This is a genomic window from Streptomyces sp. NPDC001904 (genome assembly GCF_040297005.1).
Classification (GTDB): Bacteria; Actinomycetota; Actinomycetes; order Streptomycetales; family Streptomycetaceae; genus Streptomyces.
In genome coordinates this window covers 56558-140787 of record NZ_JBEOYI010000022.1, presented here as the reverse complement: position 1 = coordinate 140787, position 84230 = coordinate 56558, and the positions used below count along the sequence as shown (strand labels likewise).

At 69.8% G+C, this 84230-nt stretch carries 66 protein-coding genes and 2 pseudogenes (1 of these 68 cut by a window edge); 19 read left to right on the top strand and 49 right to left on the bottom strand.

The genetic code is table 11. The features are described 5' to 3' along the window. Nucleotides 1–87: 87 nt before the first annotated feature. The 4 genes and pseudogenes from ABT127_RS29400 to ABT127_RS29385 form a co-directional block, all read right to left on the bottom strand. A pseudogene (locus ABT127_RS29400) lies at nucleotides 88–3417 on the bottom strand (amino acid adenylation domain-containing protein); the annotation flags it as partial. Between the two features lie 118 nt (nucleotides 3418–3535). Beyond that, nucleotides 3536–4678 (bottom strand): threonine synthase, encoded by a 1143-nt coding sequence (locus ABT127_RS29395; protein ID WP_351456351.1) that lies wholly within the window; start codon nucleotides 4676–4678, stop codon nucleotides 3536–3538. Nucleotides 4679–4827: 149 nt separating this feature from the next. Then, nucleotides 4828–6588 carry an ABC transporter ATP-binding protein gene (locus ABT127_RS29390; protein WP_351456348.1) on the bottom strand — a complete coding sequence of 587 codons (1761 nt, stop codon included), beginning with the start codon at nucleotides 6586–6588 and terminating at the stop codon, nucleotides 4828–4830. Then, nucleotides 6585–8201: an ABC transporter transmembrane domain-containing protein gene (locus ABT127_RS29385; RefSeq protein ID WP_351456346.1), complete on the bottom strand. Its 1617-nt coding sequence runs from the start codon at nucleotides 8199–8201 to the stop codon at nucleotides 6585–6587. Before ABT127_RS29385 ends, ABT127_RS29390 begins: the two co-directional genes overlap by 4 nt. 653 nt (nucleotides 8202–8854) lie before the next feature. On the opposite strand from ABT127_RS29385, the gene ABT127_RS29380 reads away from it, so the two are divergent. The 4 genes from ABT127_RS29380 to ABT127_RS29365 all read left to right on the top strand — a co-directional run bounded on the left by ABT127_RS29380 (nucleotide 8855) and on the right by ABT127_RS29365 (nucleotide 14488). After that, the gene (locus ABT127_RS29380; RefSeq protein WP_351456344.1) at nucleotides 8855–9700 is read left to right on the top strand and encodes a metallophosphoesterase family protein; all 846 of its coding nucleotides are present in this window, start codon (nucleotides 8855–8857) and stop codon (nucleotides 9698–9700) included. Further along, nucleotides 9622–10416 (top strand): 4'-phosphopantetheinyl transferase family protein, encoded by a 795-nt coding sequence (locus ABT127_RS29375; RefSeq protein ID WP_351456341.1) that lies wholly within the window; start codon nucleotides 9622–9624, stop codon nucleotides 10414–10416. The genes ABT127_RS29380 and ABT127_RS29375 overlap by 79 nt, the downstream gene beginning before the upstream one ends. A 245-nt stretch (nucleotides 10417–10661) precedes the next feature. Then, nucleotides 10662–11336 carry a helix-turn-helix domain-containing protein gene (locus ABT127_RS29370; RefSeq protein ID WP_351456339.1) on the top strand — a complete coding sequence of 225 codons (675 nt, stop codon included), beginning with the start codon at nucleotides 10662–10664 and terminating at the stop codon, nucleotides 11334–11336. Nucleotides 11337–11440: 104 nt separating this feature from the next. Further along, a complete protein-coding gene (locus tag ABT127_RS29365) occupies nucleotides 11441–14488 on the top strand; it encodes a non-ribosomal peptide synthetase (protein WP_351456338.1) in 3048 nt (1015 codons plus the stop codon). Nucleotides 14489–14738: 250 nt separating this feature from the next. Here ABT127_RS29365 and ABT127_RS29360 read toward each other — a convergent pair whose 3' ends face one another. The 12 genes from ABT127_RS29360 to ABT127_RS29305 all read right to left on the bottom strand — a co-directional run bounded on the left by ABT127_RS29360 (nucleotide 14739) and on the right by ABT127_RS29305 (nucleotide 31029). Next, complete coding sequence (locus tag ABT127_RS29360; RefSeq protein ID WP_351456336.1) at nucleotides 14739–16013, bottom strand: MFS transporter; 1275 nt, start codon at nucleotides 16011–16013, stop codon at nucleotides 14739–14741. Then, complete coding sequence (locus ABT127_RS29355) at nucleotides 16010–17143, bottom strand: GNAT family N-acetyltransferase (RefSeq protein WP_351456334.1); 1134 nt, start codon at nucleotides 17141–17143, stop codon at nucleotides 16010–16012. The genes ABT127_RS29360 and ABT127_RS29355 overlap by 4 nt, the downstream gene beginning before the upstream one ends. A gap of 169 nt (nucleotides 17144–17312) precedes the next feature. After that, a complete protein-coding gene (locus ABT127_RS29350; protein WP_351456332.1) occupies nucleotides 17313–18011 on the bottom strand; it encodes an aspartyl/asparaginyl beta-hydroxylase domain-containing protein in 699 nt (232 codons plus the stop codon). A 56-nt stretch (nucleotides 18012–18067) separates the two neighbouring features. Beyond that, nucleotides 18068–19336, bottom strand: coding sequence for an ATP-grasp domain-containing protein (locus tag ABT127_RS29345; protein ID WP_351456329.1), 1269 nt, complete (start codon nucleotides 19334–19336; stop codon nucleotides 18068–18070). Further along, entirely contained in the window at nucleotides 19333–20607 is a 1275-nt protein-coding gene (locus ABT127_RS29340) for an ATP-grasp domain-containing protein (RefSeq protein ID WP_351456327.1), read from the bottom strand. Before ABT127_RS29340 ends, ABT127_RS29345 begins: the two co-directional genes overlap by 4 nt. A 35-nt stretch (nucleotides 20608–20642) precedes the next feature. Continuing rightward, nucleotides 20643–21416, bottom strand: a complete 774-nt coding sequence (locus tag ABT127_RS29335) for an SDR family NAD(P)-dependent oxidoreductase (protein WP_351456325.1) — start codon at nucleotides 21414–21416, stop codon at nucleotides 20643–20645. A 10-nt stretch (nucleotides 21417–21426) separates the two neighbouring features. After that, nucleotides 21427–22188, bottom strand: coding sequence for an SDR family oxidoreductase (locus ABT127_RS29330; protein ID WP_351456322.1), 762 nt, complete (start codon nucleotides 22186–22188; stop codon nucleotides 21427–21429). A gap of 82 nt (nucleotides 22189–22270) precedes the next feature. Beyond that, on the bottom strand, nucleotides 22271–26554 hold the full coding sequence (locus ABT127_RS29325; protein ID WP_351456319.1) for a non-ribosomal peptide synthetase: 4284 nt from the start codon (nucleotides 26552–26554) through the stop codon (nucleotides 22271–22273). Nucleotides 26555–26613: 59 nt separating this feature from the next. Next, on the bottom strand, nucleotides 26614–27423 hold the full coding sequence (locus ABT127_RS29320) for a 2OG-Fe(II) oxygenase (protein WP_351456316.1): 810 nt from the start codon (nucleotides 27421–27423) through the stop codon (nucleotides 26614–26616). A 356-nt stretch (nucleotides 27424–27779) separates the two neighbouring features. After that, nucleotides 27780–28193 carry an alpha/beta fold hydrolase gene (locus ABT127_RS29315; protein WP_351456313.1) on the bottom strand — a complete coding sequence of 138 codons (414 nt, stop codon included), beginning with the start codon at nucleotides 28191–28193 and terminating at the stop codon, nucleotides 27780–27782. 426 nt (nucleotides 28194–28619) lie between these two features. Beyond that, entirely contained in the window at nucleotides 28620–30764 is a 2145-nt protein-coding gene (locus tag ABT127_RS29310) for a carbon starvation CstA family protein (protein WP_351456310.1), read from the bottom strand. Nucleotides 30765–30801: 37 nt separating this feature from the next. Then, entirely contained in the window at nucleotides 30802–31029 is a 228-nt protein-coding gene (locus ABT127_RS29305; RefSeq protein WP_351456307.1) for a hypothetical protein, read from the bottom strand. 106 nt (nucleotides 31030–31135) lie between these two features. Here ABT127_RS29305 and ABT127_RS29300 point away from each other — a divergent pair, with 106 nt between their 5' ends. Genes ABT127_RS29300 through ABT127_RS29285 form a run of 4 tightly spaced genes read left to right on the top strand, consistent with a single transcriptional unit; the run spans nucleotide 31136 to nucleotide 35282 of the window. Then, nucleotides 31136–32749: a sodium:solute symporter family protein gene (locus tag ABT127_RS29300; protein ID WP_351456304.1), complete on the top strand. Its 1614-nt coding sequence runs from the start codon at nucleotides 31136–31138 to the stop codon at nucleotides 32747–32749. A 14-nt stretch (nucleotides 32750–32763) separates the two neighbouring features. Further along, the gene (locus tag ABT127_RS29295; RefSeq protein WP_351456301.1) at nucleotides 32764–33390 is read left to right on the top strand and encodes an RNA polymerase sigma factor; all 627 of its coding nucleotides are present in this window, start codon (nucleotides 32764–32766) and stop codon (nucleotides 33388–33390) included. Then, entirely contained in the window at nucleotides 33387–33665 is a 279-nt protein-coding gene (locus ABT127_RS29290; RefSeq protein WP_351456298.1) for a hypothetical protein, read from the top strand. The genes ABT127_RS29295 and ABT127_RS29290 overlap by 4 nt, the downstream gene beginning before the upstream one ends. A gap of 60 nt (nucleotides 33666–33725) precedes the next feature. Then, a complete protein-coding gene (locus ABT127_RS29285; RefSeq protein WP_351456295.1) occupies nucleotides 33726–35282 on the top strand; it encodes a sodium:solute symporter family protein in 1557 nt (518 codons plus the stop codon). Between the two features lie 461 nt (nucleotides 35283–35743). Here the strand turns inward: ABT127_RS29285 and exaC are convergent, their stop codons facing one another. The 6 genes from exaC to xylB all read right to left on the bottom strand — a co-directional run bounded on the left by exaC (nucleotide 35744) and on the right by xylB (nucleotide 43489). After that, nucleotides 35744–37267 (bottom strand): acetaldehyde dehydrogenase ExaC, encoded by a 1524-nt coding sequence (gene exaC / locus ABT127_RS29280; RefSeq protein WP_351456292.1) that lies wholly within the window; start codon nucleotides 37265–37267, stop codon nucleotides 35744–35746. 76 nt (nucleotides 37268–37343) lie between these two features. Next, a complete protein-coding gene (locus ABT127_RS29275) occupies nucleotides 37344–38612 on the bottom strand; it encodes a GAF domain-containing protein (RefSeq protein WP_351456289.1) in 1269 nt (422 codons plus the stop codon). Nucleotides 38613–38790: 178 nt separating this feature from the next. Beyond that, a complete protein-coding gene (locus tag ABT127_RS29270) occupies nucleotides 38791–39402 on the bottom strand; it encodes an N-acetylmuramoyl-L-alanine amidase (protein ID WP_351456287.1) in 612 nt (203 codons plus the stop codon). Nucleotides 39403–39456: 54 nt separating this feature from the next. Further along, complete coding sequence (locus tag ABT127_RS29265; protein WP_351456284.1) at nucleotides 39457–40491, bottom strand: acetamidase/formamidase family protein; 1035 nt, start codon at nucleotides 40489–40491, stop codon at nucleotides 39457–39459. A 276-nt stretch (nucleotides 40492–40767) separates the two neighbouring features. Beyond that, complete coding sequence (locus tag ABT127_RS29260) at nucleotides 40768–41973, bottom strand: ROK family protein (RefSeq protein ID WP_351456281.1); 1206 nt, start codon at nucleotides 41971–41973, stop codon at nucleotides 40768–40770. 70 nt (nucleotides 41974–42043) lie between these two features. After that, nucleotides 42044–43489, bottom strand: coding sequence for a xylulokinase (xylB, locus tag ABT127_RS29255; RefSeq protein ID WP_351456278.1), 1446 nt, complete (start codon nucleotides 43487–43489; stop codon nucleotides 42044–42046). 231 nt (nucleotides 43490–43720) lie between these two features. On the opposite strand from xylB, the gene xylA reads away from it, so the two are divergent. Beyond that, nucleotides 43721–44887: a xylose isomerase gene (gene xylA / locus ABT127_RS29250; protein WP_351456275.1), complete on the top strand. Its 1167-nt coding sequence runs from the start codon at nucleotides 43721–43723 to the stop codon at nucleotides 44885–44887. 118 nt (nucleotides 44888–45005) lie between these two features. Here xylA and ABT127_RS29245 read toward each other — a convergent pair whose 3' ends face one another. Next, a complete protein-coding gene (locus ABT127_RS29245; protein ID WP_351456272.1) occupies nucleotides 45006–46385 on the bottom strand; it encodes an esterase-like activity of phytase family protein in 1380 nt (459 codons plus the stop codon). A 245-nt stretch (nucleotides 46386–46630) separates the two neighbouring features. Between ABT127_RS29245 and ABT127_RS29240 the strand changes: the two genes are divergently transcribed. Continuing rightward, nucleotides 46631–47734: a substrate-binding domain-containing protein gene (locus tag ABT127_RS29240; protein WP_351456357.1), complete on the top strand. Its 1104-nt coding sequence runs from the start codon at nucleotides 46631–46633 to the stop codon at nucleotides 47732–47734. Here ABT127_RS29240 and ABT127_RS29235 read toward each other — a convergent pair. The 8 genes from ABT127_RS29235 to ABT127_RS29200 all read right to left on the bottom strand — a co-directional run bounded on the left by ABT127_RS29235 (nucleotide 47715) and on the right by ABT127_RS29200 (nucleotide 58098). Further along, nucleotides 47715–50165 carry a polysaccharide lyase 8 family protein gene (locus ABT127_RS29235; protein ID WP_351456269.1) on the bottom strand — a complete coding sequence of 817 codons (2451 nt, stop codon included), beginning with the start codon at nucleotides 50163–50165 and terminating at the stop codon, nucleotides 47715–47717. The two genes, ABT127_RS29240 and ABT127_RS29235, sit on opposite strands and share 20 nt — an antisense overlap. Nucleotides 50166–50294: 129 nt before the next feature. Continuing rightward, on the bottom strand, nucleotides 50295–51689 hold the full coding sequence (locus ABT127_RS29230; RefSeq protein WP_351456266.1) for an NADP-dependent succinic semialdehyde dehydrogenase: 1395 nt from the start codon (nucleotides 51687–51689) through the stop codon (nucleotides 50295–50297). A 93-nt stretch (nucleotides 51690–51782) separates the two neighbouring features. Further along, nucleotides 51783–52244 (bottom strand): NUDIX hydrolase, encoded by a 462-nt coding sequence (locus ABT127_RS29225; RefSeq protein WP_351456264.1) that lies wholly within the window; start codon nucleotides 52242–52244, stop codon nucleotides 51783–51785. Between the two features lie 58 nt (nucleotides 52245–52302). Next, entirely contained in the window at nucleotides 52303–52833 is a 531-nt protein-coding gene (locus ABT127_RS29220; protein ID WP_351456261.1) for a GAF domain-containing protein, read from the bottom strand. Between the two features lie 140 nt (nucleotides 52834–52973). Beyond that, nucleotides 52974–54506 carry an MFS transporter gene (locus ABT127_RS29215; RefSeq protein ID WP_351456258.1) on the bottom strand — a complete coding sequence of 511 codons (1533 nt, stop codon included), beginning with the start codon at nucleotides 54504–54506 and terminating at the stop codon, nucleotides 52974–52976. Between the two features lie 131 nt (nucleotides 54507–54637). Next, nucleotides 54638–55867, bottom strand: a complete 1230-nt coding sequence (locus tag ABT127_RS29210; RefSeq protein ID WP_351456256.1) for a cation:proton antiporter — start codon at nucleotides 55865–55867, stop codon at nucleotides 54638–54640. A 4-nt stretch (nucleotides 55868–55871) separates the two neighbouring features. Then, nucleotides 55872–56357 carry a cation:proton antiporter regulatory subunit gene (locus tag ABT127_RS29205; RefSeq protein WP_351456253.1) on the bottom strand — a complete coding sequence of 162 codons (486 nt, stop codon included), beginning with the start codon at nucleotides 56355–56357 and terminating at the stop codon, nucleotides 55872–55874. 130 nt (nucleotides 56358–56487) lie between these two features. Further along, entirely contained in the window at nucleotides 56488–58098 is a 1611-nt protein-coding gene (locus ABT127_RS29200) for an ATP-dependent DNA ligase (RefSeq protein WP_351456250.1), read from the bottom strand. 226 nt (nucleotides 58099–58324) lie between these two features. Here ABT127_RS29200 and ABT127_RS29195 point away from each other — a divergent pair, with 226 nt between their 5' ends. Beyond that, entirely contained in the window at nucleotides 58325–58774 is a 450-nt protein-coding gene (locus ABT127_RS29195) for an SsgA family sporulation/cell division regulator (protein ID WP_351456247.1), read from the top strand. A 23-nt stretch (nucleotides 58775–58797) separates the two neighbouring features. On the opposite strand, the gene ABT127_RS29190 is transcribed toward ABT127_RS29195, so the two are convergent. Beyond that, on the bottom strand, nucleotides 58798–59292 hold the full coding sequence (locus tag ABT127_RS29190; RefSeq protein ID WP_351456244.1) for a glutathione peroxidase: 495 nt from the start codon (nucleotides 59290–59292) through the stop codon (nucleotides 58798–58800). Nucleotides 59293–59466: 174 nt separating this feature from the next. Here ABT127_RS29190 and ABT127_RS29185 point away from each other — a divergent pair. Together ABT127_RS29185 and ABT127_RS29180 are read left to right on the top strand one after the other, a co-directional pair. Further along, a pseudogene (locus tag ABT127_RS29185) lies at nucleotides 59467–59812 on the top strand (VOC family protein). 265 nt (nucleotides 59813–60077) lie between these two features. Then, complete coding sequence (locus tag ABT127_RS29180; protein ID WP_351456241.1) at nucleotides 60078–60338, top strand: hypothetical protein; 261 nt, start codon at nucleotides 60078–60080, stop codon at nucleotides 60336–60338. 56 nt (nucleotides 60339–60394) lie between these two features. Here the strand turns inward: ABT127_RS29180 and ABT127_RS29175 are convergent, their stop codons facing one another. Further along, nucleotides 60395–61189, bottom strand: coding sequence for an ABC transporter permease (locus ABT127_RS29175; protein ID WP_351456238.1), 795 nt, complete (start codon nucleotides 61187–61189; stop codon nucleotides 60395–60397). Between the two features lie 120 nt (nucleotides 61190–61309). Here ABT127_RS29175 and ABT127_RS29170 point away from each other — a divergent pair, with 120 nt between their 5' ends. Both ABT127_RS29170 and ABT127_RS29165 read left to right on the top strand, forming a co-directional pair. After that, nucleotides 61310–62395: an S-(hydroxymethyl)mycothiol dehydrogenase gene (locus tag ABT127_RS29170; protein WP_351456235.1), complete on the top strand. Its 1086-nt coding sequence runs from the start codon at nucleotides 61310–61312 to the stop codon at nucleotides 62393–62395. Continuing rightward, nucleotides 62395–63036: an MBL fold metallo-hydrolase gene (locus tag ABT127_RS29165; RefSeq protein ID WP_351456232.1), complete on the top strand. Its 642-nt coding sequence runs from the start codon at nucleotides 62395–62397 to the stop codon at nucleotides 63034–63036. The genes ABT127_RS29170 and ABT127_RS29165 overlap by 1 nt, the downstream gene beginning before the upstream one ends. Before the next feature lie 40 nt (nucleotides 63037–63076). Here the strand turns inward: ABT127_RS29165 and ABT127_RS29160 are convergent, their stop codons facing one another. The 3 genes from ABT127_RS29160 to ABT127_RS29150 all read right to left on the bottom strand — a co-directional run bounded on the left by ABT127_RS29160 (nucleotide 63077) and on the right by ABT127_RS29150 (nucleotide 65685). Beyond that, nucleotides 63077–63478 carry an ATP-binding protein gene (locus tag ABT127_RS29160; RefSeq protein ID WP_351456229.1) on the bottom strand — a complete coding sequence of 134 codons (402 nt, stop codon included), beginning with the start codon at nucleotides 63476–63478 and terminating at the stop codon, nucleotides 63077–63079. 220 nt (nucleotides 63479–63698) lie between these two features. Beyond that, complete coding sequence (locus tag ABT127_RS29155) at nucleotides 63699–63986, bottom strand: hypothetical protein (RefSeq protein WP_351456226.1); 288 nt, start codon at nucleotides 63984–63986, stop codon at nucleotides 63699–63701. A gap of 112 nt (nucleotides 63987–64098) precedes the next feature. Then, nucleotides 64099–65685, bottom strand: a complete 1587-nt coding sequence (locus tag ABT127_RS29150; RefSeq protein ID WP_351456223.1) for an FMN-binding glutamate synthase family protein — start codon at nucleotides 65683–65685, stop codon at nucleotides 64099–64101. A 115-nt stretch (nucleotides 65686–65800) separates the two neighbouring features. On the opposite strand from ABT127_RS29150, the gene ABT127_RS29145 reads away from it, so the two are divergent. Beyond that, nucleotides 65801–66499, top strand: a complete 699-nt coding sequence (locus ABT127_RS29145; RefSeq protein ID WP_351456220.1) for a DUF2470 domain-containing protein — start codon at nucleotides 65801–65803, stop codon at nucleotides 66497–66499. On the opposite strand, the gene ABT127_RS29140 is transcribed toward ABT127_RS29145, so the two are convergent. From ABT127_RS29140 to ABT127_RS29115, 6 genes are all read right to left on the bottom strand, one after another. Beyond that, on the bottom strand, nucleotides 66480–67577 hold the full coding sequence (locus ABT127_RS29140; protein WP_351456217.1) for an acyltransferase family protein: 1098 nt from the start codon (nucleotides 67575–67577) through the stop codon (nucleotides 66480–66482). The genes ABT127_RS29145 and ABT127_RS29140 overlap by 20 nt on opposite strands. Before the next feature lie 144 nt (nucleotides 67578–67721). Further along, the gene (locus ABT127_RS29135) at nucleotides 67722–68510 is read right to left on the bottom strand and encodes an SDR family NAD(P)-dependent oxidoreductase (protein WP_351456214.1); all 789 of its coding nucleotides are present in this window, start codon (nucleotides 68508–68510) and stop codon (nucleotides 67722–67724) included. Between the two features lie 8 nt (nucleotides 68511–68518). Next, nucleotides 68519–69187 carry a TetR/AcrR family transcriptional regulator gene (locus tag ABT127_RS29130; protein ID WP_351456211.1) on the bottom strand — a complete coding sequence of 223 codons (669 nt, stop codon included), beginning with the start codon at nucleotides 69185–69187 and terminating at the stop codon, nucleotides 68519–68521. Between the two features lie 71 nt (nucleotides 69188–69258). Continuing rightward, nucleotides 69259–70299: a PhlD gene (locus ABT127_RS29125; RefSeq protein WP_351456209.1), complete on the bottom strand. Its 1041-nt coding sequence runs from the start codon at nucleotides 70297–70299 to the stop codon at nucleotides 69259–69261. Nucleotides 70300–70371: 72 nt separating this feature from the next. Continuing rightward, entirely contained in the window at nucleotides 70372–71220 is an 849-nt protein-coding gene (locus ABT127_RS29120) for an MmyB family transcriptional regulator (RefSeq protein WP_351456207.1), read from the bottom strand. Nucleotides 71221–71663: 443 nt separating this feature from the next. Further along, on the bottom strand, nucleotides 71664–72857 hold the full coding sequence (locus ABT127_RS29115; protein WP_351456204.1) for a DUF4032 domain-containing protein: 1194 nt from the start codon (nucleotides 72855–72857) through the stop codon (nucleotides 71664–71666). 57 nt (nucleotides 72858–72914) lie between these two features. Here ABT127_RS29115 and ABT127_RS29110 point away from each other — a divergent pair, with 57 nt between their 5' ends. Further along, complete coding sequence (locus tag ABT127_RS29110) at nucleotides 72915–73850, top strand: phosphotransferase family protein (protein ID WP_351456201.1); 936 nt, start codon at nucleotides 72915–72917, stop codon at nucleotides 73848–73850. On the opposite strand, the gene ABT127_RS29105 is transcribed toward ABT127_RS29110, so the two are convergent. Next, nucleotides 73818–74747 carry a Gfo/Idh/MocA family protein gene (locus ABT127_RS29105; RefSeq protein ID WP_351456198.1) on the bottom strand — a complete coding sequence of 310 codons (930 nt, stop codon included), beginning with the start codon at nucleotides 74745–74747 and terminating at the stop codon, nucleotides 73818–73820. The two genes, ABT127_RS29110 and ABT127_RS29105, sit on opposite strands and share 33 nt — an antisense overlap. 168 nt (nucleotides 74748–74915) lie before the next feature. Between ABT127_RS29105 and ABT127_RS29100 the strand changes: the two genes are divergently transcribed. Beyond that, nucleotides 74916–76391: an MFS transporter gene (locus tag ABT127_RS29100; protein ID WP_351456195.1), complete on the top strand. Its 1476-nt coding sequence runs from the start codon at nucleotides 74916–74918 to the stop codon at nucleotides 76389–76391. 4 nt (nucleotides 76392–76395) lie between these two features. Continuing rightward, a complete protein-coding gene (locus tag ABT127_RS29095; protein ID WP_351456192.1) occupies nucleotides 76396–76968 on the top strand; it encodes a TetR/AcrR family transcriptional regulator in 573 nt (190 codons plus the stop codon). A gap of 2 nt (nucleotides 76969–76970) precedes the next feature. On the opposite strand, the gene ABT127_RS29090 is transcribed toward ABT127_RS29095, so the two are convergent. The 6 genes from ABT127_RS29090 to ABT127_RS29065 form a co-directional block, all read right to left on the bottom strand. Continuing rightward, nucleotides 76971–78848, bottom strand: a complete 1878-nt coding sequence (locus ABT127_RS29090; RefSeq protein WP_351456189.1) for a DUF2264 domain-containing protein — start codon at nucleotides 78846–78848, stop codon at nucleotides 76971–76973. Continuing rightward, a complete protein-coding gene (locus ABT127_RS29085) occupies nucleotides 78845–79825 on the bottom strand; it encodes a hydroxyacid dehydrogenase (RefSeq protein ID WP_351456187.1) in 981 nt (326 codons plus the stop codon). Before ABT127_RS29085 ends, ABT127_RS29090 begins: the two co-directional genes overlap by 4 nt. Nucleotides 79826–79848: 23 nt before the next feature. After that, on the bottom strand, nucleotides 79849–80721 hold the full coding sequence (locus tag ABT127_RS29080; RefSeq protein WP_351456185.1) for a carbohydrate ABC transporter permease: 873 nt from the start codon (nucleotides 80719–80721) through the stop codon (nucleotides 79849–79851). Beyond that, entirely contained in the window at nucleotides 80718–81701 is a 984-nt protein-coding gene (locus tag ABT127_RS29075) for a carbohydrate ABC transporter permease (RefSeq protein ID WP_351456182.1), read from the bottom strand. Before ABT127_RS29075 ends, ABT127_RS29080 begins: the two co-directional genes overlap by 4 nt. Before the next feature lie 31 nt (nucleotides 81702–81732). Continuing rightward, on the bottom strand, nucleotides 81733–83085 hold the full coding sequence (locus tag ABT127_RS29070; protein ID WP_351456179.1) for an ABC transporter substrate-binding protein: 1353 nt from the start codon (nucleotides 83083–83085) through the stop codon (nucleotides 81733–81735). A 103-nt stretch (nucleotides 83086–83188) separates the two neighbouring features. Beyond that, on the bottom strand, nucleotides 83189–84230 hold the 3' portion of the coding sequence (locus ABT127_RS29065) for a substrate-binding domain-containing protein (protein WP_351456176.1). Its footprint extends 74 nt past the window's final position; only the last 1042 of its 1116 coding nucleotides appear in the window; the start codon falls outside the window, past its right edge; the stop codon is at nucleotides 83189–83191.

The window sequence follows — 84230 nt, the reverse complement described above, 5'->3', positions numbered from 1 at the left end:
GGTTCGTCGAGGAGATGCGTGCGGCGAACCGTGATCTGACCTTCGCAGGCATCATTGTCGTCGCGCCAGGCGAAACGGAAGAGTTGGTCACCGACTCATCATCTCCCCGTGCGTGCAGGCAACCGGAATCGTTCGGATCTCTCCCGTGACGTACGACGCCCAGCCGGACGCCCCTGCTGTCCCCTCGCGGCGCCCCTGCATAGCAGCCCAGAGTTGAACGTCGCCGTCGAAGACCGCAGGGCAGAAGGTATGAGCCAGACTCACATTCGCTCGAAACGCTCGCGCCATGGCCTCAACCTGCTCCTCCTCCAGGCCCGCGAGGACGCCGTCGCCGGCGCCCTCCTCAGGAGCGTCGCCCAGCGATTCGAGGAGCTCGCCAAGGCCGGAGGCCGAGTTCAGGGCGGGTTCATCAACATCGTGCAGAGGGTACGCATCGAGCAGCGCCAGCAGGGCCACTGTCTCACCGTCCTCCTGAAGCCGAGTGGCGATCGCCTGTGCCAGGAGACCGCCGAATGACCAACCGAGCAGGTGGTACGGACCCGTCGGCTGGACGGCCCGGATCTGACGGATGCAGCCCCCGACCAACTCCTCCATGTCGGAGGCTGGTGCGGCTCCCGTCAGCGCGGGGTCCTGGAGCGCATACACCGGTCGCTCATCGTTGGTGAATCGAAGCAGCCCGGAGTAGACCCAACCGACTCCGGCAGCCGGATAGAGACAGAACAGCGGAGCCTGACTGCCCTCGGCGCGCAGTGGCAACAGCCCGGAGAGAGGGTCTGCGTCGCTCCCGTGTGCCAGGACTTTGGCGAAGGCGGCCACAGTCGGCGCCTCGAACAGACTTCGGACGGTCAATGAGCTGCCCAGTGTCCGGCGGATCCGCGCCATCAGACGGATCGCGTCGAACGAGTTGCCGCCCAGTCGGAAGAAGTCGTCGTGTATGCCCAGTGCCGGTAGGCCGAGTACGTCGGCGAACAACGAACACAGCAGTTCCTCGGTGGCGTCGCGGGGAGCGACCGGTGCTCCAGCAGACCGGAAGCGGGGCGCAGGCAGCGCCGCGCGATCGAGCTTGCCGTTGGCCGTCAGCGGGAGCGCGTCGACGATCACAAAGTGGTCCGGGACCATCGGGGCGGGAAGGAGCAGTTCGGCACCCCGGCGGACGTCCTCAACGTACAGATCAGGAGCCGACCACCCTGGTGTGCGGTGAGTGGACTCGGTCGGCCGGTGCCCAGGGGCCGGCGGCTCGTCGCGGACGGCGTAGATGGTGACCAGACCCGTCTCCGAGAGCATCTCGAGACCGTCGATGGTGACTCGGTACCCCTGCTCGTCCAACAGATCCCGAATCCAGTTGAGCCGGCCCGGAGTGTTGTGCGCCTCGATCACCAGTTGACGAACCAAGCTCCAATGCTCGGAGCGGAGGCCGAGCAGCACGTCGCGTTCGCTCTTCTCCGCGTCGATCTTGAGGAGGTCGATGCGCTCCACGCCGGTCTCATCGATGACCTCTGACAGGGTGCGCAGTTCGCAGGGCACGTCGATGTGTCGCAGCCGATGGGCGAGCAGACTGTCGAGATCCGCTGAACCGGCCTGTGACAACGCCTCTTGATTCGCCTGCTCGTTACGGACGAATGCCTCCAACACATCGCGCTCTTCGTCGATGTCGCCGAATCGACCGGACATGATGGACAGCTGAGGATAATACGTGAACGAGGCCGAGCCCGGTGCGTCAGCGAGCCCGCACCCGAACAACCTGGCATCGACGCCGTGCAGCCTGGTGTTGAGTTCGAGCATGCGGAACAGCTGAGGTATCGGCTCGAATGAATAGATCACGCTGCCAGGGCAGGAGCGGGCGACCGAGAGGGAGAACAGCCCCATGTGGGCGCCCACGTCGAAGACGCAGGCCCCGCTCTCGGGCAACACGACCCCGTGCCGCAGGTACTCGTCCTGCTCGAAGATCTCGCGGTACAGGAAGTCGGTTTCAGCCCGATTGGGACCGACGACGGCCATCCCGTTGGGCAGCGTATGCAGGTCCTCGCGGTCGACGAGTCCGTCCGCTTCGAGTCGGCACAGGGTGCGCAGCGCACCGGCCTCGACGGAATCGGGAACGAGATAGCCCGTCAGACGTGTCTCACCGGACTCGTCGCGTCCCGCCGTCACCACCGCGTCGGCGACCGCGGGGTGCCGTGCCAACACGGCTTCCACCTCACCGAGTTCGATGCGCACGCCGCCCACCTTGACCTGGTGGTCATTGCGGCCGGAGTAGTGCAGGACCCCGTCCGAGTCCCATCGGGCCAGATCGCCGGTGCGGTACATCCGGCTGCCATCGGGGCCGTACGGATCGGGGACGAAGCGCTCCGCTGTCAGGCCCGGCCGATCGACGTAGCCCCGCGCGAGCTGGATGCCCGCGATGTACAGCTCGCCCGTAGTGCCGGGCGCGACCGGGCGCAACTCGGAGTCCAAGACGTGCAGTTGAGTGTTCCAGACCGGCGCGCCGATGGGGACCGGACCGGCCGGGTCGCCGGGGCGACACTGCCAAGAGGACACATCCACCGCGGCTTCGGTGGGTCCGTAGAGATTGTGCAGCTCGGTGTCCAGGACACGAAAGAAGCGTGACCGCAGTTCGCCCGAGAGCGCCTCGCCGCTCGCGAACACCCGACGCAGCGACCCGCACTGTGCCGCAGCGGGCTCCTCAAGGAAAAGCCGCAGCATGGACGGCACAAAGTGCACAGTCGTGATGCGCTGTGACCGGATTGTCTCGGCAATGCAGGCAGGGTCGCGGTGCGCGTCCGGCTCGGCCAGCACGAGGCACGCACCGACGCTCAGCGGCCAGAAGAACTCCCACACGGACACGTCGAAACCGGCGGGCGTCTTCTGCAGGACTCGATCGTCATGACTCAGCGGATACTCCGCCTGCATCCAGCGCAGACGGTTGACGATGGCCTCGTGCGACACGGCCACCCCCTTGGGCCGGCCAGTCGACCCCGAGGTGTAGATGACGTACGCGACGTTCGACGCGTGCGGCGAGGGCCGTTCGCACTCCGCGTCGGTGGTCTCGCCCTTCTCGGACATGCGCCTGACATCGTCGATTCCGAGCGTCAGCAAAGGCCGTGCGTCCTCGATCATCATCCGCACCCGCTCCGCCGGAAGCTGCGGGTCGATGGGCAGGTACGCGGCCCCGGCCTTGTGCACGGCATAGAGGGCGACCAGCAACTCCACAGAACGGGGGACCGACACAGCGACAACGGTCTCTGGCCCCGCTCCCTTGTCCACGAGGCGGCGCGCCATCTGCTCGGCCCTGGAGCCCAGTTCAGCGTACGTCAGGGTGATGTCGCCGCAGGTGAGCGCGATCGCGTCGGGGGTGCGGGCCACCTGGGCCGCAAACAGATCGGGCAGAGTCTTTGCCGCTGTGTCGTGAGCCGATGTGTCGCTCATGACGTCACTTCCCATCGTTGTCGAACCGGCATACGGACCGAATCAGGTATCGGAGGAGTCGAGAAGCGCCTCCCGATCCGCTGTGCGAGCGGTCGGCCCGTCCCGGTGCCGGTCAGAGGCCGTCGATCATCCGGCTGCGGCCGGTCAGATTGACGAGGACGCTCTGGTCCGGACTGATCTGCCCGGACGCTGCCCTGTCCCGAACGGCGGCGATGGCGGCGGCCGACGCGTAGCACACATCGACGTCTTCGAGATCGTTGAGCAGGCGACGGGCCGTGATGAGGTCTTGGCGTGCTGCGGAGACGATGGCGCCGTCCGTCGTGGTGGCTATGGAGTGCAGATAAGGAAAGTACGGCGACGCGTCCCCGAGCAGGATGGCGGTGGCCAGACCTCGCGGCTCCTCGATCCGGTGGGCGGCAGCCAGCTCGGTGCGGCCCTCTTGCCAGCCGCGCGCCGAGGGAGCGCAGGACTCCTCCTGCACCATGAGGAACGAAGGCATCCGGGACAGCTTGCCGAGAGTGAGGTACTCCTGCGCACCCTTGTGAGCGGCGAGCATGCCCATGCCGCTGCTGATCGCCTGCACCACGACGTCCGGAGTGTGGTCCATCGCATCGAAGGCTTCTAGATAGGCGAGCTTCAGGCCTTCCCTGCGCGCCCAGTTGAAGAAGCCGGCGTCGAAGTGGACTTGCTCTTCCGTCGCGTATCTGCGTGCCTCGACGGAGGCGTCCACATAACTGCCGTCCACCACGCTGAGGGTGATCCGGTCGTTCTGCGGGATCTCGTGGTTGTCGACGAAATCCCGACCACAGAAGAACCGCGCTCGCATGGTGGCATCCATGCGCACGGCCCGAGCCAGAGCGGTTGAGCTGTTTCCCGTACTGGAACCGACGAACTCCTTGATTCCGAATTGCCGCAGCACGGCGGTGACCAGCGATGCCAGTCGGTCCTTGGTGGTGCGGGTGGGCTGCTGGGACTCGTCCTTGATCCACAGGCCGGGGACACCGATGGCCTCACCGAGGCGTGGCGCGGGACGGCACGGGGTTCGCACGGTTACCCCACTGTCGAGAAAGTCCCGGGAGACCAGCGGCAGGAGGTCGAAGTAGACCTGCTCGGGGTCGGGGTGGTCACGACGAACCACCTTCGACAGGTCGTACCGAGGCTCGAGGGCACCAGCGCACTCGGGACATCGATAGGTCAGGGCAGGTGCGAACTCGCTCTGACAGAGCATGCAGACCAGGGTGAACTTGGCGCGCAAGGTGCGCTCCTTCGAGGCGGAAACGGACACGGCTGAGATCTCTCACGTCGTAGTGGGATGGGGGACCGGGGCAGCTGGATGCAGACATGCGAACGCCCCCGGGGAAGCGGATCAAGAGGGCTCCCGGGGGCGTAGGACGTGCCGTGGAATCAGCTTTCGCCGTTCCACGACCGCCACAGTGCGGAGTACGGCCCTCCTGCGCCGACCAACTCGTCGTGGGTCCCCAGTTCGACGATGCGGCCGGACTCCATGACAGCTACGCGGTCAGCGTCATGGGCGGTCTGCAGGCGGTGGGCGATGGCGATGACGGTGCGGTCCGACCGGACGGCTGCCACTGCCCGCTCCGCTTGCCGGGCTGTCGTCGGGTCGAGCAGGGACGTGGCCTCGTCCAGGATCAGAGTGTGGGGATCCGCCAGGTGAACCCGAGCCAGGGTGAGCTGCTGTGCCTGCGCGGCTTCCAGTTCCACTCCGCCCGAACCGAGCTGGGTGTCCAGGCCGTCCGCCAGTTCGGCCACCCAGTCAGCCTCCATCAGCCGCAGTGCCGCGAGGATGGCCTCGTCGTCGGCTCCGGGAGCTGCCATGGTCATGTTGTCGCGCAGCGTGCCCATGAAGACATGGTGCTGCTGGGTGATGAGGACGATGCGGTTGCCCAGCTCGCCCGCAGCGGCAAGATCTGCAACCGGAACACCGCCGACGAGGATGCTGCCGGTGTCCGGGGAGTCCACGCCGGACAGCAGTTTGCCGAGAGTCGACTTGCCCGCTCCGGATCGCCCCACCACTGCCAGTCGCTCACCGGGGCGGACCTGGAGCCGGACATCCGTAAGGACCTCGTGCTCGGGAACATAGGAGTACCCGACTCCGTCGACCTCGATGAGGTCACCCTCGGGAACCGAGAGGTCAGGGTCGACCGGGTGGGACACCAGGCCGACGCCCTTGATTCGCGCGAACGAGGCGCCGCTGCGCTGCAGCTGTTCGACCCAGTAGAGCATCTGGTTCAGCGGGTCGACCAGTTTCCACATGTACATGCTGCCCGCCACCACGGCGCCCAGAGCCAACTTCCCGTCGAGGTAACCGAGTCCGCCGACGAGCAGGATGAGCGCCATGGGCAGCGTGTGCGCGAACTCGGTGAGCGGGAACAGCACCGTGCGCAGTGAGAGGGTGCGCGCGTTGGCGTGGTACGTGGTGTCGATGGACTTGTCGAGGGTGAGATTCTGCCGTGCTCGCAGCCCCAAGGCCTCCACGGTACGTGCACCGTGCGCCGTGGAGTTGAGGATCTCGGACACCTCGCCGGCGGCTGCCCCCTCGGCGAGATAGGCGTCACGGGAGCGTGCCAGATACCAGCGGCTCACCCACCAGACCAGCGGCAGCCCCACCACGGAGCAGAGTCCCAACAAGGGGTCGAGGGCGAAAACTGCGCCGAACATGAAAATGACCTGGACACCAGCGATGAAGATATCCGGTGCCGCGTTGCGGAGCGTGGCTGCCACGGTCGAGACGTCCAAGGTGGAACGAGTGACCAGGTCGCCGGTGCCCACCTCGTCCGCGATGCGCCCCGGCAGCGCGAGAGCGCGACCGATCACTTCCTCGCGGAGGCGGGCGAGAGTGCGCTCGCCGAAGCGGTGGGAGACCGCGCGGGCCATGCGCGTCAGGACCAACTGGGCTGCTGCGAAACCCAGAACGGCGCCAGCCAGGGCGTCGACCTCGGACACGGACAGGTCACCGGCTTGGACCTTGGTGACAATACGGCCGAGCAACCAGGGCCCGGCCACACCGGCAAGGGCGGAGCAGCAGGTCAGCAGCAGAATTCCGCAGACGGCGCGCGGATCGTCCTTGAACAGCTGGATGATGGCCCGTCGTACTGTCCTGGCATCAGCGACCGGAAGACGCGGCGTTTCGTCGGGCCGGCTCATCGGGACTCTCCTTCGGCGTGCTGCACCACGGCGGTGACGTCATGGGCTTCGGTGCTCCCGCGGAAGACCAGATCGGCGTATCCGGGCTGGCCGGCGAGGAGTTCACCGTGTGTTCCGGTTGCTCGAACCTTCCCGTCCACGAGGTAGGCGACTTCGTCGGCGCGGCCGAGCACGAGGGGTGATGTGCTGACGACGAGGGTGGTCGCTCCGCCGCGGTACTCCGCCACCCGGGCCGCCACGGTCGCCTCGGTATGAGCGTCCAGCGCGGACGTCGGCTCGACCAGCAGCAGTACCTTCGGACCGGCGAGCAGCGCTCGGGACAGCCGGAGCCGCTGACGCTGTCCTCCCGAGACATTGCGAGCCTGATCCTCCAGGCGGCTGCCGAGCCCATCGGGTAGTGCCTCCACGATGTCCATCGCGGCGGCTGCGTGCAGCGCCTCGCGGATGTCGTCGTCGTTGCGATCGGTGGGACCGGAGAGGACACTACGCAGCGGGCCCGCGAACATGTAGGCATCGTTGTCGGCCAGGAGAACATGACGACGCAGAGCGTCACGTTCCCAGCCGGCCAGCGCGTTCCCACCCCACAGAACATCGGAATCGGTGTAGCCGGCCAACCGCTCCGTCACCGCACGAGCCTCGTCGGGCCGGGCGCTGACCAGCGCCGTCACCTTGCCTGCGGCAACCACCAGACCCGATGCAGGGTCGTGCAGCTCGCCCGGCACATCCGGCGGCTCGATCCGCGTCCGATGCTCCTCGGGAGCTGGGGCCTGCGCCAGGATGTCGACCACCCTCCGTGCGGATACCAGGCCGCGCGGCAGGTCGTCAGCTCCTTCGATAAAGGACGAGACGGGCACGAGCAGTGCGGAAACGTATCCGTACACCGCGACCAATTCGCCCACCGTGATGATCCCGCTGGCTGCCATCCGCGCGCTGATCCAGGTCACGACGGCGAGGAAGACCACCGGCAGACAGGCCGTGAGTGCCTGGACCCAACTGGTGATGCCTGCTACGCGGTATCCGATCGGCACCAGGGCCTGCGAGCGTTCCCGGTACCGCTTGGCAAACATGGGCTTGCCGCCGATCCCGTTGAGGACACTGAGTCCCGACACCATGTCGCCGGCGAGAGCGGTCAGGGTCCCCTGGTCCTCCCGGTAGCGCCCCTCGGCCCCGTGAAGCTTCCCCAACAACGGGCCGACCGTCACGGCCAGGGCCGGGACACCGAGAAGGACGACCACGGCGATGACGACCGAGATACGAAACAGAAGAACGGCGGTGGCGACATAGGCGACCACTGCGCCCACTCCGGGGCCTGTGATGGTCAGTGTCTGCGCGATCCTGCTGATGTCACCGGCCTGCAGGTGCGCGAGCTCCCCCGCGGACACCTGCCTGGGCAGCGCGGACCCCAGTCGGGTGACGTGTCGTGTGACCACTTGCACGGTCCGATATGCCGCGTCGACCCGAATACGTGTCATGGTGCGGTGACGCAGGATCCCGAGCGTCGCGATGCCTGCCCCTGCGAGGACCACGGCTCCGATCCAGAGCATCAGTGCCGTGGTGTCGCGAGCTATGAGCCCGTCGTCGATCGTTTTCGACAACAGATACGGCGGCAGCATGAGCGCACACATCCACGTGACGCCCCAAAAGGTTCCGGACATGACCCGACGCCGCTGACTTGTCGTCAGCCACCACAGGAATCGCAGAGGACTGCGGTGGTCCGGGATACCCGGGGACTCGTAGGGGACCCGGCGTGCGCCCGTGGGCAGGTCTGGTCCATGGCTCATCTAGGCCATCCTTGCGTGGGGTTGAGGTACGGATCCGACTGCCGGCGGCATCGCAGGTCGCCGGGCGGGCGCGGCGGCGTTTTTCGTTGAAGGATACGACTGTTGGGGCTTCGCGCACGGAAGAAGTGCGTTAAGTCCGACTGCGTCCGAAAGACGTGAAGCCGCAATCCGCCAACCTGGGGTCCATATTCTTAGGGCTCCGAGATCTTGTCAATGCGTTGGAGGGTACGGGTGGTGTCGACCCGTACCCGCTGGACCTGGGTACGCGTGCGCCGTAGGCATAGCGTCAGCACCCGCGCGTGGAGCATCCCGGTCGCCCTCCCTAATACAAGTGCATGCACTGTACCGGTAGACGTGTCCTGGATCACAGTCTGTTGACGGCCGGGCTCACGGACTGAAACGATCTCGTCGAATAGCTGCCTTCGAACGCATCATTCGGATTGGCATTCTGGGAATACTGAAGCGTTCTGAAAGTTTGGTTTTCCATGGGCGAGTTGCTGGCTATTAGCGATCTGCATCTGCACTTCAAGGAGAACAGGCAGATCGTCGAAGGGCTGCGACCTTATTCGGATGAAGACTGGCTGCTTGTAGCCGGCGATCTGGGGGATCGCAACGAGGATGTGCTGTGGGGCCTCGAACTGCTTGGTAAGCGGTTCGCAAAAGTCTTCTGGGTTCCCGGAAATCATGAACTGTGGACCAGGCCGGACGACCCGCTGACTCTGCGGGGAGAAGCTCGATATCAATACCTCGTGGAATACTGCAGGTCGCTAGGAATTGTCACCCCAGAAGACCCATTTGTTACGTGGGAGGGGGTGGGAGGGCCGGTTGTTATCGCGCCCGTATTTCTTCTCTATGATTATTCATTTCGTGACCCGTCACTCACCAAAGATATGGCCCTCGCGACCGCCGAAAGTGCCGGAATAATCTGCACGGATGAGTATCTGCTGCACCCCGACCCGTACCCCAGTCGTGAAGCGTGGTGCCGGGCGCGATTGGAGCAGACTGCTGTGCGTTTGAATGCCATTCCACAAAACATGGCTACCGTCCTGGTAAATCACTACCCATTGGTACGTGAGCCGACGGAGATCCTCCGCCATCCCGAGTTCGCCCTGTGGTGTGGTACCAGGGCCACCGAGGACTGGCCGACTCGGTACCGGGCCGCCGCAGTGGTCTACGGACACCTGCACATCCCCCGAACCATCGAGAAGGACGGGGTGCCCCACCACGAGGTCTCGTTGGGCTACCCACGCGAATGGATGCCCCGCGCCACACCTCCGCGCAAGCTGGTTCGCGTCCTCAGGGATCGCCCAGCGATCGGTCGCAGCGCATGATCCGGGACCTGGTGCCTCGTGGCATCGCGGCGGTGGAGTCGTTTGGAACTCCACCGCCGAGCTGCTTCGTGTATCCCGAAGAGAGCGCGATCGTGGCCCGAGCGGTTCCTGGGCGCCGCAATGAGTTCGGAGCCGTAAGGGATTGTGCTCGGTTGGCCATGGCTGAATTGGGATTCGCCCCTGCCCCTGTGCTTCGCGGCTCGGCGGGCGATCCTATCTGGCCCACGGGACTGGTCGGCAGCATGGCCCACTGCGCTGGGTACCAGGTGGCGGTAATCGCCCGCGCCGACGAAGTTGCGGCCGTGGGGGTTGACGCCGAGCCCAATGAGCCGCTCCCTGAGAACGGCATGCTGGAAATGGTGGGGAGCCCCGGTGAGTGCGACATGGTTGCCGAACTGGCCGGTAGATTCAGCCATATCAACTGGGACCGCCTCCTGTTCAGTGCCAAGGAAAGCATCTACAAGGCTTGGTATCCGTTCGCAAGAAGGTGGTTGGGTTTTGAAGACGCTGTCGTGCGCCTGGATCCCCGAACGGGTACGTTTACCGCTCGACTCCTGACAGCTGGTCCGGTGGTGGCAGGCGACGAAGTGAACACGTTGGCGGGACGCTGGATTTCCCAGCGGGGTCTCCTGCTGACGGTGATCACTGTTCCCCGCCCCGCGGGAGCCGGCCCAGTAGACCGATCCACGAGGGCCCGTGGCCAGTCCGCCGGCTAACTCATCGGACCCCCACCCGCCTTGAGGTGTGACCCGGTGCGTAGCGCGGCACCAATCAGTTCGATTATCCCCTGGACATGCGCCCTCTTTCGTCATCTCCAGGAAGCAATACTGGGAGTTTTATCATGGATGGTTGTCAGAGCGAAACATGTCCGAACTGTCACTCTGAGATGCCCCCGGCTGCACCTCGGCAAGCCAGTCAACTCAGCGTCTGCACGGGTTGCTTCGAGAGGTTCAGGACTGACTTGTCGGCTATCCAGGACCTGTACCGCACATGTGAGGTTTTGCTGGCAACCGCACCTCCGGACGCCGAGCGTGTCTCCGGTTCACGTTCGTTCGGCATCAAACTCAACACGGCCGCTGTCGACGCGCGGGACCTGGTCAGGACACGGCTGCGCTCCTGGAGCGAGTTCGTGAAAGCGGAACACGGATGCGCGCCGTCGAACCCGTCCGTCACGGGCCTCGTGTCGTTCTTGCGCCGGCATGCGGACTGGCTGTGTCGTCACGAGGCAGGAGTCGACGCCGTTGGGGAGATGGCGGAGACGGCCAGGGCGATTCGGCGGATCGTCGATCCGACGCGGGTGCGAAGGTTCTCCGTCGGGCGTTGTGTCACGGGTGATTGCCAGGGTTCCCTGGTCGCGGCAGTCCAGGCGAATGCGGAGCTGCTGCCCGGCGAGGTCCGCTGCGACGTCGATCCCGAGCACGTGTGGACCTCGTACCAGTGGCGGGAGCTCGACCGGCAGGTGAGCCAGAGGCAACAGACCGGACTGCCCTGGCTTACCCCTCGACAAGTCGCCGACCTCTGCCAGACGTCGATGAGCAATGTCTATCGGCTCGCATCGGAAAAAAGCTGGCGCCGCCGCACCAACGGCCGCCGCGTCCTGTACGCCAAGGCAGATGTCCTCGCATCGGTCAGCTGACGGCATCGAGCATCCGCAGGCGTTGTAGAGAGACCGGAAGTGGACAGGTAATGCCCCGTCAGAGAGTTGCGAGTACGCCACGATCGCTCGTGGAAGCCTTTGCCGTGAGCGTCGCCCGCTTCCCCGACCGGGTCGCGCTCACGTGCGAGACACGAAGTCTCACCTACACCGAACTGGACCAGTGGTCCGACGAGTTGGCTGCGACCCTGCCCCGCGGCACGGAAACTCGCGGCCGTCCGATAGGCATCCTCCTCGAACGGTCCGTCGAGATGGTGGTCGCGGCGCTGGCCGTTCTCAAAGCAGGCGCGTTCTATCTCCCTCTCGACCCGACTGCCCCGACCACGCGAAACGCAATGATCCTCGAGGACGCCGCCCCTCCGATCGTGGTGACATCCCGTCATCTGGCGAGCCGGCTTCCGGAAGGGCTTTCGCACCGAATCGTGGAAGCCCCAGGAGAGGGGTCGGACACCACGCCTGTTCTCGCACCGGCACTGCTCACGCCGGACGACCGGGCCTACGTCATCTTCACGTCCGGTACGACGGGCCGTCCCAAGGGAGTGGAGGTCACGCACAACAACGTGCTGCGACTTTTCTCCACGACCCTGCCCCTCTTCGACTTCACTGAGGAAGACGTCTGGACCGTCTTCCACTCGTTCGCCTTCGACTTCTCCGTCTGGGAAATCTGGGGACCGCTGCTGCACGGTGGACGCGCCGTGGTGGTACCCGACGAGGTGGCCAAGGACCCGGCGCTCTTTCGACAGTTGCTGCACGAGCAGCGCGTGACGATCCTCAACCAGACACCCTCGGCTTTCCAACAAGTCGTCGCAGAGGACGGTCGGCACCGCGAACGCCTGCCACTCCGACTGGTGGTGTTCGGCGGCGAAGCCCTGCGCTTCACCGAACTTGAGCCGTGGACGGACAAGTACGGAACCACCACGCCGGCGCTCGTCAACATGTACGGCATCACCGAGACAACCGTGCATACCACGTACCACCACGTCAGCCGGGCCGATGTGGAGAGCGGCGAGAGCGTGATCGGTAGGCCGCTGCCCGACCTCGACATATTCCTTGTCGACGAAGAGCTGCGGCACGTCCCGCCGGGTGAGACGGGCGAGATCGTGGTGGTGGGCCCTGGAGTGAGTCTCGGCTACCGGGGACAGCCCGACCTGACCGCGCAGCGTTTCGTCACCCTCAAGGATCGCAACGACGAACCGGTGCGTGGTTACCGATCGGGCGATCTGGCGCGCCTGCGACCGGACGGTCTGCTCGTTTTCCTTGGCCGCGCCGACAGCCAGGTCAAGATCCGCGGGTTCCGCATCGAACTCGGCGAGGTGGAGGCTGCCCTCATGCGGCATCCTGCGGTCAGACAGGCCGCCGCATCGGTCACTCATTCGCGCGACGGCAACGCGATGCTCGTCGCGCACCTTGTGCCCCAGGCCGACGCGGTACCGGACATCTCGCTCCTACGGGAATTCCTGACGGAGCTGTTGCCGCACTACATGATCCCCTCAGCTGTCGGAGAGCTGGACAAACTGCCGCTGACGGGTAACGGCAAGCTCGACCGCGCCGCCCTGCCCGACGTGGCCCGAACGCCTTCGTCGCCATCATCGACGTCGGCGACGCCCCGATCGCGTACGGAGGCGATACTCTGCCGGCTCTTCGCAGAGACACTGGAACAGGACACCTTCGGCCCGGACGACGACTTCTTCGCCTGCGGCGGCCACTCTCTACTGGCGATCGCGCTGCAGCGCCGCGTGCGTGTCGCATTTCAAGAGCCGCAGTATCGCCTGCTACCGCTCTCCCAGATCTACCGAACCCCTTCCCCGGCGGGAATCAGCCGGTGGCTGGGGCAGGCGCACACAGAGCGCGCAGCCTTGCCGACCTGGCAAGAGGGGGACACGCTGCCGCTGTTCCGACAGCAGAGCGACATGCTGATCCGGCACGTGTTCGACCCCGACGATCTCACCGACCACTGCACGATGAGCTGGCGAGTCGAGGGCGAGGTCGACACGGAGGTCTTGGACCAAGCAGTGAGCCACGTTCATGACCGCCATGAGTCACTGCGGGCACGGTACCGATTGGAGGATGAGGCGATCGTGGAGCCGGCCGACACGCCGGCACCGAAAATCGTCGTGCTACGAGCGGCCACGGAAACCGCCGCCCGCACAATCCTGCGGGAAGCCGTCGGGCGGCCCTTCGATCTCGAGCAGGGCGAGATCTGGCGGGTCGTCGTCGTGACGGCGGGGGCGGGCCAGGTGCACTTTGTGGCGGTAGCCGTCCATCACATAGCCACTGACGGATGGTCGGAATCGATCCTCGCCGCTGATCTCTCGGTCGCGTACGACGCACTTCGTGCAGGCAATCCGCCCGTTGCCGCGCCAGCACCCGACCTCCGTCAGACGGCCGAAGCGCAGCTGCCGCACTGCGATCTCGCAGATCTGGACAAGCAGCGCGCCTACTGGAAGTCCGAACTCCTGGATCTTCCCGCACTGGACTTTCCGCATCCCGTCGCCGAAGAGTTCTCGTCAACCCCGCGCTCCAGGACTTACCCGCTCCCTGCCGACCTCCTGCAACGCGTCGAACAGCAGGCGATCCGGCACGGAACGACTCCCTTCACGGTGCTGCTGACCGCCTATGGCAGAGCACTGTCCGAGCTCTCCGGAGCGAGCGACTTCGGTGTGGGAACACCTGTGGCGTTGCGGGGGGACGCCCGCCTGGAGAAAGCTGTTTCCTGCCTGATCGACGTGCTTTGCCTTCGGATGCGTTTCCCGAACGGGACCTCCTCCGGCACCGAGGATCTACGCTGTGTCGCGGACACCGTCCGTCGCGCGTTCGCGGCCCAGGACGTTTCGTTCAGCGAGGTAGTGCGGTTGGCCAACCCGCCGCGCGACCTGCGCCCGCCGCTGTTCCAGAACATGTTCGCCCTACAGAACAACGCAACCCCCGATCTGCGCTTGACCGGTGCGCAGACCGAATTCATTCGACTCCCGTCATTCGGCCTCCCCACCGAGCTCGTCGCCGAAGTGCGACCGCAGGCCGGGGGAGGGGCAGAGCTCGCCGTCAGCTACCTGCCGCACCGCGTGGACGACGCTTTCGCGAGCGCACTCGGTGACGGCTTCATCGCTCATGCTGAGAACATGACCCGTGCCTGAACACCCCGTTGCAGGCGCACGATCGCTCGATTCCGCGCCTGCAGTTGGTCCAGCCCTGCACCGACGGGCGGCCTGAAGCCGCGGACAACGACCGTCCGGCCGTCGGACGGGATGACGAAGTGCCCCTGGTCCGAGATCATATTGATCTCGGACCAGGGGCACTTCGTCATGCGCGGACCTCACGACGCCGGAGCACGGGCTCATGCCTCCGGAAGACCCCGCGGGTCCCCACATCTCCTCGAGACTCGGGTCAGACGGCAGTGGAGCCGGAGTCCGCGACGGACGGGGACTCCGAAGGCGCGACTGCCCTCCTGCGTCCGCTGACGGCGAGCAGCGCTGCCACCGTGCTGGAGCCCGCGAGCACCCACCACAGAGCGTGCGGCGCACTCGCCAGCAGCAGCGCCACCAAAAGCGGCGCCAGGGCGGTCGCGCCCCCGGCGAAGAACTGGTTGAACGCCATGTAGGACCCCTGTTCACGTTCAGGCGGAATCGTGGTCAGCATCATCCAGGCAGCCTGGGAGACGGCCAGTTCGCCGAGCGTGTAGAGAACCATCCCTCCGATGATGAAGCCGACTTGGTAATTCCGAGGCAGGGGCGCGACCAGCAGGGCAGCGGCGTAGAGCGGGATGTACATCAGGCCGCCGAGCGCGAGTACCGGCCGGGACGGGAGGCGCTCCAGCAAACGGCTGAGCGGAAGTTGCAATGCGGTCAGCAGCGTGGTGTTCACCGCAAACATCAGGCCCACGATCCACGACGGCAGGTGCAGCTCGCGTAGGACGAACACCGGCATCGCGGTTTCCACCGCCAGCATCGCCGTCAGCAAGAGAGCATTCGAGCCTGCCACTCGCAGAAACGGGCCGTTGCGCCACGGACCGTTCGCACCACCGCGGAGCCTGCCGCGCGGCGGTGGTGCGACGCGGCGACCGGGCGGAACCCCGATGACGTACAACAGGGCGTTCAGGACGAAGCCGGCCGCGTTGATCACTCCGAGCATGACAAAGCCTGAGGCGGTGTCCACGACGAAGAAGCTGGCGAGGAGCGCCCCGCCGCCGATACCCGCGTTGAAAGCGACCCGGGTAAGGGCCAGCCACCGGCCGCTCTCCCCCTCGGGGGCCAGGCGGACGGCGAGTACCGGGCTGGCCGCTTGCTCGGCACGCTGGCCCACGGCGAGCAGCAAAGTGCACACGATCAGCGGAACCAGGCCGCGTACACAGACAATGCCCGCGAAGCACGCGACGCGTGCCAGCGCTGATCCGATCAGCACCGGCTTGGGGCCGATGCGGTCTACCAGGCGGCCGACGGCGAAGAGTCCGGGCAGCACAGCGAGTGCGGTGACTGTCAGGACCAGTCCCACCGAGCGGAGCGATTGCCCCGACAACTGGGTGAAGAACAGCAGTGAAAAGGGATAGAAGAACCCGGTACCCAGCGCTTTGACCAGTTCGGACAAGCCGAACCACACTACGCCGGGCCCTCGCGGCAGCACAGAGGCCGACGTGCGGGACTCCTTGACCACGGTGGACGTCATGCCGAGGAGCCCTCCCCGTTCAGGCGGAGCACATGACATTGCTGACGAAGGGCTGTGCAGCCACGCGAGCGCTTGGCCCGCTCGCTGCCAAGGCCGTAGTGCAGGGTTTCGACTCCTGCTGCCGCTGCTTCCTCAATCAGTTTGTAGTAGAGGATCTCGAAGTACAGGGGGAGTTTGGTGCGTTCCTGATAGGCGTAGTCGTAGCCGGTCTGGCGCACATACCAGTGGTCTCCGTGGCGCAGGATGAGGCCGTAGCCGCGGATCGCTCCCTCAGCCTCGGCGACGACGGCAAAAGCGTCCTCGCCGAAACAGTCACGGACCTGACGGATCTGCGCCAGGACAGTGTCAGGTCCGATGTCGATGCCGTACTTGGCGAGCAGACCCGACTCCAGATCCGCGCAGCGGGCCAGGTCCGTCTCGGCGAGCGAGCTCAGCCGCACCCGCACATCCGACTCCCGGATACGACGACGCTCAGTGGCCACGGAGATTCTGCGCTTGCTCGTCAGCGCCGCAAGATAGCCGTCGAAGCCACCGTCGGCGGGCAGTTGGAGCGTGCTGTAGTGGCCGGTCGTGTAGGTGCGGTAGCCGCGGTCGCCCAAGGCGCGGGCCAACGCCTCGTCCTGCTCGCCCAAGTAGAGGAAGCACACACTGGCGAGCCCAGCCTCTTGTGCCAGCAACTCAGCGGCGACGACGAGCGACTCGACATCGCTGTCCGTCGCATCGGGCGACCGCAGCACTCTGGTATTGCCAATATGCCGCCCGCCGGCGACCAGAGCCGGCATCAAGGTGCTGGTGGGCTCGCCGATCGACGCCAGCATGGCCGCTGCGTCGGGAAGTTCGTCCTTCGCGCTGTTGCGGAGAACGACATCAGGCCGGCCCAGGGCCCAGGGCACCGACGCGGTTGCGGTCGCAGTGGCCAGGGCGGCTACCTGACGCCCGGCGCGCTCGACCCACAGATAGGTCATGGGAACACCAGCGGTGGCCTCGACGACGTCGAGCCAGCGGCAGGTGAGGAAGATGTCGTACGGTCCCGCCAGCGCGTCCCAGCCCGCACGGGGAAGTTCGGCGGCCCGCGAGACGGCTCGCACGCTCTCGGGCAGCCGTACACTCGTCGTCCTGGTGAGGGGCACGGGTGCTTCTCTCTCTTCTTTCCGCACGATGCGGAGATGCTCGAACCAGCAGCGGATACGGCGTGAGGTCGGGCAGATGCCCCGACCCCTAGGTCGCTTCTTCAAAGCACCGTTCGCCTGAGGGGCGACGACGGAGATCTGCGGATTCGACCTGGCGGACGGGCGTTTCTCAATGCATGACGTCGTACTTGGCGGCCTCGACGAACTGCGGCGCGAACTTCCGCTTCTGCCACAGGAGGTAGCGGTTGAGCGCGGACGCCAGCGGGCCCATCGGCCGCCGGAAGTCAATGATCACGATGACGCGTGCCTGCGCGCTCTCGTTGACCACCTCGTGCTCGAGGGAGACGTCCAGAACAGTCCCCTCGCCTTCCTTCCACTGGTAGAACTCGTCAGCAAGACGAATGCGCGGCGGGTTGTCCGTGGGGACCTGGATGCCAAGGTGGTAGCGGAGAATGCCCGCGTACGGGTCCTGGTGCGAGGGGAGGGTGACACCCGGCTCCAGGATGGAGACGAAGGCGTTGACCACATTCGGCGTCGACTGGGCGAAGGACAGCAGCGTGGGCAGGTCCTTCTTGGCCAGCTGGTTGGTCTTCCCGAACATGTACGCGTAGTACAGACGCCATTCATCCGACACCTCAGAGGCGCGCTGCGGGTCGAAGGTGTCGTACGTGGGAATGGACCGGCTCTTGAGGAGCGCGTCGACTTCGGCCTTCAGCTCGGGGAACTTGCGCTCCAACTCCCATACCTCGGGGAACACGGCATCCGAGGGAATGATGCGCCGGCGGTTGGCGCCCCCGGACTTGCGCAGGAAGATCCAGTTGGCCAGGGTCCGCAGTCGCGGGCTGTTGAGATAGGGGGAGGTCTTCATGACATGTCTCCTGTTGGGTGCAGTGCGAGGTGGGAAGAGCGGGACGGCGGCGCCGGCTAGCCGATGCGCTCCATCGCGCCCCTGCGTGCCTGCCACACACTGATGCGTCCGTCGGTTTCCTCGAACGTGAGGCGCAGGTGGGCGAGCGCGCGGTCGATGGTGTCGAGCATCGCCGTGTGGTCGGTGGCGGTACCGCGGAGGACGTCCATGAAGAAGGAGGTCGACTGGGCCGGCAGCGGGTCGCCTGTGTTCAGGCGTTGCATCCGCCCGACGACCCCCGGCTCCTGGAGCAACTGCTCGACTCCATCGCTGCCGCGCAGCACCCCGCCCGGCAGCGGCGAGAGCCCGAAGTACTGGAATTCGATGGACTCCACCGCCTTGTCCGGCAGGTCAACCGGCTGACCGCAGGCCGAGCGGATGCCCAGCTCGTGAAGGTCGAGTCCCGTCGCGCGGCGATACATGTCAGCGATGAACCCGCCGAGCCGTCCGTTGACCTCGATGATCCTCGGGCCGTCCGGCGTCAGCTTGATCTCGGTGTGCACCAGACCACTGCGGATGCCGAGTGCGAGCGCCGCGTCGGCGGCCAGGCGTGCCACGCGCTCGCCCTCATCGACACCCAGGTGCGACGGCACGAATCCACCGTGCTCGCGGAAGGGCGGCATGAGCGGGAACTTCCCGGTGACACCGATGGTGTGCACTCGCCCCTCGACGACGAGTGACTCCACCGACACGTAGTCCCCGAAGTCGCCCTCGTCACGACCCCGCAGATACTCCTCCACCACGAAAGGCCGCTCAGGTGTCGGCGTCAGTTCCGCGGGAAGATCGCCGGCATCGCGTACGAAGTGAGTGTCGATGCTGCTCTGACCGCGCACCGGCTTGACGACGACAGGTCCCGGCCGGGTTGCCAGCAATGCGAGACCCTCCTCGCGGCTGGTGACCGCGACGGACCACACGGCATCCACCCCACGCTCGGCGAGGCGCTCGCGCTGAGCCCGCTTGTCCGTGAGCCGACGTGCCGTGTCACGATCGTGGTAGGGCATGTCCAGAGCGTGCGCGAGCTCCGCGGTGAACCGCAGCAGACCCTCACTGAAGGTGGTCACGCCAGCGATCTCATACGCCTTCAACGCGGCCGCCACCGCGGCGACATCGTGCTCATCGGACTCGTACACCGGCCCGAAGACCTCGTACTCGGCACGCTCCAACGCGCTCAGTTCGCCGGCGAGCGCCACGTGCACCGGAGTGTGTCCACACAGGTGCGTGGCGTTGGCGATGTCGGACGGCCGGACGGCCGAGTTGGGAAACACTGCGACGACGACGGTACTCATTTTCCACCCGCGTTCGTGTCACGGAGCCGGTACACCCGGTCCTTGAGTTCCTCGATCCGCTCGCAGTCCCGGTCGATCGCGTCCATCGACGTGCCGGACATGAAGATCCGCATCGTGCTGGAGTACAGGTCCACGGTCGGCCGCATGAGGTCGCCGGGGGCGAGCTTCAGGTCCAGGCGCGCGACGGTCTCCAGATCTCGGATCGCCTCGACAGCCTGTTCGTCGACGCTCTCGACGACACCACTCAGTGTTGTCGAGGTTGTGCAGCAGATCGCCTCGCGGTGCTTGTCGTAGTGGCGTCCCGCATAGCCCCGCACGAAATCCGCGGGAGACAAGTACGCCAGCGCCGTCAACGTGGCCTGATTGCCGCCCGCGCACACGTTGTGGAATCCAGGGTGCATGTTTCCGGCGATCCGGGTGCCGACCTCGACCAGGGCGGGCCCCTGCGGAGTGACGATGACTTCGGCGTGAGTCGGTCCGAACTGCACACCCAGCGCTTCAAGGGCCCGCTCGACGTATGCGATCAGCTCGTGCGCGGGCCCCTCATCGGGGGCGAGCAAGCGCTCGCGGTCGTAGATCAGACGGCCCGAGGGCAGCAGTCGCTTCTGGTACTCCCAGACGCCGCAGACATAGCGGTTGCCTCCGTACGACACCATGTCGACCACGTACTCGGTGCCCTGAAGCCAGGACTGGACCAGCACTTCAGTGTTGGTGTCGCCATAAATCGTCTCTGACTGCAGGATGCTCTCGGCGGCCCTGCGCACCTCCTGCGCGTCGGAGCAAATGAACACCCCGTCGCCAGCGGCCGAGTTGAGAGGCTTGACCACCACGGGCCATTCGCCTGTCTGCTCAGACCAGCGCACCAGCTCGCCGGAGTCACGGCTCTTGAACTGCTTGGCGCAGTGCAGTCCGGCCGCCCGCAGCGTCTCGCCCATGTGGTACTTGTCCCGCCGTGCCCTTGACCGCGCAGTTCCGTTGGTCGGCAGCCCCAGACGCTCCGAGAGCAGATCGGCGAGGTTCACCCCCGGCTCCTGGCCGGCCATGACGCACACCGGCGCGAACTCCGCGAGACGCAGCAGCGTCTTGTCCAGGTCGTCGTGGACCAGGGCGGCCCTGAAGCCGCTCAGCTCGGGCGGCGGCATCGACGGCATGAACTCGGGGGTGCTCTGGACGTGCACCAGATCCGCGCCCAGGGCGGCGAACTCGGGCGGCAGGTACTTCCCCGACGTGTACGCGTCGACCAGCACCACAACCGGTCTGTTTTGGGGCAACGGAACTCCTCAGGAATCGGCGGATGAGCGGTGGATCAGGTGGACGAAAAGCCGCCGTCAACGAAGATCGTCTGGCCGGTCACGTACGCGCAGGCGTCACTCGCCAGGAAGACGGCCACACCGGCGAAGTCGGACAGCACCCCGTTTCGGCCGGTCATCGTGCGCCGTGCCATGGCCTCTGTACGCACCGGGTCGCGGAACACGGCCTCGTTGAGAGGAGTGTCGACGAAGCCCGGAGCGACGGCGTTGGCGCAAACGCCCCGCGCCGACCACGCTTCCGCCTGAGAGCGGGTCAGTGCGGTCAGCCCCGCCTTGGACACACCGTAGGCACCACTGTTGCCGAAGGCGCGCACGGACTGCTGCGAAGCGATGTTGATGATGCGGCCCCAACCTCGCTCAGCCATGGCCGGACCGAACCGCTGCCCCAGCACGAAGGGCGCGTCCAGATTGGTGCGCAGGGTGCGGTCCCAGTCCTCCTCACCCAACTCGCTCAGCGGAGGCCTGACATTCATACCGGCCGAGTTGACCAGGATATCGACGGCGCCGAACCGTTCCGCCACCTGATCGGCCAGCTGATGCACCGCCTCTCGGTCACCCAGATCCGCAGCGAGCCAGGACGCAGTGCCACCGCTCACCGGCATCCGTGCAACAGCCTCACGCAACGGGTCGGTGCGCCGGGCGACGAGCAGCACGTCGGCGCCGGCCGCGCACAGCGCCTGGGCAATCGCCTCGCCAATCCCCGAACTGCCCCCCGTTACCACAGCCTTACGGCCGCGCAGGCCGAACAGGGGGGTGAAGAAGTCGTTCATGCGTGGCCTCTCAAGCCTTCTGCCGGGTCGGGCGCAGTCGGATGTCGTCGAGATGCACGTGGATCGGCCGGCCGACCACGAACTCGATGACCGAGGCGACGTCCTCGGGCACGAGCAGCGGTCCGTTCTGCTCGGCCACCGCCTCGAACCAGGCCGTGTCGTATCCGGCCGTGTCCTGGAAGCCGGAGCGCACGAAGCCCGGCTCGATCAGCGTCACGCGGATGTTGTGGGCGCACACCTCCTGACGCAGCGCCTCCACGAGCGAGTGCACAGCGAACTTCGTCGCACCGTAGACGGGGTTGGCGGCAGACACCTGACGCCCGACAGTGGACCCGATCACCACGATGTCCCGCACTCGGCTGCCGCTGTCAGCCTCGGCCTGCTTCACGAACTCTGCTGCTGTGGTGCGCAACTGACGCATGATCGCGAGGAGGTTGGCCTCGACCAGTTCCTCCCATTGGCCCGCGTCCGAGCCGAGCACGGTGCCAGGCAACCCCCGCCCGGCCGAGGCCACGAAGATGTCGGCCGGAGCGGCCCACTCCCGCTCGGCCGCGGCAAGCAACTCCTCGGTGTACGCGTGCCCGGTCATGTCCCCGGCGAAGGGCAGCACAGAGCCCGGGAAGTTCGCCGCCTCCGTCTGAACGGCGTCGAGTTGCTCGGCCCTTCGGCCGGCGGCCACCACGTTGATGCCCCGGCGGGCGAAGTTGGTTGTCACGGCCCGCCCGATGCCGGAGGAGGCTCCGGTGACGACGGCGATGCGTCCCTCAGTCATGTCAGTCAGTCCCTGTTCCTGCTTGTGTGGTGCGTTCTTGCCGGTGTGTTGCTTCTTGCCGTGACCGAACGGTGCCGACCGGCTAGGCCGGTACAGCCACGGCGATCTCACCCTGTTGAATCAGCCCGGCCATGTACGCCCGCAGCCACGCCTGGTCCAGCGGCGTGAAGTTCACACCGAGCTGCGCGAGCAGGCGTCGGGTGCGCGTGTGGTCGTAGCGGACGTTGCGCTCGGGACGACTTGCCCAGAAGTGCGCCAGGGAGAGCTGTTCATCGCTCGCGTCGAGGTGCCCTGCGAACAGTGCGGCAAAGTCCGGTGCGTCGTCCTGTTCGACAGGGCAGCCGAGTGCACGCAATGCCGCGAACACCTCCGCGTATGACACCTCGTGGTGGGTATCGACGTGGAAGGTTCCGCCCGGCACCCGAGAGCTGCGGGAGATCTCCAGAATCCCCTCGGCGACAGTGTCCACGGGGCTCAGCGCGAGCGTCTGCGATCCGATGCTCGGCATCCGGCCCAGGCGGGCGCAGGCACGCAGCAGCTGGACCAGCCGGTTGTCGCTGCCGTTGCGCTGAAACCGCCCGGTGACGGAATGCCCCGAGACGTTTCCGGAGCGGTAGATGAACCCGGCGCCGCCGCGGGCGACGAAGTCGTGCACCAGACGCTCGGCGTCGTGCTTGCTGCGCTCGTACTCGTTGAGGAAGCTCTGCCCGATATTGAGGGAGTCTTCACTGAACACAGTCCGCTTGCCCTCGGCGCCACTGCCGCAGACCGCAAGGGTCGACACGTAGTGCAGGTCCTTGGGACGGCTCGTAGCGGCCAGGGAGATCATGGCGCGGACGGGTTCGATGTTCTGCCGGTCGAAGGAGCCCCGGTCGCCGAACAGCCGTGTGTCACTGGCGAGATGGTAGACGGCCTCGACTTCGCGGGCGAGCGTGGCGTACGCCGTCTCGCCCAGTCCGAAGCCCGGTTCCGCCAGATCCGCCTTGTGCACCGTGACACGGTCGAGATAGCGCTCCAGGTCCTCGCCGGGGTGGTACCAGGCGTAGATGTCGCGCAGCCGTTCGCGGGCCGATTGCCCGGTGCGCTCGCGCACCAGGCAGTGGATGTGCCCGGTGGTGCGTGTCAACAGCAGGTGCAGTAGATGCGCACCGATGAATCCTGTGGCGCCGGTGAGCAGGACGCTGCCGTACGCGCGGGTCGTGGCGGCGGGCGGCTCGCAGTGCAGTGCGCGCGGAACTTGAACGAGCAGGCCGGTACTCGATCCCTGCTCCACAACGAACTGACCTTGCGTCTCGGGAAGGCCGGCCGCGGCAAGGAGCTGAGCGCGCGTGGCGCGGGCCAGCTCACGCAGGTCCTCGGCGGTGTGCCGGTGCGGGGTGGCGGAGAGGTCGGCGACGAGCTGGCCGTCGTGGACGCGAGCAGTGAGCTTGAGGCTGTAGCCACGGTCGTTGGCGGCGCCGCGTACCGGTCCGACCGCGTAGCGGGACAGGGCCGGACGCAGGTCGTCCCCATAGGGCAGGGCAAAGGAGCCGAGATAGTTGAAGCAGACGTCGGCGCGCTGCGGCTGCCGGTGCAGGCCGTAGGCGATCCCGAGTCGGGGCACCTCGTCCATCGCCTTGGTCACGGCCTTGCCCGTAGCCGCCACATCGCCGTCGACGACCGGTACTCGCAGCGGAAACGTGGAGGTGAACCAGCCTACGGCCCGTGATACATCGAGGTCGTCGTCGAGCGTGGCACGTCCGTGGCTCTCCACGTCGACGACTACTTCGGCACTGCCGTCGGTCGTGCTGAGGGCCTGGGCGAATGCGGCGAGCAGAGCGGCGTGCATCGGGGTCCCGGTGCTGGCTGCCTCGGCACGCGATAGGGCGTTGGTCTCAGCTCGGCTGAGCCGGAACCAGACGGCCTGGGCATCGCCCTCTTGGTTGTTGTCGTCACTGGCTGACATCGGCGCGTGGTGTTGAAACTCGTCCCAGTGGGCGAGGTCGGCGCGCAGGGCAGGTGCTTGTTCTGCGATGTGGGTCGCCCACTCGCCGAAGCCGGTGGTTCCGGGGGCGGTATGGGGAGTGTTGCCCTGCAGTCGCTCGGTGTAGCAGCGGCTGAGGTCGTTGACCAGGATGCGCCAGGAGACAGCATCGATGCACAGGTGGTGGCAGATGAGGAGCAGATGCGCCCGGCCGGCGCCCAGGAAGAGATGGGCCTTGAAGACGGTCCCGTCGCCGACGCGAATCTCGGCCTGGCGGGCGGCGGAGGTGTCCTGGAAATGTCTCGCGATCGCCTCTTCCCCGTCAGGCAGGGCGGACGTGCTGAAGATGTCCTTGGCGGCGACGGTTTCGCGGTGGCGGCGGTCTCCCGCACCACGGAAGGCGGTGCGAAGCAGCGGATGCACCGCGACCACGTCGGCGACGGCGGCCTGCAGAGCACCAGCGCGTACTGCGCCGTCGACATCCAGGAGCAGGGCCTGGTTCCACTGGTCGGGCAGGGCGAACTCCTGCCGGAAGAACCAGTGTTGGGCGGGGGAGAGGACCGCGGAATCATCGGGCAGCGCGCGACCGGTCGCACGGGCCCGGGCATCGGCACCGACACCGCGGGCGATGTGCTCGGCGAGTGCGACGGGCGTGGGCTCCGCGAGGAACGCGGAGGCCGATACCTGGTGTCCCTTGGCCTGGAGGTCTGCGATGACCTGAATGGCGTCGATGGAACTGCCGCCCACGTTGGTGAAGTTGTCATCGACGCCGAAGTCGCCGTGCCCCAGGTGGCGGCGCCAGGCAGCCAGCACATCGGCGAGAACAGGATCGGCGACGTCATGCGTGCGCTCGCTGCGCTCGGCGAGGCGTTCCTCGACCAGGTGGCGCAGGGCGGTCTGGTCGGTCTTGCCGTTGCTGTTGCGCGGGAAGTCGTCGAAGACCTCGATGCGGTCGGGGACCATGTACGAGGGCAGGGTGCCGCGTGCCTGTTCACGGATCGCGGCCGACGAGGTGGCGGGGTCCGTCGACGCGACGGCTGCGACCAGGACGGGGCGGTCCTTGCGGATCAGGAGGGCGACGGCGTCGGTGACTTGGGGCAGTCGGCGTAGGCCCGCCTCGACGTGTCCGAGTTCCACGCGGTAGCCGCCGACCTTGACCTGGCGGTCGCCGCGGCCCAGGAACTCCAGGGCCCCGTCGGCGTCGACGCGCACCTTGTCACCGGTGCGGTAGGCGCGGCCCGTGCCCGGCAGGAGAGTGTCGAGTTCGTCGGTGAAGGCCTGGGCGGTGGCCCGTGCGTTTCCGCGATAGCCGAGCGCGACGGAGGGTCCCGCGACATACAGTTCGCCGGTTGCGTTACGTGTGTGGAAGTCGCCTTCGGGCGTACGGACGAGGAGCTGGGTGGCGCCGAAGGCCGTGCCGATGGGGACGGACGCGTGACCGTTCTCTGCCAGTTCGTCGACCTCGGTCGCCTCGTGCAGCATGTGGGCCGCGATCCCGACCGTGGCCTCGGTGGGACCGTAGTGGTTGACGAGAGTGCGGGCGACGCCCGAGGCGAGCACGCGGCGGGCCAGCGGCAGCGCGAGCAGCTCGCCACCGAGCAGCAGAAAACGCAGGGCGGGACGGGTGCCGGCGTCGTGGCCGTAGGCCCGGAACAGCACGCCCCAGTGCGAAGGGGTGGTCTTGAGGACGTCTACGCGCTCGGCGTGCAGATAGCGCAGCAGTCCCATGGGGTCGCGGCGGGTTGCATCGTCGACGAGGTGCAGGGTGCCGCCGGTCCACAGGGACAAGAAGAGGCAGGTGTTGCCGAGGTCGGCGGCAAGTGTCGTGACGTGCGCGTAGTCGAGCGGCTCGTTGATGTCGAGCCGAGCGAGCAGCGATGCGGTGTAGTGGAGCAGGTTCCCGTGAGTGATCATGACGCCCTTGGGGACGCCGGTGGAACCGGAGGTGTAGAGCACGTAGGCGATGTCATCGCCGGCCGGCTCTGCCAGCGGTGCCCGCCCACGGGCATCCTCTGCCGCCGGTGCCTCGAGCGCCTCGCGCATGTCGAGTACGTCCAGGCCGCACTCGCGCAGCTCATCCAGGTAGCGCTGCGACGTCAGCACGAGGTCGGGGGCCGCCGTGCCGAGCCGGCCCGCCCCCTCCGCCACCGGGTCGGTGGGTTCGATGATTGTGTAGGCCGCGCCGCTGCCGAGAGCGGCGAGGAGTGCCACCACCACGTCAGGGGTGCGATCGAGGTGGATGCCCACGAGGCAGCCGGCGCCAATGCCGTGGTCACGCAACTGGTGGACCAGCTGCGACACCCGGTCGTCGAGCTCCGCGTAGGTCAGGCGGTCCTGGCCGACGGCGACTGCTGTTCGGTTCGGGTGGGTCTTCGCATGGGTGCGCACCAGCGCCGGAAGCATGCCGTAGTCCTCTACGTGTGGGCGAATCGGTCGGAGGGGGCGTGGTCGGAGAGGCCGGATCAGCTCCAGAGGACCAGCGGCTCCTGCCGGCCCTTGGACGCGATGAAGGCGGCCGCGCCGACCCGGTGCTTGCCCTCGCCGGCGGTCACGGCGTGCAGCATGCGGGGGCTGAAGATGATGAGGTCGCCGGCCTCGGGATGGATGGTGATGACGGGCTCCTCGACGGACTCCGGCTCCAGGCCCTCGACGTCGAGGATGGTCTTCGTCTCGTCCTCGGTCGGCTCGCGCAGCCAGAGCTGCAGGTTGCCACCCTCGCCAGGGACCTGCAGGTAGATGTTGGCGACGAGCTGGTTGAGGACACCCTCGATCTCAGGGGCGTCCGTCTCCTGGTCGATCGCATCGTTGTGCGGGTAGAACTCCGAGGTCTTCGGCTGGAAGACACGGAAGGCCCCGACGAAGCAGGCACGGCCGCGAAGGCGCATCAGGTTGGCGCCTGCGGGCCACAGCTCCTGCAACTCCAGGCGGACTCGGTCCACCGGCGACAGGTAGGGGTGGAACATGTTGCGAACGTCCTGGATGGCCGGCAGGGCCTGCGCGTGGTACTTGTCCGTGAGTTCGGCGTTCCACTTGGTGTCGATGTGCGGCATGTAGACGCGGCCGACGCTGCTGGTGTGCTGCTTGTGGTAGTTGCCGAGGGCCTGATGGTTGATGGCCTTCTGTGCGACCTTCTCGGCGATGTCGGCCGGGTAGTAGCCCTTGACATGGATGGCGCCGATCTCGCGCTCGGCCAGCTTGAGGAGCGTCTCAGTGGTCAGCTCGGTAGCGACCTCGTTGGTCTGCGTCCGTACGACAGAGGTGGTGACGGTCATGAAAGGGACTCCTCAAGGGTGTGCGGCAGCGGGTATCCGCAGAAGAATCAAGTGTTGAGAATGTGGATTCGAGTGTCCACGGCGTGAAAATCTAAGCGGCCCGATTGGCAGGGTCAAGGGGATTTCGGGAATTCATGAAGTCCCGGTGATTGCTTGGAAAATGGCATGGCGAATTGTCCCTCAGCCGGAATGGCAGAGGGGTGTGTGCGTGATTTTCTAATGGTGCGAGAGCAGTGCTCCCTTTTCCCATGCGTGGGTCAGGTGTCCTCCCGACGCCACAAGCCGGGGAAATTCCGCCCGATTTGATGCGTCAAATGAAATGTGCGCGTCCCGGGGGAGTATTCCGCGCATCTGCGTCACCTCAGATCTGCGAAGCGCGGTAGGGGCGGTGGGGAGATTCGTGGAAGTGGAATTCCTTGGAGCTGCGATCGGCTCCAAGTGTTCCTGAAGAAAAGATTCCGAAGAGTGGCACCGGGAGGCGAGGTCTTCATGCCGTCTGGTGAAGCGGCGAACGTCCTTGCGGCCGCGCCGCCGGAGGAGTGGCCCATGAGACGGGCGCCGTTCTCCAGTGCCTCGGCGACATCGTCGGCGTCCACCATGAAGGTCTGGTCAGGTGCGGACGGACTGCCCCCGCAGCCGCGGCGGCTGACCGTTCGCAGAGTGAACCTGCGGGCCAACCCGTCCTGGGCGGCCCACGCAGGGTGTGCGCCGAGGGCGTCGCCGTGCGCCAGAGCTGCCGGCGGTCCGTCACCGGACTGCAGGGCTTCCACCGGTCGCACCGTTTCTCCTCCGCGTCTTTCGGGACTTCCGCTTCGGCCACCGGGCCCGAACCGCGACCTCTCGGGCCGAACCTGACTGGCTGTCAAGAACGATGGCGGGGTACGCCGGCCTCTCGCCCCCCCACACACGTTCAGTTGCGCGCCCGGGGCGTTCGGTTGACACGGAATACCGAAAAGTCGATGTGACCTGAGTCACTAGGAGTGGGCCAGGTGTCCGTCAGCAGCATCGCGTCGTGGGCCTGTCCGCCCGACCGGTATGAACGCGCCACAGCTCCCTGCGCTCCCGCGCTGACAGCCGGCCGCCGGGGACATCGGCCTCGCGGGCGCGGCACACGCGGCGGAACTCCGCCTGCCCCGACACCTCGTCGAGGTAACGGCCGACCAGCGCAGCCAGACGGCCGATGGCGGCGAATGCCCTCAACTCGCCTGCTCGGCGAGCACGGGCGCTGGAGCGCCACTGTCGGGCAGCGGCTGCGGGGCGGTCTCAGAGGTGGGCAGCGGAGAGTTGGAACGCAGTGCTTTGACCCAGATCCGCAGGACGTCGGCCATCACCACGATCACGAGGAGGGCGAACGCCGCCGCCAGCACACCGTCGACCGTGGAGTTGGTGATGATCTGGCGCATGTCGTCCGCCGAGTGCGCGGGCGCCAGCACGTCACCGCGTTCCAGCGCGTGGGCGTAGCGTCCGCGCTGGGCGAAGAACCCGACGGCGGGGTCGGATGAGAAGACCTTCTGCCAGCTCGCGGTGAGAGTAACGGCGATGTCCCAGAGCAGGGGCACACCGGTGACCCATGCCCACCGCAGTCGCCCCTGCTTGATCAGCACCGTGGTGGCAAGGGCCAGAGCAAGGGCGGCGAGCAGCTGGTTGGCGATGCCGAAGAGTGGGAACAGCTGGTTGATCCCACCCAGTGGGTCCGTCGCGCCCATCAGCAGGAAGTAGCCCCACCCTGCCACCATTAGTGCGCTGCACAGCCAGATGCCGGGCTTCCAGCTGACGTTGCGCATCGGCCGCCACACATTGCCGAGCGCGTCCTGGAGCATGAAACGGCCTACCCGGGTTCCTGCGTCGACCGTGGTCAAAATGAACAGCGCCTCAAACATGATCGCGAAGTGGTACCAGAAGGACCGCATCGCACTGCCGCCGAAGGCCTCGGACAGGATGTGCGAGAGGCCGAGGGCGAAGGTGGGGGCGCCGCCGGTGCGCGATTGCACGGACTGCTCGCCGACCGCGGCAGCGGCCCCTTGCAGATCCGCCGCGCTGAGGGTGAAACCGAGGTGACGTACAGCTTCTGCCGCCGAGTCCGCCGTGGGCCCGAGCAACGCGGCGGGAGAATTCACGGCGAAGTACAGGCCAGGTTCCAGGACACACGCGGCAACGAGAGCCATGACGGCGACGAACGATTCGGTGAGCATGCCTCCGTAGCCGATGAGGCGGATGTGCGACTCGCGCCTGATCATCTTGGGCGTGGTGCCCGACGAGATCAGGGCATGGAAGCCGGACAACGCTCCGCAGGCGATGGTGATGAACAGGAACGGGAAGAGGCTGCCGGAGAAGACTGGCCCGGTCCCCTCGGCCGCGAACTTGCTGATCGCGTCCGCCTTCATCATCGGCATCGCAATGACGATGGCCACGGCCATCAATGAGATGACCCCCACCTTCATGAAGGTGGACAGGTAGTCACGAGGTGCCAGGAGCAGCCACACAGGCAGAACGCTCGCGAGGAACCCGTACCCGATCAGCACCCACACCAGCGTGGTTGGTGTGAGTGTGAACGCGGCGGACCACGACGGAGACTGCGCGACCCAGTGGCCGCCCGATACCGCGGCGAGCAGCAGTACGGCGCCTGCCACACTGGTCTCAAGGACGTGTCCCGGACGGACCACGCGCAGCCAAAAGCCCATGGCGAGTGCGATGGGAAGAGTCATCGCGATGGAGAAGGTGCCCCAGGGCGAGCCGGCGAGTGCGTTCACCACCACGAGGGCGAGCACTGCGAGCAAGATGACCATGATCGCGAGGACGGCGAGGATCGCGGCGACGCCGCCGACCGGGCCGATCTCGTCGCGGACCATCTGCCCCAGGCTGCGCCCGTCACGGCGCATCGACAAGAAGAGCACCACCATGTCCTGCACGGCGCCGGCGGCCACCGCACCTACGACGATCCACAACACGCCAGGCAGATAGCCCAGCTGTGCGGCAAGGACGGGGCCAACGAGTGGTCCGGCGCCCGCAATTGCGGCGAAGTGGTGCCCGAACAGCACTCCTTTGCCGGTCGGGACATAGTCGACGCCGTCCTGAAGGCGTTCGGCAGGCGTGGCTCGAGTGTTGTCCGTACGCAGTACGCGGCGGGTGATCCAGCGGGCGTAGAACCGGTAAGCCACGGCGTACGAGCACAAGGCGGCTACCAGAAGCCAGACGGCGCTGATCTGTTCGCCGCGCACCAGGGCGAGCACGGCCCAACCGGCGGTCGCGGCCAGGGTGACCGCGACCCAGACTGCGATGCGCAGGGCACGGCCACCTCTGGGGCGCGGCGGGTCGGACACCGGCGGTGTTGTTTCGTTCATGGACAACTACCTTTCAGAACAGTCGGATTGACGGTTCTCACACGTCTCTGGCCAGGTACTGGAGCAGGGCGGTGACCGCCGTACTCACGAGACAGACGGCGAAGTGCAGTACGTAGAACAGGGGCACGCCGAACAGGCGCGGCCGGTCGGCCGGAAAGGCCAAAGCCGCCACGGCGCACCCGACCGGCAGGAGCAGCAGGGCGCTCCAGGCTCTACTCCGCGGCAATCCGTGCCTGCTCGGGGCGGACTCGTTTTCCGCGGTCAAGACCACACCTCTTCTCGTGACTGATCCACAAGTTGCGCGGCGCGGGCATCGGGTTGACACACCAACTCGTAAATGTGACGTGGGTCATAGATTTCATGTGTGTTGCTTGACCCTCTCTGGAGTCGCTCTTAGAGTTCGGCGAATCGAACTTGGGTTCTGTCATGCGGAAGCGATGGGGGGCGTCATCGGACCGGCGATCGGTGCGGGCTTCGTGCTCGTCTTGTGCTGTGCGGCGCTGGCCGGAGCCCGCTGGCCCACACGCGGCGCATCGCGCCATCCGGCCCGTTGGGCCCTGCACGGCCGCCGCCTTGGTGTGACAGTCACGTGCCTGCTGCTCGCCGGCTCTCTGTACACGTCGTATACCTACATCGCGGTCCCCGGCCTCATGTTCGGCACCGGCGGCCTCGCCATGTACGCCTTCGCCTACACCATGCTGCTGTCGCCCCTGGTAGCGCTGTTGCTACCCCGGCTGCGGGACGTGACGGCTCGCCACGACCTGCTCACCGCCGCCGACTATGTGCGCGCCCGCTACGGTTCGCACTCGCTTGCACTCGCGATCGCGCTGACCGCCATCCTCGCCACCCTGCCGTACCTGACCCTTCAGGTCGTGGGCGTCGGCGCCGTGTTGGGCGCCATGAAGATCGAGCCACACGGACTCGTCGGTGGTGCGCTGCTCGCTCTGCTCTTCTTGTTGCTCGCGGGTGTCGTCCACCGTGGCGGTCTGCGGGCCTGCGTACGCCTCTCCTGCGTCACGTACGTGTTGGGCGCCGCGGCCGTGGTCGTTCTGCTCGTGCTGGCTGTCGTCCAATTCGGCGCACCCGGACAGATCTTCGACGCGGCCGCCCGCCGCGACGACGCCGCGGGACCAGCTTTCGGCTCGCTGCCCGGCGGCTTTCTGGGCTCCGTGATGCTCGCTGTGGGCACGGCCCTGACGCAACTCCTCTACCCGCACGTCCTCTTGGTGGTGATGGCCGGCCGAGAAGGGCGGACACTCAAGGCGGCTACCACCTGGCTGCCGGCCTGGAGCCTGAGCCTTGGAGTGTGTGCCTTCCTCGGGGTCGCCGCACTCGCCGCCGGGGTGACCACTCCAGCAGGGCATGGGGAACTTGCGGTGCCGGAGCTGATCCGTGAACTAGCCCCGCCGTGGCTGGCCGGAGTGCTCTACGCCGCTCTCGCGATGGCGGGCCTGCTGCCCGCCGCGCTCATGGTGATGGGGATGGCGCTGCTTTGCGTCCGCAACATCTACGTGGAGTACCTCCACCCCACTGCCGCCCCCAAGCGCGAGGTCCGATCCCTCCGCTGGCCCGTCTTCACGTTGATGGCCGCGGCCGTGACGTTGGCCGTGTTCATCGAGCCGCGCGAAGCCGTCCGCCTGCACCTTCTGGGCGACGTGTGGATCCTGCAGATCCTGCCCGCTGTCGTGCTGTCGCTGTTCATTCGATGGTTTCACCGACGGGCTCTGTTTGCCGGGTGGGCGGCCGGCGTAGTCACGGGCACCGGATTGCTCGGCCTCTACGGCTTCCGTGCCCTCGTCGACGTCAGCATCGGCCCGCTGCACATTCCCGTTCACGTCGCCGTGGCCGCACTCGCAGTGAACCTCGCCGTCACCACGGTGTTGTCACCCGTCTTGGACCTGCTCGGCGTGCCCAGGGGAAGGGACGAGACCGGCGGCGCCATGCCCCATGAGCCCATCGATTCCGCATTCGCCTCCGTCGACTGAGTGGAAACAACACTGTGCGACCGCTCCTGCCCCGCCCCGCTCACTCGCCGCATCCTGTAGCGGCCGAGACCCCTCCACCTGCTGAGGCCGGTACTGCCCCCGCTGACGCGGAGCGCGACGACGAGGAGATCCTCGATCTTCGGGAGGCCGACCGCGAGGTGGCGATCGCCCGCCTCTTCGACGTTCACTACGCCCGCCTCCTGCGCCTCGCCGTGCTGGTCGGCGCTGAGGGGGACGCCGAAGACCTTGTGTCCGAGGCCTTCTACCAGCTGCACCGCCGGTGGGAGAAGCTGGCGACCCCCGAGGCGGCCCTGTCCTACTTGCGCTCCATCGTCTGCAATCTCGCACGCATGCGCATCCGGCGCCTCAAAGTCGCCCGCCGGCACACTTACCATGAGCGGGAACGGATGGTCTCGTCCGCGGAGCACCAGGTCCTGCTCAACGACGCCCAGCGTGAACTCGTCGTGGCTCTGCGTACGTTGTCATCGCGTCAGCGCCAAGCTCTCGTCCTGCGATACTGGATGGACCTCAAGGAGTCCGAGATCGCCGAGACGATGAAGATCTCCGTCGGTGCGGTCAAGGCGCACACCGCACGAGGCATGGCGAAGCTGACGAGTGTGATGAAGGAGGAGGCTCGATGAGCCGCGAGACGGAGGACTTGCTCCGCGAAACTTTCCATGACCTCGCGGCTGCGGTACCCGATAGTGCTGCGACCTCCTACCGCAAGGAGCAGGCTCGTTGGCGCCGCCGCGAGTACCGTCGGCGTTGCGTGGTCGCCGTCCTCGTGTTGCTCGTCGTCGTCGTGGTCTGCGCGATCGGCCTGATGATGCTGTCCCATGCCTCGTCGCGCACGGATGTCATCTTTCACGCCATGACCTGCACAAGTTCCTTGACACCCTCTCTCGTCTCTTCGTAGGTTCTCGCTGGACGGAAGTAACTTTCCGAACAGCGGAAACTAACGGGTGGGGTGTCCGTCGTGGCAGAAGGCGTCATCAACCAGGGGACCGTCGCGGCCTTCGCAGGGCTCATCTGCTGCGCGGTGGCGTTCGGAGCACGCCGCCCGCCGCGCGACGAACTGCCGGACCCCACCCGCTGGGCACTCGGCGAGCGTAGCCTTGGAACGGCGGCCACCTGCCTTCTGCTCGGCGGCACCATCTACACGTCGTACACCTACATCGCCGTGCCCGGTCTCATGTTCGGCGCCGGAGAAGTGGCGCTCTACGCACTGGCGTACGTCACGCTGCTCGTACCGTTGATCATGGTGCTGTTCCCTCGCATACGCGACGTAGCCGCGAGACAAGGTGTCATCACCACCACCGACTACGTCCAAGTCCGGCACGGCTCTCATGCCCTGGGCCTGGCGACTACCTTCACCGGCATTCTCGCCACCATGCCCTACCTGGGGCTCCAAGTCGTAGGTCTCGCCGACGTGTTGCAAGCCATGGGGTTCGCCTCCCGCGGCACGGTCGGCCTGCTGGCCCTCGCCGTGCTCTTCATCCTGTTCGCCGTAGTTGCCCACCCAGGAGGTCTGCGGGCCTGCGTACGTTTGTCCCTGGTCAAGGCCGTCTTGATCGGTGCCGCCGCCGTGGTTCTGCTGATCTTGACCTGGACCCGGCTCGGTTCGCCGGGGCACGTCTTCGCCCTGGCCGCCGGACGCAGCGCCGACACCCGGCAAATGCTCACCCGACCACCGAGCAGCTTCACGGGCTACATCACTCTGGCAGTGGGATCGGCCCTGGCCCAACTCGTTTACCCACAGGTCTTCACGGTCGCACTGGTCGCCCGGTCGCGGCGCACGCTACGAGCGGCCACCGCGTTCCTGCCCGCCTGGAACCTCTCCTTGGGACTGTGGGCCTTCTTCGGAGTTGCCGCACTCGCCGCCGGAGTGCACGCCTCATCTGGATACGGCGGTGTGGCAGTACCCGAGTTGATCAACGCCGTCGCTCCGCCGTGGCTGGCCGGGCTGCTCTACGGTGCGCTCGCGGTGGCCGGTCTGCTGCCCGCCGTCCTCATGGCCATGGGGATGGCGCTGCTTTTCGTCCGCAACGTCTACGTGGAGTACCTCAACCCCACCGCCACTCCCAAACATGAAGTCCGGTCCACCCGATGGCCGGCTCTTGCGATCATGGCGGGTGCTGTTGTCTTCGCCGTCCTTCTCAAGCCACAGGAAACGGTCAACCTCCATCTGCTGGGCTGCGTATGGATCCTTCAGACCCTCCCCGCCGTTGTCGTCTCCATGTTCACCCGATGGTTTCACCACCGGGCACTGCTCGCAGGCTGGGCCGTGGGCATGCTGACGGGCACCTGGCTGCTGGTAGGCCGAGACGGATTCTCCACCGTGCTTCACGTCGCCATAGGGCCCCTGCACGCGTCTGTGTATGTCGCCGTGGCCGCGCTTGCCCTCAATCTGGGCGCGGCCGCGGTGCTCACGCCGTTCCTCGACCGGCTTGGCGTCGAGCGAGGCAAGGGCGGTACCGCAGACGGGACCCCGCGACAGCGTCGTGGCTCGAAGTACACCTTCGTCGTTGACTGAGAGCCTCCCCTTGGGACTGAACACGCGACGTCGTCTCCGGGCTGGTCCCTCACCCACGTGGGAGGCAGCGTGCGACTCCATCCCTGAGATTGCGTGGGTACCCCGACTTCGGCCGAGGCGGCGCATCAGGGGGCGAGTCGAGGACAGAACACCATGCGCTTGCCGGCGGGGCGTCATCCGCCCAAACCGTTCAGGCTGAGAGCCTGCCCGCACTCACCGAGACGATCCGAGACCACTGCCCCTCACCGCAACGCCGCGTTGCATGAACGCCGCGACGCCAACCGGCACGGTCCCAGCGCGACACGGACGCCGCACCGCCCATCGAACGCCCGGATGCTTCGCGCAGGGCGCGGCGGCCAGGCCAGGCTGAAATTGGGGTGCAATTCTCGCTGTCGCTTAGCGGTGCTCCGCAAAGGGCGCCTGACGGGTAAATGCCCTGTTCAGGCGCCCCTGTCTCGTGTCTAGAAGAAGCCGAGCTTCTGTGCCGAGTACGACACCAGAAGGTTCTTCGTCTGCTGGTAGTGGTCCAGCATCATCTTGTGGTTCTCCCTGCCGATGCCCGACTGCTTGTAGCCGCCGAATGCCGCGTGCGCCGGGTACGCGTGGTAGCAGTTGGTCCAGACGCGGCCCGCCTGGATCGCGCGGCCCGCGCGGTACGCCGTGTTGATGTCGCGGGTCCACACGCCCGCCCCCAGGCCGTACAGCGTGTCGTTCGCGATCTTGATGGCGTCGTCGTAGTCGGCGAAGGAGGCGACCGAGACGACCGGGCCGAAGATCTCCTCCTGGAAGATGCGCATCCGGTTGGTGCCCTCGAAGATCGTGGGCTGGACATAGTAGCCGCCCGCCAGCTCGCCGTCGTACTCGATGCGTTGCCCGCCGGAGAGGACCTTCGCGCCCTCCTGCTGGCCGATGTCCAGGTAGGAGAGGATCTTCTGGAGCTGGTCGTTGGAGGCCTGGGCGCCGATCATCGTGTCGGTGTCCAGGGGGTGGCCGGTCTTGATGGCCTCGGTGCGGGCGATCGCCGCGTCGATGAACTCGCTGTAGTGGCCCTGCTGGATGAGCGCCCGGGAGGGGCAGGTGCAGACCTCACCCTGGTTGAGGGCGAACATCGTGAAGCCCTCGAGCGCCTTGTCGCGGAAGTCGTCGTCCTTCGCCCAGACGTCGTCGAAGAAGATGTTCGGGCTCTTGCCGCCCAGCTCCAGCGTGACCGGCTTGATGTTCTCCGAGGCGTACTGCATGATCAGCCGGCCCGTCGTGGTCTCGCCCGTGAAGGCCACCTTCGCCACGCGCGGGGACGAGGCCAGCGGCTTGCCCGCCTCGACGCCGAAGCCGTTGACGATGTTGACGACGCCCGGCGGCAGCAGATCCTTGATCAGGTCCATCAGGACGTGGATCGACGCCGGGGTCTGCTCGGCCGGTTTGATGACGACCGCGTTGCCCGCGGCGAGCGCCGGGGCGAGCTTCCAGGTCGCCATCAGGATCGGGAAGTTCCACGGGATGATCTGCGCGACGACGCCGAGCGGCTCGTGGAAGTGGTACGCGATCGTGTCGTCGTCGATCTCGGAGAGGCTGCCCTCCTGCGCCCGGACCGCCCCCGCGAAGTAGCGGAAGTGATCGATGGCCAGCGGGATGTCGGCGGCCAGCGTCTCGCGGACGGGCTTGCCGTTCTCCCAGCTCTCCGCGACCGCGAGGAGTTCGAGGTTCTGCTCCATGCGGTCGGCGATCTTCAGGAGGATGTCGCCGCGGGCGCCGGGCGACGTGCGGCCCCAGGCCGGCGCCGCGGCGTGCGCGGCGTCGAGCGCGCGTTCCACGTCCTCGGCGGTGCCGCGCGCGATCTCCGTGAACGGCTGGCCGTTGACCGGGCTCGGGTTCTCGAAGTACTGGCCCCGGGCGGGCGGCACGTACTCCCCGCCGATGAAGTGGTCGTAGCGGGCCTCGTAGGAGACGACGGAGCCCGGAGTGCCGGGGGCTGCGTAGCGGGTCATCGTGAGGTGCCTCCTGTCTCGGCTGCCCGCCGTTGGGCAGCTTGCGCTCAGGAGGCTAGGAACCCAGACGTTGCAGTTACGTTGCGTACGGATCCCGCGCGCCCTGTTCCTCGTCGAGTGCGGCGAGCCGGGCCAGGACCGGCGGCGTCGGACGGGCCGCCGCGAGAGCCTGCCAGACACCGAGGTCGTCCTCGCCCCACGGGGCGTGCGCCCAGTCGGCGAGCAGATCGGGGTCGCCACGGGCGATGAGGGCCGCGCGCAGCCCGTCGGCCAGCCTGCGCCGTATACGAGCCACCGCAGGGGCCTGCGACGCGGGCAGCAACGGACCCGGGTAGGCCGAGGCCGCCGCCGTCACCGCACCCGATCCGAGTCGGCGCTCCACCGTCTCCAGGTCCGACTCGACCGGCGCCGTGAGTCGGTAGGGGCGCGAGGTGAGGAGATCGGGGCCCAGCACCCGGCGCAGCCGTGCCAGTTCGGCCCGGAGGGTCACCGGCGTCACCGTCTCGTCCTCGTAGAGATGGCAGAGCAGCTCGTCACCGGTCAGGCCCTCAGGGTGGCGGGCCAGCAGGACGAGCAGCTCGCTGTGCCGGCGGCTGAGGCGGAGCTTGCGGCCGGTCGGGGTGAGCAACAGCGCCTCGTCGCGTCCCAGGACGGTCAGCCGCAGCGCCCCGTCGGTGGCGGACGGCGGGGACAGCAGGGCGAGCTGGGACTCGGCGGCCCGAGCCACCGCCTGCACGAACGCCAGGCTGTGCGGATGCGCGAGCCCGTCGCCGCCCGTGATGTCCACCGCGCCCAGCACCCGGCCGGTGCGCGGATCGTGCACCGGAGCCGCCGCGCACGTCCACGGCTGCACCTCTCGGATGAAGTGCTCGGCGGCGAAGACCTGCACCGCGCGGTCCACGGCGACCGCCGTGCCCGGGGCGTTCGTCCCCATCGCCGACTCCGACCAGCGGGCACCCGGCACGAAGTTCATCCGGCCCGCCCGTCGCCGGGCGTCCGCGTGCCCCTCGACCCACAGCAGCCTGCCCTGCGCGTCGCACACCGCCAGTAGATGCTCGCCGTCCGTCGCGAACGTCCCCATCAGCTCCCGGAACAGCGGCATCACCCGGGCCAGCGGATGCTGCGCGCGGTACGCGCCCAGCTCCCCGTCGGTCAGCTCGACCGCCGCCGAGTCGTCCGGGCTGACGTGCGCGCCCGCCGAGCGGCGCCACGATGCGGCGACCACCGGCCGCACCGGACGGACGACGGTGCCCGCGGCGGTGAACCGGTCATGGGCACGGCGCAGCGCCCGCACCCGCTCGGACGCGTCGGCGCCCGGCTCCAGGGCGACCCATGGATCGGTCAACGCTGCCTCCCCGAGACATTCCTGACGATTGACGACGATGGGGCCATCGTCACCCCGGGGAGGGAGGGCGACAAGGAGCGCGGCGCCGGTCTCGTGAGGTGGCACATGCCGCACCCGTGCGTGAAGATCCGCGACGCCCGGCCGGAACAGCGTCGGCCGGGCGCGAACGGCACCCGACTCAGGCCGAGTTGACCAGCCGGATGTAGCGCGTCCAGTCCCAGTACGGGCCCGGGTCCGTGTGCGTGGCGCCGGGCACTTCGACATGCCCGATGATGTGCTCCCGGTCGGCCGGAATCCCGTAGCGCGCGCAGATCGACGCGGTGAGCGCCGCCGACTTCTCGTAGAGCGCGTCCGTGAAGTACTCCGGCTGGTCCACCCAGCCCTCGTGCTCGATGCCGATGCTGCGGGTGTTGTAGTCCCAGTTCCCCGCATGCCAGGCGATGTTCTTCTCGCGCACGCACTGCGCGATGTGTCCGTCCGCCGAGCGGACGACGTAGTGCGCGGAGACCTGCTTGGCGGAGTTCTTGAAGATGGCGAGGGCGTCGGCCCAGGTCTCCTGCGTGACGTGGACGATCACGTAGTCGATCGGGTAGGAGGAGGGCCGGCTGGACGCCGTGTAGTTCGACGTGCTGGCGGGGACGGACTCGGCCGCCGGGTAGTCGACCGCGGCGGCCTGCGCGTCGGCGCGCCCCATGGCCAGGAGGGAACCGGGGACGGCGGCGAGCGCTCCGGCCTGAAGGAGACGGCGGCGGGTGGTTCCAGCGGAGAACGGGTGTCTTGCTCGGTCCATGACGATCCTGCCTTTCGACTGGCTCGGACGGTGGGGGGAGGTGAACCGGCAGTGCTACGGCGCCCGGAAGGGCTCCGGCCGCGGCAGCGTCGCCGCGATCTCACGCAGCCGCGCATGGATCCCGCGGTGCGTCTCGCGCGTCGGCAGCCACTCCTTGCGGAGCTTGGCGACGCACGTGTAATTGGTGTCGCAGACGTTCGCCAGCGGTGACTCGACCGTCTGCGACGCGAACTGGTAGGCGTCCAACTCGCTGAAGCCGTAGTCCCGTTCGAGCCACCGCACCAGGTCGAGCTGCGATATCCGGAACGCGTCCTCAAGAGGGCGGGCCGAGCCCGTCGAGACGATGTGGGTGTCCGACTCGATGCGCGGCCACGGGGTCGCCACGCCCTTCAGCAGTTCGACGATCACGACGGTGTGCATCGCGCACTCCACCGCGACCCCGCAGGTCTCTCCCTCGCCCTGGCGGGCGTGGCCGTCGCCCAGACTCAGCAGCGCGCCCTCCACGTTCACCCCCAGGTAGCAGGTGACGCCCGCTCTCATCTCGGGGGTGTCCATGTTTCCGCCGTGCGCGTCCGGCACCAGCGCCGAGCGCACTTCGAGGCGGGCCGGTGCCACGCCGACCGTGCCGTGCATCGGGTCCATCGGCAGGTCCACGGTGAAGTCGCCGTCGCGTGCCGTGAACCGGGCGGTGCGCCGGTCGCGGTCGAGGTGCCAGATCCAGACCTGCTCGGGAAGCGGCGGTTGCAGGGTGGCCGTGGTGGGGGTGGAGGTCAGCGCGCCGAACAGCGGCACCGTCGTGGACGCCGCCCAGTCCCGGGCGGGCTCCACGGACACGAAGTGCACGGCGACCGTGTCGCCCGGCTCGGCGCCCTCGATGAGGAAGGGGCCCGTCTGCGGATTGAGGTGCCCGGGTGTGCAGACCTGCGACACCAGGTCCTTCTCCGAGCGCACCAGGCCGCCGAAGCAGTCCTCCGTGTACAGGTCGAGCACCGTGCCCGGGGCGATGCGGGCGACGGGCGGCACGCCCCCGAACGTCCAGGCGTAATCGCCGGGTTCGGGCCGGACCGTCAGCATCCGGGGGTCGCTCATCGGGGGAGTGCTCCGCTCTGTGTGGGGTGGTCGTCGTCCGGTGGCGGGAGGGGGCCGGACGCCGACGACCGGACCCGCGCACGACCGTCGGAGGAGCGGGAGCACGACGCCTCCCGTGAAGTACCGTACGGGGCCCTCGGGTTGGCGCGGAAGAGGGCACGACGGATCTGTGGACAACCCGCGCTTTGTGTATAACCGCATGTCAGGGGCGCTTCAGAGGTTCGGACCACTGGCAGTCGACACGGTCACCCGCGGTCCGCCGTCCGCCGCCTGGACCTAGCCCGCGGTCCCGACCTGGCCCACCGTCCCCACCGGATCGTCCAGCACCCCGCGCACCACCGAATGCGCCGCCCCCAGCAACGGCCCGTCCGGCCCGAGACCGGACACCAGTACGCCGTCCGCCGGGGCCGCCCGCCGCCGGTTCAACTCCTTCTCCAGCGGCGGCAGAAGCCAGGGCGCGAGCCGGGACAGCGCGCCGCCGAGCACGACCGCGCGCGGATCGAGCAGGTTCACCGCGCCGGTCAGTGCGATCCCGAGAGCGGTGCCGGCGCCGCGCAGCGCCCTGCGGGTGGCGGCGTCGCCGTCCCCGGCCCGCTCGGCGAGCAGGGAGACCCGGTCGGGGCCCGGCGCGATGCCCGCCGCGCGCAGCACCGCCCCTTCGCCCGCGTACTGCTCCAGGCAGCCGCGTCCGCCGCACGGGCAGGCCGGCCCCTCGGGCCTGACCGGCATGTGGCCCAGCTCCCCGGCGAATCCGCGTGTCCCGCGCAGCAGTTGTCCGTCCACGACGAGCGCGGCACCGATGCCGATCTCGGCCGACACGTGCAGAAAGTCCGCGGGGGCGCCGTCGGCGAGCCACAGTTCGGCCAGGGCGCCGAAGTTCGCCTCGTTGTCGACCGTCAGCGGCACGTCCACCGGCAGCAGCCTGGCGACGTCCGTGTCGTGCCAGTCGAGGTTGGGGGCGCGCACGACCGTGCGGGTGTCGCGCCCCACCAGGCCTGGTACCGCCACCGCGAGACCCGCCGGACGGAGCCCGGCCGTCTGCGCCTCCGTGCCCACCAGCCGTACCATCTCGGCGAGTTCGGCCAGCACCGGCTTCGGGGCGCGCCCCCGGTTGTCGACCCGGCGCTCGGCACGCGCGCGTACCGCACCGCGCAGATCGACGGCGCACACCGCGAGATGGTCCACGCCCACCTCGGCCCCGAGTCCGGCAGGACCCCGGCCGCTGACCGTGAGCGCGGAGCCCGGCCGGCCCACGCCGCCGGGGCGCTGCGGGCCCAGTTCCTCCAGGAGCCCGGCCCGGGTCAGCTCGTCGACGAGGGTGGAGACCGCGGCCCGGGTCAGCCCGATGTGCTGGGCCACCGACGCCCGCGACAAGGGTCCTTCGGCGGCCACCGTGTGCAGCACCCGGGACAGATTGCGGCGACGCATGGCCTGCTGGGTGTCCGGCGTCCCCGGGCGCGATCGGTGCACTGGTGCGGTCATGCGCTCATCGTCGCAGGACCGCCCGGGCGGCGTGGGCCCGGCCCGCCGTAGACGTCCCCGCCCCGCTCGCTCACCGCCGCCCCAGCAGCGGCGCCGCATCGGCCAGGACCGCCGAGATCCGCTGCATCGTCTCCTCGTCCCGGGTCACGGGGTCCAGGACCGGGCCCCGAGCGGTGTCCCAGCGCCGGGCCACCGCGGCGGGGTCCTCGCCGGTGAGCAGGCCGGCCGCCTGAGCCGCCGCGCCGAGCGCCACCAGCTCGCGGGCCTCGGGCACCTGGACACCCCGCCCGGACAGCCGACGTACCGTCTCCTGCCAGGCCCTGCCGCGCGCGCCGCCCCCGATGAGCAGCAGGGGAGCGGTGGGGTCGGCGCCCTCGGCCTCGCCTTCGAGCACCCGGTCGAGCGCTTCGAGCAGCGCGTGCACGGCTCCGTCGTAGGCCGCCTGGAGCAGTTGGCCGCCCGTCGTGTCGTGCCGCAGCCCGGTCAGCAGGCCGGAGGCGTCCGGCAGCGCGGGTGTCCGCTCGCCGTCCAGATAGGGCAGCACGGTCGCCTCGCCGCCCTGCTCCACCGCCTCCCGGTCGAGGCCGAGCAGCGCCGCGATCCGGTCCACGGCGAGCGTGCAGTTCAGGGTGCAGGCCAGCGGCAGCCAGTCGCCGCGCGCGTCCGCGAACCCGGCGACCGTCCCCGACGGGTCCGCCGGCCGGTGCCGCGACACGGCGTACACCGTCCCGGAGGTGCCGAGGCTGAGCACCGGGGTGCCCGGCCGCAGCCCGAGGCCGAGCGCGGCCGCGGCGTTGTCCCCGGTTCCCGCGGCCACCAGCGTGCCCTTGGAGAAGGGCAGATCACCGTGGGTGTCGCGGACCGTCCCCGCCACCTCGCCCGGTGCGACCACACGCGGCAGCAGCGCCGGATCGAGCCCCACCCGGGCCAGCACGTCGTCGTCGTACACCTCGGTCGACGTCGCCCACCACCCCGTACCGGACGCGTCGCCGCGGTCCGTCGTGCCCGTGCCGGTCAGACGCCCGGTCAGATAGTCGTGGGGCAGCCGCACCGCCGCCGTCGCCCGTACGGCCTCCGGTTCGTGCTCGGCCAGCCACGCCCACTTGGAGATGGTGAAGGAGGCGGCCGGAACGCTGCCGAACCGCTCCGCCCACACTTTCGGGCCGCCGAGGTCGTCCACGAGCCGGCGGACCTGCGGCGCCGAGCGCACGTCGTTCCACAGCAGCGCCGGACGCACCGGGCGGCCCTGCGCGTCCAGCGTCACCAGGCCGTGCTGCTGCCCGCCGACGGAGACCGCGGACGCCTGCCGAGCCGCGTCCCCGCACTGGGCGAGGGCCTCGCGCAGCGCTCCGTACCACTCCTCGGGATCGCTCTCGCGGCCCGCGCCCGTCGTCACCGTGTGCGGTGCCTGCCCGCTCGCCACCACGGCGCCGGTGGCTACGTCGACGACCAGTGCCTTGGTGGACTGCGTGGAACTGTCGATCCCTACGACGAGGGGACCGTCGGCAGTGGACATGCGGCTCTCCTGACTTGGACGAACGACGTGCACGAGTGACGTGCGCGTACGACGTGGACGGACGTGTGCGAACGGTCCGGGTGCGGAGGGCGTACGCGAGGCTCGTACGAACTCGTACCCGTGGTGACCCTTCCCAGCGGCGTGCCCGCATACTAATTTGTAAAGTGCCATGACGAAATGGCTGTGCGGCACGCGTTGCCGCGCACCGGGCAACGGCGAGGGAGCCGCGAGATGACGTACCAGCCCACTCCCGACGACAAGTTCAGCTTCGGACTGTGGACGGTCGGCTGGCAGGGCCGCGACCCGTTCGGCGACGCCACCCGGCCCGCGCTCGACCCGGTGGAGTCGGTGCAGCGCCTGGCCGAACTCGGCGCGTACGGCGTCACGTTCCACGACGACGACCTGATCCCGTTCGGTGCCTCCGAGACCGAGCGCGAGTCGCACATCAAGCGCTTCCGGCAGGCGCTCGACGCCACCGGCATCGTGGTGCCGATGGCCACCACGAACCTGTTCACCCACCCGGTCTTCAAGGACGGCGGCTTCACCGCCAACGACCGTGACGTGCGCCGGTACGCGCTGCGCAAGACGATCCGCAACATCGACCTCGCGGCCGAACTGGGCGCGGAGACGTATGTCGCGTGGGGTGGCCGCGAGGGCGCCGAGTCCGGTGGCGCCAAGGACGTCCGGGACGCCCTCGACCGGATGAAGGAGGCCTTCGACCTGCTCGGTGAGTACGTCGTCGAGCAGGGCTACGACCTGAAGTTCGCCATCGAGCCGAAGCCGAACGAGCCGCGCGGCGACATCCTCCTGCCCACCATCGGCCACGCGCTGGCGTTCATCGAGCGGCTGGAGCGGCCCGAGATGTATGGGGTGAACCCGGAGGTCGGTCACGAGCAGATGGCGGGCCTCAACTTCCCGCACGGCATCGCGCAGGCGCTGTGGGCGGGCAAGCTCTTCCACATCGACCTCAACGGCCAGACCGGCATCAAGTACGACCAGGACCTGCGTTTCGGCGCCGGCGATCTGCGTGCCGCGTTCTGGCTGGTCGACCTGTTGGAGAGGGCCGGCTACGAGGGGCCGCGCCACTTCGACTTCAAGCCGCCGAGGACCGAGGGCTTCGACGGGGTGTGGGCCTCCGCCGCGGGCTGCATGCGCAACTACCTGATCCTCAAGGAGCGCGCTGCCGCCTTCCGTGCCGACCCCGAGGTGCAGGAGGCGCTGCGGTCCTCGCGCCTGGACGAGCTCGCGCAGCCCACCGCGGCCGACGGCCTCTCGGCGCTGCTCGCCGACAGGAGCGCGTTCGAAGACTTCGATGTGGACTCCGCCGCCGAGCGCGGCATGGCCTTCGAGCGGCTCGACCAGCTGGCGATGGACCACCTGCTGGCCGCGCGCGGCTGACCTCCTGCCGGGCCGGCGCGCGCTTCCTGGGGCACGGCCACACCGTCCCTGCCCCAGGAGCCGCCGCCCGGCGGAGCTGCCGGTCCCCCAACGCGGCAGGGGACCGGACCGGATCCGACTAGAGCGCGCCCTTGGGGAGCTTCACGTACGTCACCCGGGTCTCGATCCCGCTGTCCACGAGCCGCCCGTTCGCGTCGAACGCCCCCGTGCCGTCGGTCATCCCGAAGTCGTTGTCGTTGATCAGGGCCAGCGTGCCGTGTCCGACGACCGCCACTCCCTCGATCTTGTCCGGCACCCCGTCGACGGTGTTCAGGTCGACCACGAGCCGCTTCCTGAGTACTGGCACCCCGGCGGCCGCGGGGTCGTCGAGCTGCTCGAGGGACGGCGACGTCGTCGCGTCGTCCCAGCGGTCGCCCAGAATGTCGGCGCCACGCGTGAGCCGCACCTCCTGGAGACGGGCCGCCTTGTCGGTGCGCTCCTCGACGAGCAGCCGGTCGCCGCCGAGCGCCACGACCGAGGAGATCTTCAGCTCGGAGGTGTCGTCCTCACCCGGGTCGACGTCGCCCACGGCGTCGAAGCGGTACGCGTACTCGGCCGTGACGGCCTGCTTCTTCGGGGAGAAGCGGACCAGGCGAGTGGTGCGCGAGGCCTCCCCGGCGGCGCTGTCGGGCAGCGACAGCGGGCTCTGCAGCGCCATGACCAGATCCCCGTTCGGGAGCAGCGCCAGGCCCTCGAAGCCACGGTTGATCTTCCGGTTCAGGAACACCGACGGCAGCGCCTCGACGACCGGGTAGTCGGCGCCCTTCAGGTTCAGCCCCTTCGGTACGTAGCGGGTGAGGACCTTGCCGCGCGCCGACACGTGCACGAGCGAGGGCCCGTACTCGTCGATCAGCCAGAAGCCGCCGTCCGCGGCCCGCACGATGCCCTCGGTGTCCAGACCGTTCGGGTCGTACGACAGCGGGGTCCTCGCGTCGTAGGTGTACGGCTTCTCGTCGCGGCCCTCCTGGTTCGACAGGCCGGTGACGGCCTTGCCGGACCGGGTGGTGACCGGGATCGCGTCGATGACCTTCACCCGGTCGCCGACGACGCGGATCTTCACGATCGCCGGGTCGAAGCCGGGCACGGGAAAGGTGCGGCGCTTGCTGCCGTCGACCTTGATCTGCCCGTTGGGGCCGCGGTCGGTGACCGTCCAGAACTCGCCCTTGCGGCCCGTCGGGTAGATGTCGGAGCCGATGCCGCCGAGGTCGACGCCGCGGTCGTCGGCGACGGTGCCCGGCAGCAGCCCGTTGCTGAAGTCGCCGAGCGGCAGGTCGCCGAGCGTGGCGCTGCCGGTGACGTGGGCCGTGCCGGACGGCTTGCCGGAACCGGCCTGGGCGCCCGTCGCGGTCCCGGCGACGGCGAGCGCGGCCAGCGCGGCCAGCGCGGCGAGCGGCACACCCGCGGCGACGGTGCGGCGTACGCCACGGGCGCTGCGTGAGCCGGGGACGAGCGGGGACATGGTGCCTCCTGAGGCGCGGGAACACGGAACGGCAGGGGACTGTGCGAACGGGTCGATCAACGCGATCTGCGCACACGGTCGACCCCGGCGCCGAACACCAGGTGACGGCAGGGTGAAGAGAGGAGGTGGCGGAGGGTGAACGCGTGGTCGTCGACGTACCCGCCCCCTGAGCGAAGGTGATCGATACGATGACGCCCACCCCGGCGCCACCCGCGCCGGGCCGTGCCACGGGGGAGGCCCACGTCATGCGGCAGCACGTCGACCGGCGCCACGCCATGGTCCTCCAACTGGTCCGGGAACACGGCACGTTGCGCGTCGCCGACCTCGCGCGCGAACTCGGTGTCTCGCCGGTGACCCTCCGCCGCGACGTGGAGGCCCTCGCCGCTCAGGGCAGGCTCCGGCGGCTGCACGGCGCCGTCGTTCGCACGGAGGAGAGCGCCGGACCACCGGCTCCCGAACCGGCGCGGGACCGCGGCGTCGTCGTCGGCATGGTCGTGCCGACCACCGAGTACTACTACGCGGATGTCGTGCGCGGCGCCCGCGAGGCGGTCGAGGCGCGCGGCGCCCGGCTCGTCGTCGCCCTGTCGCAGTACCTGCCCGGCGAGGACAGCGTGCAGGCCGACCGCCTGCTGGCGTCCGGCGCGCACGGGCTGCTGCTCACCCCCAGCTGGGAGACCGGCAGCCCCGGCCCGGGGGAGGGGCTGCGGATCACCGAGCGAGCCGTACCGACCGTCCTCGTGGAGAGGTCCGCGCCGCACGGCCACCCGGCGGCGGCCATCGACCGGGTCCGCTCCGACCATGCCCACGGCGCCGCCGAGGCCGTCCGCCATCTGGCCGCACTCGGCCATCGCGGCATCGCGCTGGCCGCCCAGGACTCGCCCACCACCGCCGAGTTGCGGCGCGGCCACGAAGCGGCCGTCGCGGCGCTCGGGCTGAGCGCCGCGCCCGCGATGCCGCGGCCGCCGCTGCCCGTCGGCGAGGCCGAGCGGTTCGAGCGGACCTTCGCCTATCTGCGGACGTCCGTTCAGGAGCACGGGGTGACCGCCGCGATCCTGCACAGCGACGTCGACGCGATCGTCCTCGTACCCCGGCTGCGCGCCCACGGCATCCGGGTCCCCGGCGACCTGGCCGTCATCACGTACGACGACGAGGTGGCGGCCCTCGCCGACCTGCCGCTGACCGCGGTCGCCCCGGCCAAGCGGACCGTGGGCCGGCGCGCCGCCGACCTGCTGCTGTCCCGGCTCGCCGGGCCGTCAGGCGCCCGCGAGCCGGGACAACACCTCGACATCCTGCCCGAGTTGCGCATCCGGGAGTCGTGCGGCGCGTCGCTCAGGCCAGTTTCACGGTGACCTTCTGGGTCTGTCCTCCGGTCCCGCCGAGATCACCGAACGTCAGAGTCAGCTCCCGTCCCGGCGTCGCCCCGGTCACCGAACCCGGCTTCGACGTCACGGACGCGACCGGCCGCCGCCAGACCAGTGTGGCCGCCTTCACCGACCGGTTCGGATCGCTGACGCACACCGTCGCCGTGCCGTCGCGCCGCTCCCTGATCTGCACGACCAGCGGCGCGTCGACCGTCACTGGACCGACCGTGCCCGGCTCCCAGAACACGGCCGACACGAGACCGAGCGAAGGCACCCGAATCCCCTGCCGCACGGGGGAGTTGACCGTGACCTCGGCCCAGTCGCGGTCCGCCGCCCGCGCAGCGGTGCGCGCCTCGCTCGCACCCGGCAGCAGCACATACGCGTAGGAGGCGTCGGCCGGATCCGTGCCGTGGTCGGTCAGCAGGGTGACGTACCGGCGGGTGACCGGATCGGCCGAGCCGCCGCCGTTGATGCTCTGCCACGTCGCCGTACGCTCCTCTCGCAGCGCCGTGAGTGCCGCGCCACCGGGGAAGACGTAACCGCCGTGCCCGGCCAGATGCGCCCAACGGGCGCCCTGGACCGACGTGTTCGAGCCGAGGGCGGCCGCCCGGGTGCGACCGTCCACCGTCAGGCGCGCCGTGCCCGAGATCCCGAGGCTCCGCGTGTCCACCACGCTCTCCACGCCCGCGCCGTCCGTGCTCGTGATGCCGGCGCCGAGGCACACGACGGCGTCGTCGAGGAAGAACCACGCCTTCTTCGCCCGCAGCGTCGACGACAGGCCGCGGGTGTCCTGGGCCACCGCCGCGTACGTGCCGTCCGTCGTACCGCCCACCCAGGTCGTGGCGGGCCGGGCCGCGCCCCACGTGCCGCCCTCACCGTCCGCGAGCGCTTTGCGCGAGACCGTCGTGCCGGGCAGCCGGTACGGGTCCACGGTCGGCCAGAAGCCGTCGCTGTACTGTCCGCCGCCCGCACTGTCGCCGGCGGCCCACCAGTACAGCATTCCCGAACCGGTGTGCCAGCCGTGGATGTTCTCGCCGTTGCCGTTCTCGTAGAACGTGATCGCCTTCGACGCCATGGACAGCGAAGCCGTGAACCGGTTCGAGCGGTGCGTCGCCCGCGCCATCGACGGGAACAGCCGGTGCCCGGCCGGCTCGGCGGCCGCCTTCACCCCGGCGTCGCCGAGCAGCGCCGTGACCCGGGAGAGCGCGGCGACCCCCAGCGTGCGGCCGCTCGTCACCTCGCTGTACCGGTCCCGCGTGAACCAGCCCTTGGCGAGCGCCGACCAGCGCGCGTTCTCCTCGGCGCTCGCGCCCTGCCCGAGCAGCAGGATCGAGGCGATGATCCCGTGGCCCCGGGAGTGGTCGTCCTGCTGGACCTTCAGGGTGTCGGTGGCGACGAGGCCCCGGCTGATCGCGCGCCCCGCCACGTTGTCCATCACCAGACCGTCGTGCAGGAACGGTGCGTAGGCGGCCTCCACCGAGTCCAGGAAGATCTGCCGACCGCTGTCGGTGATCGCCCACGTCGACCCGCCGAGCAGCGCGAACAGCCGGCTGAGTCCGTCGATGAGGACCGCGCCGTACGACCCGGTGTACGGCACGTAGGTGTGCTGGATCAGTGAGCCGTCCGCGTACAGGCCGTCGCCGGAGGTGACGTACGGGAACACCGGCGAGACCGCGTCACGGGCGAGCGCGATCTTCGCGGCCGTGCCGCCCAGGACACCGCGCAGCGCGAGGACCCGGCACAGGTCGATGCGGTTGGCGCCGGTGCTGGTCCCCGAGTACGACGCCACGAGCGAGTCCGGAACGAAATGGTCGACGGCCTCGATCGCCGCCGTCAGCTGCGCGGCGCTCAGGTGCTCGTACATCAGCACGCAGATGTCGAGCAGCCGCTGCGGCGCGCCGATCTGGAAGTTGTACCAATTGCCGTACTGCTTCTGAGACGCGTTGTAGACCTGTGCGCCCAGGTGGTCGACGGCCGTGAGCACGGCGGTTCTGAGCGACGCGTCGCCGGTGAGGCCCGTCCCGGGCTGGCAGAAGGCCTCGGCCATCGAGCGGACGCGCTCGTAACTCGTCTGGATCTTCTCGGAGTAGGCGAACGACTCGGTGTCCGTGTCGGGGTCCGGGTCGCCGAACACGGCGTCGGGCCACAGCGATCCGGTGGCGGGGGCCATCGCGTCCCGCCAGGCCCTCGCCTGGGTGCCGAAAGCGGCGAGCTTCGACTTGAACGGTTCGGCGGTCGGGCTGAAGCCCTCGCCGAGATACAGCGCCCGCCACTTCGCCCGCAGCGCGGCGAACTCGTCGTCCGCGGACGCGTCCGCGGCGGCGGCCGGGCCGGGAACTCCTACGGTGAGCGCGGCCCCGACGGCCGCCGAGGTGGCGAGGAAGGCGCGACGGGACCAGGGCAGGGACGGCGACGTCATGAAGAGCTCCGGGAGGCTGGAGGGTCCGCTGGGAGTAAGCGGTTTCTAGCACCCGGTGAATCAAACGCTCAAGAGAAGCGGCCAAGTTGATCGTTTCGATCGTTCGAGAGGCGGTGGAGCCGGGCCAGCTCAGGCCCCGACCCACACCGTCGTGATGTTGCAGAACTCCTTGATGCCGTGGCCCGCCAGCTCACGGCCGTATCCGGAGCGCTTGGCGCCGCCGAACGGCAGTGCCGGGTGCGAGGCCGTCATGCCGTTCACGAAGACACCGCCCGCCTGGCTGTCCTGGACGAACCGGTCGATGTCGGCCTCGTCGCCGGTCCACAGGTTCGAACTCAGTCCGAACGGGGTGTCGTTGGCGACCGCGATCGCCTCGTCCAGGTCCGCGACCCGGTACAGCGTCGCGACCGGCCCGAACGTCTCCTCGCGGTGGATGCGCATCTCGGGTGTCACATCGGCGACCACGGTGGGCTCGTAGAACCAGCCGCGGTCCGCGAAGTCCTTCGGCCGCTGCCCGCCGCACAGCACGGTCGCACCGCTCTCGACGGCGTCGTCGACCAGCTCCTCCAGATCGGTGCGGCCCTGCTCGCTGGCGAGCGGCCCCACGTCCGTCGCCTCGTCCAGCGGGTCGCCGACACGCAGCTCGCGCATCCCCGCCACGAACCCGTCCCGGAACTCCTCGAAGACGTCCTCGTGCACGATGAACCGCTTCGCCGCGATGCACGACTGCCCGTTGTTCTGCACCCGCGCCGTCACCGCCGTCCTCGCGGCCTTGGCGACGTCCGCCGACGGCATGACCACGTACGGGTCGCTGCCACCGAGCTCCAGCACCGTCTTCTTCACCTCGTCACCGGCGATCGCGGCGACCGAGCGGCCCGCGGGCTCGCTGCCGGTGAGGGTCGCGGCGGCCACCCGCTCGTCGCGCAGGATGCCCTCGACCGCGCCGGACCCGATGAGCAGCGTCTGGAAGCAGCCCTCGGGGAAACCGGCGCGCCGGAACAGATCCTCCAGGTAGAGGGCGGTCTGCGGCACGTTCGACGCGTGCTTGAGCAGGCCCACGTTCCCGGCCATCAGAGCGGGCGCGGCGAACCGGACCACCTGCCACAGCGGGAAGTTCCACGGCATCACCGCGAGCACCACGCCGAGCGGCCGGAAGCGGACCAGGGCGCGGGCGGCCCCGGAGTCCTTCACGTCCTGGTCGGACGGGTGCTCGTCGGCCAGCAGCCCCTGCGCGTTCTGCGCGTACCAGCGCATCGTCTTCGCGCACTTCGTCGCCTCGGCGCGGGCCGCGGCCACCGGCTTGCCCATCTCCGTCGTCATCACCCGGGCGATGTCGGGGGCGTCCGCCTCCAGCAGATCGGCCGCCTGCTGAAGCAGGCGCGCCCGCTCGAAGAACGTACTCGTGCGGTACGTGTCGAACGTGCGGGACGCCAGCGCGAGCTTCTCCTCGACGGCCTCGTCGGAGAGGGCGTCGTACGTGCGCAGCGTCTCGCCCGTGGCGGGGTTGACCGTCGCGATGGGCATGGGGCGACCTCCTGTGCGGGGTTCCTTCGACCTTCCCGCGCCGCACCGGGCCGCGCAACGCGGGACAACGCCGAGTACCCGGCCGGCCGCGCGTCAGACCTGCTCCGCGAGCCGGACCAGGAACGCCGCCTGCGCCTGCACGATCACTGCCCGCGCCGCCTCCAGGCCGAACCAGGCCACCCGGTCCAGCTCCGGGAACTCGGCGGTCCGGCCGCTGCCGCGCGGCCACTCCATCGTGAAGGTGCCCGGCACCATGTCCGCCGGATCGAGATCGCCCTGCACCGCCCACACGGTCACGTGCTTGCCGCCGGACTGGACCACCTCCCCGAGCGGCAGCGGCGCCCCGGCCGGCGCGGGGAGGCCCAGTTCCTCCTCGAACTCGCGCCGCGCCGCGTCCCAGGGCGTCTCGTCGTCGCCGTACTCGCCCTTCGGGACGGACCACGCGCCCGCGTCACGGCGCGCCCAGAACGGGCCGCCCATGTGCCCGAGCAGCACTTCGGGCCCGTCCGCCGTCCGGCGGAAGAGCAGGATTCCCGCGCTGCGTCTGGTGACCATGCGATCAGTCCCGGTGGTGGTGGCGGACAACGGCTCGTGAGGGCGGCGGCGCGGCGGATCAGGAGGGCAGCAGGTGCGGCTGCACACCGCGTGCCGTGGCGTCGGCGAGATGCTGGCCGAGGCGCAGTTGCAGGGGTCCCGGCGGTCCCGTCCGCTCCGACAGCAGGCTGAGCGAGCCGACCGCCCGCTCCGCGGTGCGCAGCGGCACCGCGACCACGCACGCGAAACCGAGCGAGCGGGCCATCGCGGTGTACGAAGGCCAGTTGGCCCGCGCGTACGGGTGCGCGAGCGGCACCCCGCGGATCGGCTGGGCGCAGGCGCGGCAGTCGGCGCCGGGGCCCTCGCCCCAGGACAGCGCGGCCCGCTCCAGGCGCAGCCCGCGATTGTCGGACGCCGCCACCTCGACCCGCCCGGTGGGCGGCTTGAGAACGGCCGCCGCCGTCTGCACCTCCAGCAGGGTGACGCAGCAGGCCACCAGCGTGGCCAGGGCCTGCGGCCCGCCGCGCGCCGAGGCGTCCGCCACGTCGACGAAGGCCGTCGCCAGCCGTTCGCTGTCCACCTGATACACCTCGTACGGCACACCGCGCATGACGTCCCCCTCGCTCCGCTCCGAGCACCCCCACCGCACCGCCGCCCGCCCGGTGACACCCCGGGACGGGCGGACTTTGCAGATGGGGTATGCCCAGTGAATGGAGTGCCCGAACCGTCTCCTCGCCGGTGAACGGCTCCCTACATGTGCACGGCGCCGCCGTCGCCGGACAACTGCCGGGGCGGCCCGGGACGGTAGAGCACCAGCGTCACCACGAAGCCCACCGCGAAGAAGATCGCGGACCACGTGTACGCGGTCGAGTAGCTCTCCATCGCGGCCTTCGCCTGCACCTGCGGGGTGGGCTGCTTGCCGACCAGGTAGCTCGAGGCCGCGCTCGTCGCCAGCGTGTTGAGCAGGGCCGTGCCGATCGAACCGCCCACCTGCTGGCTGGTGTTGACCATTGCGGAGGCGACGCCCGCGTCGTGCGCGGCGATCCCGGCCGTGGCCAGGTTCATGGCGGTCGCGAAGATCAGACCGAGACCGATACCGGCCACGAGCAGCGGCGGCAGCACGTGCGGCGCGTAGCTGCTGTCGAGATCGAGCGCCGTCAGCCAGGCCATACCGGCGGCGGCCAGCGCCATGCCGAGCGGCACGATCGGCTTCGGGCCGAGCCGGGGGACGAGGGAGTTGGTGGCGATGACCGACGAGACGACCATGCAGGCCACCATCGGCAGGAACGCCACACCCGTGAGCACCGGCGAGTACTGCAGGATCTGCTGCAGGTAGTACGTCAGGAACAGGAACACACCGAACATGCCCGCACCCGAGATGAACATCGCGAGATAGGACGCGCCGCGGTCCCGGTCCAGGATCACCCGCAGGGGCAGCAGCGGATGCGTGGCGCGCGTCTCCCACCACGCGAACGCGGCGAGGAGGACCACACCGACCACGAGGAAGCCCCAGGTCAGCACATCGCCCCAGTCGTGCGTCTCCGCGTTGCTGAAGCCGTACACGATGCAGAACAGACCCACCGACACCAGGATCGTGCCGGGCACGTCCAGCTTGGGCCGGTCCGCGGGCCGGCCGCCGTGCAGCAGCCGCGCCCCGCCGAGCAGGGCGATGACGGCGAACAGCAGGTTCACGTACAGGCACCAGCGCCAGTCCAGGTACTCGGTGAGGACACCGCCCAGCAGCAGACCGACGGCGCCGCCCGCGCCCGCGATGGCTCCGTAGATGCCGAACGCCTTCGCGCGCTCCTTCGGGTCCGTGAACGTCGTCGTCAGCAACGACAGCGCGGCCGGTGCGAGGAGCGCGCCGAACAGACCCTGGAGCGCCCGGGCGAACACCAGCATCCCGAAGCTCGTCGCGGCGCCGCCGAGCGCCGAGGCGGCGGCGAATCCGACGAGTCCGGTCAGGAAGATGGCCTTGCGGCCCACCAGGTCGGCGACGCGCCCGCCGAGCAGCAGGAGGCTGCCGAAGGCGAGCGCGTACGCGGTGACGATCCACTGCCGGTTGCCGTCCGAGAACCCCAGATCCTTCTGCGCCGAAGGCAGGGCGATGTTCACGATCGTCGCGTCCAGCACGACCATCAGCTGCGCGAGTCCGATGACACCGAGGATCAGCCAGCGGTGTTCGTGGTTGCCGCCGCCTGCGTACGGCACGTCACCTCCGCCCGCGGACGGGGTTCCTGTGCCGGCCTCGGCGGCAGCGGACGATTCGGGCGTGCGATCCATCGGTGGCCTCCAGACCCCCAGGACACCCCCCGACCTCGCCACCCACGCTAAGCGCCCTGCTCACGGACGGCGACCGGGGAGAGAACGAACCCGTTCTCTCCCCGGTCGCCGTCCGTGCGGGCGGTACGGCGTCAGCGAATCTGCTCGTCGACCTGTGTGGTCTCCTCGGCGGCCCGCGGGGCCGGCACGGTCACGGGCTCCGGCGTCCTCGCCCGGAAGAACCGCTGCGCGATCGGCTGCGTGTACCGCGCGGTGAGCGGCCCGACGATGACGAGGATCAGGACGTACGCGGTCGCCAGCGGACCCAGACGGGGCTCGATGCCCGAGGTCACGGCGAGGCCGGCGATGACGATGGAGAACTCGCCGCGCGCCACGAGCGCGCCGCCGGCCCGCCACCGGCCCTTCACCGACACGCCGGCCCGCCGCGCGGCCCAGTACCCGGTGAAGATCTTCGTGCAGGCCGTCACCACGGCGAGCAGCAGCGCGGGCAGCAGCACCGGCGGAATGCTCGCCGGATCGGTGTGCAGCCCGAAGAAGACGAAGAAGACGGCCGCGAACAGGTCGCGCAGCGGCAGCAGCAACTGGTGCGCGCCCTCGGCCACTTCGCCGGACAGCGCGATGCCGACGAGGAAGGCGCCCACGGCGGCGGACACCTGCAGCTGCTGGGCGAGACCGGCCACGAGGATGGTCAGACCGAGCACCACCAGGAGCAGCTTCTCCGGGTCGTCGCTGGACACGAACCGGGATATCTGCCGCCCGAACCGCACCGCGGCGAACAGCACGAGCCCCGCCGCGCCCAGCGCGATGGCGAGGGTGAGCCCGCCGGCCGCCCAGCCGACTCCGGCCAGCAGGGCCGTGATGATGGGCAGATACACGGCCATCGCCAGGTCCTCGAGCACGAGGATGCTCAGGATGACCGGTGTCTCACGGTTGCCCAGCCGTCCGAGGTCGCCGAGCACCTTGGCGATGACACCGCTCGACGAGATCCAGGTGACACCCGCGAGCACCACGGCGGCGACCGGGCCCCAGCCCATGAGCAGCGCGGCGGCCGCGCCGGGCAGGGCGTTGAACGTCATGTCGACGAGCCCCGCCGGGTACTGCGTCTTGAGGTTGTTGACGAGGTCGCTCGCCGTGTATTCGAGCCCGAGCATCAGCAGCAGCAGGATGACCCCGATCTCGGAGCCGATCTCCACGAACTCCTCGCTCGCGCCGAGCGGCAGCAGACCGCCCTCGCCGAACGCGAGACCGGCCAGCAGATAGAGCGGGATCGGCGAGAAGCTCAGCCGCCCGGCCAGCCTCCCGAGCAGCCCGAGGGCCAGGATGATCGCACCGAACTCGATGAGGAAGACAGCGGAATGCATCCGATCACTCCCGCCCCAGGATCGCGGCCGCCGCCTCGACGCCCTCACGGGTGCCGATCACGATGACGGTGTCGCCACCCGCGAGCCGGAAGTCCGGGGCCGGCGACGGTATCGCCTCGGCTCGGCGCAGGACGGCCACGATGGAGGCACCGGTCTCGGTCCGCATCGCGGTCTCGCCGAGCAGCCGGCCGTTCCAGTGGGAGGCGCCCGGTATCTCGATCCGCTCGGCCACCAGGCCCAGATCGGTGGTGTGGAGCAGATTCGGGCTGTGGTGCGAGGGCATCAGCGCGTCGATGAGATACGCCGCCTCACCCGAGGTCAGCTTCATCGACAGGGCGCACGCGTCGGGATCGTCGGCCTGGTACGCGCTGAGCGTGCGGCCTCCGTCCCGGTGCGCGACGACCGACAGACGGCGCTGTTCTCGGGTGGTCAGGTCGTAGCGATGGCCGATCCCTGGCAGTGGTGTCCTGCTGAGCCGTGAAGCGGGCACGTCTCTCCCCTTGTCCGTGCGTGCATCGTGTGAGGGCCGCGCGGGCCGCGGCCCGTCGCCCGTTAATTGGCGAATGCATCTTTCAATGTTGCAGTCACCTTATACGGCTCATCTTTTGGCAAAGAAAAAGTCAGGAGTCCGTACCTGCGGATGCGTCGGCGTCGGCGTCGAGGAGATGCGGGTGCGCGGCGAGGACGGTGTCGACCGTGTCGGCCTGCTCGGCCGTCTTGTCGTCGCGGTACCGCACGACACGCGCGAACCGCAGAGTGACACCCGCCGGATAGCGCGTCGACCGCTGCAGCCCGTCGTACGCGATCTCGACGACCAGTTCCGGGCGGACGGTGACGACGTGACCGTCGTCCTCGACGGCCAGTTCCCGCAGTCGCCCGGTCTGCCAGGCCAGCAGCTTGTCCGTGAGCCCCTTGAACGTCTTGCCGAGCATCGCGTACGAGCCGTCCTCGCGCCGGGCCCCGAGATGCAGGTTGGAGAGCTTGCCGGTGCGCCGCCCGTGCCCCCACTCGGCGGCGAGCACCACCAGGTCCAGGGTGTGCACCGGCTTCACCTTCAGCCAGGAGGCACCCCGGCGGCCCGCGCTGTACGGCGCGTCCGCCTCCTTGACGACGACGCCTTCGTGCCCGCGGGCGAGGGTGTCGGCGAAGAACCGCTCGGCCGCGGCCCGCTGCCCCGCGTCGGAACCGTCCTCGACGACGTACCGGCGCACCCGCATCGGCTCCGGCACCAGCCCTACGAGGTGTACGTGCCGCTCGCCGAAGGGCAGATCCAGCAGATCGGGCCCGCTCGTCACGTCCTGCCCGCCTGTTTCCGCCTCCGCGTAGAGCACGTCGAAGAAGACGGGGGAGAGGGGGAGTGCCTCGGCGGCGCGGGCCACGTCGACGCGCGAGCCGACCCGCCCGGCCACCTCCTGGAAGGCGCGCGGCCTTCCGGTGGCGTCGAGGGCGATGACCTCGCCGTCGAGAATGAACCGCTCACCCGCGAACTCCCGCACCGCGGCAGTGACTTCGGGCAGCCGTTCGGTGATGTCGTCGAGCGTGCGGGTGTAGACGTGGACGTCGTCGCCGTCCCGGTGCACCTGGACCCGGATGCCGTCGAGCTTCTCCTCGACCACGCACGCCCCGAGCTTGTCGAGCGCGGCCTCGACCGTCGCCGCGCTGTGCGCCAGCATCGGCTGCACCGGGCGGCCCACGGTCAGCCGGAACGCGTCGAGCGCGCCCGGCCCGTCCGCGAGCAGTGCCTGCGCCACCGGTTGCAGCCCGCCCGCGAGCATCACCGCGCGCCGCACGTCGGCCGGGGGTGCGTCCGTGGCGCGGGCGAGCCCCTCGAGCGCCACCGCGTCCAGGGCGCCCTGGCGCACCTCACCGGTGACCAGGCCGACGAGGAAGCGTTGCTCGTCCGCGGTGGCCGCGCCCATCAACTCCGCCACCAGCCGCTTGCGTTCCGCCTGCGACCCGGCACCGGTGACATCTCCGACGGCGCTCAGCGCCGCGTCCACGTCCTGCACGCTCAGCCGCGGCTGTTCGGCGGGCGCGACCGGGTCGGCCAGCACCCGCCAGCCGATCCCCAGCCGCCCCTGCGGGAGGCGTCCCGCCAGATAGGGGATGACGATCGGGACGTCGTCGGGCGAGGCGTCCCGGAACAGCTCGGCGAGCAGCGCGATCTTCCGCGTACGGGCCGAGGTGGCCGCGACGTCCTGGGACACCTGAGCGAGCCGGGCGAAGAGCATGCAGCCATCGTGCAACGGGGAGCGGGGTGGCGCATGGCCGGTCGTGACGGGTGCGTGATCGGCCGGCAGAGGGAATTTGAACGGTTTCGCGGTTTATGCCGGATGATGGAGGAGTGAGTGGCACAGGTCACACCGGCTTTTTGCGGAACGCCGTAACGCGTCTCCCGGCCGCCGCGTCGAACCGGCATCGGGAAGCCGTAGCGCAGCAGCAGAAAGGGAGCCCGCCATGCCGACCACCCTCCCCGTCACGCTGGAGCAACCGACCCGCGCCCGGCTCGTCACCGCCGGGAACGCCGCACCGGAACGCGGCCTCACCGTCGCCCTGCGCTACGCCTCGTCCGACCCGCTGGCGATCAGCCTGGTGTTCCCGGCCGCGTTCACCCTCACCGGCACCGAGGTGACCTGGGCCTTCGCCCGCTCGCTCCTCGACGACGGCCTGCGCGCCCCCGCGGGGACCGGTGACGTGCACGTCTGGCCGAGCGGCCGGGCCCGTACCGCCGTCGAGCTGCACGCGCCGCGGGGCCTGGCGGTCGTCGAGTTCGGCACCTCGGCCCTGCGGCGTTTCCTGCGGCGTTCGTACGCGCTCGTGGCCGCCGGTGACGAGGACCTGACGGACCAGGTCCGCCGCACACTCAAGGCCTTCTTCGGGCCCGACGACGGCGGGGCGGTCACCTGAGACGTCCGCGGCGGGCGCGGGCGTCAGGCGGCGCCGAGCTCCTTCTCGACGGCGGCGACGACCTCGGGCGCGTCCGGGGCGGTCTGCGGCGAGAAACGGGCCACGACATCGCCGGACCGGCCGACGAGGAACTTCTCGAAGTTCCAGCGGATGTCACCGGTGTGCCCCTCGGCGTCCGGGGTCCCCACGAGGTTCGCGTACAGCGGGTGCCGGTCGTCGCCGTTGACGTCGACCTTCTCCGTCAGCGGGAACGTGACGCCGTACGTGGCCGAGCAGAACTCGGCGATCTCGTCGGCGCTGCCGGGCTCCTGCCCCATGAACTGGTTGCAGGGCACGCCCAGCACGGTGAAGCCCCGCGCCGCGTACTGCTTCTGGAGTTCTTCGAGCGCGGTGTACTGCGGGGTGAGGCCGCACTTGGAAGCGACGTTGACGATCAGGACGGCCTTGCCTTCGTACTGCGCGAGGTCGGCGTCGCCGCCCTGGAGCGTAGCGATCTGGATGCTCTCGTAGACAGACATGATCCGGAGCGTACGCCGTGATCGGGCCGCGGAGGGAAGGGGCCTGCGCCCGGTCCGCCGCCGCACGGGTCCGGCGCCCGGACCGGGCGCTCGAAACCCCTTGCGCGGCATGGGTCGGCCGGGGCTTGCTTGTGCCGATCAACGCAGGATCCGAGCGCGCTGCCCAGGAGAGACATGACAAGCAGGTTCACGGAAGTTGTCGTCGACTGCCACGACCCGGAGAGGCTCGCGGCGTTCTGGTGCGCGGTGGTGGGCTTCGAAGTGATCGACCGGAGCGACGGCAAGGTCGAGATCGGTTCGTGGGTGCCGACGGTCGAGGACGTGCGAGGCCGTGAAGAACCGGCTCCACATGGACGTCAGCCCGATCGACTGCACCAGGGACGACGAGGTGGCCCGGCTGCTCGGCCTGGGCGCCGCCCTCGCCGATGTGGGTCAGGGGTCCGACCGGAGCTGGGTGGTCATGACCGACCCGGAGGGCAACGAGTTCTGCGTCCTGCGCACGTTGGCGCCGGAGAGCTAGCCCGTCGTACGGCCGTCCGGAGCGTCCGCTTGCACCGAAAATCGAACACGTGCTCTATTGAGGACATGCGGAACTCCGTCACCGATGACCTTGTCCAGACACAGCGGGAGTGGACCGAGACGTACGAGCGACTTGCGCGGCAGCCCGGCCGTACCGCGTTGCGGCGGCGATTGCTGCACCTGTCCCGGGTGCTGGCCGGCGAGCGGCTCAGTCCCGGGGAGCAGGCCGAGCTGCGGCGCAGGGCGCGGCAAGGGACCGGTCGCTCGTGACGGGGGAGCGGGGCGACGGCTCCGGCGGCGGTTCGGCGGACGACGGGCTTCCCGAGATAGTCGTGCAGCGTCCGGCGCCGGGCGGAGGCCGCCGGGTCACCGTCGGTGCCGTGCGGCTCGGGCTCGCGCACAGCGACCGGGATGTGATCGAGTTCCTGCGCCGCGCCGGGCTCGACGACGCCGATCAGCTCGTGCTCGGGGACTCGCCGGTCATCCAGTGGCGCGGCGGGCGTCCGCACGAGTACGGGGCCGGGTGAGGCGGCGCGGGGTCAGGCACGCATGAGCCGGGACGAAGAGCAGGCCCGGGGCCGCTTCACGGGCTCGCCACCGGCGGACGGCGCAGATGGCCGCGCGCTACCAGTTCCACCGTCGTGGCCACCGCGATCGCCTGCACCGCCAAGAGGGCGACCAGGACGAAGAGCTGCACCGCGCCCGCCATCACCGGCGACGCGCCGCCCAGCAGCATGCCGACGAACGCTCCGGGCAGGGTGACCAGACCCACCGTGCGGGTCTGGTCGAGGCCGGGCAGCAGCGCGTCCGACGCCGCCGGGCGGGCTATCTCCAGGCGCGCCTCGTGCGGGAGCAGGCCGATGGCCAGACATGCCTCCACCTCGCCCCGGCGCGCCGCGAGCTCGTCGAGGGCGCGCCCGCCCGCCAGCACCGTCGCCGTGAGCGCGCCGCCGATGAGGATGCCGGTGACCGGGATCAGGGCGATGCCCCGCACCGGGACCAGCCCGCAGAGGACCAGGGCGCCGACGACCGGCGCCACCGGCACCGCGATCGGCAGGGCCGCCCAGGCCCAGCCGGGGCCCGCGGTGATGCGGCGGCCCGCCGTCCGCGCGGCCACCGCGAACATGAGCAGCACGAAAACCAGCAGCGCCGCTCCGTGCCGCACCACCCAGCCGATCACCAGCGACACCGCACCCAGCTGCAGGGCGGCCCGCACCCCCGCCGTCGCGATGTCCCGGGCGCGGCGCCAGGAGGCGTCGGGCGCGAGCCGGAAGACGGCGGCCACCGCGGCGGCCACCAGCAGCAGGGCGACGAGGACCACCGCCAAGGTGGTGCCGACGGGCAGCAGCGTGGTCGCGGCGGCGACGGGAGCAGGCACGCGGGCAGCCTAGAACGGCCGTGCCCGCGCACCGGAACTGTGCCGCGTCATGATCATGGGTGAGGATGGGGGACGTAAGAACGTGTGCGGCAACCGCGAAGAGAAAGAAGGCTGACCGTCATGGCGCAGCAGGTGCAGGGCGTGATCGCACGGGCGAAGGGTGCTCCGGTGGCGATCGAGACGATCACCGTGCCGGATCCCGGTCCGGGCGAGGCCGTCGTGAAGGTCCAGGCGTGCGGGGTCTGCCACACCGATCTGCACTACCGGGAGGGCGGGATCAACGACGACTTCCCGTTCCTGCTCGGACACGAGGCCGCAGGCGTCGTCGAGTCCGTGGGGGAGGGGGTCACCGAGGTCGAGCCAGGTGACTTCGTGATCCTCAACTGGCGCGCGGTGTGCGGGCAGTGCCGGGCCTGTCTGCGGGGCCGCCCGCAGTACTGCTTCAACACCCACAACGCGAAGCAGAAGATGACGCTGGCCGACGGCACCGAGCTGAGCCCGGCGCTCGGCATCGGCGCCTTCGCCGAGAAGACCCTGGTCGCCGCCGGCCAGTGCACCAAGGTCGACCCGTCCGCCTCGCCCGCCGCGGCCGGACTGCTCGGCTGCGGCGTGATGGCCGGCATCGGCGCCGCCATCAACACCGGCGGGGTCGGCCGCGGGGACTCCGTCGCCGTCATCGGCTGCGGCGGTGTGGGCAACGCGTCGGTGGTCGGTTCCCAGCTGGCCGGCGCGTCGAAGATCATCGCTGTCGACGTCGACGACAAGAAGCTGGAGACGGCCCGCAAGCTCGGCGCCACGCACACCGTCAACTCGCGCACCACCGACCCGGTCGAGGCCGTGCGCCAGCTCACGGGCGGCTTCGGCGCCGACGTCGTCATCGAGGCCGTCGGCCGCCCCGAGACGTACGAACAGGCCTTCTACGCGCGCGACCTCGCGGGCACCGTCGTCCTCGTCGGCGTGCCCACGCCCGAGATGCGCATCGACCTGCCCCTGCTCGACGTGTTCGGGCGCGGCGGTGCGCTCAAGTCGTCCTGGTACGGCGACTGCCTGCCCTCGCGTGACTTCCCGATGCTCATCGACCTGTATCTGCAGGGCCGCCTCGACCTAGACGCGTTCGTCACCGAGACCATCGCGCTCGAGGACGTCGAGAAGGCGTTCGAGCGGATGCACCACGGTGACGTGCTGCGCTCGGTGGTGGTGTTCTGATGGCGGACAGCAGCACCGCGCGCATCGAGCACCTGGTCACCTCGGGGACGTTCTCCCTCGACGGCGGCACCTGGGACGTCGACAACAACGTATGGCTCGTGGGTGACGACGAGGAGGTCGTCGTCATCGACGCCGCGCACGACGCGGACGCCATCGCCGCCGCCGTCGGCGACCGCCGGCTCGTCGCCGTCGTGTGCACCCACGCCCACGACGACCACATCGACGCCGCGCCCGCGCTGGCCGAGCGGACCGGCGCGCCGATCCTGCTGCACCCGGCGGACCTCGACCTGTGGAAGCGCACGCACCCGGACCGCGGGCCCGACGCCGAACTCGCCGACGGGCAGCGGCTCACCGTGGCGGGCGTCGAGCTGACCGTGCTGCACACCCCGGGGCACTGCCACGGTGCGGTCAGCCTGTACGCACCCGCCCTCGGCACGGTCTTCACCGGCGACACCCTCTTCAAGGGCGGACCGGGAGCGACGGGACGCACCTTCAGCGACTTCCCGACGATCATCGACTCGATCCGCGAGCGGCTGCTCACGCTGCCTCCCGAGACCGTCGTGCGCACCGGACACGGTGACAGCACCACGATCGGGGCGGAGGCGCCCGACCTCGACGACTGGATCTCGCGGGGTCACTGAGCGGCGAGAACCGCGGGGAGACGAGGTCCGCGGGCGGTGCTCAGCAAGGTGCGAGTACCGCCCGCACCGTCTTGCCGCCCTGCGGATGCGGCTCCACGCTCCAGCGCCGGGCCAGTGCACGGACCAGCGTGATTCCCCGGCCCGACTCGGCGGACTGCGACGCGGGCTTCAGGCGGGGCAGCCCCGGACCGTCGTCGTGCACCGCCACCGTCAGCTCGTCCGCGTCGATGCGCAGGCTCATCCGGCAGCAACTGTCGGACGCCCGGTTGGCGTTGGTGACCAGTTCCGTCACCACCAGCTCCGCGTCCGCCGCCGTGTCGTCGGTGCACCCGGCCAGGAACGACCGGGTCAGTCGGCGGGCCAGACGAGGGGCCCCGGACCCCTGCGGCATCAGATACTCCACGCGTGCGGTACGCCCCTGGGCGTCCGTGAACGCACGCATGACGATCACTCCCTTTCTCCAAGAGCCTTCAGGCCTCTGTGGCCTCGTACGACCTGTACGGCCTCAGTGGGTCTTGCCGTACTGCGCCCTACTGCGACAACGAGGCCCATTCCCGGAGAACTTGATCCCCATGCAGGTTCGTCTCGAGGGCTCGGCCACCGGCCGGCCTACACCGATGTCCTGTCCTTCACCTGCCCGCATCCGGCGGAATCAGACAGCCTCAGTCGCTCTCTGTGGGGTGGGCCAGCGCGTCGAGGAAGCGCTCCAGGGCCGGCGAGGACGCGCCGTCGCCGCAGCGGGCCCGCTCCACCTGGGGAATCGACGGCTTGCCCGGCTGCGGGACCTGCGCCTCTATGTCCTCGGTCAGGTGCAGCCGTTCCAGGGCCCGCTCCGCGGCCGAGCGGCGAACGTACTCGATGACTGTCACACCCAGGTGGTCCGCGTGTCTGCTGACCGCGTCGTACTCGTCGGGCGTGAAGAGCTCCCGCAGGAGCGCGGTACCGTCCATGGGCCGCATGATGCCCGTCCGGTCCGGGCCGCGTGGGCGGATGGCATATTCACCCCCCGTTCGCGTGGAGTTGGTGCATGCGGGTGGCGCGCGGGATCAGAACCGGTCGGGCTCAGAACCGGTCGGGATCGGCGGCCGTCCAGTCGGCCGACCAGGCCGGCGGCGGTCCGGCGGTCAGCTCGTCCGGCTCCAGCCAGTCGTAGAGGCGCGCGTAGGGGTGCAGCTCGTGGGGTGCGATGCGCCGGATCAGCTGGTGGGGACCGAGTTCGCGCGGGTCGCTCACCCCCATCGCGGCCATGATCTGGGCCGCGCTGCGCACGGTGGCCCGCTGGAAGCGGTGGACGCGCACCGCCTTGTCCGGCACGTCCAGCGCCCGGGCGCGGTGCGGGTCCTGGGTCGCCACGCCGACCGGGCAGGTGTTGGTGTGACAGCGCTGGGCCTGGATGCAGCCGACCGCGAACATCATCGCGCGGGCCGCGTTCGTGAAGTCCGCGCCCTGGACCAGGCGTTTGACGATGTCGGCACCCGTGGCGACCTTGCCGCTCGCGCCGATCCGGATCCGGTCGCGCAGCCCGGTGCCGACCAGGGAGTTGTGCACGGTGATCAGGCCCTCGGTGAGCGGCATGCCGAGGTGGTCGGCGAACTCCAGGGGAGCCGCGCCCGTGCCGCCCTCCGCTCCGTCCACGATCACGAAGTCCGGAGCGGTCCCCTCGGCGAGCATCGCCTTGCAGACCGCGAGGAACTGTGCGCGCGAGCCGACGCACAGCTTGAACCCGACGGGCTTGCCGCCCGCGAGATGCCGCAGCTCGGCGAGGAAGAGCACCAGTTGGCGTGGCGTGTCGAACGCGCGGTGGTAGGGCGGTGACACCACCGTCTCGCCCTCGGGCACCCCGCGTACGCGGGCGATCTCCGCGTTCACCTTGCTGCCCGGCAGCACCCCGCCGATGCCCGGCTTCGCGCCCTGCGACAGCTTGACGGACAGGCACCTGACCTGTTCGTGCGCGGCCTTCTCGGCGAACTTGGCGCGATCGAAGCCGCCGTCGTCGGTGCGGCACCCGAAGTAGCCGGTGCCGATCTCCCAGACCAGGTCGCCGCCGTGCGCGAGGTGGTGCTCCGACAGGCCGCCCTCACCGGTGTCGTGCGCGAAACCGCCCAGCGCCGCCCCCTGGTTGAGCGCGCGGATCGCGGGCGCCGACAGGGCGCCGAAGCTCATCGCGGAGACGTTCAGGAGCGCCATGTCGTACGGGCGTGAGCAGTCGGGGCCGCCGATCCGCACCGTCGGCGGACGCTCGGGCGGGTCCACGGGCCGCAGCGACGGCACCAGGAACTCGTAGCCCTGTTCGTACACGTCCCGCTCGGTGCCGAACGGCTCCTCGGCCGAGCGGTTCTCCGCGTACTTCGCCCGCTGGTAGACGATGTCGCGCACGTCCCGGTCGTAGGGGCGCCCGTCGTAGTTGCGCTCGATGAAGTACTGCTGCATCTCCGGCCGCAGCGCCTCCATGAGGAAGCGCAGATGTCCGAGGAGCGGATAGTTGCGCAGGACGGAATGGCGCGACTGGACGAGATCCCACGCGCCCAGCGCGGTGAGCGCGAGCAGCGGGCCCGCCGCGCACCACCACCAGGGGGAGACGAGCAGCGACAGGGCCAGCGCCCCGGCCGCGGCGGCGACGACGAGGACGAACACGAGGTAACGGCGCACGGTCCGAGTCAAACGCACCCGGCGCCGATCCGGCCGCGCCGACACAGCGCGGCGGGGTGGACCCTCGACGATGATCTCCGCTAAGTTAGGTGAGGCTTACCTAAGGGAGGTTCGGATGGGTGTCCGACAGATCGCTACCGCCGTCCCCACCGCGGCGGCCCGCGCGCGCTCCGTGCTCGCCGCCGCGTGGACGTGCGGCGTCACCACCGATGTGGGGCAGGACGACCTCGTCGGCGCCCATCGCGTCGCCGCGGAGGACGGCACGGTACGCATCAGTCCGCCGCCGGACAGTGTGCTCGCCGCGGCCGTGCTGTGCGCGCCGCACGGACGGCCCACGACCCTCCTGGAGTTCGCCGACGCGGCGCCCGTCCCGGTCCGCGACCGGGTCCGCGCCCGCGTCTGGCTCTCCGGCGAGCTGGTCCCGGACGGCGAGGAACTGCTGCTGATCCCCGCACGGGCGGTGCTGCAGACCCGCTCCGAGCGGATCGGCATCGACCTCGACGACCTCGCCGCGACCGCCCCCGACCCGCTCGCCCTCGCCGAGCCGCGGCTGCTCACCCATCTGGCCGAGGCCCACCCCGAGGCCGTCGAGCAGTTGACCAGGCTGATCGCGCCCGACAGCCTGCACGGCGTCGTCCGCGTCCAGCCCCTCGCCGTCGACCGGCACGGGCTGACGCTGCGTCTGGAGCGCACGCGCGGCCAGGCGGACGTCCGCATCCCCTTCCACACCCCGGCCGACGACCTGGGTTCCCTCACCGAGCGCATGCACTGTCTGCTCGCCTCGGCGCAGTCCGTCAGCCGCCGGATGAGGTGACCTTCTCCCCGCGCGGGACCTCCTGTCCGGACGCGCCCTTCTGGCGGGGCCTGCGGAACGCCCACTCCATCCGCGGCTCGACCACCGGACGGAACACGCGCCGCACCGGCTCCGTGCACAACACGGTGATCAGCGCGACGGCCGCCACGGTGACGGCCACCTCGCCCGCCGGAGTGTGCAGCCACGGGTGGGCGTACCAGTCCCCGAACCGGGAGGCCTTGATGACGAATCCGTGCAGCAGGTAGGCGTAGATCGTCCCGGTGCCGAGCGCCGTGAACCACAGTCGGCGGCCCGGCACCCAGGCCAGGAAACAGGCGGTGAGCACGAGCGCGAGGACGAACAGGGCGGGCGTCGCCCACAGGCCCGCCCACGCCGGCACCCCGCGCCCCACGACGCTGCCGCGGTGGTAGAACCAGCCCGCGTCGAACCAGGGCGCCACCCGGTACGCCACCACGACGGCCGTGAGCAGCACCGGCAGCGCGGCCAGCCGGAACCGCCAGGTGCGCAGCCAGGAGAAGTGCTCGGGCCTCAGCACCAGACCCACCACGAAGAACGGCAGGAACTGCAGCACCCGTTGCAGCGCCAGGTCCCCGCCCGCGCCCGGCCACATCGACACGGCCGTGCCCACGGCCAGTGCCACCGGCACGGGATGGCGCAACTGGAGCCAGAGCGGCGTCGAGAGCCGCCAGACGAACAGCGCGGCCAGGAACCACATCAGGTACCAGGGATCCAGCAGGCTGATCGGATATCCGGGATCGTCCTGCGCCCACCGGTAGAACAGCGTGTACGCCACCTCGAACACGACGTACGGCACGACGACACCGGTGACCAGTCGCTTCAGACGCCGGGGCGCCATGTCGAAACTGCGCGAGAAGTAACCGGATATGAGGGCGAAGGCCGGCATGTGGAAGGCGTAGACGGTGAGGTAGAGAGCCGTCACCGCGCGGGAGCCGTAGGTCAGGGGTTCCCAGGCGTGCCCGCACACGACGAGCACGATCGTCAGGTACTTCACGTTGTCGAAGTACGACTCGCGCGCCCTGCTCCCGTCGCCGGTGGCCTGTGCTGCCTGCTGTCGCATCGAGATGCCGCGCCCCTCCTGCTGCGTGGGTCAGGTCCCCGCCTGCCCAGCCGGGGCCGTTCCATGACTCGCGACAGGAAAGGGCCCCCGGTGACGAGAGACGGGAACGTCGCCGGGGGCCCGATACGGGGTGGTGTCGCGGGATCAGACGGCGGTGTAGGCGCCGTCGACCAGGTGGTAGCTGCCCGCGATGAACGACGCGCGCTCCGACAGCAGGAACACGATCAGCTCCGCGACCTCCTCGGCCTTGCCGAGACGGCCCGCCGGGTGCAGCGCCACGAGACCGTCGTAGGCGGCCTTGTCCATCTGCTGGAGCAGCGGGGTGTCGATGAAGCCCGGGCCCACCGCGTTGACCCGGATGCCCTTGGCGGAGTACTCGGCCGCCGCCGTCTTCGTCAGACCCACGACACCGTGCTTCGCCGCCACGTACGCGGGGGAGCCGGCGAAGCCGACCGAGCCGAGGATCGACGCGACGTTCACGATCGCGCCGCCCTTGCCGGCGGCCTCGATGACGGGCAGCTCGTAGCGCAGGGAGTAGAAGACGCCGTCCAGGTTGGTGCGGATCACGCGGTTGTACGCGTCGATGTCGTACGCGCCCGTGGGGGTGCTGGGTCCGCCGATGCCGGCGTTGTTCACGGCCAGGTCGAGTCCGCCGAAGGTGTCGACGGTGAACTTCACCGCGGCCTCGACGGAGGCGGCCTGCGTCACGTCCAGGGCGACGGCGGCGGCCTCGATGCCCTCGGCGGCGAGGGCCTCGGCGGCCTCCTTCGCGCCCTGCTCGTTGAAGTCGGCGATGACGACCTTGGCGCCGCCGCGGCCCAGGCGGCGGGCGGTGGCCAGACCGATGCCCGAGGCGGAGCCGGTGACCAGGGCGGTCCTGCCGGCGAACTCGGTGGCGTAGTCGGTCGATGCGGGGGCGGGGGTGGTGCTCATGGTGCGTGTCACTCTCTGGTTGCTTCCTCGGAGGTCGCCGCCGATCGGGCGGCCTCCCCAATGAGGGCGTCGTAGGCCCGCGCCACCAGGTCGGCGAGGTCTTCGGCGTCCGTGCTGTCGTCGCGCGCCCAGGTGCGCAGCGCGGCGGTCAGCACGCCGGCCGCGGCGCCGACCACGACCTCGGGGCGCAGGTCCCGGGCCGGATCGGTGCCGAGCCGGTCGGCGATGATGCGTACGGACTCGTCCTGGGCGTCGACCCGGATGCGCTCGTACGCGGCGAACAGGGCGGGCTCGCGGTCCACGGCCGCGTACAGCAGCCGCTGCTCGGGCCGGTGGTGCCAGCCGGGGATCGCCCGGTCGGCGAGCCAGTCGGCGACCGCCCTGCGGTAGGCGAGCAGCGGGGACTCCGCGGCGGGGCGCTCGCGCAGCGCCGCGTTGATCCGGGCGCCGTCCGCTCGGGTGAAGTCGAGCGCCGCGTCCTCCTTGCCGGAGAAGTGCCGGCTGAAGGTGCGGCGCGTGACGTCCGCGCGCTCGGCGATCGCCTCGACGGTGACCTCCGCGAGGCCCCGCTCGAGCACCAGGGCCACGGCCGCCTCGGCCAGTGCCTCACGGGTCCGCCGGGCCTTCAGCTGCCGGCGGTCCGCAGGGGGCGGGGTGGTGGGCTCGTTCGCCTTCATGCCTCTGACGATACACCTTTGTGTCCCGATGGGACATGAGTCTCAGGGGGACATTTTTTGGGAAGCGGGGATCAGCCGTGCCAGTGGCCGTGGAGAGCGGCGGTGGTGAAGCCGGGGCCGTAGGCCACGACAACGCCATGGCTTCCCGTGGCCGGAGGCGCCATGTGCGTACGTTCGAGGACGCGAAGGACGCTGACCCCGCCGATGTTGCCCTCGTCGGCCAGCGTGTCCATCGAATGCCGGGTGTGCTCCTTGCCGAGTTCCAGGGCGTCCGCCGTGTCGCTCACCATGCGCGGGCTGCCGGGATGGATCGCCGCGAAGTCGACAGGGCGACCGTCGAGCCAGCCGATCAGAGCGGGGAAGGTCGCTGTCGGCGCCTTCGGGGCCAGCTTCGTGGAATCGAAGTGCATGCCATGGACGTCCAGGCGTCCCCGGTAGCGGTCGAAGCTCTCGGGCAGCGTGTATTCGAGGGTGTCCTCGATGGCGAGACCGGGGCCGAGCGGAGCGGCACTGACCACCGTGGCCGCCGCCGCGTCGGCGAAGAGCGCCTTGTAGATCATGGCCTCGATGGTCGCCGCCGTGTGGTTGTACGCGCTCGACAACACCTCCGCGGCCACCACCAGCACCTTCTCGTGCGGCCGGAGGGCCACCAGGTCGGCCGCGCGGAGCAGGGCGTGCGCCCCGCCCGCGCACGCCATGGTGGTCAGGGGGATGCGACGGGTGGTGGGACGCAGCCCCAAGCGGTGGATGAGGTGCACGTCGAGGTTCGGGACGGCATAGCCGGTGGCGTGGGTCGTGACGATGGCGTCGATGTCCCCGGGAGTGAGGTCCACCGCCTCGAGTGCGGCGATCGCCGCCCGTTCAGCCATGTCGACCGCATCGTCGAAGGCCGCTCGAGTGCGCGCGTGCACATCGGCTTCCCCCGAGACGGTGGGCGAGTCCAGCGGCCGGCTGAAGTACCGCGTGCGCACCCCGCAGTTGTTGACGACGCGGAGAAAGGCGCCGAGGCGAGGGTGCTCGCGATGGTGCGCCCGTATGTCGTCTGCTATCTCCTCCGTCGTGACCTTGTGAGTGCCGAGGACGGAGCGAGGTGGTGAAACGTAGGCGGGCATGCGACTGCTCCCACTGTGCCGGGCGGAGTGCGGGGGGTGCGCTCAAAATACTTGACGCCCGGCGTCGTACGTCTAGTGGTCGGGGCCGTCGATGATCGGGGCGGGAGCGCGGAGCAGTTGCCGTTGGTGGACGGGTCGTTGGTATCCCGGTCGGAACACCAGGATGAACAGCCGCGATCCGGGCGCGGTCATGGGCTGGGCCGCACAGATCGACACCCAGCCCGGCCCCTTGGTCGCATGGCGGATCGGCCGCTCGTGGCCGTCCGCGTGGATGAGGGTCGCGCCCGTCTCGTAGGTCGCCGCGGTCTCCGGATCGGCGAGGACCTCCTTCTCGATCTGGAGCAACGTCTCGTCGTTCGGGCGCGTGGCGAGGGCCGCACGAAGCTGGGGCAGTACCCAGGGCGCCCACGCGTTGTGCCAGTCGATCAACAGCTCCCGTCCCTGGGGCTCGAGAAGCATCCACCGCATGGTGTTGGCCGGCACGCGAAGGTCGGGGAACAGCCTGGCGAACGCGTTGTTGTAGGCGATGAGGTCCCAGGAGGCGTCCGAGACGTACGCCATGTGGGTCATGCTGTCCAGCGCGTCCTGCCAGAAGCCCGGAATCTCCTTGCCCGACGACTGGTGAAGCGGTCCGGGCGGATCCTGGAGCAGGGCGTAGCGGCACAGGGAGACCCACTCCTGCTCGTCCAGGTCGAAGAGGAGGGCGACATCGCGCAGGAGGACGGTGGGCGGATTGGGGTAGCTCCCCGACTCCAGCCGGTGGTACGTCCCCAGTGTCCGGTGCAGCAACTGGTCGACCTGGTGCTGGGAGAGGCCCGGTGCGCGTCGGCCCTGGCCCGTGGGGCGGGTGAAGCCGTGGGACTCGGGGGCTATGAGGGCGCGCCGTTCGCGGAGCAGGGCGCGGAGCGCCTTCTTGTTCATGTCGGTAATCCCTCTTCGTGCACGCTGAGTTGAGCGTGAGCAGTCTAAATACTCCCAACATCTTTGGTAATAAACATTGCCCGAAGAAAACGATCAGACGGTCCGTCATGATGAGCCGTGCGGGGTTGCTCACCTGGCAGTTTCATCGGCTGTGTGCAGGTAGACACAGTGATGCGGCACCTGTGCCGGGCGGCTGGAAAATGGCCGAAATTTCCTGGCGGAGAGTAACCCACGAGCCTCTGGGCCGACTGAGGAAGAGAGAGCTGGACCGGGCCACGTATTTCGTCGGATGTGGCCGGAAAATGCGTTGTACGACGCACGTCCCGCTCTCGACCGCAGGCGGATCCGGAGGTCACTGGCTGCGGTCGGTGCCGTCACTCGCCATTACGTAGCGGCCACGGCACCGGCCGCGCCCGGTCATCGCGGCGCTTTTCGGCCCCGCCTCACTCCTCCGGCTTGCCGACCTGTCGCACGTAGTCCTCCGCCGCCGCGTCCAGGCCGATGTCGTGCTGCGCCCGCTCGGACAGGAACCAGCGGTGCTCCAGGAGTTCGTGGTACAGCTCCGCCGGATCCATCGGGGTGGGCAGTCGGTCGCGGATCGCGCGGACCGTCGGCCGGAACACATCGCGCACCCAGCGGTGGGCCAGCACCTCGGGCCGGGCGTCGGGAGCGTCGTCCTGGGTCGCCATCCAGCTCTCCAGATCGCTGAGCAGCCGCCGCGCCTGGTTCTCCTCCGCGTCCATGCCGGTCAGCCGCAGCAGCTGCCGCTGATGGTGACCCGCGTCGACGACCTTGGGGACGAAGGTGACCTCGTCGCCCCGCGGGGAGCGCGAGATCTGCATCTCGGCCACGTCGAACCCGAGATCGTTCAGCCGCCGGATGCGCCGCTCCATGTAGTGGTGCTTGCCCGCCGGGTACACCGAGGTGCGCGTCAGCTCGCTCCACAGGTTCGTGTAGCGCTGCTCGATCTCCGTACCGAACTCGATCGGGTCGATCGAGGGGTGCAGCGCCCCCGAGGCCTCCAGGTCGAGCATCTCGCCGCTGATGTTCACCCGGGCCAGCTCGATGTCGTACTCCCGCTGCCCCTGGCTCAGCTTCGGGTGCAGCTCGCCCGTCTCGGCGTCCACGAGATAGGCGGCGTACGCGCCCGCGTCCCGGCGGAAGAGCGTATTGGACAGGGAGCAGTCGCCCCAGGCGAACCCGGAGAGATGGAGCCGGACCAGCAGGACCGCGAGCGCGTCCATCAGACGGTGCACCGTCGTCGGGCGCATCGTCGTCTCGAACATCGACCGGTAGGGCTGCGAACCGCCCAGGTGCCGGGTGATCAGCACCGGCTCCAGGGGCGCGCCGTCCGGCTGCTCCCGGCCGGTGACCACGGCCAGTGGGTCCACCGCCGGTATCCCGAGCCGGTCGAGCGTGCGCAGCATCTCGTACTCGCGCAGCGCCGGCCGCTCGGCGAGCTCCTTGACGGCGACCACCTCGTCACCGGCGCGCGCATAGCGCACCACGTGCCGGGAGATACCGCGCGGAAGCGGCACGAGGTACTCCTCGGGCCATTCCTCCAGCGGAATGTGCCAGGGCAGGGCGAGCAGGAGCACCGGGTGCTCGGGGTTGGTGGCGCTGATCTGGAGCGGCATGCGCACAGGGTATTAAGTCGGTTGGCGACGATGCCCGGGCGGCCTACGCTGCCGATCATGCTGCCCCGCGTGGACACCGACGAGGACTGGCGCCGCGTCGTCCCGGACGACGCCCTGCTGCGACCCGGCGTACTCGACCTCTGCGCCCGGCTCGGTTTCGCCGGCGCGGACCCGGAGCGCTTCACCGAGGGCAGCCAGCCGGTCTACGCGGTCGACGGCGGGCACGTCCTGAAGCTGTTCCCGGCCATGGCGGCCGGGGACGGGATCCGCGAGAGCCGGACGCTGGAGTTCCTGCACGGGCGGCTGCCCGTCGCCACCCCGGAGCCGCTGGCCTCGGGCACGTACGACGACGGCTGGCACTACGTCCTCATGTCCCGGCTGCCCGGCCGGGACCTCGCCCTGGCCTGGCCCGGACTGCCGCCCGCCGAACAGGACCGGCTCGTCGAGACGGCGGGCGGACTCCTCGCCGCGCTGCACGCCCTCGACCCAGGACCGCTCGCCGACGACATCGGCCCCGGCGACTGGGACGGCTTCGTCGCCGGCCGCCGCGCCGCGTCCGTGCGGCGACAGCGCGAGCGCGGACTCCCCGAGGAGTGGTGCGGGCAGATCGACGGATTCCTCGACGCCGCCACCCCGCGGGCGGGGGAGCGGCGGGCGCTGCTGCACACGGAATTCATGCGGCAGCACCTGCTCGTCGCCCCCGACCGCGCCGGCCGGGCCCGGCTCAGCGGCCTGCTCGACTTCGAGCCCGCGATGACCGGCGACCCGGACTACGACCTGGTGGCCGTCGGACTCTTCGTGACCCGCGGCGACCGGCGGCTCATGACCCGCTTCACGAAGACGTACGGCCGCACACCCGACCCGCGAGCGGTCATGGCGTACACACTCCTGCACGTGTACAGCAATCTGCCCTGGTACCTGCGGGAAGTCCCGCCGCCCGACGGGGTGCGCGACCTCGCCTCACTCGCCGAGACCTGGTTCGGCACCGGCTGACGGCAGCGCGCGTTCGGCGGCGCTCAGGATCTCCGTGAGACGCAGTCCGAACCGTGCGTCGCACGGGGCCGGGACCCCGGTGCGCACCGACTCCAGCAGGACGTCGACCGCCGCGGCGAGGGACTCCTGCGCGTTCCCGCGACCGGACGGCATCGCCGACACCCCCGCCGTCCCCCGCAGTTCGACCGTGACCCCGGCCGCCTCCGGGGGAGCGGTCAGGCTCAGCGCCGCGGTGCTCGACGCGCCGGAGTCGTGCCGCAGCAGCAGGTGCACCGTGTCGCCGGGGCCGCGTCCGGCCGTCACCGAGGACACGTCGCCGAGCAACGGCAGCAGCACCGACAGGGCGTGCGGGCCCACGTCCCACAGGGCGCCCCGCTCCGCCCGCCACGGCGTCGTCGCCCGGATCTGCGCGTCGTCACCCGGGGTGTACAGCGCCCCGTACCAGTCGGCGCGACCGGTGAACCAGCCGTCCACGGCGGCCTGTTCGGCGATCCAGGCCGCCGTGGCGGGGGCGTAGCGCATCGTGCAGAACACCACGGACGCCACCCCCGCGGCGTCCACGGCGTCGACGACCGCGCGCGCCGCCACCGGCTCGGTGGCGAGGGGCTTGTCGAGCAGCAGATGGCAGCCCGCCGCGGCGGCCCGCGCCGCCAGCGGCGCCTGGACGTCCGGCGGCACGGCGAACGCCACCGCGTCGCACGCCGCGAACAGCGCGTCCACGTCGTCGTACGCCGTCGTCCCCTGCGCGGCGGCCAGCTCGGCCGCGGCCTCGGGCCGGCGTCCCCAGACGCCGACGAAATCCGTGTACTTGTGGTCCCGCAGGACCGGGGCGTGGGTGCGGCCGGCCCAGGAACCGGTGCCGACAAGTCCGCAGCGCAGGACGTCTGGTGAGGTCATGGCGGCAGTATGGCGCGACCGGGGCGGATCCGCGCTGGGCCAGGGGTGGCGACAGGCGGCCGCCGGTTGGTGAATACTGATTCACCCACCGGGTGAATGGGCATTCACCCGTCTCGTCGGCCCGGCGCCGCGCCTCCCGCGCCGCGCCCGCGCACCCGCAGGAGTCCCATGGACCACGTCCCGATACCGACGCTGCCCGAACAGGCCGTCCGGCCCCGCCTGCGGGAGCGGCTCACCATCCCCGTCCTCGCCTTCGGCGGCATCCTCATGGCCGTCATGCAGACGGTCGTCGTCCCCCTCCTGCCCGACCTGCCCGAACTCACCGGAGCGTCACCGTCGGCCGTCTCCTGGATGGTCACCGCCACCCTCCTCGCGGGCGCCGTCCTCACGCCCGTCCTCGGCCGGGCCGGCGACATGTACGGCAAGCGCCGGGTCCTGCTGATCGCCCTCGCCCTGATGACCACCGGCTCCGTGCTGTGCGCGCTGACCTCCGACATCCGCGTCCTCATCGCGGCCCGCGCGCTCCAGGGCGCCGCCGCGGCCGTCGTGCCGCTGTCGATCAGCATCCTGCGCGACGAACTCCCGCCCCACCGCACCGGATCCGCCGTCGCCCTGATGAGCTCCACCGTCGGCATCGGCGCCGCGCTCGGCCTGCCGCTCGCCGCGCTCATCGTCCAGTACGCCAACTGGCACGTGATGTTCTGGGCGACCGCCGCACTCGGCGCGGTCGGCCTGGCCGCCGCCTGGTGGGCCGTGCGCGAGTCGCCGGTGCGCAACCCCGGCCGTTTCGACGTCCTCGGCACGCTGGGCCTCGCCACCGGACTGGTCTGCCTGCTGCTCGGCGTCTCGCAGGGCGGTCAGTGGGGCTGGGGCAGCGCCCGGATCCTCGGCCTGTTCGCCGCCGCCGTCCTGGTCCTCGCCCTGTGGTCCTGGCACCAACTGCGGACCGCCCGCCCCCTGGTGGACCTGCGCCTCGCCGTCGGCCGCCGGGTCGGGCTGCCGCACGTCGCGGCCCTCCTCACCGGCTTCGCGTTCTACGCCAACTCGCTGGTCACCGCACAGCTCGTGCAGGCACCCGTGGAGACCGGCTACGGCCTCGGCCTGTCGATCGTGGCGACCGGCCTGTGCATGCTGCCCAGCGGCGTCATCATGCTGCTCTTCTCCCCGGTGTCGGCCCGCATCTCCACCGCCCGCGGCCCGCGCGTCACCCTCGCCATCGGCGGCCTCGTCCTCGCCCTCGGCTACGCGATCCGGGTCGTCGACAGCACCGACCTGTGGGTGATCCTGGTCGGCGCCGCCGTCGTCTCCACCGGAACCACCCTCGCGTACTCCGCCCTGCCCACCCTGATCCTGCGCGCCGTCCCGCCGACCGCCACCGCCTCGGCCAACGGGGTCAACGTGCTGATGCGCACCATCGGACAGTCCGTCTCCAGCGCCGCCGTCACCGCCGTCCTCGTCCACCACACGATGCGTCTCGGCGGCACCGACGTGTCGAGCCTGCACGGCTACCGGCTCGCGTTCGTCATGGCCGGCGCGGTCGCGCTGGTGGCCGCCGCCGTCTCCTTGTGCGTACCGTCCGACAGAGGGGCCGAGCAGACCGTCGCGGGCGCTCCGGCCCCGCTGGCGACGGCGAAGGGAGCATGAGGCGATGACCATGGCGCAGCCCGCCGTCCGGCGCGACGCGGAGGCGAGCAGGGCCGCCATCGTGAAGGCCGCCCGGCATCTGCTGGCCCGGCACGCGCACGGCGACATCACGCTCAGGGCGATCGCCGACCGGGCCGGAGTCAGCCCGCCCCTGATCCTCAAGTACTTCGGCAACAAGGACGCCCTCTTCGCGAGCGTCATGGACTTCGAGGCCGACGTCGACGTCCTGCTCGACGCGCCCCTGGAGGAGCTCGGCCGGCACATGGTCCGCTGCGTCCTCAGTGGCCAGTCCGAGCGCGGCGCCGACCCGATCCTGCGCATCGTGTTCGCGCCGCTGCACGGCGCGCAGGGCGACATCCTGCGCGCCAACTTCCGTACGCAGGTCAGCGAACGCCTGGCGGCCCGCCTGTCCGGCGCCGACGCCGGGCTGCGCGCGGAACTCGCCGTGTCGCTGCTCCTCGGCCTCGGCGTGATGTACGGAATCGCCCGCGGCCCGCAGGTGCGGGCCGCGGACATCGAGGCGGTCGTGGACCGCTACGCCCCCGCGGTCGAGGCGCAGCTGACCCCCTCGGGGTGACGTCAGCCGCCGCGTACGGTCACCGACTCGCCGAACGTCACCACGGTCTCGAACCCATCGGCCCACCGCACGGCCAGCTCGCCGTCCGTGACACCGGCCCCGGCCACGACCCCGTCGAGATCGGCAGGGGTGTCGGCCGCGCCGAGCAGCGCCAGCGCCGCGAACACGGCCGTCCCCTCGACCGGCGCCGACAGCCGGGGCACCCGCACCCAGGGCTCGTACGCCGTGCCCTCGGGCGCCCGGACACGGTCCGCCGGGCCCCACCCGTGCAGCCCGGTCAGCTCCGAGCGGAGCGCGTCCGTGGCCCATCCGGTGAGCGTCACCCGGGAGCCGTGCGGCGCACCGACCACCCGGTGCACCCGCAGCTCGTGGGCGCCCCGCGCCACGGTCACGCTCTCGACGCGCAGCCCCGGATGCATCGGCGGTCCCGAGACGAACGCCGGCCGGAACCAGGACGCCGCCCAGCCCCATCCGTCACCGTGCCCGGCGCCGAGCGGATGCAGCCTCCTGCGCACGCTCGCGACGCCGCCGACCTCGACCGACAGATGGTTGTCCGCGATGTTGGTGAGGGACGTCGGCCCGGTGTGCGTGGAGTACGCCTGACGGCCGTAATGGGCGTCGTTCTGGGCGGCGAACTCGCCCTCGTGCGGCCGGACGTGGTCGCTGCCGTGGTTGTGCAGCCGCACGATCCCGTCGGCCTGTGTGGACTGCACCAGCAGACCCGGTGCGGGCAGCGCAAGGACCCGGTCGGGGCCCTCGCTGGGCGCGGGCTCCTCCGGCGCCGTCCAGAGCGGGTCGCCCTCCGGGGCGAGCAGCGCCACGAACCCCTTCGACGCCCAGTACGGCGACGCCGGGCCCGAGTACGGCTGGAGCGTCGCGTCGTGCGGGCCGTGCCAGCCGAGGCTCAGCAGGCCCTCGTCGGTGACCGCGCCGCGCTCCAGGAAGTAGCGCAGGTTGCCGCTGATGAGACGCCGTGACGCGCCCGGCGTCAGCGGGGTGTGCCCGGTGACCGCGCCCACGCCGACCGCCGCCGACGCGGCGAAGCGGTAGGCGAGCGAGCGCCCGAAGTGGAGCGGGGCCCCGTCGCCGCCGAACAGCAGGGAGAAGCCCTCCAGGTGCTCGCGCAGTCGCGGGCCGAAGCGCGCCGACAGCGCCGCGTCGCCCGACAGGTGGGCGTGCAGCAGCGGATACAGGTGCAGCGCCCAGCCGTTGTAGTGGTCGAAGGCCCGGCCGTCGCCGTCCGCGTACCAGCCGTCGCCCCGGTACCAGGTCTCCATCAGGTCCAGGGCCCGGTCCATGGCGCGGGCCGTCGCCGCGTCGCCGCGGCCGACCTCCTCCAGGAACGACGCCACTGTGAAGGGGAACAGATACCAGTTGTTCGGGGCGGGCGTGTGGTCGATCGCGCCGCGCAGCCACTTCTCCGCCCGGTCCTGCGCCGCGTCGTCGAGCCGGTCCCACAGCCACGGCCGGGTCAGCCTCAGGCCGAGCGCCACGGACGCCGACTCCACCATCGGCTGGCCCTGTACGTGGTGGTCGAGGATCAGCGGCCACGACTCGGCGTCGTCCCGGCCGGGGGTGCGGGTGCCCGCGGTCAGTCCGCCCGCGTACCGCTCCAGCCAGTTGTGCGGGTCCTTGCCGTCGGCGCCCGCGACCCGGAATCCGGCCGCAAGGAAGGTGCGCGCGTACCCCTCCAGGCCGTCCGAGCGGACCCCGGACGCGGAGGGCCGGCCCGGCAGGTCGAGCAGGGCTCCCTCGGGGGTCGCCCAGCGCCAGGCGGCGCCGAGGAGACCGTCCGCGACGGCCTCCCAGTGGGCGCGGGTGTAGCCGGTGAACGGGCTCAGCTCGCGGTTCTCGTCGGGCAGTTCGAACGGGATGGTCATGCCAGGAACGCCAGCCTCTCGCGTCGTACGGGATGGGCGAAACCGTCGCCCGCGGCCCACCGCGCCACCTCGGCCACGGCCGTGTCGGCCAGCCGCTCCCACTCGCTGCCCTGGGAACCGGCGAGGTGCGGGGTGATCAGCGCGTTCGGGCAGTCCCACAGCGGGTGCTCCGCAGGAAGCACCTCCGGATCCGTCACGTCGAGGACCGCCCGGATGCGGCCCGCGCGCACCGCGTCGGTGAGCGCGTCCTGGTCGACGACGGCGCCGCGTGCGGTGTTGATCAGGACGGCTTCCTGACGCAGCGAGTCGAGCAGGGGGCGGCTGACGAGTCCGCGCGTGGCGGGCAGCAGCGGTGTGTGCACGCTCAACACGTCGCTACGGGTGAACAGTTCGGGCAGTTCGACCCAGGTGACGCCGAGTTCGGCGGCCTCGGCGGGGGACACGTACGGGTCGTGCAGCAGCACCTCGAAGTCGAACGGCTTCAGCAGCTCGATGACCCGGCGTCCGACCAGGGACGCCGAGAGAATGCCCACGGTGCGGCGGTAGTTGCCGACATGGCCCGTGGTGACCAGCCAGTTGTCGCGGGTGCGGTTCGTGCGGAAGTCGCGGGCCCGCTCCAGGACGTGTTTGCCGTGCAACAGGATCATCGCGAGGGTGTACTCGGCGACCGGCAGCGCGTTCGCCGCCGCGGCGGACGACACCGCGATGCCCCGCTCCCAGCAGGCGTCGGTGACATGACCGCGCACCGAACCGGCCGCGTGCACCACCGCTTTCAGCCGGGGCGCCCGCGCGAGGACGTCCGCGTCCAGCTTCGGGCAGCCCCAACCGGTGACGAGGATCTCGGTGTCGGCCAGCACCTCCGTCGCCCGCGCCGTCGACAGGTCGGACAGGGCGGGCAGCGGCGCGACGTCGCCGACCTCGGTGAGCGCGGCCAGCGACCGGGGCGTGAAGACGGCCGCGGCAGCCTGGGGGGACATGGCCAACGCCACGCGGGGCAGGGTCACTTGACCGCCCCCGCCGTCAGGCCGGCCTTCCAGAACCGCTGGAGGAGGATGAACGCGAGGACAAGGGGGAGCACCGCGAGAAGCGAGCCCATGATCACCACCGGATAGTACTCGGGAGAGACGGTCGCCTGGCTGTTCCACTGGAACAGACCGAGGCTGACGGGGTACAGATTCTGGTTGGACAGCATCACCATCGGCAGGAAGAAGTTGTTCCAGATCGCGGTGAGCTGGAAGAGGAAGACCGTGATCAGGCCCGGTGCGAGCATCCGCAGGGAGACCCGCGCGTACGTGGTCAGCTCGCCGGCGCCGTCGACGCGGGCCGCCTCCAGGACCTCGTTCGGCACATAGCCCTGGGAGAAGATGCGGCCCAGATACACGCCGAACGGATTGAACAGGACGGGGGTGAACACCGACCAGAAGGTGTTCACGACGCCGGCCTCGGACGCGATCAGGTACAGCGGCAGCGCCAGGACGGTCTGCGGCACCATGACCGCGGCGAGGACCAGGCCGAACAGCTTCTCCTTGTGCCGGAAGTGGTACTTGTCGAAGGCGTAGCCGCAGGCGACGGAGATCATCGATCCGATGGCCGCGCCGAGCACCGCGTACAGCAGGCTGTTGCCGTACCAGCGGCTGTACAGGCCGCCGTCCATCGCGAACAGGTCCTTGAGGTTCTGGACCAGGGAGAAGTCGCCGAAGGAGAAGATGCTGCTCTGGAACAGCGCGTCCCGGGTCTTGGTCGAGGCGAGGACCAGCCACAGCGCCGGCAGCACCGTGTAGAGCACCGAGATCACGACGATGACATTGACCACGGCCCGGCCGAGGAAGCGTGGCCGCAGCAGGGACGAACTGCTCAACTCGGCTGTGGTCATCGGGCGTTCTCCTCTGCGGCCTCGACACGGTTGGTCCAGCGGGTGACGCCGTAGGACACGGCGATCGTGATGATCAGGAGGATCACCGAGGCGGCCGCCGCGAGCGAGTAGTTGTTCCGGCTGAACGCCGCGTCGTAGATGTACATGCTCGGCGAGAACCGGGCGCCGACCATCGCCGACGACTGGTGCAGCAGCGCCGGTTCGGTGAACAGCTGCAGCGCCCAGATGAGGGTGAACATCGCGACCATGACGATCGAGGACCGCACCAGCGGAGCCTTGACCTGCAGCGCGGTGCGCACCGGCCCGGCCCCGTCGACGACCGACGCCTCCAGGACCTCGCGGGGGACGGCCTGCAGGGCGGCGTAGAAGACGACCATGTTGTAGCCGAGGTTGGACCACAGCGCGATGTTCACGATCGACGGGAGCGTGGTGTGCAGGCCGAGGAAGTCGATGGTGACGTCGCCCTTGGCGAAGGCCTCGATGATCGGGCTGATGCCCGGGGTGTACAGGTACAGCCAGATCAGCGCGGCGATGATGCCGGGCACCGCGTGCGGCAGGAACAGCCCCAGCTGGGCCCAGGCGCGCAGCCGGACGACGCCCGAGTCGAGGAGCAGCGCCAGCGCGAGCGAGCCGATCACCATCAGCGGGATGTAGATCAGGCAGTACAGGCCGACGGTGCCGAGCCCGGACAGGAACGACGGGTCGGTGAGCACGGCCCCGTAACTGCGCAGGCCGACGAAGACCGTGCGCTCCGGGCCGAAGCCGAGGCCCGGTTGGTCGTCGCTGAAGAAGCTCAGCCACACCGCCGTGGCCACCGGGATCAGGAAGACCAGGACGAGCAGCACGAAGAACGGGGCCATCAGGACGCCCGCGGCGCCGCCTCGACGGCGGCCCGCCGTGCGCTGCGCCCGGCGCCCGGAGGCGTCCTGGTCGCGTGGCGGCGCGGACGCCGTCGCGGGGGCATGGGTGGTCGCGGTCATGGGAGTCACCTGCCTTTCGGAGTGCGGGCGTTCATGTCGTGTGCTGGGTGGTCTTGAGGCCGAGCGCCTTCAGGTCCGGCATCGTGCCGTCCTCGGTCGCGCGCATCGACGATTCGAGCGTGCCGGAGCCGGCCGCGGCGCGGGTGAAGGCGTCCTGCATGACCTGGGCGGTCGCGGTCATCCGCGGGCCCCACACCCAGCCGTCGCGGATCTTGTGCGCCTCCTCCTCGAACAGCCTGTAGATGTCCTGGCCGCCGTAGTACGTGCGGTCGAACGCGGCGCGGCCGACCGGGATCAGTTCGGAGACGGCCGGGTACTGGCTGCTGGCGCCGCTGGAGAGGCGGGCCTTGAGCGCGTCGGGGCTGGAGACCTGCCACTCGATGAACTCCATGGCGGCCTCGGGATGGGCGCTGTCCTTGGTGATGGCGAACGTCGAGCCGCCGTTGGTGCCGAGGGCGGGCCGGTCGGGGTCCCACTGCGGCTGCGGGGCGATGCGCCACAGGCCCTTCTGCTCGGGGCGGGCGTTCATCTGCGCGCCCGCGTCCCAGGCGCCGCTGTGCCGGGTGAGGACCAGGCCGTTGCCGATCTGGGCGTCGTTGGCACGGCTGTTGGGGTTGTTGGCGTAGACGAGGTCCTCGTCGAGGAGGCGTTGCCAGTACTTGGCGACGCGCCGGGTGGGCGCGTCGGCCAGCGAGACGTTCCAGGCGCCCTTGGAGGTGTCGAACCACTGGGCGCCCGCCTGCCAGCACAGTCCGGCGAACAGGCCCATGTCGATGGGGAAGATGCACGCCTTGCGCCTGCCGCCGGTGCGGCGCACGGCACGGGCGAGGTCGGCGTACTCGTCCCAGGTGGTCGGTACGTCGAAGCCGTATTTGTCGAACAGGTCCTTGCGGTAGTGCAGGACGGTCGGCTCGATGTCGAGCGGCACGCTGAACGTGCGGCCCTCGAAGGTGGTCTGGCCGAGCGCCTGCGGCAGCAGCTTCTTGCGCAGGTCGTCGCTGATCAGCGACGTGATGTCGCGGGCGACGCCGTCGATCGCGTACCCCGGGACCTGCGGGTACTCGATGGTGGCGACGTCCGGGGCGTTCCCGGCCCGCGCGGCGTTGCTCAGCTTGAGATAGCCGCCGCCGTTGCCGGACGGTATCTGTTCGAAGCGGACCTGGATGTGGTCGTGGGTCTTGTTGAACTGGTCCACCACTTCCTGGCTGCCGCGCAACGCGGACCAGAACGTGATGACGGTCGTGCCTTTACTGCCTTTGGTACCGGTCTTGCTGCTGCTCTGCGGCGACGCGCTGTCCGATCCGCTGCAGGCGCCGAGGGCACCCGTCAGCGGCAGCGCGGTGATCGCGGCGAGCATGGATCGACGGCTCTGTCGACCAGGCATGGGCGCCTCCCGCGGCTCCTGCGTGTTCGAGTCACGGGAATCCTGATCGGCTGAGCGGTATCGGTCAATAGATCGATCAGAAGAAAATGAAACGGTCAAACGCTCATCGCTGGCCGTCAGTTGTGCCGGCCTGCTGCGTGGAGCCGCGTACCTTCAGATCCGGCAGCACCTCCATCCGCCGGGCCGGACCCGACGACGCCCCCCGCTCCAGGCGGCGCAGCAACAGCTCTGCCGCCGCGCGGCCGATCTCCGCCTTGGGCGGGGACACGGCCGTCAGCGGCGTGCTGCCGAGCCCGGCGACCACGTCGTCGTACGCGATCGCCGAACAGTCCTCCGGCACCCGCACCCCGCTGTCCCGCAACTTCTGTACGAGCATCAGCGCGTCCACGTCACCGTGCAGGAGCGCCGCCGTCGCTCCCAACTCCTCGAGCAGAGAAGGCAGGTCGACGGGCTGCTCGGCGGCCGCCGCGTCCGGGTCGGGAGCCGCCGTCGGGGTGCTCAGGGCGACGGCCCAGCGGTCGATGTCAGGATGCGCGGCGGCGATCTCGGTGAACGCGGAGCGCAGGGCCCGCGCGGTCGGGCTGTCGTCGCGCGCGGCGAGCACGATCCGCCGGTGACCGAGACCGGTGAGGTGGTCGAGCGCGAGATGGACGCCGTACCAGTGGTCCGTGCACACCGTGTCGACGGCATGCAGCGCGCTCCCCGCCCGGGGCCTGCGCTCCATCAGGACCGCCGGTACGGGCAGCCGCGCCAGCCAGGCGTAGTCGGCCTCCTCCGTGGCCCGGCTGCGCCAGCGCGGGGCGATCAGCAGGCCCCGCGCGCCGTCCGCCAAAGCCCGCTCCACGATGGGCTGTTCGGCACCCGCGACGGGGGGCGCGATGTGCAGGCCGATCCGGATGCCGGCCTCCTCGAACGTGGTCCGGGCGCCGTGCAGCATCTCGTACAGATAGGCGTGCCGCTCCGGCACCACCACGGCGACCGGGCCGCCGTCGGGCGGCGGGTCGGCGGGCGGGATGGCCTGTGCGGCCTCCGGCAGCATCGGGCGCGCGACGCCGTGGCCGCGGCGCAGCTTGCCATCGCGGGCCAGTTCCTCCACGTCGCGGCGGAGCGTCACCACCGACACCGCGAGTTCCGCGGCGAGATCG

Bases quoted from the DNA above. Each gene is read 5' to 3' on its own strand.
- ABT127_RS29145 (WP_351456220.1), top strand. From the start codon at position 65,801: ATGGGTGTCCGACAGATCGCTACCGCCGTCCCCACCGCGGCGGCCCGC.
- ABT127_RS29235 (WP_351456269.1), bottom strand. From the start codon at position 50,165: ATGACGTCGCCGTCCCTGCCCTGGTCCCGTCGCGCCTTCCTCGCCACC.
- ABT127_RS29290 (WP_351456298.1), top strand. From the start codon at position 33,387: ATGAGCCGCGAGACGGAGGACTTGCTCCGCGAAACTTTCCATGACCTC.
- ABT127_RS29120 (WP_351456207.1), bottom strand. From the start codon at position 71,220: ATGAACAAGAAGGCGCTCCGCGCCCTGCTCCGCGAACGGCGCGCCCTC.
- ABT127_RS29110 (WP_351456201.1), top strand. From the start codon at position 72,915: ATGCTGCCCCGCGTGGACACCGACGAGGACTGGCGCCGCGTCGTCCCG.
- ABT127_RS29330 (WP_351456322.1), bottom strand. From the start codon at position 22,188: ATGACTGAGGGACGCATCGCCGTCGTCACCGGAGCCTCCTCCGGCATC.
- ABT127_RS29170 (WP_351456235.1), top strand. From the start codon at position 61,310: ATGGCGCAGCAGGTGCAGGGCGTGATCGCACGGGCGAAGGGTGCTCCG.
- ABT127_RS29220 (WP_351456261.1), bottom strand. From the start codon at position 52,833: ATGCGCGGTGTGCCGTACGAGGTGTATCAGGTGGACAGCGAACGGCTG.
- ABT127_RS29380 (WP_351456344.1), top strand. From the start codon at position 8,855: ATGGGCGAGTTGCTGGCTATTAGCGATCTGCATCTGCACTTCAAGGAG.
- ABT127_RS29320 (WP_351456316.1), bottom strand. From the start codon at position 27,423: ATGACCGTCACCACCTCTGTCGTACGGACGCAGACCAACGAGGTCGCT.
- ABT127_RS29210 (WP_351456256.1), bottom strand. From the start codon at position 55,867: ATGCATTCCGCTGTCTTCCTCATCGAGTTCGGTGCGATCATCCTGGCC.
- ABT127_RS29125 (WP_351456209.1), bottom strand. From the start codon at position 70,299: ATGCCCGCCTACGTTTCACCACCTCGCTCCGTCCTCGGCACTCACAAG.
- ABT127_RS29070 (WP_351456179.1), bottom strand. From the start codon at position 83,085: ATGCCTGGTCGACAGAGCCGTCGATCCATGCTCGCCGCGATCACCGCG.
- ABT127_RS29165 (WP_351456232.1), top strand. From the start codon at position 62,395: ATGGCGGACAGCAGCACCGCGCGCATCGAGCACCTGGTCACCTCGGGG.
- ABT127_RS29385 (WP_351456346.1), bottom strand. From the start codon at position 8,201: ATGCTGCCGCCGTATCTGTTGTCGAAAACGATCGACGACGGGCTCATA.
- ABT127_RS29325 (WP_351456319.1), bottom strand. From the start codon at position 26,554: ATGCTTCCGGCGCTGGTGCGCACCCATGCGAAGACCCACCCGAACCGA.
- exaC (WP_351456292.1), bottom strand. From the start codon at position 37,267: ATGACCCGCTACGCAGCCCCCGGCACTCCGGGCTCCGTCGTCTCCTAC.
- ABT127_RS29090 (WP_351456189.1), bottom strand. From the start codon at position 78,848: ATGACCATCCCGTTCGAACTGCCCGACGAGAACCGCGAGCTGAGCCCG.
- ABT127_RS29390 (WP_351456348.1), bottom strand. From the start codon at position 6,588: ATGAGCCGGCCCGACGAAACGCCGCGTCTTCCGGTCGCTGATGCCAGG.
- ABT127_RS29310 (WP_351456310.1), bottom strand. From the start codon at position 30,764: ATGAACGAAACAACACCGCCGGTGTCCGACCCGCCGCGCCCCAGAGGT.
- ABT127_RS29095 (WP_351456192.1), top strand. From the start codon at position 76,396: ATGACCATGGCGCAGCCCGCCGTCCGGCGCGACGCGGAGGCGAGCAGG.
- ABT127_RS29140 (WP_351456217.1), bottom strand. From the start codon at position 67,577: ATGCGACAGCAGGCAGCACAGGCCACCGGCGACGGGAGCAGGGCGCGC.
- ABT127_RS29130 (WP_351456211.1), bottom strand. From the start codon at position 69,187: ATGAAGGCGAACGAGCCCACCACCCCGCCCCCTGCGGACCGCCGGCAG.
- ABT127_RS29160 (WP_351456229.1), bottom strand. From the start codon at position 63,478: ATGCGTGCGTTCACGGACGCCCAGGGGCGTACCGCACGCGTGGAGTAT.
- ABT127_RS29135 (WP_351456214.1), bottom strand. From the start codon at position 68,510: ATGAGCACCACCCCCGCCCCCGCATCGACCGACTACGCCACCGAGTTC.
- ABT127_RS29075 (WP_351456182.1), bottom strand. From the start codon at position 81,701: ATGACCGCGACCACCCATGCCCCCGCGACGGCGTCCGCGCCGCCACGC.
- ABT127_RS29265 (WP_351456284.1), bottom strand. From the start codon at position 40,491: ATGAGCGACCCCCGGATGCTGACGGTCCGGCCCGAACCCGGCGATTAC.
- ABT127_RS29240 (WP_351456357.1), top strand. From the start codon at position 46,631: ATGCGGCAGCACGTCGACCGGCGCCACGCCATGGTCCTCCAACTGGTC.
- ABT127_RS29245 (WP_351456272.1), bottom strand. From the start codon at position 46,385: ATGTCCCCGCTCGTCCCCGGCTCACGCAGCGCCCGTGGCGTACGCCGC.
- ABT127_RS29190 (WP_351456244.1), bottom strand. From the start codon at position 59,292: ATGTCTGTCTACGAGAGCATCCAGATCGCTACGCTCCAGGGCGGCGAC.
- ABT127_RS29260 (WP_351456281.1), bottom strand. From the start codon at position 41,973: ATGACCGCACCAGTGCACCGATCGCGCCCGGGGACGCCGGACACCCAG.
- ABT127_RS29105 (WP_351456198.1), bottom strand. From the start codon at position 74,747: ATGACCTCACCAGACGTCCTGCGCTGCGGACTTGTCGGCACCGGTTCC.
- ABT127_RS29200 (WP_351456250.1), bottom strand. From the start codon at position 58,098: ATGCTCTTCGCCCGGCTCGCTCAGGTGTCCCAGGACGTCGCGGCCACC.
- ABT127_RS29115 (WP_351456204.1), bottom strand. From the start codon at position 72,857: ATGCCGCTCCAGATCAGCGCCACCAACCCCGAGCACCCGGTGCTCCTG.
- ABT127_RS29195 (WP_351456247.1), top strand. From the start codon at position 58,325: ATGCCGACCACCCTCCCCGTCACGCTGGAGCAACCGACCCGCGCCCGG.
- xylA (WP_351456275.1), top strand. From the start codon at position 43,721: ATGACGTACCAGCCCACTCCCGACGACAAGTTCAGCTTCGGACTGTGG.
- xylB (WP_351456278.1), bottom strand. From the start codon at position 43,489: ATGTCCACTGCCGACGGTCCCCTCGTCGTAGGGATCGACAGTTCCACG.
- ABT127_RS29100 (WP_351456195.1), top strand. From the start codon at position 74,916: ATGGACCACGTCCCGATACCGACGCTGCCCGAACAGGCCGTCCGGCCC.
- ABT127_RS29225 (WP_351456264.1), bottom strand. From the start codon at position 52,244: ATGGTCACCAGACGCAGCGCGGGAATCCTGCTCTTCCGCCGGACGGCG.
- ABT127_RS29230 (WP_351456266.1), bottom strand. From the start codon at position 51,689: ATGCCCATCGCGACGGTCAACCCCGCCACGGGCGAGACGCTGCGCACG.
- ABT127_RS29360 (WP_351456336.1), bottom strand. From the start codon at position 16,013: ATGACGTCCACCGTGGTCAAGGAGTCCCGCACGTCGGCCTCTGTGCTG.
- ABT127_RS29155 (WP_351456226.1), bottom strand. From the start codon at position 63,986: ATGGACGGTACCGCGCTCCTGCGGGAGCTCTTCACGCCCGACGAGTAC.
- ABT127_RS29215 (WP_351456258.1), bottom strand. From the start codon at position 54,506: ATGGATCGCACGCCCGAATCGTCCGCTGCCGCCGAGGCCGGCACAGGA.
- ABT127_RS29085 (WP_351456187.1), bottom strand. From the start codon at position 79,825: ATGTCCCCCCAGGCTGCCGCGGCCGTCTTCACGCCCCGGTCGCTGGCC.
- ABT127_RS29375 (WP_351456341.1), top strand. From the start codon at position 9,622: ATGGATGCCCCGCGCCACACCTCCGCGCAAGCTGGTTCGCGTCCTCAG.
- ABT127_RS29335 (WP_351456325.1), bottom strand. From the start codon at position 21,416: ATGAACGACTTCTTCACCCCCCTGTTCGGCCTGCGCGGCCGTAAGGCT.
- ABT127_RS29080 (WP_351456185.1), bottom strand. From the start codon at position 80,721: ATGACCACAGCCGAGTTGAGCAGTTCGTCCCTGCTGCGGCCACGCTTC.
- ABT127_RS29350 (WP_351456332.1), bottom strand. From the start codon at position 18,011: ATGAAGACCTCCCCCTATCTCAACAGCCCGCGACTGCGGACCCTGGCC.
- ABT127_RS29270 (WP_351456287.1), bottom strand. From the start codon at position 39,402: ATGGACCGAGCAAGACACCCGTTCTCCGCTGGAACCACCCGCCGCCGT.
- ABT127_RS29345 (WP_351456329.1), bottom strand. From the start codon at position 19,336: ATGAGTACCGTCGTCGTCGCAGTGTTTCCCAACTCGGCCGTCCGGCCG.